Consider the following 111,834-nt stretch of genomic DNA (forward strand, 5'->3'; position numbering starts at 1 on the left):
GGATCTTCCCAACGGGTGTGCACGTTCATGATGAAATGGGCCGAGCGTTGGGGATAGGCCGTAGCCGCAGCTTCGACCCGGGCCATCGCACCGCCGACATGGGCAATGAACACTTCGCAGGACGGGTCCGGAAGGGTCGAGATACTGTCCAGAAGCCCTGCGATTGCATCCGTGGGCAGGGCATCAAAATCGTGACTTTTCCAATAGTTCCGCGCGCCGGGGGTCAGCAGCGGGTCAAAAGCGGCCTGCCAGTCGACGAACGCGTGCGGCGAGATCACGTCCACGATCGGGTCTCCGAGGGCGCGCAGCGGCTCCATCGCGGCTTCGCCGTTTTCGATGGGACCTGCATAGCAGGCGGCAAAGATCAGCACCTCGCGCCCGTGCCATTCCTCGGGAAGGAAGGGCAGGGGAGGGGCCTTGCGCATCACCGTCCAGACCGTCAGCTCGTCAGGCGCAGTGTCAGCGATCCGTGCGTATTCGGGCAGCAGGGCGGGGCCCTGCTCGATCGGATGCACCACAAGGCCGGACAGCACCTGCGGCCCCAGCGGATGCAGGCGGAACTCGAACGAGGTAACCACGCCGAAATTGCCGCCACCGCCGCGAATGGCCCAGAACAGGTCCGGGTGGCTGTTTTCCGATGCGGTCACGATCGATCCATCGGCCAGCACAACCTCGGCCGAGATCAGGTTGTCGATGGTCATACCGAACTTGCGCGTCGTCCACCCAAAGCCGCCGCCCAGTGTCAGCCCGGCGATCCCGGTGGTCGAGTTGATGCCCGTCGGAACCACCAGACCGTGCGCCTGCGTTTCGCGGTCCACGTCACCCAGCACCGCGCCCGGCGCCACACGCGCGGTGCGCGCCTTCGGGTCGACATGCACCGATTTCATCTGCGACAGGTCCAGCATCACCGCGTCATCGGCCACCGCATGCCCGGCGATTTGGTGCCCGCCCGAGCGGACGGACATGATCAGCCCCGCCTCGCGCACGAAATTGACGGCCTTTTGCACATCGCTGGCCCCGAACGCCCGTATCACAAAGCCGGGTTTGCGGTCGACGATGCTGTTCCAGGTCGTCCGGGCTTCATCGTATTCCGGGCTGCCGGGAAGAAAGACGGATCCACGCAGCGACGCGTCCAAAGCGTCCAGCCCGTCTTGGTCCACGGTTTTGGTGCTGCCGTTCAGCGTTATCAGGTCAAACATGATCAGTCCTCCAGATCAGGTGGACAGGTTTCCTGCGGTGCTGCCTCGGGCAATGGGTCGCGCGCCCCATTCGAGCGAAGGGCGCTCAATGCAAATTGGGTCGTTTCAGGCGAAGATGCCGGGATCGATCCGATCAACTGGTGTGATGACGTCAGCCGGAATGTTCAGACGCTTGGCCGCCTTGCGCAGGCTTTCCGCGTCAGGCGCCTCGTACAGGCAATAGGTTTTTCGCTTGTCCGCGCTCAGGAACGAGAAAATCCACTCGATCCCTTCTTCGTCGTTGATTTCCTTGATCTTTACCTTGTCATCGTCGCCAAGCTCAAGCTGTTCGGCGAAGTTCCGTTCGATGATGTACCTTGGCATTATGCACCCCCCTGCGCATGTGCTCGGAGTCTAAGACGCGGATCCTTCAAGTTTTGACCTAAGGGAAACCATACCCAATTCCCGGGCAGTTGCCAACGCTTCGGCCTCAAGCGACAGGGCCGCGCGCAGATCCTGAGCGCGACCGCGACGGCGAAGGGCCCAAGCCCGCGCGGCTTGGCTGTGGGCGATCCACGGCGGAGCGGCCATCGCTGTGTCCACTTGGATCGCGGTTTCGAACAGCTCGTCGGCGGTGTCCCAATCACCCAACACGGCGGACAGAGCTCCCAGCCGCCGGGCCGCGGATCCGGTGCAGACGGTTGTCGCGCCGGCCGTGATCGTCAGGTCCCTATAGGGCAGCAGCTTGTCGATCAGCGTTTGGGCATGGTGCGTGTTCTCGACCGAGACGCAGATATCCGCCAGGTAGGACAGGGTGGTCGAGTACATCGCGTCTTGGGGCAGATCAAAAGCGGTGTCCGCGATCTCATTGAGAATTCGCTCGGCGGGCTCGCGAAACCCCAGTTCGGCGGCTATCAGGCCGAATCCGGGTTTCCAGCTGGTTTCGCCGGGACTGTCGGACATGAGCCGTTTGATCACAGGGGCCACCTCATGCAACCGGGCCTGCTCGCGCCGGATGGTGAACATCTGAACGCCGTAGACACCCTCGACATGGGCGCCGTGTGTCTGACGCCCAATTTTGACCGCTTCGCCTGCATAGGTCTCGGCGCGTTCGAAATCACCATCCAGGATGGCCACCATTGCACGGGCGTTGATCTGGACCCAATACAGCTGTCGGTGGTTGTCCTTGTCCGAAATCTCGGTCAGCAGTTTCAACGAGGTGTCGACCAACTGGCGGTCCGCCATTTCGGCACCGACAAACAGGCTCAGGGTACGGTCGCGACCCTGATCGATGTTTCCAAGCTTTTCCGCAACTTCGTGCATGGATTCGAGGTTCTTGCGCCAGTTCCGCCGATCTTCGCCCTGTCGCGCCACGAAGGGAGCGCCGAAGCGGGTCATCATGACGGCGAACTGGGATTTGTGATCCCCCAGCCGGGCGGCCAGTTCCATGCATAGCTGGCCATATTTGGCGCCCTCGGAAAAGTCGCCGATGAACATGTAGGCGCGGGCGATCTGGGCCATCAGACGACACCGCCGAACCTCATCTGTTGGCGGCAGGTTGTCTAATGCCTCAAGGCAAAGGCTGATCGCCTGGCCGTGCCGTTGACCGGCCATCATACATGAATCGGCGAAGTGATGTGCCGCGTCGGCAGCAAGGTCCGTCCGGCCTGAGTGCCGGGCCGCGTCCGAAGCTTCCTTCAGTTTGGCGATTCCTTCCGGCAACCTGCCTGCGCTGTCATAGCTGCGCCCAAGCAGCAGGTTTCCAACGATCGTCTGAGGACTTTTTTCGTCGCCCAGTTTTTGCGCGGCTTTCAGGGTTTCCGTCGCATTGGCCAAGGCTTCTTGGCTGGCCGACCGTGACAGGGCCATTTCCGTCGCAGCGCGCCACCGGTCATAGGCGGCAGCCCTGTCTTCGGCCTCGGTCAGGTGCCGTGCGGCCAACTCGGGGCGTCGTTCAATCTCGGCTGACCGCAACTGCATCAGCGCGTGGGCGACATTGGCGTGTTGGGTCTTGCGCGTACTGCTGAGCATGGACTGATAGGCGGTGTCCCTGATCAACGCATGGCGGAATACATAGTGCCCTTTGTGGTGTCCGCTTTCAAAGACCAGACCAGCGCGACATAGCTCAGCCAGACAAGTGTCGAGCTCTGCCGGGGCTTCCGGCATCGACGCAGCAAGCAAAGCCGGTTCGAACTCGCGACCGATAACCGACGCGGCAAGGGCCGTTTGTTTGGCGTCGGGCGATACGGCGTCCAACCGGGCCATCAACGCTCCGCTTAGGGACGAGGGCACGTTCACACCGACCCCGCCGGTTTCGTGTATGGCGCGGGTCAGTTCCTCGACAAAAAGCGGCACGCCGTCGGTTTTGTCGACAATCAGGTCGACCAATTCCGGATCCGGATAGCGGCCCGAGACACGTTGCACCAGATGGGCGACCTGCTCGGCATCAAGCCGCCCCAGATGCAGGGTTTGGACATGGCTGTCCCCTTCGGTCTTCTGCATTTCCCAGCCGGGGCGATGCGTGATCACGATCAGAAGGGGAAGGTCGACGCACAACGCTTTGAAACGGTCCAGCAAGGCGTGGGTCGAGGCGTCGATCCAATGGGTATCCTCGACAAACAGGATGACCGGACGTTGGACGGCCCGGGCCTTTACCGTGGTGATCAGCGCTTGGATCGTCAGGTCTCGCTGTTCCTGGGGCGACAGTTGCAAGACCTGCTGGGCCAAGGTGCTTCGCGGGGCGACCAAGGCGGCGAAGGCAGGAAGAACTAGGTCCAGATCCAACCCCTGACGCTGGGCCAGCATGTCGTTAACACTCTCCTGCACCCTGTCGTCGTCAAAATCCGGGTCGACGCCCGCATCCTGCGAGATCCGTTCGGCAACCGGGTGAAACGGACTGCTGGTCAGGTAGGGTGAGCAGTTCAGTCTGATGATGTCGGCCTGATGGACCACGCTTTCGTCTTGCAGAAACTCCTCGATCAGGCGCGACTTGCCGATTCCCGCTTCACCTGACAGCAGGACCACTTCGCCTTTGCCGTCCTGCGCGTGTTTCCAGGATTGCAGAAGGATGCCCTTTTCAAAACTGCGGCCGATCAGGAATCCGTGGGCACCATCCCCGCGAACAGCGTGGAACCGGCTTTCGGCGCTGCGCTCAGCCACGACCTGAACCAGGTCGTGCGCGACATCGAAGCCTTTCAGGGGCACGCTGCCCAAGGATGAAACCTCGAACACGCCATCCAACGACCCTGTCAGGTCTGCACGGGGCATGACGACGGCGTTTGCCGGGGCTTTTTCCTGCAACCTGGCGGCCAAGTTCAACACCGGTCCGGTCATGGCACCTTCTTCGAACGAGTTTTCACCGATCGCGTCACCGACAACCACGTCGCCGCTGGCGATGCCGATGCGCACGGCGAGCGGGGTTCCGTCGGGCGTCGTCATCTGCCGGACCCTTCGCACGGCTTCGAGACCTGCTTTGACGGCCCGAATGGCGTGATCCTCATAGGCGCGGGGCCACCCGAAAAAGACCAACAGCCCGTCGCCAAGGTATTTTGCAACATATCCTCCGTACCGGCTGACGGCACCTGCGACGGAATCCTGGTATCGCTGCAACAGGATCCGCATGTCTTCGGGGTCGATCCGGTTGGTCAATTCGGTCGAGCCGACGAGATCGGCAAAAAAGACCGTCAGATGGCGCCGCTCGGCCGGAGCGCGCGACGGTTGCCCATCCGTGTCGGGCCGTATTTCGGCTGCGGCTGCTGCGATGTCAGATGTTGGCTGCTCGGGCGTTTGTTCATCAGACAGGACGCGGGCGGCAGCCAGAATGACCTTGCGGTGCCCGAGGCTGACTCCAAGCTCTCGGAGATCGTCATTCGTCAGCAGAGGCAGTACGCGTGCATCAACGTCATTCTCCGCAAATGTCTCTGCGTATTGGCCCAGACCCAGATCGTTCAGCCATGTTTTGACCGTGAACCCCATTGACGGATCATGCGTGGTTGCAATTCGTCAATCAAGCGTCAGGATAAAACTTAACATAATCATGATTACGCGGGTAAAAATCAGAACTCATTCTGCTGCGTAGGTGATCCGGTCAGGCGCGGTCAGTCTTTGCCAAGCGTCATATTGCGACAGGAACACCTGCCCATTCAATTCATCGAGGAAATGCGACTGCTTCAGGCGGTCCATGACCGGGCCTTTGACCTCGCTCAGGTGCAGCCCGGCACCCATGTCGCGCAGGCGGTGGTTGATCGCCTCAAGGCTTTCGAGCGCCGAGAAGTCGACCTCGTTCACCGCCGAGAACATCAGAACCACGTTGCGGATCTCGCAGCCCTCGGTCACGCGCGACTGGATCAGATCCTCAAGGAAGCGGGCATTCACGAAGTATAGGCTTTCATCCACCCGCAGCGTGACCAGTGTGGGGTCGGTCTGGACCTTGTGGCGCAGGATGTTGCGGAAGTGCTGAGTGCCCGGCACCAGCCCCAGTTCGGCCACATGTGGACGTGAAGTCTTGTAAAGATGCAGAAGGATCGAGATTGCCACGCCGCTGGCAACACCCGCTTCGACACCGGCCATCAGGGTCAGGACGATTGTGGCGGCGACAGCGGTGAAATCGGCCCGTGAATAGCCCCAGGTCTTTTTGAGGATTGAAAAATCCACCAGGCTAAGCACCGCCACGATGATCGTCGCGGCCAGCGTCGCCTTGGGCAAGAAATAGACCAGCGGGGTCAGGAAAAGCGCGGCAATCGCCAGCCCTATGGCGGTGAAGGCACCAGCCGCCGGGGTCTCGGCGCCCGCGTCGAAGTTCACCACCGAGCGCGAGAACCCGCCGGTGACCGGAAAGCCCCCGGTGAACGCAGCGCCCAGATTGGCCGCGCCCAGGCCGATCAGTTCCTGATCGGGGTCCACGCGCTGGCGTTTCTTGGCCGCCAGCGTCTGCGCGACCGAGATGCTTTCGACAAACCCGATGATCGAGATCAGGATGGCGGGCACCAGCAGCGCGCCGATCAGATCCGAGGACAGCCCTGGCAGGGTCAGAGGCGGCAGGCTTTGGGGCACCTCGCCCACGATCTGGACGCCGCGCGCGTCCAGCCCGAAGGCCCAGACCGACACGGTCGTGACCACCACCGCCGCCACCGGCCCGGCCTTGGTCAGCACATCAGCCAGCAGCGGTGGCACCCCCATGCGCCGCAGCGCGGGTTTGAGGTTCTTGCGCACCCAGAACAGGAACGCAGTGGCCAGAAAGCCGATCACCGTGGTAATCCCGCTGGTCTGGTCCAGATGCGCAAGGATCGAGCCCAGCATCTCGGGCAAAGTATGCCCATGCGCGCTGACCCCCAAGATGTGTTTCAGCTGGCTGGTGGCGATCAGGATGCCCGAGGCGGTGATAAAGCCCGCGATCACCGGATGAGACAGGAAGTTGGCCAGAAAGCCCAGCCGGAACACACCCAGCAGCAGCAGGAACCCGCCCGACAGGAAAGCCAGCGTCAGCGCCGCCACCGCATAGCCTGCGGTGCCCTGTTCAGCCACCTGCCCCACCGCACTTGCCGTCAACAGCGACACCACCGCCACCGGACCCACCGCCAGCGCCCGGCTGGTGCCGAAGATCGCATAGAGGATGATCGGCACGATCGAGGCATAGATCCCCGCCTCGGGCGGCAGCCCCGCCAGCAGCGCATAGGCCAGCGATTGCGGGATCAGCATGATCGTCACGATCACCGCCGCGATCATGTCATTGGACAGCGCCGTCCGGTCGTACCGGCGGCCCCAGTCAAGAATTGGCAAGTATCGCAACAGGTTGTGCATCGGTTCCACGTTCAAGAGGGCGCAGGGCGGGTGTTGGATGGCGCAGGGCAAGAAGCCCTAGCGACCTATTCGGCCGCCACTTTCAGCGGCTCGGGCTTGGCCATCCATTCCTTGCCCTTCAGCATCGCGGACCAATAGACCGGCAGTAGCAGCTTTTCCTTCAGGAACCAGGCCGCGCGGCTGGGTTTGGTCCCGTCGATCAGGAGTTTCGGGAAGCTGGGCTTCAGGACACCACCATAGCCGAACTCGGCCAGCACGATCTTGCCGCGCTCCACCGTCAACGGGCACGAGCCATAGCCGTCATAGGCCGCCACCGGGCCGCGGCCTTGGATATCGGCCACGATGTTGTCGGCCACCACTGGCGCCTGCTTGCGCGCCGCCGCCGCGGTTTTCGCGTTCGGCGCGTTCATCACGTCGCCCAGCGACCAGATGTTGTCAAAGCTCTTGTGGCGCAGCGTCGTCTGATCCACATCGACCCAACCCGCCGCATCCGCCAGCGGCGACACCCGGATGAAGTCCGGCGCCACCTGCGGCGGGCAGACATGCATCATGTCGAACTCGACCGTCACCTGCTCGGGCTGCTCGTCGGGTTTGGCGACCATGAACGTGGCGGTCTTCGCCGATCCGTCCACCGCCACCAGGTTGTGGCAGAAGTTCAGCGTGGCGTCGTATTTCTTGACGTACTCCATCAGCGCCGGGACATAGTCCTTGACCCCGAACAGCACCCCGCCCGCGTTCATGAACTGGATGTCGATATCCTTCAGAACCCCACGCCGGACCCACGTATCGCCCGACAGATACATCGCCTTCTGCGGCGCGCCCGCGCATTTGATCGGCATCGGCGGTTGGGTGAACAGCGCCCGACCCGCTTTCAGGCTTTCGACCAACTGCCAGGTATAGGGCGCCAGGTCATAGCGATAGTTCGAGGTCACGCCGTTGCGGCCCAGAGTTTCCTCGAGCCCTTCGACCGCACCCCAGTCCAGCTTGAGCCCAGGGGTCACCACCAGACGGTCGTATTTGACCACCCGGCAACCATCCAGAATGACAGCGTTGTTCTGTGGCTCGAACGCGGCCACGGCGGCCTTGATCCATTTGACCCCGCGCGGGATCAGCGCGCCCATGGTCTTGGCCGTCAGTTCCGGCGTGAACACGCCGCCGCCCACCAGGGTCCAGCCGGGTTGATAATAGTGCACGTCCGACGGGTCGATGATGGCGATCGACAGGTCGGATTTGCGCGCATGCAGGCTGGCGGCGGTGGCGATGCCCCCTGCCCCGCCGCCCACGATCACCACGTCAAAGGACGCGTCGCCGGTGTCGGTCGGGGTCTTGCCGCCATTGGCGATGCGGCGGGCCACGCCGCTCATGTCATATCCGGCAGCCTTGGTCGCGGTCAGGATGACAGGCAGGGGTCGCCCCTGCGCGGCCTCGTGCAGCGACCACAGGGTGGCCGAGCGCGTTCCCGTCCGGCAATAGGCCAGGATCGGACCTGGCAGTTCGGTCAGAGCTTGACCGAAGGCCTGCGCGTCCTCATCCCGGACCAGGCCGGTCTGGACGGGAACGTACCGGGCTTCGATGCCCAGCTTTTCGGCAGCGGCCTCGATTTCCTCGAATGTCGGTTGGTCGGACCCTTCACCGTCGGGGCGATTGCAGATGATGGCGCGGAAGCCCGCGGCCTTGATCGCCGGGATATCGGCAAGCGTTACCTGTGGCGACACCGAGAGTGCGCCCGAAATCTTCCGGATTTCCATTGTTGTCTCCTGCGGTCAGATCTTGTTGACCGGAACCTTGAGCATCTGGTTGCCGTCCTTGTCGGTCGGGATGTCACCCGCCCGGATATTGACTTGGATCGACGGGATGATCAGGGTCGGCATCGCCAGCGTCGCGTCACGCTCGGTGCGCATCTTGATGAACTCGTCCCGCGACTTGCCGCCGCCCACATGGATGTTGTGCGCCTTTTCCTCCGCCACCGTGGTTTCCCAGCGGATGTCGCGACCGTTGGGGCCGTAATCGTGGCACATGAACAGGCGGGTTTCGTCCGGCAGGCTCAGCACCTTCTGGATCGAGTCATAAAGCGTTCCCGCATCTCCGCCCGGAAAGTCGGCTCGGGCCGAACCACCATCGGGCATGAACAGCGTGTCACCCACAAAGGCCGCATCACCCATCACATGCACCATGCAAGCCGGCGTATGGCCCGGTGTGTGCATGGTGAAGGCAGTCATGTTGCCGATCTTGTAGGTCATGCCGTCGGTGAACAGCGCATCGAACTGGCTTCCGTCGCGCTGGAACTCGGTGCCTTCGTTGAAGATCTTGCCGAACACCACCTGCACGATCTTGATGTTCTCGCCGATGCCGATTTTGCCGCCCAGCTTCTGCTGGATGTAGGGCGCCGCCGACAGGTGGTCGGCATGGGCGTGGGTCTCGATGATCCACTCCAGTTCCAGGCCCTGCTTTTCGATCTCGGCGATCAGCAGGTCGGCATGTTCGAATGTGATCCGGCCGGCGGAATAGTCGATGTCCATCACGCTGTCGATGATCGCGCAGGCGTTGGATGTCGGGTCCGAAACGATATAGCTGATCGTCGCCGTGGCCTCGTCGTAGAAGCCCTGAACCTTGGGTTTGACGCTCAGATCCACCGGATACGCGGAAATCGGTGTCGCGATTGCGTCAGCCATTTTCTGGTTGTGGGTGTCGATTGCCTTTTGGTCGGTCATGATCGTGCCTCCTCTCTGACGCTCAGGCCTTGGCCGAACGTGTAATCAATGGTTGCCCTTGCAGAATGCGCGCCAACGCCAGCCCGGCGGCGACCGCGCCCAGAAACAGCAGAACCTCCCACCGTCCGGTGCCCAGGGCCGGAATTGCCGCGCCCGGGCAGAATCCTGCGATGCCCCAGCCCACGCCAAACAAGGCTGAGCCGCCGACAAGCTTCATGTCGATGTGCTTTGCGCCCGGAATCTGGAACCGGTCCGCATAGAGCGGCGCGGCGCGTCGCCATACCAGACGATAGCCGATGAATGTCACCACCAGCGCACCGCCCATTACGAAGGCGAGGCTGGGGTCCCAGGTTCCGGCCAGATCGAAGAAGTTCAACACCTTGGCCGGGTTCATCATACCCGAGATCGCGATGCCTGTGCCGAAGACAAGGCCGGTCAGGAACGTATGGAACAGTTTCATTGCCTCACCCTCCGAACATGTGGCGGATTACGAAAACCGTGATGGCGGCAGTTGCCATGAAGGTCGGAACGGCAACCAGGGACCGGGTCGACAACCGCGACAGGCCGCACACTCCGTGACCCGAGGTGCACCCCGAGCCGAGGCTGGCGCCCAGACCGACGATGATGCCGCCCACCACGATCATCAGTGGGCTGATCGGCACGTCGATGGCCGGCATGGTGCCGGTCAGCACGTAAATCAGACCTGGCGCAACGATCATTCCGGCAACAAGCGCCAGACGCCAGGAAAACTCGGACCCGCTGTCAGGAAAGACCAGGCCGGACATGATCCCGGTCGCACCCATGATGCGGCCGAGGCCCAGCATCAACAACACGGCGCCCAAGCCTATCAGCAGGCCGCCGCCAAAGGATGCAAATGGCGTGAATACGGTTTCCATATTATCTGGTCCTGCAGGTTTTGATGCCCAAAAGCGTGTACACCGGGCAGAATTTCATGGTCGCGGTCAACAGCATGATGATGCCGATGATCACAGCGCCATATTTGAAAAGGGGTGCGCCGAACAGGGCCAGCCCGCTGAAGAGTGCCAGGTACAGCAGGACCAACCCAAGAGCTGCGCGCAGCGTGCGGTCGATCGTTCCGACGTTGTTGGTCATATCGCCCTCCATATTCAGGTTTCTGAATGGCATATATGACGCCAGGAGCGTCTCTTCAGTGACAATGTCACGAAAGCCGAAAAGATTCCCGAAAAATCAGGTGCTGTGGGCCAAAGCCTGCAAAGCCGTTGTGTCGGTGAGCGTAATCTTGCCCCGGGATTGCGAAACCAACTCGCGTTTCTGGAAGTCGTGCAGCACCCGCGAGACAACTTCACGCGCGGTTCCCAGTTCGCTGGCCAGTTGTTGATGTGTGGACTGCACCTCGTTCGCGGGATCGGCCAATGCAAGCAGACGTTCCGCCAGCCGGACATCGATCCGGCCGAAGGCGACGTCATCGACCACACGCAGAAGGTCGATCAATCGGCGGGAATAGGCTTGGAACACGAAATCGCGGAACGCGTCTTCTTCCGCGGCAAGGCGGTCGAAGGCAGGCTTGGGCAGGACGATCGCGGTGACATCTGTTTCAGCAATGCCTTCGGCGTTATAGGCCTCTTCGGTCAGCATACATGCCGTGGTCAGCACACAGCTTTCGCCGGCTTCGACCCGATACAAGACGATTTCGCGCCCTGTATCCGAGCTTTGTGAAACGCGGATCCGCCCTTCGTACAGAAACATGAGGCTGTCCGGCACATTGTCGGGCCCGAACACCTGAGCCCCTTTCGGGAACTTCACGATCCGCGCGGCCGCGCGCAACCGGGCGCGGACCGCCTCGGGCAGGTGGCTGGTTCCGTGGAACCGCTGGGTCCAGTCAGTGATCGTCATGTGGCTGCTTGCATGGGTGGCCCGAAGTCCTCGTAGATCAGTACGGTTCTGCCGTCTTTCGCCCGGCCCGGACGATACGTTCGTAACAACGCGTCCTGTGCACCTGCTACATGGCCTAGGACAGAACCGTGGTCACGATCAAGGGAAAGCGCCCGAAGGTGCCTCGGGTCCACCCTGTCAGTCGCGACCCAGATCCTTGAGGATCGGACAATCCGGGCGGTCATCTCCGGCGCATTCGTGGATCAGGTGCGACAGTGTTTCGCGCATGGCTTTCAATCCTTCGATCTTGGCGTCGATCTCTTCGAGGTTCTGTTTGGCGATCCGCTTGACGTCCGCGCTGGCGCGGTGCTTGTCCTCGTACAGCGCCAGCAGCGAGCGACAGTCCTCGATGGTGAACCCCAGCGACCGCGCGCGCCCGATGAACGCCAGCTTGTGCAGCTCTTTCTCGTCGAAATGGCGGTATCCATTGGTCGAGCGTCTGGGTTTGATGAAACCGATATCCTCATAATACCGGATGGTCTTGGCCGGCAAACCCGAGCGTTCGGCGACGTCCCCGATGTTCATGGCGGCTCCTTTCCTATTCGGCGGGTGTGGGTGCGTGTGCGATGGTCTGCGGTTTGCGGTCGGATCCGCTCGGCGGCCGGGCCGCCTTGACCCAACGCAGCCGCAGTGCGTTTGACAAGACGAACACGCTGGACAGCGCCATGGCGCCAGCCGCCAAAACCGGGGATAGCAAGGGTCCGCCAAAGGGATAGAGGATACCTGCGGCCACCGGAATCAGCAGCGTGTTGTAGCCAAAGGCCCAGAACAGGTTCTGCCGGATATTGCGCATGGTGCGCTGGCTGATGTCGAAGGCGTTGACCACGCCGATCAGATCGCCCGACATCAGCACCACGTCTGCGGCCTCGATCGCGACGTCGGTCCCGGTACCGATGGCAATGCCGACATCCGCGGCCGCCAGCGCCGGAGCATCGTTGATCCCATCGCCGACAAAGGCCAACTTGCCGCCGTTCACGCGCAGGTTTTCCAGTGCAGCGACTTTGCCCTCGGGCAGGACTTCGGCGACCACGGTGTCGATCCCAAGCTGTGCCGCGATGGCATGGGCCGTCGCCCTGTTGTCGCCCGTGATCATCGCCACTTTGAGCCCTAGCGCGTGCAAGGCTTCGATGGCCTCCGGTGTGCTGGGCTTGATCGGGTCGGCCACCGCGATTGCGGCGGCAGCGGTTCCGTCGATTGCGGCGTAGAGCGGTGTTCTGCCTTTGGCGGCCAGCGACGCGCCGTGATCTGACAGCGCACTGATGTCGATGCCTTCGCGCTCCATCAGACGATCGGCGCCGATGAGGATGCTGTGCCCTTCGACAGCCGCTTGAACCCCATAGCCGGTGATCGACTTGAAATCCTCGGGTTTCGGTAGATCCAGGCCGCGTGTCTCGGCCGCGCGTACGATGGCGGTGGCGATTGGATGTTCCGAGGTGGTTTCGACGGCTGCGACCAGACGCAGGACGGTGTCCTTATCCAGCCCTTGGGCGACCACAAGATCAGTCAGTTCCGGGCGGCCTTCGGTCAGGGTGCCGGTCTTGTCCACCGCTACAACAGTGGTTTCCTGCAACATCTGCAGCGCGTCGCCCTTGCGGAACAGAACGCCCATTTCTGCAGCGCGCCCCGTGCCCACTATGATTGATGTCGGCGTTGCCAGACCCATTGCGCAGGGGCAGGCAATGATCAGCACCGCGACCCCGGCAACCAGAGCCATGCTGAGCGCCGAGTCCGGTCCGAACAGCAACCAAACAAGGACCGTCACGATCGCAACCGCAATCACCGCGGGGACAAACCAAAGGGTGATGCGGTCAACCATGCCCTGAATGGGCAGTTTCGCGCCCTGAGCCTGTTCGACCATCTGAATGATCTGCGCCAGCATCGTATCCGCTCCGATCTTTTCGGCGCGGACGGTCAATGCTCCGGTACCGTTCACGGTGCCACCTACGACGGTTGCGTCTGAGGATTTCTCGACCGGAACGGGCTCACCCGTGATCATGCTTTCGTCGACATACGAACTGCCGCTCAGCACTGAACCATCGACCGGGATCTTTTCGCCGGGACGCACATGAACCAGATCGCCCACTGCGATCTGATCGATGGGCAGTTCGACGATGCGGTTCTCCCGTTCGACCCGCGCGGTTTTGGCCTGCAGGCCGACCAGCTTGCGGATCGCCTCGCCGGTTCGGCCTTTGGCGCGTGCCTCAAGGAAGCGGCCCAGCAGGATCAGAACCACGATGACCGCGGCCGCCTCGTAATAGACATTGGCCGTGCCGGTCGGAAGGATTTCGGGCGCAAAGGTCGATATCAGCGAGAACCCATAGGCCGCCGACGTGCCTAAAGCGACCAGCGAATTCATGTCTGGTGCGCCCTTGGCAAGTGCTGGAAAGCCCTTGGTGTAGAATTGAAGACCGGGCCCGAACAGGACCAGTGTCGTCAAGACGAACTGAATGTAGTGGCTGGCTTGCAGGCCGATGGTGCTTGCAATCAGGTGATGCATGCCGGGAATGACATGCGCGCCCATTTCAAGAATGAAAACCGGCAAGGCCAGGATTGCCGCAAACCCCGTTCGCAGTGCCAGTTTGCGGATTTCGTCAGCTTTGCGATCCTGCGCCGCTGTCTGAGCCGAGTTGCGCGGCGTCGCCGGGTACCCGGCCGCGTTGGGCAATGCAGCAATCGCTTCGGGTGTCGTGGCGCCCGCTGCAAACTGGACGGTCGCGCTTTCCGAGGCGAGGTTGACCGACGCCGCCAGCACCCCCTGCCCGGCGAGCAAAGCCTTCTCGACCCGGCCGACGCATGAAGCACAGCTCATGCCCTGGATGTTGAGCGTGACGGTCTCGGTCACGGCGGGATAGCCCGCCGCCTCCATCGCCTGTGCGATGGCTTTGACATCAGCCGGAGCGTGGAAATCCACCTGGACGCTCTCATTCGCCAGGTTTACGGCAGCCGAGTCGACGCCCGGAACCGCGCTGAGCGCACGCTCAACCCGGGCCACGCAAGACGCGCAACTCATCCCCTGAACCTGGAATTTGGCATGTGAAATTTTGGCCATGTCGTCACCATGATTATTCGGTCGACCCTGTACATAAGGGTTCCAGCAAGTGGAAGGTCAAGGCCCTCTGCGGAATATCCCTGCACCCGAACCAAACCATCGCGTCAGGGCAAGCGCAGTTTGCGGCTGTGCTCCGTCGGCAACAGGGCAACGATGGATGGCGACGGATCCTTGGTGAATTGAAGCGGGATCGCTTGGATGCGAGGGTATCACGCAAAGAGAATCACTTGGGAATTGGAAAGGTGCGGCATGACAACGAGGAAAGCATTGATTGGGATATGCGCGCTGTCCCTGATTGCCGCCTGTACCGAGACCACGTCCATGTCCGGCGCCAAAGCCCCCGGTGATCTTGCCAAAGTGCCCGAAGGCGTGGTCGAGATCGCCGCGCCAGGGCAGGACTTGACCGCCGTTCGGATCATGCCCGAAGACGGTTGTTACTGGTACCGTTACGTGGGTCCGGTAGAAACGACATACCTACCGCTGAGAACCGCCGACGGCCGCCCGATCTGCGCCCGGGCGTGACGGATCAGCTGCTGGCAGTCGCAAATCTTTCGGGTGGGTAAAGATGAGCCGTCGCACCCGGCTGCACCCGGTCATACAGGCCAATGATATGGGCCATGACCATACGCACACACCCTGAGCTTGCCCGCCCGCCGATAGACCGGGAATAAGGTGTTCCGTGGATGCGCAGATATGTGTCGCGATTGCCCTGAAACAGGTAGAAAGCGCGTGCACCCAAGGGGTTGTTGGGCCCGCCGGGCATTCCGTCGGCAAACTGCGCATAATCCTGCGGATCACGTTTGATCATGTCTGCGGTCGGGGTCCAACGCGGCCATTTGGCTTTGCGCCGGATCGTGTAGGTCCCGGGTTCGTAGAGATTGCCACGGGCGATCGCCACGCCATATCGCATCGCGGTTCCGCCCTCTTCGATGAAATACAGGTAGCGCGCGACCGCATCCACGTGAATGTCACCGGGCACCAGCGACCGGTTGGTCTCGACCCGTTGTGGCAGAAACCGGGGATTCAGCCCCCAAGGGTTCGAGGTGGCCGGGTCATAGTTGGCCGGCGTCACCTGCCTGTCCCAAGCCGCCCATTGAGATGCGGTCGACGCTTCGGCCGATGTTGCGCCGAGAATCGGTTGCGAGAAAACAGCAAGCGAAGTCGCAACAAAATGTCTTCTGGTCAGCATGTCTGCACCTCCAGTCGCCTTGCCGTGGCAGCAAGTAAAAAGATCGGACTAAAAGATTCCCTGAAACAGACCCCGAGTCCATTCACTTGTTCGTTGGGCGCAAAACCTTGTCGCAACTGGTGTTTTGAGGTCGTGCACAAACGGCTGCCGAAAGCCACGCATCTGGATAAGACGAATTTCTGAGCCGCCTCGGGTGGGTTGTCATAAAACTGTTACGGAAGCGTTACATAAGCTTCGCACGCCCGGACTACTGCACTCATCAAGGCCGCAGGGGGCGGCCAAAGCTGATTCTCAGGAGTGACCATGACCACCATCAAACTGACCGCTTCGGTTCTGGCAATCACCGCGATCGCCGCGTCCGCTGCCTCGGCGCGCGACGCCATCCGTATTGTCGGATCGTCGACCGTATTCCCGTACACCCAAGCCGTGGCCGAGCAGTTCGCCAACAACACGGGCGCAGCTTCGCCCATCGTCGAATCGACCGGTACCGGCGGCGGCATGAAAATCTTCTGCGAAGGCATCGGTGAAAACACCGCCGACATCACCGGCGCATCGCGTGCCATGAAGGCCTCGGAATACGAGCTGTGCCAAAAGAACGGCGTCACAGACATCTCGGAAGCCCTGATCGGTTTCGACGGCCTGTCGATCGCCATCTCGCGCAGCAACGAGCAGGATTGGGACCTGTCGCTGGCCGACATCTACATGGCCCTCGGCGCCCAGGTGCCGGTTGATGGCGAGTGGAAGGACAACCCGTACAAGACCTGGAACGAAATCAACCCCGACCTGCCGGCCGTGGAAATCCTGGCCTATGGCCCGCCGCCGACCTCGGGCACCCGCGACGCGTTCGTCGAGCTGGCCATGCATGAAGGCTGCAAAGAGCTGGACTTCGTCAAGAGCGGTGACTTCGACAAGAAATGGGTCAAGGAAAACTGCTCGCGCATGCGTACCGACGGGCCCTTCGTCGAAGCGGGCGAGAATGACAACCTGATCGTTCAGCGCCTTGAGGCGGACCCGAACGCCGTGGGCATCTTCGGCTACTCGTTCCTGTACGAGAACCTGGACAAACTGAAGCCGGTCACGATCGAAGGCGTCGAGCCGAATGCCGACACCATCGCCGACAAATCCTATCCGGTGTCTCGCCCGCTGTACTTCTATGTGAAGAACGCGCATCGCGGTGTGATCCCGAACCTGGACGAGTTCCTCGAGGAATACATGTCGGATGATGCTTTGGCATCCGACGGCTACCTGGCCGAACGTGGTCTGGTTGGCCTGTCCGACGAGCGCCGTGAAGAACTGCAGGACGCAATCCTGGACGGCCAGAACATGGAACCCAAGTCGTAAGATTTGCAATTCACAGGGCTGTCCGGCCGCGAAACCGGGCAGCCCATTTTTGTGCCTGGGGGGCAGATGACTACTTTCGTGTTTGCGGCGCTGTTGGGCGTCAGTATCCTTGGATATTTGCTGAACAGACGGGCCGCGGCCGGTCTGCGCGCAGATGGGACGTCCCTGCATTCCCTGCCCGGCTATCACGGGCTGTTTTCTTTTCTGTCCACGCTGGTTCCGGTCTTTGTGCTGATCGTACTGTGGCTGATCTTGCAGGGCCCGATGATCGACCATGTGGTCATGTCGGGCCTGCCTGCCGGCAGCCTTGACGGATTGGACACTGGAGGGCGTCAACTGGTGTTGGCCGAGATCAAGTCGATCTCGCGCGGGCAGATCTTTGGCGAGCCTGAACAGTGGAAGATGGACGCGGCCCAGCGGTATCTTGAGCTGCATCAGATGTCGGGATGGGTGCTGCTGTCTATCGTTGTCATTCTGTCACTGGCCATCGTGGCATTTGCCCGGTCGCGTGTCGGTGTCGAATTCCGCGCCCGCCACAGTGTGGAACGCATCGTTTCCGGCCTGATGATCTTCTGTTCGACCGTCGCCATCTTTACGACCGTCGGCATCATTGCCGCGCTGCTGTTCGAATCCATCCGCTTTTTCGAGATGGTGCCGATCACCGAGTTCTTCTTCGGCCTGAACTGGGAACCGCAGATTCCTCTGCGCGAGGACCAGATTGCGGCCGAAGGTGCCTTTGGCTGGCTTCCGGTCATCCTCGGCACCATCGTCATTACTGTGGTCGCGTTGTTCCTGGCGGTTCCGGTGGGCCTGTTGTCGGCCATCTACCTGAATGAATTCGCGCCCGACCGCTTGCGGGCGGTGGCCAAGCCAGTGCTGGAGATCCTCGCCGGCGTGCCGACCGTGGTCTATGGCTTCTTCGCGATCCTGGTCGTGGCCCCGGCCATGCGCAGTTTCGGCGCATCGCTGGGCATTCCGGTGTCGCCCAACACGGCGCTGGCCGCAGGCAGCGTAATGGGCATCATGCTGATCCCGTTCATCTCGTCCTTTACCGACGACGCCCTGTCAGCCGTGCCGAAATCGCTGCGCGACGGAGCGCTGGCCTTGGGGGCAACCCGGGCCGAGACGGTTCTGAACGTGCTGTTCCCCGCTGCCATTCCCGGCATCGTCGGTGGCATCCTGTTGGCCGTCAGCCGCGCGATCGGGGAAACCATGATCGTGGTGATGGCGGCCGGTCTGATCGCCTCGCTGACCATCAACCCGCTGGACAGCGTGACCACGGTGACCGTGCAGATCGTCACGCTTCTGATCGGCGACACCTCGTTCGACAACCCCAAGACGCTGGCAGCCTTTGCCTTGGGCATGATGCTGTTCGTCGTCACCCTGATCATCAACGTCTTCGCGTTGCGCATCGTGCGCAAGTACCGCGAAGCCTATGACTGAGGCCAAGAATCATGGCTGACCTGACCGCAGGACAAAACAATTCGCCCAAAGGCGGAGACACCGCCGACGCCGTGCGCGCCAGCTTGGCCCGCCGCAACCGTAAACAGAAGATACTACAGGGCCTTGGCCTGGGCGCCATCGGGTTTGCATTTCTGATGCTGTTCATCTTGGTGGCCTCGCTGGTGTCATCCGGATACCAGGCGTTCACCCAGACCAAGATCACGCTTGAGGTCTATGTCGACCCCGAGGAGATCAAGCCCGAAAAGCTGCCGCGGGGAGGTTTCAAGGACGTGCTGCAAGCCTCACTGTCCGAGTTGCTGCCCGAGGTGGACACCAGCGATCGGGCTACCCGCAAGGCCCTGTCGGGCATCCTCTCAAACGGAGCGCAGTTTGATCTGCGCGACCGGGTGGTGGCCGACCCTGCGCTGATCGGGCAGACCATCACAATGACCGTGCCGGTATCTGACCCGTATGACCAGCTGAACAAGGGCACCATCGACCGCGACACGCCCGAACAGAACCGCCGCTTGAACGATGCCGAGATCGCGTGGTTCGATCAGCTCAAGGCCGAAGGCGTGATCAGCAAGCCGCTGAACACTGGCCTTGTCACCAATGCCGACAGCCGATTTCCGGAACTGGCGGGCCTGAAGGGCGCGCTGATCGGGTCGTTCTGGGCGCTGTTCGTGTGTTTCGTGATTTCCTTCCCGCTGGGCATCGGCGCAGCGATCTACCTTGAAGAATTCGCGCCCAAGAACAAGGTCAGCGACTTCATCGAGGTCAACATCAACAACCTCGCTGCGGTGCCGTCGGTCGTTTTCGGCCTGTTGGCGTTGGCGGTGTTCATCGGTTGGTTCGGGCTGCCGCGCTCGGCCCCCTTCGTGGGTGGCATGACGCTGGCGTTGATGACCATGCCGACGATCATCATCGCCACCCGCGCAGCGCTGAAGGCGGTGCCCCCGTCGATCCGCGAGGCGGCCCTGGGTATCGGCGCGTCCAAGCATCAGGTGGTGTTTGGTCATGTGCTGCCGCTGGCGATGCCTGGCATCCTGACCGGTACGATCATCGGACTGGCGCAGGCCTTGGGGGAAACTGCCCCGCTGCTGCTGATCGGGATGAACGCGTTCATCACCTCGGCTCCGGCCGGCCCCTTCGACAGTGCCACCGCCCTGCCCACCCAGATCTTCATCTGGGCAGACAGCCCCGAGCGCGGCTTCGTCAGCCGGACCTCGGCCGCGATCCTGGTGCTGCTGGGTTTCCTAGTCACGATGAATGCAATCGCGATCTATCTTCGCAACAAGTTCGAGCGCAGCTGGTAAGCGCAAAGGGGTCATCATGATGAACGACATGAGCAAGATCGAGCCGAGTACCGCCGTCGACGCCATCAAGATTCAGGCGAAGGGCGTCCAGGTCTTTTACGGCGACAACCAGGCAATCAAGGACGTATCGGTCGACATTCTCGACAAGACGGTAACCGCTTTCATCGGCCCGTCCGGATGCGGCAAGTCCACGTTCCTGCGCTGCCTGAACCGGATGAACGACACGATTGACGTCTGCCGGGTCGAAGGTGACATCCGGATCGACAACGAAGACATCTACGACAAGCGGATCGACCCGGTGCAGCTGCGTGCCAAGGTGGGTATGGTGTTCCAGAAGCCGAACCCGTTCCCCAAGTCGATCTACGACAACGTAGCCTATGGTCCCCGGATCCACGGACTGGCCAGAACCAAAGCTGATCTGGATGAGATCGTTGAGAAATCCCTGCGCCGCGGGGCCATCTGGGATGAGGTGAAGGATCGCCTGCACGAGCCCGGCACCGGTTTGTCCGGTGGTCAGCAGCAGCGCCTTTGCATCGCGCGCGCGGTTGCCACTGAACCCGAGGTCCTGTTGATGGACGAGCCGTGCTCGGCTTTGGATCCGATCGCGACCGCCCAGGTCGAGGAACTGATTGACGAGTTGAAGCTGAATTTCTCTGTGGTGATCGTCACGCACTCGATGCAGCAGGCGGCTCGAGTCAGCCAGAAAACCGCGTTCTTCCACCTCGGCAGTCTGGTGGAATACGGGGACACGGGGCACATCTTCACCAATCCCGAAGACCCGCGCACGGAATCCTACATCACCGGGAGAATCGGATGACCCAGGACGCCATGAAGGACAAGCACATCGTCCGATCTTTTGATCAGGAACTCGAGTCCGTTCAGGCGCATCTGATGCGCATGGGTGGTTTGGTCGAGAGCTGCCTGTCGGACGCGATCCGGGCACTGTGCGACAAGGATGTCGAACTCGCCGCGCGCACCGTCAAGGCCGATCGCGCCATCGACGAGTTGGAAGAGATGGTCAAGAATGACAGCGCCAACATCATCGCACGGCGCGCGCCTACGGCCATCGACCTGCGCGTGGTCCTGGCGACCTTCACCATCGCCAACCAGCTCGAGCGCAGTGGGGACCATGCCAAAAACATCGCCAAGCGGGCCGTGACCCTGGCGGACTCTGCGAGTTTGGACGAAGTCAAATCGGCCATCGCGCGTCAAGCCCAGCTGGTGCAGAGCATGATTGCGGATGCCCTGGATTGCTTCATCCAGCGGGACGCGGACAGGGCCCAGGCCATCCGTGAACGTGACGCCGATGTGGATGCGATGTACAATAACGTCTTTCGCGCTCTGCTGACCCATATGATGGAGAACCCGGGCAATATCACCCCGGGCATGCATCTGCATTTCGTGGCCAAGAACCTCGAGCGGATCGGTGATCATGCCACCGGGATCGCCGAGCAGACCATCTATCTTGTCAGTGGGCAGTTGCCTGATGATGACCGCCCGCGCCTAGACAAGACACCGACGGAAACCACCGAGGTCCTGTGATGCCAACGCCATCGATCCTTGTCGTCGAAGATGAACCCGCACAGCGCGAGATCATCTGCTACAACCTCGAGGCCGAAGGCTTTGACGTGCGCCAGGCCGAAACCGGTGACGAGGCGCTGTTGCAGATCAAGGAAGTGCCGCCCGATCTGATCCTGCTGGACTGGATGCTGCCCGGCGTTTCCGGGATCGAGATTTGCCGCCAGCTGAAGATGACCGCGGCGACCCGTGCCATTCCGGTGATCATGCTCTCGGCAAAATCCGAAGAGGTCGACAAGGTGCGCGGGCTGGAGACAGGTGCCGACGACTATGTCACCAAGCCCTATTCGGTGATCGAGCTGATGGCCCGAGTCAAATCCCAGTTCCGCCGGACCCGCCCCGCAGCCGTGGGCGAGCGGTTGGAATACGATGACATCGTCCTGGATGCCGAAACGCACCGCGTGACCCGCGCGGGCGAGGACATCAAGCTGGGTCCGACCGAGTTCCGGCTGCTGTCGACCTTCATGGAAAAGCCGGGCCGGGTCTGGAGCCGCGAGCAATTGCTCGACCGGGTCTGGGGGCGCGACATCTACGTGGACACCCGGACCGTCGATGTGCATATCGGGCGTTTGCGCAAGGCTCTGACGGTGCGTGGGGGGGATGACCCGATCCGTACCGTGCGCGGGGCCGGTTACGCGCTCGGCTGAGCCCTGGCCTCTGCCATTTCGCGCAGGTGACATCCCAGCATCAGCAGCGCGGGCCAGAGCAGATAGGCCTCGATCTCGATGTTTTCGCCGAAGGTCAGCAGCAGCAGGGTCATCAGCAGGCCCAGCGGCAGTCGGCCGCGCGCCGAGCGGACCGCGTCGGTGATCACCACGCCGAAATGCACGGCGAAGGGCACAAGAAACGCCACGAAGCCGGTGATGCCCTTGACGAATAGAAGACCGTACCAGGTGTGGTGACTTCCGATGGGCATGTATTCGACCAAATGTGCACCGGGCTGAACCGTTCCGTGACCAAAAAGCATCGCGTCGGACTGCCAGCGTTCATAGGCAATGCGTTGCAGGGTTTCGCGCACACGGGTGCTGTCGGCGCGGGCCGATTTGAAATTCTGCAGCGCCTGGTTGCCCAGGTCGATCGCGGCGGCTCCCCACGCCGCGGACGCCGTTGCCACGGCCGACACCAGAAACCATCCGATGCTGCGCGCCACCAACGGCAAAAGGCGCGGCCCCAGCGTGCAGGCCACCAACCCGACCAGCCCCATGCGGGATTTCGACGCCAGGATCATCACAATGCCTGCACTCAGACCGACGGCCATCCATCCCCGGTGCCGCTCTTCGAGCGCGAACAGGACCATGCATACCCCCAGCAGGGCGGCAAATGGCGACCAGGGCGCGAAGAACTGCCACCGGGGCGTCCAACTGGCCGGGTCGATCGTGTAGAGATAGACTGAGAAATACTCGGGCCCCGGCCCACCTACCGCCTTGAGCGGTGAGGTGAAGATCTGGCTGGGCAGGCCCAGATAAGGTGCCGCCAACAGCGGGGGCGCAAGGCACAGGGTCCACAGCCCCAGTCTGCACTGGCCCCGCACCAGAACCTCGCGCCGGATCGGCAGCACGGCCCCGGCCAGAATGAACAATGGAATAAGCGCCCAGCCCTTGGCCCAGCCGATCGAAGACTTGATGGTTTTACCCAGCCCCAGCCCCCAATCCAGATGGCCGGCCCACAGTGCAAACAGCATCAACAGCATGCCGGCCATCCATAGCCAAACCAGCGCCGGAACCGGCCCGGTGGCCCGCAGGTCCGGACGGATCGTCGGCCCCAGATACAAGGCCAGCGCCGCCAACCCCGCCAGGGACCATCCCAGTACCGGCCCGACGACATAGAGCGCGCCGATGGCATAGAACGGCCATGTCCAGACCAGCGCGCGCCAGACAAGCCGCTCGGCCGGGTTCTGCGGCTCGGCCTGGGTCATGCCTTGTTCTCGCCTGTGTCTTTCAGCAGCCGCGAGATCAGCGGGTTGCGGACCCATGCCAGCGTCAGCCCGATCAAGAGCATCAATGTGGCGGCAATCCCGGCCGCGATCGACAGCTTCTTGTTGGGTGAAGACGGCCGGTCCGGCAGCGACGGATTTTCCAGCACCTGGATCAGCGGGTACGAGGCATAGACATCGGTCTTTTTCGATTCCGACCGGGCGATGGCCGAAGCAAAGACGGCTTCGGCCACGGCAAAATCCCTTTGACGGTCTTCGAGTTCTGCCGCCACCGGTGCCAGCGCGGACAGGCGCGCAGTTTCGGCCGCGACCTGTGCGGCAAGGGTTTTTACATGCTTCTCCTGCCCCGCGCGCAGGGCGTTTTCGCGGACAAGCTCGCTGAGCAACTGCGCGCGCTCTCCCTCGGGGGCGCGGTCCAGACCCGAGAGCTGATCGACCGACAGGCCGGTCACCTCGGCCGCGCGTTGGACGGCAACCTTGCGTGCGCCTTCATATTCATCCCGCGCTGTGCGGTAGACCGGATGGCGCGGCCCGTAATTGGCATCGGCCTGCGCCAGCTTGGCCGCGCCGGCCGAGACATCCTTGAGCAGCGACATGTATTGCGCGTCGGCGTACAACTTTAGCGTCACCGCGGCGGCATCCGGCGGCAGATCCAGCGCGACCTCAAGCGCTGCGACGCGCTCGGCCTGGCGGGCCAGCGTGCTTTCCTCGGCCCGCAGCGTTTGGCGCGCGCGATCATTAGCCGCCACCTGCTCACGGTATTGGGCGGCCGAGAGCAGCCCACTCTGCCGCTGCAACTGCTCGATCGCAGCGCGGGTTTCACGAACCGAGCGCTGATACTCGTCGATTGCGCCGCTGTTGCTGGCTTCGCGCGTGGCGATCTCGTCCGCGCGCAGGGCGTCGATCTCGGCAAAGAACGCGGCGACAAGGGCATCGCCGTGGCGTTGCGCGTCCCCCGGGCTGGCGGCCTCCATTTCGATATGGATCAGGCTGGTCTGGTCCACCAGGCGGATGCGCGGCTCGCCGAACCCATCGCGCTCGGCCCCAACGGCGCGTGCGGCCGCATCCAGAATGCGATCGGCCGACAACAGCCGCTTGTAGGTTTCGGTGGGGCTGATCGACCCGTTGGCAAAGGCCGAATTGGCGTAAGACGAGGCCTGCCCGATATTGGCCAGATTGACCGAGGCAGACGCACCCGACCCCGGCAGGATCAACGAGGCGTGGGATGCGTATTTGACCGGCGCGGTTGCCAGATACCCGCTGATCGGAGCCCAGATGCAGCTGGACCCCAAAAGAAACAACGCAACATATCGCGGCAGCCGTCCCGCATCGGTCAACCGCCCACCCTTGAGAACGCGACGCCAGCCCAGCGACCGGATGTCCGTGCGGCTGATGCGCGCGCAGTCCCAGGGGCGGTTTGGCGCAAGCGTTTGTTGGTTGTCGGAAACCTGGTTCGGCATATTACATCCTCTCTTACAGGAGTGATATACCGGGGCGGCTTGGGCTGTCCGCTGCGCAAGGGGTTAGGCCGGGGCGGGTTGGGACAGGCCCCCTATCCGAAAGGATGGGCGCGGGTCAGAACAGGCCCGACTCGCGTGCGGCCATCGCGGCTTGGGTGCGGTTGCTGACACCCACTTTGCGGTACAGCGTCTTCACATGCAGCTTGATCGTCGGCTCGGATAGGTCCAGATCGCGGGCGATCTCCTTGTTCGACTTGCCCTCGGTCAGACCCTTGAGGACCTGGCGCTCGCGCTCGGTCAGTTTTTTGGCCATCGGGTGGGTGTCGTTCGGCTGCTCGGCGCTCATGAAACCGACGGGCAGATATTGCTCGCCCATGGCCATGAAACGGATGGCGTTTACCAGAGACTTGGCCGGCAAAGTCTTGGGGACGAACCCTGCTGCCCCCAGCTCGAGCGCACGTTCAGCCAGATCGCGCGAGGCATCGCCGGTGAACAGCGCCACATGCCGCGCGCGATCCATGCCAATGCAGGTTTCCAACCCGCTCAGCCCGTTCATGCCCGGCATATTGAGGTCCAGCAGAACCAGATCAAACGGACCGTCGGATTCGATCTTGGCCTTTGCGGTTGCAAAATCCGGCGCGGTGGTGGGTTCGATCCCGCCCGTGGCCTCGATGAAGGCGACGAGCGTGTCCAGAACCAGATCGTGATCGTCGGCGATAAGAACTTTCATCAATGAACTCCATGTGCCTCCACCCAGACCTGAGAAGGTTAATAAAGCATTGATGATCGGCGGTGAAGCCTACCGAACGGACAGGCAGATACCCGATCGGATAGGAGCAACTGGCCGGATTTCCTTGCGGTGCCGCATCCGGGCCGTGTCAGTCAGCCGATTTCTCCGCGCGCTCTCCTGATGCTCGTCTGTTGCGGTGCCGGCACAGCGGGCAGGTTCAGGGCAAGAGTTCAGTTCATGTTCGGAGAGTTCCATGCACTTTCAAGCCGCACACGCCCTATTCGACGGCGCACACACCACGCCCGGCACTGCGCTGCCGATCACCGAAATCCTCGGGCAGCCGGTGGTGAATGCAGAATCCGGGCCGGTCATCACCACGCTTTTGGATGGTCACCGCCGGACCGTCTTTTTCCTGAACGCACATTGCGCAAATGTCCGGGCAAAGAATGACCAATATCGAGCAGCCCTGCCGCAAGCCGACTTCGTCCTGCCCGACGGAATCGGGGTCGAGCTTGCCGCCGCGATGCAGGGCGAACACCTGGCCGAGAACCTGAACGGAACCGACTTTGTCCCGCGCCTGGTCCGGCGCGCGGCCAAACTGGGCCAGTCGGTCTATCTGCTGGGCGGAACGCCCGGCACCGCACAGGCCGCAGCAGCGCGCCTGCAAGACATGGCACCCGGCCTGAGGATTGCCGGTTCACGCGACGGGTTTGGTGGCATCGAACGGACGGACGAAGCCCTGGACGAGATCAACCAATCCGGCGCAGATATCCTGCTGGTGGCCATCGGCGTTCCGCTGCAAGAACTGTGGATTACGCGGCACCGTGCCCGGCTGAACCCGAATCTGGTTCTGGGTGTCGGCGCGTTGTTCGACTTTCTGGCGGGCAACGTCCGGCGGGCACCCGGGATCGTGCGGCGGGTCCGGATGGAATGGGCGTGGCGGTTGGCGATGGAGCCGCGCCGCATGGCCCGCCGCTATTTGATCGGAAATTTCGAGTTTCTGGCACGGTGCGTCGCCCAGGCTCTCGGCGGGCTGACGCCCAGCCGTATTCTTGACCTGACCGTCGCGCTGGCGGCCATGACGGTTCTGGCCCTGCCAATGCTGGCCATTGCCGCCCTTGTCCGGCTGGACAGCCGCGGTCCGGCCCTGTTCCGGCAGACGCGGGTGGGCAGGAACGGGGTTCCCTTCACCGTCTACAAGTTCCGCTCGATGACCACCGGCGCCGAAGCGCAAAGGGCCAGCCTGCTGGCGCAGTCCGACCGCGCAGGCGTGTGCTTCAAGGCACGCCACGATCCGCGTGTCACGCGGGTGGGCAAGGTTCTGCGCCGCTTTTCGCTGGATGAGCTGCCGCAGATCCTCAACGTAATGAAGGGCGATATGTCGATCGTCGGACCGCGCCCTGCCCTGCCCGAGGAGGTCGCCAAATACCCGCCCCGCGCGCTTGAACGCCTGGCCGTCCGCCCCGGGATCACCGGCCTGTGGCAGGTGTCGGGCCGGGCCGCCATCGACTTTGACCGAATGATCGATCTGGACACGGCCTACGTGCGGTCCCGTTCGGCCCTTCTGGATCTGATGCTGATTGCCATGACCGTGCGGGCCGTCGTGTCCGGCCGCGGCGCCTACTGAGAAAACCCAAGGAGAATTGTTATGACCAAGATTCGCAAAGCCGTCTTTCCCGTCGCCGGACTGGGCACAAGGTTTCTGCCCGCAACCAAGACCGTGGCCAAGGAAATGCTGCCCCTGATCGACCGCCCTCTGATCCAATATGCCGTCGACGAAGCGCGCGCGGCCGGTATCGAAGAATTCATCTTCATTACGTCACCCGAGAAAACCGCGCTCGAGGCCTATTTCGGGCGGAATACGGCGCTTGAACGCAAGTTGAAGGATGGTGGCAAGACCGAGCTCTTGAACAACCTGCGCTGCGCCGATCTGGAGGATGGCAAATACTGCTTTGTCCGGCAGGATGCGCCCCGTGGATTGGGCCATGCCGTGTCGCTGGCGCGCGAGTGCGTGGGCAATGAGCCGTTTGCGGTGATCCTGCCCGATGACGTCATCAGCGCCCGACGCCCGGCTCTGTCACAGATGGTCCAAAGCTATTGTGACCAAAGCGGCCACATGGTTGCGACCCAATCCGTGCCGTCCGACAGGATCGGGTCCTACGGGGTGGTCGATATCGCCCTGCAGGCCGGCCGTGTGCAAAAGCTGCGCGGCCTGGTCGAAAAGCCCAGCCCCGCGCAGGCGCCATCGAACTACGGCATCGTCGGGCGGTATATCCTGCAGCCGTCGATCTTTGATCGTCTGGCCGGCCAGGCACCGGGTGCCGGAAATGAAATCCAGCTGACCGACGCCATCGCTGCGGATATCGAAACCGCTGGCTGCTTGGGCTACGCCTTCGCGGGTGAACGTTTCGACTGCGGCTCGGTTGCCGGATATCTTGAGGCCACCGCGGTTTTTGCCCTGCAGCGGTCAGAGCTGCGCGAAGGGTTTGAACGGATCATGGCACAGCGCATGGGCCACCTGCGCCCGGCCGCGTAACGGCGGGCACCTATCCGTTCGGATAGGTGCTTATCCCGATGCCCGTCTGTTGCCCGGTCACGCTTTCTGATCTTGTGCAATTGGACACAAGGAGAATGACATGCGGATTTTATTTGCAGCCCTGGCAATGGTTCTGACCTTGGGCCAGGCACAGGCTCAGGATCTGGCCGAACCCGCCGGAGAGGTGGTTCTGACGATCACCGGCAACCTGACCCAGTCCGGAGCCGAGGATGGTGCGCGGTTCGACATGGACATGTTGAAAGCCTTGCCCGCACGGACATTTGCGACCTCGACGATCTGGACCGAAGGTGAAAACACCTTTGTCGGCGTGCCCTTGTCGGTGGTGCTGGAGGCAGTCGGTGCAGATGGCAGCATGATTCGCGCCACAGCGATCAACGACTATGCGGTTGAAATCCCGATGGATTCGATCACCGAAAGTGCCCCGATCGTGGCCTATGAAATGAACGGTGCCGAGATGTCACGCCGGCAGAAGGGCCCGCTGTGGATCGTCTACCCCTATGACAGCGACCCGAAATACCAGACCGAGGTGACCTATTCGCGCAGCATCTGGCAACTCGATCGTCTCGAGGTCGTTAAATAGCTTGCAACCGGAATGAGTGCAGTAATGAGTAAAGCGCAGTGAACAATCGATGAGGCTCGGATTGAGCGATACCGATACGCAGGTTTTGCGCCGCCGATGGGTCTTCGGGCTCATCGGCTTCGGCGTTTTGTTGGGTCTGGTCACGGTGGCGTGGCTGTCGGCGCAGGTGTTTACCGATTTCAACGACCGGCGAGCGGCGCCTTCGGACAATGTCCAATGGACGCTGTCGCAGGTTGAGGTCGACTATCTGTCCTACCTGAACGCTCTGGAAACCGCGTCGGCGGCGCAGGACGCGGAGAATGGCACGTTGGATCTGGTGCGCCGGCGGTTCGATCTGTTTTACAGCCGTGTCGATACGCTGGCCCAATCCCGCGTGTTCCAGCCTTTGCGCCAGGATGACCGGTTCCGCCTGCCGTTGGAGCGGGTGACCCGGCACCTGAACGCCGCGATCCCCTTGATCGACGCGCCGGATGCGGAGCTGTCCGAAAAACTGGACGATCTGAAACGCGCCGCCCTCGAGATCGGTCCGCATGTCCGCACGTTGGCCGTTTCCGGCATCTCGTATTTTGCCACCGAGTCGGACCAGCAGCGCATCCAGACGGCGGCAAACTTGCTGCGATTGGCGATTCTGTCGGGGGCCTTGCTTCTGACTCTGGGTGCTGTCAGCGCCTATCTTCTGGTGGTCAACCGGCGCGCCACGCGCCGCGGCCGAGCGCTGCGGCAGGCGAATGAACGGATGAACACGATCCTCTCAACCTCGTTGGACGGAGTGATCGTGGTCGATGCCAAGGGCGACGTGATCGAGTTCAACCCAGCTGCCGAGGCAATATTCGGCTATACGGCGGATCAGGCCCGAGGTCGCGCGATCGGTGACCTGATCGTGCCGCCGCATCTGCGTGAGGCACATAGCGCCGGCATGGTGCGCATGCAGTCTGGCGGAGAACGTCATGTCGTCGGCAAAGGCCGTGTCCAGTTGGAGGCGATGCGCGCGGATGGCGAGCAGTTTCCGGTCGAACTGGCGCTGCAATCGGCCCGGGCAGGCGATCAGGAAATCGTCATCGGCTTTGTCCGTGACATCTCGCAGCGGGTTGCCGCCCAGCAGGAATTGATCAGCACTCGTGACCGCGCCTTGGCCGGCGAGAAGGCCAAGGCCGATTTCCTGACCGTGATGAGCCACGAAATCCGCACGCCGCTGAACGGGTTGCTGGGCAACCTCACGCTGCTGAAAAACACCCGCACCACCCGGGAACAGGCGCGGTTTGTCGAGAACATGGAAATCTCGGGCCAGATCCTCCTGAGCCACGTCGACACCGTTCTGGACATCGCCCGGTTCGAGGCCGGGAAACTGTCGGTGGCGTTGCAGCCCTCGAACCTGAACGACATCCTGCAAGAGATTGTGGACGGTCAAAGCGGCAACGCCGCCTCGCGGGAGAACTCCATCTCCTGGCAGTGGGTGGGCGAGGCGCGCCCCTGCGTTGCCGCCGATGCCCAAAGGTTGCGGCAGATTCTTCTGAACCTTGTCGGCAATGCCATCAAATTCACCGAAAACGGTCGGATCTCGATCGAGGTCGAAGTAACCGAGCCTGGCCCCACGGCCGGCGTCAACATCTTTGAATTCCGCATCATCGACACGGGTATCGGCATCGGCGCGGATGAGGTCGGCGTCATCTTTGATGATTTTCACACCAGCGATCCAAGCATCGGTCGGGCCACCGGGGGCACCGGTCTGGGCCTGGGCATCGCACGTCGGTTTGCTCGGGCCATGGGCGGAGAGATCGGCGTTGAAAGCACGCCCGGCGAAGGCAGCGTGTTCTGGGTTCGTCTGCCGTTGCAGGACGCGGAATTGGACGCCAACGTTGACAGCGACCAGCCAGAGGTTCAGCACGCCCCGCCGTTGGACGTGCTGGTGGTCGAAGACAACGAGATCAACCGCGAGGTGATCTGCAACATGCTGAAACTGGACGGTCACCGGGTGACGGTTGCCGAGAACGGCCAACTGGGTGTGGACGCAGCGGCAGCGCATCGGTTCGACGTGATCCTGATGGATATCAGCATGCCGGTCATGGACGGCCCGACGGCCACGCGCCACATCCGCAGCGGGGGCGGGCCTTCGGCGGAGATACCGATCATTGCCGTTTCGGCCAACGTGCTGCCTGATGCGGTCGACGCGTTCCGCGCCGCCGGTATGACAGCCTTTGTCGGCAAGCCGATTGCCCTGGATGCCTTGCGCAAGGCCTTGTCGGTTGTCACCAGCCCCGGAGCTTCGACCCGGTCCGAGGACGAAACGGATCATATCGGAGATCTGCGCACCAGCCTCGGCGCCGACGTCTTTGACCGGTTGCTTGCCAAATACTTGTCCGAAGGGGATGCCGTCGTCGCGCAGCTTGCCCAGTTGGACGGCGGTGAAGCCGATCTGGACCAGGTCGCGCAGGAGTGTCACAGGCTGGCGGGAAGCGCGGCGACCTTTGGTGCGATGGGGTTCCGTGATGCGCTGATTGCGATCGAGATGGCCGCAAAATCCGCAGACCGTCAGCAAGTCGCCGACCTGTTGACCGGTCTGCCCGAGGTTTGGGAGCGGGCAAAGGCTGCCCTGCCCGCCCCCGGTGCGATCAAGGGATGAGCAGCGCGGCGGCCCCGACGATGCCCAGCGACCGAGCGATTTCGGTCACTCCGGTGACCTTGCTGTCGTAACAGGCCACGGCATCACCCGGCAGAACATAGGGATCGAAGTCGTCGCGGTCTCCGCGCCGCAGCAGCTTTTCGATATTGCGCTCGATCACGACCGAGGACCCGGTTACGGGGTTGCGCGTGAACAGTACGGCACTGCGGTTGGCGTTCGTGGTTTTCGACCCGCCGACGCAGTTGCTGTCAACCACGGCCTGCAGGAAACGGGTGCCATAAGGCACTTCACGCACGTCGCGCCCGATGGCGGATTCTGCATTGCCCGCAGCGGGTTGGGTCAGGTTCGACATATACAGTGTCACGCCGGGCGGGCTGATTGGGCTGGGGCGCATCAGCGCGTCCTGGAAACACCCGCGACTGTTGACCACGATCTGGTCGCCGGTCAGCAGCATGATGTCGGTCGGGTCCGATCCTTCGAACACGCCGCGCAGATCCATGCGATAGATGCGCCCCTGGCGGTGCAGCTCGACCGCTGACAGGTCGGCATCCGGCCGCACCCCGCCCGCGGCCCGCAGTGCCACCGACAGGTTGCGCCCCTCGGTCGAGGCCCCCAGCGCGCCCTGGCGCCGACGGTCGAGGGAATCGCCCGGAACACCGCCGATCTCGACCGAGTGCGGCTCGAACACTGCGCCGCGCACACCCACTGTCACCGAGGCGAAATCGCTGACCCGCACGGTCACGCGGGGTTCGGCGTCATAGAACTGGGCCGCAACCAGAACGCGGGCCACCTCTTGTTCGACCTGCTCGGTGGTGCGGCCCTGGGCGCGCACGGGCGGCAGGTAGGGCAGCTTGAGGTCTCCGTCACGCGAAACGACATAAGCGTCGCTCAGCAGGTCGTCCCCTTCGATGGTGATCTGGACCATGTCGTTGCGCGACAGTTTCTCGCCCAGCAAGGGGCTGAGCGCGGGTTGCGCCCATTTCGCATATGCATTTGCGCCCTGATCGCCGGCCTGCGGCATGCAAGTCTGGCCGTTCATCGCGGCGGCCTGCAGCAACGGCGTGTCGCCCCGCCGACGTCCGGGTTCGCGGTATTGCGCCTGATAGCTTTCGCCGCGTGATACGGCTTCGATGTTGCGCGGGGTCTGCATGCTGCTGCACCCCAGCAGGGTCGAGGCGCTTACGGCCGTAATAAGGAAGCTCTTGAAATTCATGGTCATTTTCATCTCCTGATCTTTCACAGAAGATAAACCCTGCCGCGCGGCCTGCGTCAGCCCGGCATCGGGATGGCGGCTTGTCCCATTCGGATAGGTGCCTCTCCGAACGGTCCCCAGCCCCGTCCGACCGCGTCCGGGACACAGACCCTGGCCACCCGTAAAACGGAACCAACAACTGTTTTTTGGGATAACGGCGTCATGACGCACAGCTTTGCACAATCCGGTTTTCTGCGGCACCTGTTGGCCTACACCGCCTCCGAAGTGGCGGCCAAGGCGTCGCGCCTGGTCGTCGTGGTGGCCGTTGCCCGTACCCTCAGCCCCGAAGCGATCGGTCTGGCCGCAGCGGCTCTGGCGGCGGGCGACATTCTCAAGGCGCTGACCGAGAACGGGGTGAACCAGCGTATCATTCAAGCCCCGTCCGAGGAACTGGCACAGCGGTGCAACACGGCGCACCGCATCTTCTGGGTCTGGTGCTCGGGGCTGTGCCTGCTGCAACTGGCGGTCGCAGCGGCACTGTTCGTCATGGGCCACGCAATGCTGGCGATGCTGCTGGCGGTGCTGGCCGGGGAATACCTGTTCATGCCGGCGGGCCTGGTTCAGGCCGCACTGGCGATGCGCGAGGGCAAGCTGCAGCAGACCGCCGCGATCGCGGGCGGGCAAGTCGTGGGGGCCAATGCCCTGACGGCGCTGCTGGCGGTGGTCTGGGCCTCGCCTCTGGCATTGGTTCTGCCGCGCCTGCTGACTGCACCTGTCTGGCTTGTGCTGATGCGCCGCCTGCGTCGGTGGTCGCCTGATCGTCGGGCTGGGTTTGCAGCCTTGAAACCTTTCGTGGGCTATGGCTGGGCCGTTCTGGGCGTCGAGCTGGTCAAGGTTCTGCGCCTGCAGGCCGACAAGCTGGTGGTGGGCGCCATGCTGGGCGCCGAGGCGCTTGGTATCTATTTCATGGCTTTCAATGCGGGGCTTGGGCTGGCCACTTCGTTCACCCAAGCCTTCTCGGTCGTTCTGTTCCCGCATCTGTGCGCGGCCGAGGACAAGAACGGGGCGCTGCGCCATGGGCTGGGCCTGTCGCTGCTGATCCTGACGCCGCTGGTTCTGCTGCAGGCGGCTTTGGCCCCGGTCTATGTGCCGCTGCTGCTGGGACAGGGCTGGACCGAGATCGCCCCGGTGGTGTCGGTTCTGTGCCTTGCAGCCCTGCCGACGGTGATCTGGTCGGCGGTCGCCGGTTGGCTGCGGTCGGAAAACCGCCCCGTCACCGAATTGCGGGTCAGCACGGTTCTGGCCGCGGGCCTGATCGCCAACACGGCCCTGATGGCGCCGCTGGGCCTGATGCCCGTCGCCGTCGGGTACGTCTGCACCTGCAGCGCCATCATGCTGGCCGCATCCTGGGCGCTGCTGCCGCGGGGTTCTGCAATCACTCAGGAGGCGCGCGCCCAATGACCCGGTTTTCCATCATCGTTCCCTTCCACAATGACGCGGCAACCATTGCCGCCACCCTGAATAGCCTGCTGGGGCAGAGCTTTGCGGATTTCGAACTCATCTGCGTGGGCGACAAGCCCTCGCGCCAGACGACCGAAGTTGTCCGGCAATTTTGCGCGCGCGACGCCCGGGTGCGGGTTGAGGTCAACCCCAATCGCGGCCCCAGCTCTGCGCGCAACCATGGTGCAACTGTGGCCACCGGCGACATCCTCGCGTTCTGCGACGCGGATGACCTGTGGGTCACCGACAAGCTGGCCCAACTGGACCGGTTGTTTGCAGATACCTGCATTGATGCGGCCTTTGGCCAGATCGGGTTCTTTTCCGAAACCCTCGGCGATTGTCCGACGCGCTCAACGGTTCCCACCGATCCCCTGACCATTCCTGACCTGCTGGCGGAAAACGCGGTGTGCACGATGTCGAACCTTGCAGTGCGCCGCCTGGTGTTCGCTGCTGTCGGCGGGCTGAACCCGGCTGCGGTCCACAACGAAGATCTCGAGCTGCTGATCCGCTTGGCGGGCGAAGGCCACGTGATCATCGGGGTTGACCGCCTGCAGGTCTGGTACCGGACCAGCGGCAGCGGTCTGTCTTCGGACCTCGAGGCGATGCGGGCCGGGCGCGCACGGGCGGTTGCAACGGCGGCCCGCTATGGCGTTGCGCCGTCGCCCGCATCCGAGGCGATCTACATGCGGTATCTGGCCCGGCGCGCACTGCGTCTGGGCGCGGAACCGTCGATGGCCCGCGCCTATGCCCGCGCCGGTCTGGCGCTGAGCGCGCGCAGCTTTCTCAACCCAATCCGCCGCGGTGTGCCCACTGCACTTGGCGCGGCACTGGCCCCCGCCCTGCCCCGCCCGATCCGTCAGGCGCTGTTTGCCCGCTGATTCCAACCAGGAGACCAAAAATGCCTCAGGCATCCATCATCGTTCCCGCCTACAACACCGCCGCGACCCTGACCGAGACTCTGGCCTCGCTTCTGTCGCAGACCCATGATGATTTCGAAATCATCATCGTGGATGACGGCTCGCAGGACGAAACCCCCGCCATTGCCCGCGCCCATGCGACCGACCCCAAAGTGCGGGTGATCCGGCAGGAAAACCGCGGCTTGGCCGGGGCGCGCAATACTGGCATCGCGGCCGCTCGGGGAGAGTTCGTCGGCTTCTGCGACGCCGACGACTTGTGGCTGCCCGAAAAGCTGGCCACCCATGTGCGTCACCTGCAGGCCGAACCCGACCTTGCGATCAGCTATTCCGGCAGTGCCATGATCGACGAGGGTGGTCGGCTGATGCGCGTCCGTCAGTCGCCGCGCCTGCGGGACGTGACGGCGGCGCATGTCCTGAAACGCAACCCGATCGGCAATGGGTCGGCAGCGGTGATGCGCAAATCGGCCTTGCTGGATCTGGCCTACCGCCCCGCGTTCGAGACCAAGCGCGACTGGGTCTTTGACGAAACCTTTCGCCAGTCCGAGGACATCGAATGCTGGCTGCGGCTGATGTTGACGACGGATTGGCAAATCGCAGGCGTGCCGGGGTTGCTGACCCGCTACCGGATCCATGCGACTGGCCTGTCGGCGGCCTTGGACCGGCAGTTGCAGGCGTGGGAGCGGATGGTTGACAAGCTGCGTCCGCTGAACCCCGATTTCTTTGCCTGGCACGAGGCGGCGGCGCGCGCCTATCAGCTGCGCTATCTAGCGCGACGCGCGGTCAGCAATCTGGATGCGCACAAGGCTTGGGAGCTTGCGCAGCGGTCGATTTCAACCAGCGCCCGGCCCCCGATCGAAGAACCCGGCAAAACGTTGACCACCATCATCGCGGCCGCAGCCCTGCGCGCGGTCGGGCCGGCGCCTGTTGTTCAAGCCGGTCGCCTCATGCGCCGCCAGACTTCCATCTGAACCGAGGTTTCCAAATGTCCAAGATCACTGTTCTTCACCTTGTTGATGACACCACGGCCGGTGGGGTCATGCGTATGCTCGACCATCTTGCGCAGCTGCCCGAACTGGCCGACGAAGTCCACCAAGAGGTTCGCCCGGTCAAGCGGACCGCCTTCAGCTGGGGCAGTTTCGACGCCGATGTCATCGTATGCCACATCGCCCCCGGCTGGCGTTGCCTGCCGGCCTTCTCGGCCCTGCGGGCGATGCATCCCACCGCGCGGCTGGTGCATGTCGAACACAGCTATACCCGGTCTTTCACCGCCTTGAACGTGCCGCACAAGCGGCGGTTCTTTGCGATGCTGCGCGTGACCTATTCGTTGTTCGATCAGGTCATCGCCGTCAGCAAGGCGCAGGCCGGCTGGATGGCCGAACGTCGGTTGGCACCCGCATCCAAGCTGAGCGTGATCTCGCCCCAGGTTGACCTGGGCGCGGTTGCCCGCGCAGCCGGGCCGGTCGAGGCGGCCCGGGTCATCGGTGCGATCGGACGGCTCGAGCCGCAGAAAGGCTTCGATCTGCTGATCGAAGGATTTCGCATGTGCCCCAACCCCGATGCACGGCTTGTGATCTTTGGCGAAGGCAGCCAGCGCGACCGCCTTGCAGCCTTGGCCGCAGGCGATCGGCGGATCGAGTTTAGGGGCCACGCCGACGACCCGGCCGAAGCCTATCGGGCCGTGGACGTGGTGGCGATGCCCTCGCGGTGGGAGGCCTACGGGTTGGTGGCGGATGAGGCGCGCGCGGCGCGGCGTCCGGTCATCGTCAGCATGGTCGACGGTCTGCGTGACCGGATCGGGGCAAGCGGCGTGATCCCGTGCGGGTCCGATCCCAAGGCGTGGCGCAAATCGATCGAGGCAGTTCTGGCGGGTACGCCTCCGGTGGTTCCCGCCTTGGCGCCCAAGGCTGACAGATCCCGCTATGCAGAGCGGTGGCGGCAGGTGTTCGACCCGGCCAAAGGGTTTTGAGGGCGGCGTGGTGACGGCTACTGCAAGGTGTGCCACAAGAACCAGCGGCAATGTCCGGGCGGGCTTTGCGTGGGCGTGTTGGCCAGGCGACCAAAGGGCTCGAATCCCAAAGCCGTATAGAACTGCGCAGCGGCCGGGTTGGATGTGTCCAGCCACGCAGAATGACACCCGCGCTGGCGCGCCTCGGCAAAGGCGTGGTCCAGCAACTGCCGGCCCAAACCGCGGCGTCGATGGGCCGGGTCGACCCATAAGGTCTTGATCAGCAGCCACCCATAGGAGGTTGCGCCATGCAGGCCGCCCACCCGGTTGGCGCCGTCCTGCGCAATCAGCGTGATGCTGTCATTGACCCCTTGCGGCGCGGTGGCCCGCAATTCCGAAAGAAGGGCTTGCTCGACCCAGTCCTCCTGCCCCGGAGCGGAAACAATGGACGGGCCCGCCATCGGTCAGGCCCATGCCCGTTGAGTGGGGATCGGTGCGGCACCGCTCATGCCGGGGTAGTTTCTGCGTTCAGGATCTCGATCACCATCGCGGCCGTCCAGGTAAAGCTGCTGCCGCCGCAGGGTTCGGCAGTGACCGGGTCGTAATATTCGGCAAAGCCGCTTTGCTCGATCAGGCGCAGGCTGTCGTCGACGATCCGCTGCACGATCCGGGTCTGGCCTGCGCGTTTCAGCCCATCGGCGATCATGTAATTCACGATCAGCCAGACCGGGCCGCGCCAGTACCTTAGCCCGTCGAATTCAGGGGCGGCCGGATCGTGGCTGGGCACCAGATACGGGACGGCGGTACCGATGGCGTCCAACCGCTGGGCAATGGCTTGCGTGCGGTGCTCGGGGATGGGACAGAACGCCGCCAGCAACCCGCCGATCGAGGGGCTGTCGATCAACTCCCCGGTGACCCGATCAAAGCACAGATATTGCCCGCGGGTCTCGCTCCACAGGGCGTCCATCGCCGCGATGCCCGCTTGCGCAAAGGCGCGCGAGGCGCTTGCGATCTCGGCCTCGCCCAGGTCGTCGGCCAGCGCGGCAAGGTCGAGGCACGAGCGGATCAGGATCGCGTTGAATCCCGGGTCCACGACCCGGAACGGCGAGGCGTCATGAAGCCTGGAATTGTCCCAGCCAAGGCCGCGGAAATGTTGCACCAGCCAGATATAGCGGCGGTATTCTTCATCGGTCGGCCTGTGCGCTGGGTTGGCGTGGGCCACGTCGCGACGCTGGAACGGGGCCACGCCCTCGGTCGGGACCCGGGCCAGCGCCGCGTCCCAATCGACCGAGTTGTCACGCCCCGATTCCCACGGGTGGATGATGGCGACCAGTCCGGTGCCCTGCGGGTCACGGTTCGTATAGAACCATCGGTGCCAGGCGTGGATCTTGGGCAGCAGGGCGCTGGCCCGCGCATCGGCCAGCCCCCGGTTTTTCGCCCGCCCATGGATCCGCCGTACGGCGAACCCGGCCACCGCCGGCTGCGTGATGCCCGAGGTCGGAACCGCGCGGCCCGTGGCCCAGACATCCGGCCCCGGGAAATAGCCGTCATTCATCTCGTGGAAGATGATATGCGGCACCATGCCGTCATCCCACTGATGCCGGAACAAGGTCTCGATCTCGCGCCAGGCGCGCGCCTCGTCGAAATGCGAGAACCCAAGGGCGCTGAGCGCGCTGTCCCAGTTCCACTGGAACGGATAGAGGCCGTGGGTGGGCACCGTGTAGTCGCCCCGGTCGTTTCGGGCCAGAACGGCGCGGGCCTGTTCGATCAGATCCTGTTTCATTGCGCGTTCCTCAGGCTACGGCCAGGGTTGTTTCGGGGTCGAACCAGCGCACCCGGTCGGGCTGCGGGGCCAGGGTCAGGGTGTCGCCGCGGCGAACGTTCAGATCGCTGTCCAGAACCGCGCGGAACAGGGCGCCGTCCACGCTGCAGGTGACCAGAAGGTGCGCGCCCAGGGGTTCAACCACCTTGACCGTGGCGGCCAGGCCCGTGTCGGCCGGGCGCAGATCCTCGGGGCGGATGGCGAAATGCAGCGGCGTGGTCCGGGACGGCCCGTCGATGGTCTGACCCGCGACTGTCCATTTGCCGTCTCCGGTCGGGGTGGCGGGCAGAAAGTTCATCGGCGGATTGCCGATGAACCCCGCCACGAACTCGGCCGCCGGGTTGCGGTAGACTTCGATCGGCGAGGCCGCCTGAACGATCTTGCCCTGATGCATCACGCTGATCCGGTCGGCCATGCTCATGGCTTCGACCTGGTCGTGGGTGACGTAGATGGCGGTGGTGTTGCTTTCGGCCAGAACGCCCTTGAGCTCGGCCCGCATCTCCATACGCAGCAGCGCGTCGAGGTTCGACAGCGGCTCGTCCATCAGGATCACGTCGGGCTCCATCGCCAGGGCGCGGGCCACGGCGACGCGTTGGCGCTGACCGCCGGACAGCTCGCCGGAATAGCGCCCCAGCAGCTGGTCGATATGCATCAGACCCGCCGTGCGCTCGACCCGGCGCTTGACCTCGTCATTGGGCAGTTTCTGCATCCGCAGGCCGAACCCGATGTTTTCAAACACGGTCAGGTGCGGGAACACGGCATAGTTCTGGAACACCATGGCGATACCCCGATCCTTGGGCGGCAGGTGATCCACCCGGCGTCCGCCGATCCAAACCTCGCCCTCGGTCGCGGTTTCCAGACCGGCGATGATCCGCAGCAGCGTGGTCTTGCCGCAGCCCGATGCCCCCAGCAGAACCATGAATTCCTGGTCCTGGATGGTCAGGTTGATGTCGTGCAGCGCCTGATAGCTGCCAAAGCGTTTTGCGACATTCTTGATTTGAATTTCTGCCATTATTCCAACTCCTTGGGGCTGTCAGCGGTTGGCGATGCCCCACATGGCGAACAGGTATTTGCGCACGGCGAAGATGAAGATCAGTGCCGGAACGACCAGGATGAAACCGCCCGCGAATTTCAGATGCAGCGGCGAGGTGTCGAGGTTCTGCAACAAAAAGGCCGTCAGGGTCCGGTTCTCGATCGTCAAGACAGCGGCGGCGAACACCTCGTTCCAAGAGATCACGAAAGCGAAGATGGCCGAGGCCGTGATCCCCGGCAGGATCAACGGCAGCACCACCTTGGTGAAGGCGGTCAGCCGGGTGCAGCCCAGCGTCCAGGCGGCCTCTTCCAGTTCCAGCGGGATGCCGGAAAACAGCGAGAACGTGATCAGCACCGCAAACGGGATGGCCAGCGTGGTGTGCACCAGCGACAGGCCGAATACTGTGTCATCCAGCCCGGTCTGGATGAACATCACCGCCAAGGGCAGCGCCAGCAGCGGCAGCGGAAAGGCGCGGGTCAGCAGGATCAGCAGGCGGAACGCCTCTTTCCCGCGAAAGTCGAACCGTGACAGGGCATAGCCGGCCGGCGCGCCGATCAGGATCGACATGATCATCGTCAGCCCGGCCACCAGGATCGAGTTCTTGAGCGCGGTCAGGATGCCCGCGAAACCGGCAAAGAACCCAAGGCTGCCCAGGTCGAATTCGGGGATGAACGGCTTGGGAAAGCTGTTCACCGTTTCCGGCGAGGACAGCGTGTTGATCAGCAGGAAATACAGCGGCACCAGCACCCAGGCGCAAAGCAGCACCACCGCGGCGATGTAGACATAGCGGCCGGCCCGGCGCGTATCGGGCGCGGCGACATCGGTCGTGACGGTCGTCATATCGTGGCTCCTTTCGGGACACGCAGGGCGCGCAGGATGATCAGGGTGAACCCGATCGAGATGGCGAGGATGATCAGCGCCATCGCCGCCGCTGCGCCGCTGTCAAGCAGGTCGAATTGATAGGCGTAGGTTTCGCTCATGAGGACGGGGAACAGGGTTCCCCCCAGGGCCAGCACCACGGCGAAGACCTCGAAGGCCAGGATCACGCGCAGCACCAGTGCCGTCTGCAGCGACGGGCGCAGCAGCGGCAGCGTGATGCGGGTGAAGCGTTTCCAGGGTGACGCGCCAAAGACCTCAGCCGCCTCATAATATTCCTTGGGGATCAGGCCGATCCCGGCCACCAGGATCACCAGCATGATCGCCGTGGCGCGCCAGATCTCGGCCAGGGCGATGGCCAGGAACACCACGCCGGGGTGCTGATAGCTGAGGAAATTTACCGGCCGGTCCACCACGCCCAGCCCAGAAAGCATGGAGTTCAGGAAGCCCGACTGTTCGAAGATTGCCAGCCAGATGATGCCCGCGGCCAGATCCGAGATCCCCAGCGGGATGGTCCAGACATACAGCACCAGGTCGCGCCCGCGCTGCATCTTGTTGACCATCGTGGCCATCAGTAGCGCCAGCGCCAGTTGCACTGGAACCACCGCCGCCGCCAGCAGCAGCGTGTTCTGCAGCGAGATCGGGAATTTCCAGTACCCGACCACCTGCCGGAAATTGTCCAGCGTGAATCCGTCGCCGGTGTTGAAAGCCTGCTTGGCGACAAGGACGAAAGGATACAGAAAGAACAGGCAGAGAAACGCCGTCACGGGCAGGATCAGCACATAGGGCAACACACGAGCGTTCATCAGATCGCTCCTTTCCTTGCGGAAGTTCCGGTGGTTTTGGGCAGAGAGGTCGGGGGACACCGGGCCTGCGACAAGCCCGGTGTCGGGATCAGGTCAGACCCTTATTCGACGGGGCACGGACCGTCCGAAGGCGCATCCGGAGCCCAGCAGGGCGCGCCGGTCTCCTGCATGATCGCCTCCAATGCGCCTTTCTGATCGTCCAGCACGGTGCGGATGTCCTGACCGCCCAGTACGATCCGCTCGAACGCATCGGTATAGACACGGTTGAAGTCACCGCCCTTGTCGCCCAGTCCTGCGGGCAGCAGCCCGGGGTTGGCATCAGCCGAGCCACTCATCTTGGCGACCGCGTCGCCTGCGGCCTTTACGGCTGGCGGCAGGTCGGCGGGCAGGTCAACCGCGACGACCGGGAAGAAGTTGGTGGCACGCAGCGTGGCGATCTGGGTTTCCGGCTTCATCATATAGGCGACCAGAGCTTTGGACGCTTCCATGTCCGGTGTGGTTTTGGGGATCGCAACACCAGCCAGAACCGGCATGAAGCCGCGCCCGGTCGGGCCCGCCGGGGCCGGGAAGGCCACGAAGTCATCAGGCCGCTCGTTGAAGGCCTGCGCCAGACGCGAGGTGTGGTCGAACACGATCCAGGCATCGCCCGACAACAGCTGTTCCTGCATGAACGAGAAGTTGGTCGAGGCCGGGTTGGTGTGGGTCCACAGCTCGCGGAATTTTTCCCACGCGGTCACGGCATCGTCGCTCGCAAAGGTCCGCACTACCCCGTTCGTATAGGACGGGTACAGATAGCCCTGGAAAAAGCGGTGCTTCAGGCCCTTGGGCCCGGCCGGGAAGCCGAATTTCGGCTCGCCGGCAGCCTCATGCGCGTTGGCGGCCCATTCGATCAGCTGGTCATAGGTCAGCGCATTGATGTCTGCGCCTTCGGGCAGGTACTGCAGCGCCTCTTTGTTGGCCGCCATGATATAGCTGGCTTGCATCCAGGGGATGTATTGCAGGCTGCCAGCTCCCAGGGTCGCCAGTTCGTTGAACGTGTCCGAGGCCGAGGCGATGCCCAGATCATCCAGGTCGACCAGATCATCGGGGTTCATGGCCGAGAAGTCGCCATGCAGCGCGCCCAGAACGCCGATCGTGCCCGAACCGGCCTGCAATTCGGCCTGCAGACGCGTCAGCCAGGGGCCGCCGTCATTGGGCTGGTAGTCCACGCCACCCTCGAAGCCTGAAAGAACCTGCTCGCGCATGGCCTGCGCCTCTTCGACCGGCTTGGCCTGCGTCGACCAGAACAGAACCTCGGCCTGCGCCACGTTTGTGACCAGGGCCAGAACAAGGCCGGATGCGGCACCGACCAGCTTGGATTGAATTGACATGGACTCCTCCCAGAGTTTCGATTGGGCCTTTTGCCCGTTCTGCCCGGCGGGGTCGGTTTGCTGTGCTTGTCGTGCGGCGACTCACCCCAGGCGATGCCGTTAGCATGATATAACGATATATCTTCCGTCAACGAATATTTTCCAAACGGTTGGCCCGAAGTTTAGAATTTTGTTGGAATTGCTCGTTGCAATACCTATCTGGGTTGGGCATTTTGATGATGCAACGATATATCAATAGTCCGAGAAATGCCCGCCAAACCCACCCTCGCCAGTGTCGCCAAAGCCGCCGGAGTCTCGATCCCGACGGTCAGTCAGGTGATGCGCGGCACCGGGCGGATTTCCGAGCAGACCCGCAAGAAAGTGCTGCAGGCGGCCGAGAACCTGCACTATGTCACTGACTCGCGCGCGGCGTCGATGCGATCGGGCGAGAACCGGGAAATCGGGTTCGTTCTGAACCAGTTCGCAAACCCGTTCAACGCCGAAGTGGTCAGCGGCGCTGTCGAACTGTTGGAGGCCGAGGGGTATCTGGTTTCGATCCTGGACACGCGCGACGACGCGGACCGGCAGGGCAAGCAATTGCGGGATTTCATCCGCAACGGGCGCGGCGGCCTGCTTTGGGTGCCTGCGCTGGAGACCACGGCAGAAACCCTTCAACTCTTGCGCACGCATGGTTTGCCCACGGTGACCTTTCTGCGCCATATCAGCCCCGATTTTGATCATGTGGGCATCAGAAATGCCGAAGCGACCGCGACCGCGACAAATCACTTGGCAGATCTTGGGCATCGACACATAGCATTTTTTGGCGGTATCGGCATGAACCCCGTTCGAAAGCAGCGCATATCCGGGTATCAGCGTACTCTGCAGGACTTGTCTTTGGGTCCGCCGATCATCTGGCCCTCACCTGACACCAAGCGTGCGGGTATGCAGGAGATGCTGAAGTTGCATGACGCCCATCCAGAGGTCACGGCGGTGGTCTGCAATGGGGACATGGTCGCTTTGGGGGCGTGTTTCGGTCTGATGCGGGCTGGGTTGCAGCCGGGGCGGGATGTTTCGATTGTTGGATTTGACGATACCGAGGATGCCTCGGTCGCAATTCCCGCGCTCAGTACCATGGCGGTTTCGCCAAAGCGGTTGGGCCGCAAGCTCGCGCGCACTCTGCTGGACAGGATAAAAGACCCTGACATGCCGGTAATCGTGTCCGAAGTTTCAGCCCGGTTCATCGCACGGGAAACCACGGGGCCGCTGCAGAAGGACCGCTGACGGATCAGGCGCGCGTATCCGGCAAGGTCTCGCTCCACTTCCGCAGCTCGTCCAGAAAACCCAGCGCGGTGCGTCCACGTTCGGTCACGGAGTACTGCACGGAAACCGGTGAGGTTTCGAGCACTTGGCGGAGTACCAGGCCCTGTTGCTCCAATTGGCGCAGGCGTTCGGCAATCATTTTTTTGCTGGCGCCGCCGATCATCCGCGCCAAGTCATTGAATCGCACTGGCTCGTCTTTGAGGTGCCACAGGATCGACCCGGTCCACTTGCCACCGATGATCCGCATGCCGCGCTCGATGGGGCATGGTTCGCGGCACGCGTCCACCGCTTGCCGCTTGCCTTGGTCGTCCTGTTCGATACGGGCACGCATCGCCTACTCCAGTCCAGTTTTAGGTTACAAAAAGTAAACTGGTTGCAATTCATCACTGCCGTTCTCAAGTTCGGTTTCACCCCAACCGAAGTCAAGGGGCAAGCAGTTTCAAAACCAAGGATATGGACATGAGCAAGATCCTGATCGTGAACGGTACGCAGCCTTATGAATTCGCACCTGGCCGCCTGAATGCGTCGCTGGTGCAACGGGCGCAGGACGCACTGACCGGAATGGGCCACGAGGTGAGCGTGACCACGGTTGCCGAAGGATACGACATCAATGCCGAGATTGACGCCCATGTCTGGGCGGATGTGGTCATCATGCAGTTTCCGGTGAACTGGATGGGTGTACCGTGGGTGTTCAAGAAATACATCGACGAGGTCTATACCGCGGGCATGGACGGCCGGTTGCTGGCCGGCGATGGCCGGACCGCCGAGGCGCCCGAGGCCAATTACGGCACCGGTGGCCTGCTGCACGGAACGAATTACATGCTGTCGGTCACCTTCAACGCCCCGAGCGAGGCGTTCGACAACCCGGCCGAGCCGTTCTTTGCCGGGGCCAGCGTCGATGACCTGCTGTGGCCCATGCACCTGAACGCCAAGTTTCTGGCGATGCAACCCCTGCCCACCTTCGCGGCTTTCGACGTGATGAAGAACCCCCGGATCGAGCAGGATTTCCAGCGGTTCGACGCGCATCTGAAAGAGCATTTCGAGGAGATCGCGCATGTCGCGGCCTGACATTCACCTCTACACCGCGGCCACGATGAATGGCTACAAACCGGTGATCTTTCTGGAAGAGGCAGGCGTACCCTACGACCTGACCCCTATCGACTTCTCCAAACAGGAACAAAAGACGCCCGCGTTCTTGTCGCTGAACCCCAACGGCAAGATCCCGGTGATCGAGGACCGGGCCGAAGGTCGAGCGATTTTCGAAAGCGGCGCGATCCTGTGGCACCTCGCGCAGAAATACGGTCAGTTTCTGCCCTCAGACCCCGCGCAGCAGTCCGAGGTGATGCAGTGGATGATGTTCCAGGTTGGGCATGTGGGTCCGATGATGGGCCAGGCGATGTATTTCCAGCATATTGCCGCACCCAATGGCCATACCGAGCCGTTCTCGATCCGCCGCTACGTGAACGAAAGCCGCCGCCTGATGGAGGTGATGAATGATCGCCTGAATGGGCGCGACTGGATCGCGGCAGACGAATACACGATCGCGGACATGATGCTGTACCCCTGGGCGCGGGCCTATGTCTGGGCGCGGGTTCAGGTCGATGACCTTCCGCAACTGAACGCATGGTTCGACCGCATTGATGCCCGGCCCGCAGTGCAGAAGGCGCTGACCATTCCCAAGGCCAATCCCCAGTTCTGGGATGCCACGGCTGATGCCAGCGCCTTTGCTCGGGAAAACGCCGCGCGGTTTGCCGGTGACGTGAAAAAGGACTGAGGCCTCGGCCCGGGTGCGCCAGCCCGGGCCCGCGCCACAGCACCTTGGGCGCCGCACGGCTCAAGCGCAGGTCGATGGCCGCGTGGACGCTTTACTCGGGTGTCAAAAGCGGTCAGTCTGAACCTTCGGTGCGCCGGGTGATCCCCTCGGATCGCGCTGTCACATCATTGTCGTCATAAACGTTCAGATGATGCGTCGACCAATTTATTTCGAGAGGTGCCTCATGACCCTATCCAGCAAATTCGCGATGTCGCGGCGTCAATTCATGGCCACGACCACGGCCGGCGTCGCCATGGTTTCCCTGCACCCGTTTTCCGCCGCTGCCGCAAACAATCAAGCGCATCTGCGGATCATGGAAACGACCGACATTCACGTTCACGTCTTTCCCTACGACTACTACGCCGACAAGCCGCGCGATACGGTGGGCCTGTCGCGCGCGGCCTCGATCATCAACCAGATCCGTGCCGAGGCCACCAACTCGATGCTGGTCGACAATGGCGACTTTCTTCAGGGCAACCCGATGGGCGATTACATCGCCTACGAGCGCGGCATGAACGATGGCGACACCCATCCGATCATCAATGCGTTCAACACATTGGGCTATGATGCCGCGACGCTGGGGAACCACGAGTTCAACTATGGCCTGAGCTTTCTGGAAAAATCGCTGGCCGGGGCGCAGTTCCCGATCGTGCTGGCCAATATCGCCAAGGAACAGGGTGCAAATCCGCGCGCGGACAAGACGCTGGTGCAGCCCTATGTCATTCTCGACCGCGAGATCGAGCTGGGCGATGGCAGCAAGCAGCCGATCCGCATCGGCGTTATCGGCTTCACCCCGCCGCAGATCATGAACTGGGACCGCCGCCACCTGGAAGGCAACGTGCAGGCCCGCGACATCGTCGAGACCGCCAAGGCCTATGTGCCCGAGATGAAAGAGCAAGGCTGCGATCTGATCCTGGCCCTGTCGCATTCGGGCATCGGCGCGGCCGATCACGCGGACGGGATGGAGAACGCCTCGGTCCCGCTGGCCGGGGTCGATGGCATCGACGCGCTGGTGACCGGGCACAACCACCTGGTCTTCCCCTCGCCCACCTTCGCCGACCGTGCGGGCGTTGACGTGGACAAAGGCACGCTGATGGGCAAGCCGGCCGTCATGGGCGGGTTCTGGGGGTCGCATCTGGGCGTGCTCGACCTGCTGCTGGAACGCGACGGCAACGAATGGCGCGTGGTCACCACCACCTCCGAGGCGCGGCCGATTTCGAAGCGCAACGAAGACCGCTCGATCACCGCACTGGTCGAGGACGACCCCAAAGTGCTGGCCTCGGTCGCGCAGGATCACGAGGAAACGCTGGCCTATGTGCGCCGCGCGGTGGGCAAGACCTCGGCGCCGCTGCACAGCTATTTCGCGCTGGTGGCCGACGACCCCTCGGTCCAGATCGTGTCGATCGCGCAGAAATGGTATGTCCAAGAGATGTTGAAAGGCACCGAGCACGAGGGCTTGCCCATCCTGTCGGCCGCGGCGCCGTTCAAGGCCGGTGGCCGGGGTGGACCCGAATACTATACCGACGTGCCAGTGGGCGATGTGGCGATCAAGAACGTGGCCGACCTGTATCTCTATCCCAACACCGTGCGCGCGGTGCGGGTGAACGGCGCGCAATTGCGCGGCTGGCTGGAGCGTTCGGCCGGGATGTTCAACCAGATCGAGCCGGGCGCCAAGGATGCGCTGCTGCTGAACCCCGAATTCCCCTCCTACAATTTCGACGTGATCGACGGTGTGACCTATCAGATCGACCTGTCTCAGCCCTCGCGCTTTGGCCCGAAGGGCGAAGAGGTCAACCCCGATGCGGCGCGCATCGTGAACCTGCAGTTCGACGGTGCCCCGGTGACCGACGACATGGAGTTCATCATCGCCACCAACAACTACCGCGCTTCCGGCGGCGGATCATTCCCGGGGGCGATGGGAGACACCATCGTGTTCGAGGCCCCGGACACCAACCGCGACGTGATCGTGCGCTATATCGTCGAACAAGGCACGATCGACCCCAAGGCTGACGGCAACTGGTCCTTCGCACCGCTGGGCGACACCACGGTTCTGTTTGAAACCGGTCCCAAGGCACGCGATTACATTAGCGACGTCAAGGGGTTGGCGCTGGAAGACGCAGGCGACGGGGCCGACGGCTTCGCGGCCTTCCGCATCACGCTCTGACCGGCGACAGACATCGGATCGGGCGGCCAAACTGGCCGTCCTTTTCTTTTGATTTGTGGCCGAGGGCCGGATTATCACACGCATTGGCGGGATGCTTATTTTTCAGGCGATAGGGGAAAAAATGCCCAGGAATTGGGCGAACGAGTGTTCTGACCCAATTGCCTCTGCCGGGCTGCGCTGACTCGAGGAAAAGGCTGTGGTGCTTTCGCATCCGACAGTCCTCTCGCTCGGAGCTTCCAATAACCTCTTTGTCCGCAATAACTCCCGCGCAAGCGATCGCCGCGCCCCCCCGAGCCGTCGGGCGGGGTGTTGTGTCCGTGGTTGGCCGCGCGGGCCGGACCGAGTTGCGGGACCTGCGCCAGCAGGGGTCGCTGAAGTTGCTGTTTCCTCGGCGTGATGGCGCGGACATGCAAGCGGTGCTGATCAACACCGCCGGCGGCGTCACCGGCGGAGACAGTTTTGACCTTTCCGCTACCGCTCAGGCAGATGCAGATCTGACCCTGACCACGCAGGCGGCCGAGCGCGCTTATCGCGCGTCCGGAGCAGTTCCGGGCCGGATTCGGACACATCTGACTGTGGCAACAGGCGGCCAGTTGAACTGGCTTCCGCAGGAAACAATCCTGTTCGATGGTTGCGCGATCGACCGCCGCCTGCGTGTCGATCTGGCCCTCGATGCCGGCCTGCTGTTGGTGGAATCCCTGATCTTCGGACGCGCCGCAATGGGCGAGCAGGTCACGTCGGCCCACTTCCAAGATCGCATCGAAATCTGGCGCGCGGGCCGGTTGGGCCATCTGGACGCGCTGCGCCTGACCGGTGATCTGGCGGAGGAAATGGCCCGGCCGGGCGTTGGCGGCGGCGCAGGCGCGCTCAGCAGCCTGATACTGATCCGCCCGGATGCCGCCGCGCATCTGGACCCGATCCGCGCGGCCTTGCCTGACACCGGCGGCGTCAGCCTTGTGGGTGACGACATGCTGTTGATGCGCCTGCTGGCGCCCGACGGTTTCACGCTGCGCCAGACCCTTGTGCCGTTACTGAACCGGCTGACCCGCAATTCCCTGCCAAGACCCTGGATGATCTGACATGCAACTCTCGCCGCGTGAAAAAGACAAACTGCTGATTGCCATGGCCGCCGAGGTGGCGCGCAAGCGCCTGGCCCGAGGCGTGCGCCTGAACTACCCCGAGGCCATCGCGCTGATCACCGATGCCGTGGTCGAGGGTGCCCGCGACGGCCGCTCGGTCGCCGACATGATGGAGGCCGGCGCGCAGGTCATCACCCGCGATCAGTGCATGGACGGCATCCCCGAGATGATCCACGAGGTGCAGGTTGAGGCGACGTTCCCCGACGGCACCAAGCTGGTCACCGTTCACAACCCCATCCGCTGAAGGAGATGACGATGAGAAACCTGGCTTCCCTGCCCTTCGCCCTGATGGCCGCGCCCGCGCTGGCGCATGACGGGCCGCACCTGCACCCGCATGACTCAGGCACCTGGCTGGTGCTGGTCCTGCTGCTGGCGATCGGCGGCGTCGCATTCTGGCTGAAGGCACGCAAATGATCCCCGGAGAGGTCATCACCGCCCCCGGCGAGATCGAGCTGAACGCGGGCGCGACGGCGATCACCCTGATGGTGGCCAATACCGGCGACCGGCCCGTGCAGGTGGGCTCGCACTATCATTTCGCCGAAACCAATCCGGCGCTGGACTTCGACAGGGCCGCCGCCCACGGCATGCGGCTGGACATCGCCGCCGGAACCGCCGTGCGTTTCGAACCCGGCCAGCGGCGCGAGGTGCAGCTGATCCCGATCGGCGGCGCGCGGCGCGTGTTCGGGTTCAACGGCGCAGTCATGGGAGACCTCTGATGCCAGCCCGGATTAAACGTTCCGACTATGCCGCCATGTACGGCCCTACCACGGGCGACAAGGTGCGGCTGGCTGATACCGACCTGATCGTCGAGGTCGAGCGCGACCTGACCACCTATGGCGAAGAGGTCAAGTTCGGCGGCGGCAAGGTGATCCGCGACGGCATGGGCCAGTCGCAGGCCACCCGCGCCGAAGGGGCGGTGGACACCGTGATCACCAATGCGCTGATCGTTGACTGGACGGGCATCTACAAGGCGGATGTGGGCCTCAAAGACGGGCGCATCGCCAAGATTGGCAAGGCGGGCAACCCCGACACGCAGCCCGGCGTCGATATCATCATCGGCCCCGGCACCGAGGCCATCGCCGGCGAGGGCCGCATCCTGACCGCCGGCGGGTTCGACAGCCACATCCATTTCATCTGCCCGCAACAGATCGAGGATGCGCTGCATTCCGGCCTGACCACCATGCTGGGCGGCGGCACCGGCCCGGCGCATGGCACGCTGGCCACCACCTGCACGCCCGGCCCCTGGCATATCGGACGCATGCTGCAGGCGGCCGATGCCTTTCCGATGAACCTGGCCTTTGCGGGCAAGGGCAACGCCTCGCAACCGGCGGCCCTGCGCGAACAGGTCCTGGCCGGGGCCTGCGCCCTGAAACTGCACGAGGACTGGGGCACCACCCCTGCGGCCATCGATTGCTGCCTGTCGGTGGCCGACGAGATGGACGTGCAGGTGATGATCCACACCGATACCCTGAACGAAAGCGGGTTCGTAGAAAACACCGTGGCCGCCATGAAAGGCCGCACGATCCACGCCTTCCACACCGAAGGTGCAGGCGGCGGCCACGCCCCCGACATCATCAAGATCTGCGGCGAGGCGCATGTGCTGCCCTCCTCGACCAACCCGACCCGGCCCTTTACGGTGAACACGGTCGAAGAGCATCTGGACATGCTGATGGTCTGCCATCACCTCGACAAATCCATCCCCGAGGACGTGGCCTTTGCTGAAAGCCGCATCCGGCGCGAGACCATCGCGGCCGAGGACATTCTGCACGACATGGGCGCGTTCAGCATCATCGCGTCCGACAGCCAGGCGATGGGCCGCGTGGGAGAGGTGCTGATCCGCACCTGGCAGACCGCCGACAAGATGAAGAAACAACGTGGGCGCCTCCCGGAAGAAACCGGTGAAAACGACAACTTCCGCGTGCGCCGCTATATCGCGAAATACACGATCAACCCGGCCATCGCGCACGGGCTTGGTACCCATATCGGCAGCGTCGAGGAAGGCAAACGCGCCGATCTGGTGCTGTGGAACCCCGCCTTTTTCGGCGTGAAGCCCGAGATGGTGCTGCTGGGCGGCAGCATCGCCTGTGCGCAGATGGGCGACCCGAACGCTTCGATCCCCACGCCTCAGCCGGTCTATTCGCGGCCGATGTGGGGGGCCTATGGCCGCTCGGTCGAACAGGGCGCGGTCACCTTCGTGTCGGAAGCCGCCCAAGAGGACGGCATCGCCGCGCGTCTGGGCCTTGCCAAGCAGACCGTCGCCGTGCGCAACACCCGCGCGATCGGCAAGCGCGATCTGCGGCTGAACGACGCCCTGCCCGAGATCGAGGTGAACCCCGAAACCTACGAGGTGCGCGCCGACGGCGAATTGCTGACCTGCCAGCCCGCCGAAACCCTGCCCATGGCGCAACGCTATTTCCTGTTCTGAAAAGGGATGCCCCCAATGCTTGCCACAACACAGAAAATCCGCCGCAACGGTCAGTGGGACGAAACCCATGGCACCGTGACGCTGAACTACGAAGACCGCTTTCTGCGCCGCCGAATGCTGCGCACCGCCCAGAACGAAGAGTTCTTGGTGGATCTGTCGCAGACGACCTCGCTGGACGGAGGGGACGCGTTCGAGCTGGCCGATGGTCGCCTGATCGAGGTGGTCGCCGCAGAAGAGGACCTGTTCGCCGTCACCGGCCCCGACCTGACCCGGTTGGCCTGGCATATCGGCAACCGCCACACCCCCTGCCAGATCCAGCCCGACCGCTTGGTGATCCGCCGCGACCATGTGATCCGCGACATGCTTTTGAAGCTTGGCGCGACGGTCCAGGACATCCGCGCGCCCTTCAGCCCCGAAGGCGGTGCCTATGGGCACGGACGGACGCATGGCCACAGCCACTGACCTTGATCTTCTGACGCTGGCGCAATGGCTGTCACCCGCCTACCCGGTGGGGGCTTTTGCCTATTCGCATGGGCTGGAACGCTTGGTTCAATCGGGTGCGGTGCACGATGCGGCCAGCCTGCGAGATTGGCTGCACGACGTGCTGGAACACGGTGCGGGATGGTCGGATGCCCTGTTTCTGACCGCCGCTTGGCGCGCCAAATCCGAGCTGGCCGTGACCGAACTTGACGATATGGCCCGCGCCTTCGCCGGCCCCTTCGAGCGCAGGTTCGAAACCGCGCAACAAGGCGCGGCCTTCTGCGGTGTGACGGCTGCTGTCTGGGGCATCGAACTGACGGAACTGACCTACCCCATCGCCGTCGGCTGCGCCGCACGCCAGACCGGTTTGCCGGTGGAACCGACCGCGCGGCTGTATCTGCATGCGTTCATCAGCAATCTTGTTTCGGCCGCGCAGCGGCTGATGCCCCTGGGCCAGACCGCTGCGCAAGGGGTGGTCCGAGACATGGCGCCCTTGTGCGCAAATCAGGCGCACGCGGCGGTGGAGGCCGATCTGTCCGCCCTTTCCGGCACCGCCTTTCTGGCCGAGATCGCGGCCATGCAACATGAAACCCAACAACCAAGGATATTCCGCACATGAGCAGCATGAACGGCCCTTTGCGGGTGGGCATCGGCGGCCCGGTCGGTGCGGGCAAGACCAGCCTGACCGCCGCCCTAGCCCGCGCGCTGCGCGATACCCACTCGATCGGGGTGATCACCAATGACATCTACACGCAGGAAGACGCCGAGGCGCTGATGCGCATGCAGATCCTGCCGCAGGACCGGGTGATCGGCGTGGAAACCGGAGGTTGCCCGCATACGGCGATCCGAGAGGATGCCTCGATCAATCTGGCCGCCGTGGCCGAGATGGTGCGCCGTCACCCCGAGGTCGAGATCGTTCTGATCGAATCCGGCGGTGACAACCTGTCGGCCACCTTCAGCCCGGAACTGGCGGATGTGACGATCTACGTGATCGACGTGGCCGCGGGCGAAGAGATCCCCCGCAAGGGTGGCCCCGCGATCACCCGGTCGGACATCCTGATCATCAACAAGATCGACCTTGCCCCGCACGTCGGAGCGGACCTTTCTGTGATGCAGCGCGACGCGGCCCGGATGCGCGGCGATCGGCCATTCGTATTCACCAACCTGCGGAGCGGTAGCGGAACGAATGAAATCATCGACCTGTTGGACAAGATCGCCGGCATCGACGCCGGGCGGCGTGCAACGGCGTAGGACCCACAACACGACTTTGGGGGTTTCCGGTTCCAGAATTTGGAACCTTGCGCCTGTCGGGTAATCCGATGTAACCGGACTCGACCACCGAAGCTGTCCTTGCGATAGCCCGGTGCGAGAAAGTTGCAGCCGGGCCGATCCTTCTAGGGGCCGCCCCATCACCTGAGGACCGCCGGTGAGCCCATTCGTCGTCGCGATCATTCTGTCGGCTGCCATCCTGCACGCCGTCTGGAACGCCATCGTCAAAACCGCGGGCGACCGGACGACGACGCTGGGGCTTGTGGCCTTCGGGCATGTGATCCCAGCCAGCGTGATGATCCTTGTCCTGCCCTTTCCGGGCGGCGACAGCTTTGTCTACATCCTTTTGTCCACCGTCGTGCATTTCGGTTATTACTTCATGCTGGGCAAAGCCTATCAGCATGGCGACCTCAGCGTGGTTTACCCGATCGCCCGAGGTATCGTTCCGGCGCTGGTGGCGCTTTGGGCCTATCTGTTGCTGGATGAGGTTCTGCCCCTGCAAGCCTGGATCGGCATCGGCCTTATCGCGTGCGGCATCCAACTCAGCAGTTGGAGCTCGCTCCGGCAGGGCGTCGGCGGCGCAGCGCTGGGGTTTGCGGTGGGTACCGGACTTTGCATCTCGGTCTATTCGGTTGTGGACGGTATTGGGGTGCGGCTGTCTGGAAACACACTCAGCTACTGGGCTTGGGGGGCGTTTCTGCACCTGTTCATCGCCGGTTTTGTGGGTCTTCGACGGCGGCAGGTTCTGACACAGCTTCCGGCGCGCACCTGGGCGATCGGCATCCTAGGCGGCTTCGTGTCGATGCTGGCTTATGGGCTGGTGCTGTATGCCAAGAATTTCGCACCGCTGGGGGCGGTCTCGGCGTTGCGGGAAACCTCAGTGATTTTTGCGGCCCTGATCGGGTTCGTCTTCCTGCACGAAGGGTATTGGGTGCGCAGGCTGGGGGCCGCCATCCTGATGGCGGGGGGCGTGGCGCTGGTTGGACTGTCGGGCTGAGCCGATCCGTCAGGTGCCGTAACGCGCCATGAACATGTCAACGGCGTTGGTGGCCACTTCGTCGATTTCCTCGTCCGAGAACCGGGTTTGGATCCCCAAAGCCGCGAGCGTCCACAGGCGCACCTTGCACAATTCCGAAAACTGCTCGGCGGCAAAATGCACGTCGTCAATCGCCAGTTCACCTTTGGCCACGGCTTTTTCCAGATACTCGGCCATCTGGCGCTGACCGTTGGCGGGGCCGGCCTCGTAGAACGCCTTGCCCAGTTCCGGGAACCTGTCACGCTCGGCTACGCAGATGCGGAACACCTGCTGCGCAAAATCCGATACCAGAAACCGAGTCAAATGCGTGGCGGTGATCATCAATGCCTCGCGTACCGGTTTGGTTTCGTCGATCATGGCCAGCACGTTTTCAGCCATGCGGCAACACTCGGTCTGCGCCACCTCGGAAAACAGAAGTCGTTTGTCCGGGAAATAGCTGTAGAGCGTCGCCTTCGACACACCCGCCGCGCGCGCGATGTCATCGACGCTTGCGCCTTCGAACCCATCCGCCATGAAAACCTCTCGGGCGCCGTTCAGAACCTGGTCGAATTTCCGTCCGGTACGCACGATGGTGGCGGCTTGGGTCATGGTGTCTCCTTGGCTGGGTGCTGCGACAAATCTATAAACCAGTCAGTTCAGTTTCAACGGTTTTCAATTCGGCTTGAAAGTTCCGTTACGCAGCGTAGATTAGAATAATTCTAAAACGAGGGTGGCTATGCGGTTTTTCACTCAGCGCAAACACTTCAGAGATCTGACCGAGCAGGAAGTTATTGCGCTAGCGATTTCGTCCGAGGAAGACGACGCGCGGATCTATAGGTCATATGCCGAAATGCTGCGCCCCGACTATCCGGCGACGGCCAAAATCTTCGATGGCATGGCTGCCGAGGAAGACGAGCACCGCCGTCGCCTGATCGGTCTGCACGAGGATCGGTTCGGCCCGGTGATCCCTCTGATCCGGCGCGAGCATGTAGCCGGTTACTACGCCCGCCGTCCGATCTGGCTGGTCGAGAATCTCGGAATCGAGCGAATCCGCGAAGAAGCCGAGATGATGGAGCGCGACGCGGAACGCTTCTATCTGGCGGCTGCTGGTCGTACGACCGATGCAGCAACACGCAAACTTCTGGGCGACCTAGCCGCGGCCGAAGCGGGACATCAAGCCGCGGCCGCCGAATTGGAAGAAGCTCACCTGGATCACGATGAAAAAGAAGCTGAAAAGGTGATTTCGCACCGGCAATTCATCTTGACCTGGGTCCAGCCGGGATTGGCCGGGCTGATGGACGGGTCAGTGTCGACCTTGGCGCCGATCTTCGCGACGGCCTTTGCCACGCACGACCCTTGGACGACCTTTCTTGTGGGCCTTGCAGCGTCAGTGGGCGCAGGTATTTCCATGGGCTTCACCGAAGCGGCATCGGACGATGGCGAGCTGTCGGGCCGTGGCTCACCGGTCAAGCGGGGTTTGGCGTCCGGCGTGATGACCACGGTCGGCGGATTGGGCCACGCCCTACCCTATCTGATCCCGGAATTCTGGACGGCCACGATCATTGCCTTCATCGTGGTGTTTTTCGAATTGTGGGCGATCGCGTGGATTCAGAACCGCTATATGGAAACTCCGTTCTTCCGTGCGGCTTTTCAGGTCGTTCTGGGCGGATCGCTGGTGCTGGCAGCCGGGATTTTGATCGGCAGCGGGTGATGACCCTGCTTGCGATGTGGTAATTCTATGTTACCAATCTGCGCATGGTCGATATCTTTCTGCGCACCCTGCCCTTCTTTGCGATCATCGGCCTGGGATACTGGGCCGGGCGCAGCCGGTTCTTCACCGAAGACGCCACGGCCTATCTGACCAAATTCGTATTCTATTTCGCTTTGTCGGCGATGCTGTTCCGCTTTGCCGCCACGCTGCCCTTTGCCGAGATCTTCAACGCGCGGCTGATGCTGGGCTATCTGATCGGCACCGCCGGCGTATACGCGCTGGCCACGTTAGTCGCCTATCTGCGTGGACTCGATATCCCCACCGCGGCGGTCGAGGCGCAATGCGCCGCTATCGGAAATGTGGGCTTTCTGGGTCTGCCGATGTTGGCCCTGCTGTTTTCCGAATCCGCCATCGGGCCGGTCATGCTGGTTCTGACGGTCGATCTGGTGGTGTTTTCCTCTCTGATCGTGATCCTGATCAACGGCGGGCGGGATGGTCGGCTGAGTGCCGGAACTTTGCGCCTGATCGGCCTTGGTTTGCTGAAGAACCCGATGATCGTCTCGATATCGGCCGGGTTGATCTGGTCTGCCCTGCAGATGCCGGTGCCGGCCCCGCTGAACGATTTTCTGACCATTTTGGGCGGCGCCGCCACGCCGGGCGCGCTGTTCGCCATCGGCGCCTCGCTGGCCAGCAAATCAGCCGAGCGGGTTCAGATCGCGCTCTGGCTCAGCTTTTGCAAACTTGCCGTGCATCCGGCCTGTGTGGCTGTGGTGCTGCTGTGGCTGCTGCCGACTGATCCTTTTGCCGCGGCGGTGGCTATCTCCGCCGCCGCCCTGCCTGTGGCCGGCAATGTCTACATGCTGGCGGCCCACTATGGCGTGGCGCCGCACCGGGCATCTGCCGCCATTCTACTGTCGACCATTGTCAGCATTCTGACCGTGCCGGTGGTCATCGCGTGGGTTGCCGCATTCTGACGCGGCGACTTCAAAATGCGTGCGAACATTGGTGCCCGGACTTTACGCCGGGGCCTTCGCCCGTTAGCCATGGCACGAACCCAACGTAAGGATGATGCCAGATGGAAACCCTTTCCGAAAACGCCTGTTTCGGTGGCGTGCAGGGCGTGTACCGCCACGCCTCGGCGGCGTGCCAGTGCGACATGACCTTTGGCCTGTTCCTGCCGGCCGAGGCCAAGGACGGCCCGGTTCCGGTCCTGTGGTATCTGTCGGGGCTGACCTGCACCCATGAAAACGCGATGGTCAAGGCGGGCGCGCAGGGCTGGGCCGCCGAACAGGGCATCGCGCTGGTCTTCCCCGACACCTCGCCGCGCGGCGAGGGGGTCGCCGACCACGAGGATTACGACCTGGGCAAGGGTGCCGGGTTCTATGTGAACGCTACTCAGGCCCCGTGGGCACCGCATTTCAACATGTGGGACTACGTGGCCGAGGAACTGCCCGCGCTGCTGGTCGAACACTTCGCCATCGATGGCGACCGCCAGGCCATCACCGGCCATTCCATGGGCGGCCACGGCGCGCTGACGCTGGCGATGAACCTTCCGGGCCGCTTCCGCTCGGTCTCGGCCTTTGCGCCGATCTCTAACCCCACGGCCAGCGACTGGGGCCGTAAGCAGCTGAGCGCCTATCTGGGCGATGACGAGGCCGCCTGGGCGAAGCACGACGCATCGTTGTTGACGAAGGAAAAGGGGTTCAATGGCCCGATCCTGATCGACACCGGCACCAACGACCAGTTCATCGACCTGCTGCGCCCCGAGGCGCTGGCCCAGGCCATCGCCGAGCGCCGTCAGCAGGCCACGAACCGCCTGCAGCCGGGCTATGACCACTCTTACTTCTTCGTTTCGACCTTCATGGAAGACCACGTCACCTTCCACGCCGAAGCGCTGTATGGGGACTGAGACATGAGCAAATACGACTACGATCTCATCATCATCGGCTCGGGTCCCTCGGGCAGGGCGGCCGCCATTCAGGCGGGCAAGCTGAAACGCAAGGTTCTGGTGGTTGACCGCCGTGACCGGTTGGGCGGCGTGTCGGTGCACACCGGGACGATCCCATCGAAGACACTCCGCGAAACGGTGTTGAACCTGTCGGGCTGGCGCGAGCGCAGCTTCTACGGCCGCTCGTATCGGGTCAAGGACCAGATCCGCGCCGAAGACCTCAAAGCCCGGCTGCACATGACGCTGGACTATGAGGTTGACGTGCTCGAACACCAGTTCAACCGCAACCACGTTGAAACCATGGACGGCGTAGCCCGTTTTGTCGGCCCACACGAGATCGAGGTCACAGCCGATGCGGGCGACACCACCCGCCTGACGGCCGCGAAATTCCTGATCTCGACCGGGACCAAAACCTATCGCCCCGATTACGTGCCCTTCAACGGCAAGACCATCGTCGATGGCGACGAGTTTCTTGAAATGGCCGAGATCCCGCGCTCGCTCTGCGTGATCGGCGCGGGCGTGATCGGGGTCGAGTATGCCACGATGTTCTCGGCGCTGGATGTGCGGGTGACGCTGATCGAACCGCGCGAGACCTTTCTGGATTTCATCGACAAGACCCTGATCCAGGAATTCACCCACCAGATCCGCGAAAACGGGGTGGACCTGCGCCTGGGCTCGGCCGTGGAAAAGATCGAGGACGCCGGCAAGCATGTCGAGATCACAATGTCAAACGGCCGCCATGTCCGGGCCGAGATGCTGCTGTTTGCGGCGGGCCGCATGGGCAACACCTCGGCGCTGAATCTGGGTGCGGTTGGGATCGAAACCGACCACCGCAACCGCATTTCGGTGGACCGCAAGACCTATCAGACCTCGGTGCCGCATATCTATGCCACCGGGGACGTGATCGGGCATCCGTCGCTGGCCTCGACCTCGATGCAGCAGGGACGCGTTGCGGCCTGCCACGCGCTTGAGACCCCTACCCTGCCAGAAAGCCCTTGGTTCCCTTACGGCATCTACTCGGTGCCCGAAATCTCGACCTGCGGCATGTCCGAGGAAGAGCTGCAGGAACGCGGCATTCCCTACGAGGTGGGCGTGGCCCGGTTCCGCGAGACCTCGCGCGGGCATATCATGGGGCTCGAGCATGGGATGCTGAAGATGCTGTTCTCGTTGAAAACCCGCCGGGTGCTGGGCGTTCAGATCGTCGGCGAGGGCGCGACCGAGTTGATCCACATCGCCCAGGCGGTGCTGAACCTGAAGGGCACGGTGGACTATTTCGTGCAGAACACCTTCAACTATCCGACCCTGGCCGAGGCCTACAAGATTGCCGGGCTCGACGCCTTCAACCGGATGCCGATCCCGGACGAGTTCAAGGTGCGCAAATCCGATGCCCCCGAGCCAGCAAAGTTGGCGCCCAAGAAGGCCAAGCAAGCGTGACGACCCTGTATGTCGATGGCGACGCCTGCCCGGTGAAGGCCGAGGCCGAACGCGTCGCCACGCGGCACAAGGTGCCGATGGTGGTGGTGGCGAATGGCGGGCTGCGCCCGCCGGCCAACCCGCTGGTTCAGATCGTGACCGTGGCCCAGGGCGCGGACGAGGCCGACAAGTGGATCGCCGAGCGGTGCGGCGCGGGCGACATCGTCATCACCTCGGACATCCCGTTGGCCGCCAATTGCGTCCAGGCCGGCGCGCGGGTGCTGCGCCCCAATGGCGAGGCCTTCACCGCCGCCAATATCGGTCAGCAACTGGCGATGCGCGATCTGATGGCGGATCTGCGCGCCGCCAATCCGCTGGGCGCCGGGGGCGGTGGCAAACCGTTTTCCAAGGCTGACCGATCGCGGTTTCTGGACGCGCTCGAGCGTGAGATGCGCGCCGCCCTGCGCGGCTGAGTTTGGCCTTGCATCCCGCTCGGCGGGTTGGTTCAGTCAGCCCCAAACGCAACACAAGCGAACAGGAACCCCCATGCCCGTAGAAGCGGTTGTTTTTGACATCGGCAACGTTCTGATCGAATGGCAGCCCGAGCGGTATTATGACCGTGTGATCGGCGAGGACAGGCGCCGCGAGATGTTCTCGGCCGTCGATCTGCACGGCATGAACGACCTGGTCGATCAGGGGCATCACTTCACCGACACGATCTATGCCTGGGCCGAGAAATACCCCGATTGGCGCGACGAAATCCGCATGTGGCACGACAACTGGATCGAACTGGCCGCGCCCGAGATTCCGCATTCGGTCCGGCTGCAGCGCGCGCTGCGGGCCAAGGGCGTGCCGGTCTTTGCGCTGACCAATTTCGGGGTACAGAATTTCGACTATGCCACCAACGTCTATCCGTTCCTGAACGAGTTCGACCGGCACTACGTCTCGGGGCGCATGAAGATGGTGAAACCGCATGTCCCGATCTACCAGATGGTCGAACAGGATTGCGGCCTGCCACCCGAGACGCTGCTGTTCACCGACGACCGGATCGACAATATCGAAACCGCCCGTGGCCGTGGATGGCAGACCCACCATTTCGACGGCCCGAAGGGCTGGGCCGAAAGGCTGGTGGCCGAAGGTCTGCTCTCCTCGGACGAGGCCGCCTGATCCTATGCGGCAGCGGGCTGCGCGGGGCGGTTTTCGCGGATCGGCAGGTGCACGATCGCGCTGAAGGCGCCGATGGCCACGCCGATCCACCAGACAATGGTGTAATCGCCGTACAGGTCATACATGCGGCCGCCCAGCCAGATGCCCAGGAAACTTCCGACCTGATGGCTGAAGAAGATGATGCCATACAGCGTGCCCATGTAGCGCAAACCGTAAAGATGTGCGACGAGGCCTGAGGTCAACGGGATCGTCGCCAGCCACAGTGACCCCATGACCAGCGAGAACAGGATCACGGTCATAGGCGTGATGGGAAACAGGATGAACGCTGCGGCCGCGATCGTGCGCCCGGTATAAACCGCCGCCAGAAGGTATTTCTTGGGGAAGTGATTGCCCGCCCACCCGGCCAGCAGGGTGCCTCCGATATTGGCGAGCCCGATCAACGAGATCGCCAGCGCACCCAAAGCAGACGTTGTGGTGATGCCCATCGCATGCAGGACTCCGCCGGATTGGATCGGGCCGCACATCTCGGTCACGAAGGCCGGGAAGTGCGCGGTGATGAAACCCAGTTGATAGCCGCAGCTGAAAAAACCCAGGAATATCAGCGCATAGGACGGGTCGCGGAAGGCGCGGCCTAGGATCTTGCCCATGCTTTCTTCCAATTCGGCCTTGCTGACCTGCGCGGGCGCGCGCATGAAAGGCAGCGTCAGCACAAGGGCCAGAATGGCAATGGCGAAGATGATGAACACCTGCTGCCACGGCAGGAAGGTCAGCATCCATTCGGCCGTCGGCGCACCGATCACCTGCCCAAAGCTGCCCGCCGCCGTCACGATCGCCAGCGACATCGAGCGGTTCTGATCCGTCGCGGCCCGCCCGACCACCGCCAGCACCACACCAAAGCCCGTGCCCGCGATACCGAAGCCGACCAACCAGGCATAGAGTTGGTGCCCGAAGGGCGTGACGGACCAGGCCGACAGGACCATCCCCGCCGCATAGGTCAGCGCACCCAGAATGATCGCCCGCCGGTCGCCCATCTTTTCGGCGATGGCGGCAAAGATCGGCTGGCCGATGCCCCAGGCCAGGTTCTGGATCGCGATGGCCAGCGAGAAATCGGTGCGCAGCCAGCCGAACTCCTCGGCGATCGGAATCTGGAACACGCCGAACGAGGCGCGCACGGCGAAGCTGACCGTGATGATCACGCATCCGACGATCAGCACCGGGTTGAGCAGACGGGCGGTTGGGGTCATGGGGCCTCCGGTTTCAGCCCGCCGACAGTATCCACTTGGGCTCGCTCGTCAATTCAGGAGTTTTGCGGTCACGATTAACCAAAATTGATGCATGTCGGGGGATGCCTTCTTTTCAATGGCGCGGGTGGGCGCTATGGCTCGGGCCATGACCGACATGATCTCGTTGTACGAGGCCCGCGTTGCCGATGGCACCCTGAACCGCGACGACGCGCAAGAGGCCGTTCTGCCCCAGTTCGAGCGTATCCGGGCGGCTTTGGCCGCACCGGTGAAACGCGGGCTGTTCCGTAAGGCACCGCCGCCGCCCAAAGGTTTGTACCTGTGGGGCGGCGTGGGGCGCGGCAAGTCCATGTTGATGGACATGTTCGTCGAAACACTGGGGCATATTCCGGCCCGGCGCGTTCATTTCCATGCCTTCATGCAGGAAATCCACGCGGGCATGCATGAGGCGCGCGAAACCGGCGTGCAGGATGCACTGGCGCCGGTGGCGGCCTCGGTCGTGAATTCCGTGCGCCTGCTGGCCTTTGACGAGATGCAGATCACCGACATCACTGACGCGATGATCGTCGGGCGGCTGTTCGACCTGCTGCACGCGGGAGGCGTCGTCGTTGTGACCACCTCGAACCGGCATCCCGACGATCTGTACAAGGATGGCCTGAACCGGCAGCTGTTCCTGCCCTTCATCCACCACATCAAGCAGCAGCTCGAAGTGTGGGAGCTGACGTCGCCCACGGATTACCGGCAGAACCGGCTCGAGGGCTCGCCGGTCTATTTCACACCTATCGGACCCGAGGCGCGAGAGAAGATCCGGGCCGTGTGGGCCGACCTGTCCGGTGGGCCGGCCGAACCCTTGACCCTACACGTCAAGGGGCGCGAGGTGGTGTTGCCCGCGTTTCGCAATGGTGTGGCACGGGCTTCGTTCTACGATCTGTGCGGCCGGATGCTGGGGCCGGGGGACTATCTTGCCATTGCTGATGCGGTAAAAGTATTGGTGCTCGAGGACATACCGCGCCTGTCGCGCAACAACTTCAACGAGGCGAAGCGGTTCGTCACGTTGATCGATGCGCTGTATGAGGCGAAGGTGAGGTTGATCTGTTCAGCGGCCGCCGAGCCCGAGATGCTGTATGTCGAGGGGGAAGGTGTTTTCGAGTTCGAGCGCACAGCCTCGCGCCTGCGGGAGATGCAGGCGCAGGACTGGGGACAATAGCGAGCGTTGCCTCTGCCGTAGCTGTGGCTCAATGAATCGTCAGCCGTTTTCGCGCAAGATGTTGCCAGCAAGGTAGAGCGAGCCGCAGATTAGCACGCGCGCCTTAGGGTCGGCTTTGACGATGGTGTCGAGGGCTTGGGACACACTGCTGGCGGTCGTCGCGGGCAGGTTCACCGATTTGGCGGCGGCGGCGGTTTCGGCGGCGCTCAGCGTGTTGGTCTCGCCCGGGATGGAAACGGCGGTCAGGCTTGCGGCTTGCAGGGCAAGCGGGGAGAGGTAGCCGGTCACGTCCTTGGTGTTGAGCATGCCGCAGATCAGGTGTGTGGGTCGCGGGGGCAGCTTGGCCAAGACGTCCGCCAGCGCGACGCCGGCGGCGGCGTTGTGGCCGCCGTCCAGCCAGAGTTCGGCCTGAGGCGCCTGTTCGACGAGCGGGCCGGTCTTCAGGCGCTGCATCCGGGCGGGCCATTCGGCACGGGTGACCGCGGCCTCGTAGGCCTCGTCGCCCAGGTCGAGGTGGCGCAGGACCGCCAGTGCGGCGCCGGCGTTCTGGATCTGATGGGCCCCCAGCAGGTTTGGCAGCGGCAGGTCGCGCAGTCCGGTTTCGTCCTGGTAGATCAGGCGGCCAAGTTCCTCGTGGACGTGCCAGTGCTGTCCGTAAGCCAGCAGCGGTGCGCCGAGGCGGGCGGCGGTGGCCTCGATGACCTCCATCGCTTCGTCCGGTTGCGGGCCGACGATGCAGGGCACGTCGCGCTTGATGATGCCGGCCTTTTCGGTGGCGATCTTGGCTAGCGTGTTGCCCAGGAACTGTTCGTGATCGATCGAGATCGGGGTGATGACCGAAACGGCAGGCTTCGCGATCACGTTGGTGGCGTCGAGCCGCCCGCCAAGACCGACCTCGAGCAGCGTGTAGTCGGCAGGTGCGCGGGAAAAGGCCAGCAAGGCCGCGCAGGTGGTAATCTCGAAATAGGTAATGTTCGCGTCGCCATTGGCGGTGTAACACTCATCCAGAACGGCGGTCAGGTCGGGTTCCGAGATCAGCTCGCCCGCCAGCCGGATACGTTCGTGGAACCGCGCTAGATGCGGTGAGGTATAGGCATGGGCCGTCAGCCCGGCCCCTTCCAGCCCGGCACGGATCATCGCCTGGGTCGAGCCCTTGCCGTTGGTGCCGGCGATATGGATCACCGGGGGCAGTTTGTCCTGCGGGTTGTTCAAGGCCTTTAGCAGACGCCAGACACGGTCCAAGGTCAGGTCGATGATCTTGGGGTGCAGCGCCATCATCCGGTCGAGGATGACGTCGGATGTGGGCCCGGTCATTTCTTGGGCTGGTCTTCGGCAGGCTTGCTCTGCGCGTCAGGCTGTTCGGCCGCGCCCTCGTTCGGGGCGGGCAGATCGCCTTTGACCGCCGGGGGCAGACCCATCAGCATCCGGGTGATGGTGATCAGCTCGTCCCGCATCTCGGTCCGTTTGGTGACGCGGTCCAGCATGCCGTGATCCAGCAGGTATTCGGCGCGCTGGAAGCCGTCGGGCAGTTTCTCACGGATCGTCTGCTCGATCACGCGGGGGCCAGCGAAACAGATCAACGCGTTCGGCTCGGCAATATGCACGTCGCCGAGCATCGCGTAGGACGCCGTAACGCCGCCGGTGGTGGGATGGGTCAGAACGACGATATAAGGCAGGCCGGCCTCTTTCAGCATCTCCACCGCGACCGTGGTGCGCGGCATCTGCATCAGGCTGAGGATGCCCTCCTGCATCCGGGCGCCGCCGGCGGCGGAGAACAGGATCAGCGGGCGCTTGAGCTTCACCGCCTCTTGCGCGGCGGCGATGATGGCGTTGCCCACATACATACCCATCGAACCGCCCATGAACGAGAAATCCTGCGCCGCGGCCACGATCGGCGTGCGGCCGATCTCGCCGGTGGCAACCAGCATCGCTTCTTTCTCGCCGGTCTTTTTCTGCGCTGCCTTCATGCGGTCGGGGTATTTCTTCTGATCGCGGAACTGCAGCGGGTCTTCCTTGGGCGCGGGCACTGCGACTTCGGTGAAAATACCACCGTCGAACAGATGCTTGAACCGTTCGCGCGGGGTGATCAGCATATGGTGTCCGCACTGGGTACAGACATTCTGGTTGTCCGCCAGTTCACGGTGGAACAGCATCGTTCCGCACTCGTCGCATTTGTGCCAGAGATTCTCGGGCACCTCACGGCGGGAGAAGATCGAGTTGATCCGGGGGCGGACGTAGTTTGTGATCCAGTTCATGTCGGAACCTTGCTGATGCGGGTTGCAGTCAAATAAGACGCTACGGAAGGAAATGCAATCAGCGCCTGAGTGCAAGTCGCGCGACAAGCCAGCTGACGATCATCACCGCGAAATCCACGACAAGCCACTGGCGCAGGATACCGGTGTCCGATGTTTCGAACGGAAGATGATAGAGGGCCAACCCACTCAGACCGTCAGGCAACGAGACAATCAGCAGAGCCGTTACATTGTTGGCAAAATGCATGGCGATTGCGGGTCCCAGCGTCCCTGCCCTGGCGGTGATGTCGGCACTAAGCAGGCCAAAGACAAAGGCCCAACCTGCGATCAGGATCGCATTGTCACCTGCCGCAAGCGGTGCGTAGTGCCCGGCGGCAAAGATAAGGGACGGTACGCCCATCCAAATCCACGGGGCCCTGAACCGGGCGGCCAGCGATTGTTGCAGGAACCCGCGGAACAGAATCTCTTCGGCGCTGACCTGAATAAGGACAGCCACCAGCGCCAGCGGCAACAGCAGCAGCCACCTGAAAACCGGCAGGTTTGGCTCCAACGGCGGTCCCATATCGTATGGCGGCAGAACAAAAAGCAAGGCGCCCAACACGACCAGCGCCCGCAAAACCCGCCAGAATTGCCGTGCAGTCAGAATCGGCGGCCCGACCACCGAGATCAGTTTCCGGTGCTGCACCTGTCGCACGGCCAATCCGACGCCCAGCGTGGCAAAGTAGAAACTGGAAAGGATGACCAGCAGCGCCAGGGCCGATGAACCGTCTTCGAAACCGGACACCAGTTCGGCCGAACCAAAGGCGGTTACAGCGGCCAGGAGAACCAGATTCAGTGCCAGCACGACGACCGTGATGATCGCGAACCCCAGCAGCAGCCGCCAGAGTTCGGGAAAAGCCCTGGTCGGCGCCACCAAGATTTCGTGCGGGGCATAGGCCGGGTGTGGCTGCGGGTCACGCATTCTTAACCGCCCGCCCCGGTCTCGGCTTCGGGTGTCAACGGGGTGTTCGACAGCAGCAGTCGTTCCGAGACGGTCGTCAGATACCCGGCAACCGTTTCCAGAAGGCGCATCGAAACAGCCGCGTCACCTTCTACCACCGCGCGCAGCTCTTCCGCACCGATCCGCAGGAACGAACAGTCGGTCATAGCAACGAGGTCAAGTTGCCGAGGCGCGCCGGTGATGATCGACAGGTCTCCGATCAGGCGGCCTGGCTCGACGATGGAGATGTTGCGCTTTTCGCCGTCCGGCATCGTCCATTCCAGACTCGCCTGTCCGGAGATGCAAAGATAGGCTGCGTCGGGCGTTTGCCCGCGTGAGAATATGGTCTGCCCCGCCGCGGCGTCGTACCATTGCGCCGAAAAGGCCAGCAGACGCTGGTGCTTTCCGTCAAGCCTCGAAAACAGTTCGGTTGCCGAAATGATCTTGAGTTTTCGGCTGAAGTCTTCGGGTTGTTCGTCATCCGCCTCGACCTTGGAACGCGATACACCGTCGATTCGACCGTCCTTGATTTCCACGTACATGTCATAGGCTTCGGGATGGCCAAAATGATCTTCCATGAAGATCATGACCGAGTCAGGAAGCAACTCACGCAGCTTGAGGCGCGTACGCAGACGGCTTTCCGAATCGTGGCTGGCAAGGACCTTGTCCAGGATCAGGATGTCGGGCCGCTTGATCGCTGCCCGTGAAAACGCGGCACGTTCCTGGAAAACCGTGGGCAGGTTGGCCCCGCCAAGACCGGTCGGCAGATCGTAGATGATAGCCGCCAGGCGACGGGTGAGACCGGCCTCGATCAGGACTTCGGCTACGGCATCCTCGATCTCTTCGGCATGTGCCCCGGCCATCAGCGACACGCGGCCATACAGGGCATTTTCCATGACGGTCAGGCGCGGAACATAGGTTTCGGGTGCCACGGGAATGAACAGCCCGTCGAAAGATGCGTGCAGGTTTTGGGCCTGCGTGCGCCGGATCGAAAGGATCTTTTCCTTGTACTCCTTGGGGAAACTGGGGCCGATCTGTTCGGCGGTCAGCATGAACGGCACCGTCAGCAACAGTGCCATTTCACGTTCGGACAGGGTTGCCTCACCTTTCGACATGCGGCGTTCGTCGATGTCGAGCAGTCGGTGGTACATGTCCTTGGACATGCCCAAACGCAGGAACAGCGGGTGATCCGTCCCTTCTCGGCCGAATGTTTTCCGCAGCGTGCTGAGGACCGCCGTCGCGATGCTTAGGGCGTCCTTGTCCAGATCATGGGCCCGCAGCATGGCAAGAAATCGAGCGTCCCCGGCCAGGATGTCCGGTGAGATGTTGCGCGACGGTGAGGCAAACAGAAGGTTGCCCCCCAAAGGTACGGCCGGGTTGAACCGGTCCGGATCGAACCGGTAAACGTATTTGTCCAAGCCCTTTTCCTTGAGACGCGCTGCAACCTTGTCGCGCGCATCCACGATCGCCTTGGCCAGATGGGGGTGCAGTTCGGGATCGAATTGCGACCGCAACGTCCGCCGGAACATGAATTCGTCGATGCCCATCGCCTCGACCAGTTCGAACCACCAATCCCGGATCTCGTCGATGCTCTGCAGCCCGGCAAGGCGTGGGTCGACCCATTCGTCCTCCAGCAGGTCCGGGGAGTTGCCGGCGCGCACGGCTTCGACCTGATAACGTGATGGAGTCTTCAGAGCTTCGGTCTCGTGCTGGGGATGGGGACGCAAAGGCATCAGCAGGTTGTCCCCAAGCGTGCCGTTGAACAAGTAGGGTCGCGAGTGGGCATAGCCGACACGGGCGGCGATCACCGCCTGATGGAGTTCGCGAAGGTTGTGCCCAGACAGAAGGACCTCGCCCTGAACCGGCAGGATCTCGCGGATCAGCAACTGGGCCAGCGCCTGTCTTTCCGAGTCGTGCGAGGCCTTGATGGCGACCCGAGCGCCCTTTGGGATCGTCAGGTCGATGTCTTCAAGGATCAACTTGCCGTCTTCGTCACGCACCGTGACATTGCGCAATTCGATGTCGCCTTGCAGGTGCGGGATGCTCTCCGGCTCGCCATAGAACAGTTCTTCGGGGATCATGTTCTCGGGCGCAAATCGTTCGGTGACGACCTGCCAGCGCAACGACATGTCCTGAACCTGATTGTAATAGGTCAGCAGATCGCGCCAAGGGCCGCTGAGATCCTTGTACGCCCCCAGCGCCGCAACCAGCGCACCGACTGTCACTTCGCCCGTGATCGCGAGATAGCCGCCGACCGAATAGAACAGAAACGGCGTCATTTGCGTGATCAGGTTGTTGAGGAACTTCATGAAGAATTTCTTGTTGTAGATCCGGACCCGGATATCGAACAATGTTCCCAGACGATGACTGAACTGCGCCAGCCGATAGCGCCAACCACCGTTCGCGCGCAGGTCGCTGATACCGGCGGCGGTTTCGCCGATCTCGGTGCTCAGATGGCGGATCTCCTGAATACGGTCCTTGTTCAAGAGGTTGATCTGGCGCTGCAGGCGCGGGATCAGCCAGGCTTGCAGCGGGATCAGCGCGATCGAAGCCAGCCCGAACCAGACGCTCTGCATGAACAGGAATGTGACAATCGTCATCATCTGACCGAACTGGAAAACCGGCTGGGCGATCGCGTCGCCCATCAGTCCGCCCATCGGTTCCGCTTCGGACGATATCATCGACACCAGCTCGCCCTGGCTTGTGGTCGAGAAATACGGTTTGGGGAAGCGCAGCATCCGGCTGATCAGGGTGAATCTGAGCCGCCGCAACATGCGTTCGGCCAGGATCCCCTTCATGGTGTTGATGCGCATCTTCATGAGGCCGCCAGCCAGGACGGTTCCCAAGAACGCAAAACACAGGATCAGCAGGTATTGGACCTGGGTCACCTTCGTACCGAACAGCGTTACCGTGTTTCCGGTCGCGCCGATGGCGTCATTGATGATCTGCTTGGGCAATTCAAGCGAGGCATAGAGAAACGGAAACGAAAGAACGGTCAACAGCAGAAGAATGAACTGCTGTTTCTTGGAATGTTTCCAGATGAACGCGAATAGGGTGGGTTCCATGCCCCGGCCTCGTCTTGTTTTTTGGACTGCGGCCCGTTGCGGAGGATCCACGGCGACCGGGTGACTGACGGTAAGCTTTGCCCCGTGCTATTTCAAGAACGTGCCCCGGCGTGATCTTGCAAAAAAGACCGGCCGGCAGGACCGGCGTCGTTCACAATTCGGGAATTTTGCAGTGCTATCTGTCGAAGGCGGGTTTATTCCGCCCGCGGATTCCGACTAAAGAGGTGCAGTTTCAGGCACTGGGCACATGAGCAGACTTCTGGATCGGTATTTCAGCCGCAAGGCAGTTGGGCACTGGAAACGGACGGCGCAGAACGCGGCGCACGAAGACCTGCCTCTGCTTCGCCAGCAGCGTGATCAGGCGCGTTTTCTTCGCGCCCAACTTGATCGGCTGATCCAGATTGCGGACGGGCGCCTGACCCGCCCGCATATCGGCACCCAGAATTTTCCCAGGCCGCTTGGCACGGATTGGGCCTGGCGCCCGGATTTGTGGGGCAGCCCCCTGCCCGTTACGGGCCTGGTATCATTGTCTCGCAAGGCGCAGCTTGATGACAGCGTGGCGCTTTTCCATGACTGTCCGCTGGCCGAGATTGCAGTCCGGCAAATCCGCAACAGCGGGGAAAAGGACCTGGCGCCTTTCAGCCTGGCGATCGACGTATTCAGCTTTCAAGGCTCGTTCCTCTCCGTGTCTGTCGAACTTCCGGGCAGCGCCGCCGAGGGTCTGACGCGGCAACACCTGGTCCGGGCTCATGTGACGGTCGACAGTGAGCGCCCGGCCGAGGTCTTTGCCAGACTGAACATCCAGAATGGACCGAATACCGAGCAGGTGCTGCGAAAGCTGGAACCGCAACATGCGACATCCGACATCGATTTTGATCTTGCGCATCTGTCCTTGAACGAACGTCGCATCGAGAAGATGTGGCTGGACCTTATCATCCAGGATCCTGGTATGAACCGTGTGGTGCTGCGGGATTTGACCCTGTGCCGCCATCATCGCGCTGACTTGTGAAGGGAAAGGCCATGGCGGAAACAAAACTCGTCCCGATCCGGTTCGAAGATGGCGTATGGGAAGGCCACTATTCAGGAAATACCGCACCCCAACTTGAAGCCCGGTACCGGGATCAGGTCCTGCAAGGTATCGAGGTTTCCGAGGCCGAAGGTGGCTGGCATGTTCGGGTTCCCGTACCAACGGTCCTGTTGTCCGATGGTGTGCATAGTGTGATTATCCTCGACAGCGCTTCACAGGAAGAAGTGGGTGACATCACCGTAATCGCGGGTGCGCCGGCCGTAGGCGATATCCGCGCCGAGATGGACCTGCTGCGCGCCGAACTTGACCTTCTGAAGCGCGTGGTGCGTCGGTTGAGCGCTGATCAGGGTTGATCGGCCAAAAGCCGGCAGGTTCAGCATATTCGAAGTCTGCTTGGACGCATTCCTATCTTTTTCGCTGAATTCATGCATGATTGAGCCACCAAGGAAACTCTGGGGGCCGGATGGAACGTGACAGCATTATCAAGGTCATAGCGCTGATGGTAACGGCGTTTGGCATCGGCATAGACTTCACCGGTGCGCTGATGCTGGTTCCGGCGATCGAAAACTCGTTTGATGCCGATATCACCAGTACTCAGTGGGTATTGAACATCTATGCGCTGTTCTTCGCCATGACGATGGTCGCAGGCGGCCGGCTGGGCGACATGTACGGTCATCGCAAGATCATGATCATCGGATTGTCGCTGTTTCTATTCGCCTCGGTCATGTGTTTCGTATCTCCCAGTCTTGATTTCCTGATCGGCGCACGCGCGCTTCAGGGTATCGGCGCGGGATGCGTGTGGCCGTGCACGCTGGCCTTCGGGGCCACAAGGGTATCCCGTGAGGAACACCGTGCCATGGTCATGGGTTTGATCCTTGCCGGTGTCACGACGGGCAATGTATTTGGTCCGATGATCAGCGGGTTTGTCGTCAACCTTGGGGATTGGCGCCTGTTCTTTCTGGCAAATGTCGTCTTCTCGTGCATCTCGATGGCCACGGCAGTCCTGCTGATGCAGCGTGACAAGACCCACAGGACAGGCGAGCACATCGACTTTGCCGGAATGGGTGTCCTTTCTTTTGCTGTCCTGCTGCTGCTGTACGCGCTGGATGTCGGATCGGACTGGGGCTGGCTGTCCGTTCCGCTGATGTTTCTGTTTTTCCTCAGCGCGTCGCTGTTTCTGTTGTTCCCACGCGTGGAAAAACGGGTGAAAGAACCGCTTTTGCTGCCGCAGATGATGCAAAATCCGCAATTTCGCATCACCTTGGGGCTGAACATGTTCAACGTCTCGGCGGCCTTTGTGGGATTGCTTTATTTTCCGCAGTATATGCAAAAGGTTCTGGGCTGGTCGGTATTCGAATCCGCTCTGGGCCTAGCACCGCTGACTGTTCTTTTGGCGGTCGGGTCGATCGTGTCAGGCACTTTGTATAATGATTTCGGACCCAAGCGCCTGCTGTTCTGGGGGTATCTCTGCGCTACGATAGGCGCGGCCAGTGTCGTCGTGATGCCGGCCGGGCTGGGGTATTTCCAAATTCTTCCGGGGATGGCTCTGATCGGGTTGGGAGCGACACTGACGGTTGGCCCGTCGGGCACCGCCGCCGTTTGCGCCGTCAAGCCTGAACGTGCAGGCCTGGTTGGCGGTCTGAGCTTCATGGTGCACTTGGTCTATGGCGCCATTTCGGTCGCCTGCGCGACGGCCATCATGTACATGGTCAGTCTGTCCCGCTTCCGCGAACACCTTGCCAAGGCCGGCATCGACATGTCCCAGGCCGATCAAAAAGCCATCAATGGCGGTACGTTGACGACCAAGACCGCGCAGGCTGTCATGCAGAAATTCAGCGCGCCCGAGGCCGAAAAGATCAAATCCGCGTTGTCGATGGCCTTTGACAGCGGGATGGACATGGCTTTTGTCTTTTCAACTCTGTCGGTGTCGATTGGCCTGGTTCTGGCGCTGATGCTGGACGAAAAGAAACTGCACAAAATCGAGAGCTGAAACAAAAGAAAAGGCCGCGGAAAACCGCGGCCCTTCGGTCATTGTTTGCGCAGCTTACTGCGATGCCCGCTCTGTCGGATTGAAGGCGGACAGGCCCTTGAGAATGTCGATCGCATAGGCCAACTGGTAGTCTTCGTTGCGCAGTTCGGCGGTTTCTTCCGCTTTGGTGCGGTCTTCCTCGATCTGGCGGATTTCATCCTCGGTCAAGCTGTCATTGTTCAGGCTGCCCCGCAGGTCGGCCTCGGACCGGGTGCGAGCGTTGCTTTCTTCCTCTTCCTCCGCCTCGGGGCGGACGCGGGGCTGTTCCACGATGATGTCGGGGCTGACACCCAAAGCCTGGATCGACCGGCCCGACGGCGTGTAATACCGCGAGGTGGTCAGACGCATCGCCCCATCGCCACGCAGCGGCATCACGGTCTGAACCGATCCTTTGCCGAAGCTCTTTGTGCCGACGACGATGGCGCGGTGGTGATCCTTCAATGCACCTGCAACAATTTCGGATGCCGACGCCGATCCGCCGTTGATCAGCACTACGATCGGCTTGCCCTGGGCAAGATCACCCGGGGTTGCGTTGAAACGTTCACCATCTTCGGGATTGCGCCCACGGGTCGAGACGATCTCGCCCTCGTTCAGGAATGCGTCCGATACCTTGATGGCTTGGGTCAACAGCCCGCCGGGGTTGTTGCGCAGGTCCAGAACAAAGCCATTCACCTTGTCGATGCCGCCAGCTTCGGCGATCTGCTTTTCCATCCCCTCTTTCAGGTTCGGGAAGGTCTGATCGTTGAAGGTGGTCACACGCAGCACCACGCTGGCGCCTTCGGTTCGGGCGCGAACGGCGGTCAGTTTGATCGTGTCGCGGATGATGGTCACATCGAATGGGTCTGGTTCGCCTTCCCGCACGACGGTGATCACGATTTCCGAGCCGACCGGGCCACGCATCAGGTCGACTGCCTTGTCCAGCGTCAGGCCCAGGATGCTCTCGCCGTCCACATGGGTAATGAAATCGCCGGCCTCGATGCCCGCTTCGTCCGCAGGCGTTCCGTCAATTGGCGATACGACTTTGACGAAGCCATCCTCTTGGGTGACCTCGATGCCCAGCCCACCGAATTCACCGCGCGTCTGAACGCGCATCTGCTCGGCGTCGTCCGGGGAAAGATAGCTTGAATGCGGATCCAGAGACGTCAACATGCCGTCGATCGCAGCCTCGATCAGCTCTTCAGGGGCGACTTCCTCGACATACTGGGCGCGGATCCGTTCGAAGATGTCTCCGAACAGGTCAAGTTGTTCATAGACTCCGGCCTTGTTTTCGGCCTCTTGCGCCAGCAGTGGCCCGGCGATCTGAGTAGTCGCAATAATCCCTGCCACGGTGCCGGCCAGACCGGCCATCACAAATCTCTTCATACTCGTCTATCCATCCTTGTCTGTCCGGAACCATGATTCCGGATCCACGGGGCTATTGTTCTCTCTTACCTCTATATAGAGCGTTTCTGGACGATCAGTTCCAGTGCCATCACCGCTTGTTGACAAAATCGCGCCGATTTCTGGTGTTTGACCGGGCATCAGGCCCACTGGCGTTCCTTCGGGGATCACTTGACCGGGGTCCCCATACACCTCCTGAAGGCCGGAGAAGACAAAAAGCAAACCCGGCTGCGGTTCCAGGATCACAAGGTTTCCAAGGTCCAGAAGCGGCCCTCTGTATCGGATCGTGGCCGCTGTCGGCGACAGCACCAATGCACGTGGTCTGGTTCCCAGTACAAGGCCCGGACGCGTGACCCCGGCGGCATCCGTTTCGCCGGAACGATGGAGTATGACGCCTTGGGTCGGCAGCGGAATCTGTCCTTTCAGTTGGGACACATCCGCGTTCGAGGCTATGATTTCACCATCCGATATCTCAGACAAACCACTGGCGAACCCATCCAGAGTCTCCGTCGATGAGATCAGGATGGCTGTCCGCACCGGGTCTTCGATGAAACGGCGCGGCAGGTCGGTACGATCCGCTATGGCCTCGCTCAGCTTCGTCCTAGCATTCTGCACGCCTTCCAACCCTTCGGTCAGAGTGTCCGCAGCGCTTTGTTGCAATCGGCGCAGGGTCTGCACCTCGTCCAGATCCCGAGCCAGCGCCTGGGCCCTGGTGTTCAGGCCAGGCGTGACTTCGGACAGCATCATCCCGGTGCGCGCCGCCCCCAGCGGTCCGGCCGGGTGCAGCATCAGGACCGGTGGCGCCGTGGTTTCGATGGTTTGCAGCACGCCCAGCAACTGGCGGATTTCACGTTCCCGCGCGTTCAGCTCGGCGGTCAGCTGGCTTTCGCGCAAAGCCGCCCGGCGCAGCCCGTCGCGCATGGCGGCCAGTCCGGCCTCATAGGCCTGAATCGTCTCGGTCAGGGCACGCACGCGGTCGCGGGCGGTTTCGGCCTCGGTCAGGGCGATCGAGGCCTGTTCCAGCATCTGGGCCGCCTCCAGCGCCGCCTGCGCGGGGTCCGGCGCGGCCCGGGCCGCCTGCCCCGCCATCAGGGCCGCCAGAAGAAGCGCGCGCAACCTCATGACAGCAGGCTCTGACCCGTCATTTCCGGAGGCTTGGGCAGGCCCATCAGGTTCAGCACCGTAGGCGCCAGATCGGACAGGCGACCTTCGCGCAGGGTTGCGCCGTCGGGTCCGCCAACTAGCGCCACGGGCACCGGGTTTAGCGTGTGGGCGGTATGCGGGCCGCCGGTTTCGGGGTCGATCATGGTTTCGCAATTGCCGTGATCGGCGGTCACGATCATGGCCCCGCCCGCCTTTTCAAGCGCGGCGACCACACGGGCCAGGCCTTGATCAACGGCCTCGCAAGCCTTGATTGCGGCCTGCAGGTCACCGGAATGGCCCACCATGTCGGGGTTGGCATAGTTGGTGACGATCAGGTCATAACCGGCATCGATCGCCTCGACGAACTTGTCGGTGACCTCGGCGGCCGACATCTCGGGCTGCAGGTCATAGGTCGCCACCTTGGGCGACGGGGCCATATAGCGATCCTCGCCGGGCTCGGGCGTTTCCTTCCCGCCGTTCAGAAAAAACGTGACATGGGGGTATTTCTCGGTTTCTGCCAGACGGAACTGGCGCAGGCCCTGCTTGGCCACCCATTCGCCTAGCGTGTTCACGAGCTCGCGCTTGGGGAATACGGTCGTCATGTAGTCGTTGTGGCCGTCGGAATATTCCACCATGCCCAGAAGGCCCGACAGGTGCGGGCGCGGGCCGGTGTCGAATTCGGCAAATCCCGGTTCGCCGATGGCGCGCAGGATTTCGCGGGCGCGGTCGGCGCGGAAGTTGAGGCAGAAGAAGCCGTCACCGTCGCGGACGCCGTCGTAGCCGGGCAGAACTGTGGGCGCGATGAACTCGTCCGTTTCGCCCCGGTCGTAGGCGGCCTGAATCGCGGCGCTTGCGGTATCAGCCGGCGCGCCCTCACCTCTGATGATCGCGTCGTAGGCGCGGCCGACCCGTTCCCACCGGTTGTCGCGGTCCATGGCATAGTACCGCCCCGAGACGGTGACGACGCGCGCGTTCGCGGGCAGGAGGCGCTCCAGTTCGGCCAGGAACTCCAGCGCCGATTTCGGGGCCACGTCGCGCCCGTCGGTGATGGCGTGCAGTGCCACCGGCACGCCTGCATCGGTGATCGCTTTTGCTGCGGCGACGATATGGTTCAGGTGCCCATGCACCCCGCCATCCGAGACCAACCCCATCAGATGCGCGGTCCCACCCGCCGCCTTCACCTTGGCGACAAAGCCCTGCAGCGCAGCGTTTTCGAAGAACGAGCCGTCTTCGATTGCAAGATCGATCTGGCCCAGATCCATGGCCACGACCCGCCCGGCCCCGATATTGGTGTGCCCGACCTCGGAATTACCCATCTGGCCGCTGGGCAGGCCCACATCAGGGCCGTGCGTGATCAACCGCGCGTGCGGACCCTTGGTCATGATCGCGTCGAATGTGGGCGTGTGGGCCAGATAGGGCGCGTTGGCCTGCGTGTCGTCGGACAGGCCCCAACCATCAAGGATACACAGGACGACGGGTTTGGGTGCGCTCATGTCGGGTCTCCGGTAACTGCTCTTGTCCGTTCTTCTATCCCCTGCCCGCCGCATCGTGAACCGCCTTTTGCGGCGATGCGCCCCGCGTCGGGCTATTTCCTGATCTGCTGCCAGGGCCGGGCCTTGCGGCCGCGATACTTGACCGTCAGTTCGGGCGGCGCGTCGCTTTCGTCATAGGCGCCCAGGATCACGCCCTTGCCGCGACTTTTGGTGCGCATCTCGACCAGTTCGGTCGCCGAGCGGGTGGTGCGCTGCGACGGACGCCGGGCCCAGTCGAACAGGTGGTCGTACATTTGCGCGATCACATCCGCATGGGCCGCGCTGTCGCCCAGATCGGTCAGCTCGTCGGGGTCGTTTTCCAGATCGAACAGGATCGGACGGAACCCGCCTTCGCAATGGATCAGCTTCCATTTTTTCGTGGCCACCATGAACATCGCCGCATCACGCACCGACACGCCCAGCGTTTCCGCGATGGGCGAGGCCGAATAGTCGTATTCGCAGATCACGAATTTGCGCGGGGTCTCGTCCGCCTGCCCGTGCAGGATCGGCAGCAGCGAGTGGCCTTCCAGGATATGGTCGGGCACCGCACCGCCCGCGACCTCGACGAAAGTGGGGGCCAGGTCGATCGACTCGACCAGCGCGTCGCAGGTGGTGCCGCGCGTGGCATCGGCCTGTTCGGACGGGTCGTAGATGATAAGCGGCACCTTGGTCGAAGCGTCGTGGAAGAACGTCTTTTCGCCCATCCAGTGATCGCCCAGGAAATCGCCATGGTCCGAGGTCAGCACGATCATCGTGTCGTCCATGCGGCCGGTCTGCTCCATCCAGTCCAGCAGTCGCCCGATCTGGTCGTCGGCCTGCTTGATCAGGCCCATATAGGCGGGAATCACCGCCGCGCGTACATCCTGCCGCCAGAAGGTCTGACCGATCTTGGTGTGCATGAAGGCGCTCAGCACGGGGTGCGCCTCGGCCCGCTCGGTCTCGGACCGGTTGGGCGGCAGAACATGCTCGGGCCCGTACATCGAGGCATAGGGCTCGGGGACGATATAGGGCCAGTGCGGCTTGATGTAGCTCAGGTGGCAGCACCATGGGCCGTCATGGGTTTCCATGAATTCCATGCCGCGCGTGGTCAGATAGGGGGTCTCGCTGTCCTCTTCGGCGATGTTCGCGGCCTGCGGCGCGTTCTTAAGGAACCAGCCGGACAGCACGTTGCCGTCCTCGTCCAGTCCGGAATTGGCAAAGTCGTGCCAGGGGTTGTCGCCGTCATAGCCCTTGTCGGCCAACCACTCGTTGTAGGCCCTAGCTCCATCAGGGTCATAGAACCCGTCGGGGCCTTCGGGACGCATCCCGTCGTCGCGCTCGTACACGTCGAAACCGCATTCGGCCACGCGCGCGCCGATCAGGCTGTCGGGTTCCAGGCCCAGCCGGGCCATGCCTTCGGCGTCGGCGCGCATATGGGTCTTGCCGACCAGCCAGCAGTCCATCCCCGCCTTGCGCAGGTGGTCGCCCATGGTCAGCTCACCCACCTTCAGCGGGATGCCGTTCCACGAGGCGCCGTGCGACTGCACATAGCGCCCGGTATAGGTGGACATGCGCGAACTGCCGCAGATCGGCGACTGGATATAGGCCCGCGTGAACCGCACGCCGCGCGCGGCCAGCCGGTCGATATTGGGCGTGTGCAGATGTGGATGCCCGTAACAGCTCAGGTAATCCCAGCGCAGCTGGTCGAACATGATGAACAGGATGTTGCGGGCCTTGGCCATTCAGTGCTGCGCGCCCTGGCTTTCCATCTGTTCCACCATCCGGCGGGCGCGCTTGCATTGCAGCTTGTCACGCAGGGGGCTGTTGGGGTCCACGTCCTTTTGGCAAACCACGCATTTGTCGGCGCCCGAGATCGCGTTCAGCCCGCCGCAGCTGCCCTTGATGGTCTTGCCCATCAGCATCACGCCCAGCGACATGCCGACCATGATGATCAGCAGTAGAACAAACGCGAGGATAAAGGTGCTCATCGGCCGGCCCGCCCTTCAGTTCGATCCCAGCGCATCCTTGAACGCGCTGCTTTGTACCGTGATATAGGCATCTTCGCCGCCTGTCACATCCCTCGAGATGAAAAACACCGCCAAACCCAGCTGATCGGCCAGTTTCAGCCCCCGCTCCTGCCCCAGTGCTAGCATCGCGGTGGCCCAGGCATCGGCCAGCATCGCATTTTCAGCCAGAACCGTACTCGAGGTCGTCCGATGAGTGATCGGGCGTCCGGTGGTCGGGTCGATGATATGCGAATACCGCACCCCGTCCTGTTCGAAAAAGTTCTTGTAATCGCCCGAGGTCGCCATGCCGCGGTTGTCCAGCGGTACGATGAACTGCACGGTCTGCGACCCGGTTTCGGGCTTTTCGATGCCGATGCGCCAGGCCTCGCCCTTATCGTTCTGACCACGGGCCACCAGATCGCCGCCGATCTCGACCATGTAGTTCTCGATGCCGGCCTCACGCAGCGTCTCAGCCACAGCGTCGATCCCGTACCCCTTGGCGATGGCCGACAGGTTGATCCCCACGCCCGGCTGCGCCTTGGCCAGCGTCCCGGCCTGCGCATCCAGCGTCAACAGGCGCGCCTGCCCCACCTGTTCCAGCGCCGCCGCGATCTCGGCATCCGACGGCACCGGGTCTTCGGGCTTGCGCGGGCCGAAGCCCCACAGCTCGATCAACGGGCCAAGGGTCACGTCGAACACGCCGCCGCTTTGGTCGTGCACCTGGTTGGCCGCCGCGATCACATAGGCGAACTCTTTCGACACCGGCATCGGGTCGGTGCTGGCCGAGGCGGAAAAGACCGAGACTTCGGAATTCGGGTCCCAGTTGGACATCTTGGCATTCACCTGCGCCAGCGTTTCCTCCACGGAGGCGGACAGAGCAGCCTCGTCCAGATCCTCGCCGATTGCGGTGATGTGATAGGTCGTGCCCATGGTTTCGCCGGACAGACGGACAATCTCGGGCTCCTCGTCGAACAGACAGCCAGAAACAACAAGCGGCAGGGCCAGAGCAAGCAGTCGGCGCATAGGGCGATCTCCTGGAAAAGTGTTGCCCGGCATATGCCAGCGGCCCCACCCAGAGTCAAACCTGCGTCAAGGCGCCAGCGGCAGGAAGCCCAGGACCAGCAGCCCGGCCGCAGCGGGCACACCAAACAGCCACGCGCGTTTCTGCCAACCCGGGGGCTGTTCTTTCCACAGTTTGCGAAAATTATGTCCGCAGATCACGACCAGAAGGAAGATCAGGGCGGCAACCGCAGGAGACAGATGGAGTTGGGTCACGGGGTCCGGTTTTTCCTTGCGACCCGGCGCGGTTGCGCCGGTTTTTGAATTTGCACCCTATACAGGTTTCTCTGCTGCGATAAGGTGGTGAGGACAGCCTGTAGCGTTGAAGGAGGAGACCGCCCATGGCCCCAAGCTCTTACCAGCCCCCGACACGTGGCGACAAGGCCGGGTCAAGCACTTACAGCCAATCCGCCGAGTCGAATTTGTCACATACTCAGACCACTGTCGCCAAATTGCTGGAAGGAAAAGGTGATGCGGTGTTTTCGGTTCGGCCGAATGACACCATCCATTCGGTGGTCGAAATTCTAAAGGAGAAACGCATCGGGGCGGTTGTCGTCACCGATCAGAACGGCGCACTGCAGGGGATCCTGTCCGAGCGGGATATCGTTCGCCGCATGGCGGATACTCCGGGTCAGACGCTGCCACAATCGGTCGAGGCGCTGATGACACGCGATGTGCGGACCTGCGCGCCGGACGACCTGCTGATGGACGTGCTGAGGACGATGACCGAGGGGCGTTTCCGCCACATGCCGGTTCTTCGCGACGGCAAGCTTTGCGGCATGATCACCATCGGAGATGTCGTGCATTTCCGGCTGAAAGAGCTGGAATACGAAGCCCTTCGCATGAAGCAGATGATCGTCGGCTAGATAGTCACACGTTGTAGCAACGGGCATAGGCCCCATAGGCCTGCCCGCATGCCTTGGTCTGTTTTCGGGCAGACCCCAGGTCCGACATGACCAGCCCGGTGACCTGCAAGTTCACGCTGGAAAACTCGCGCAGCGCTTGTGCCAACTGGGCGCGGGACGTGATGGCCGGTGCAACCGACAGAAGGATCGCGTCACAGGCCTGCCCGATTACCCGGGCGTCAGGAACAGCAAGTACCGGTGGGCCGTCGATCAGAATATTGTCGTAATCTGCCCGCAACCCCGTCATGAGGTCATTAAAGCGCGAAGACGAAAAAATAACCGCGGAGCTGCGTGTGCTGCGCTCGCCCATCAGAACATCGACCGAGCCCCGCGAGGCTTTGCGCGAGGGCAATCGACATCGTGGTCTTACCCTCATCCGGTACCAAAGATGAGCACAGAATGACCCGCGGTGGGGCGTCCGCATATGGCGACAGCAGCGACGTTCGCAGGTTTCTGGCCGCCTCCGAGAGCGGTGACGTCGGATTTGTGGACAGGTACCCGACCAACTGACTGCGCTGGCGGATCGGCGCCAATGGCAAATGGCCCAGAACCGGTACGCTGGTGCCCATCTCCAGATCGGCCCCAGTCGGAACCGCGGATTGCCGGATTTGTCGGACAAGAACGATGCCCAGCCCCAAGGCCGCCCCGGCGATCACCCCAAGAAACATGATCAGACCAGAACGCGGTGCAACTTGTTTGCCCGGAGTGGCTGTCGAAATTATGCGACTGTCCGGCGTTTGTGGGCCCTGTTGGACGGCGGCTTTCTTCTGTCTGGAAAGAAAGGTTTCGTGCAGCAACTGGGTTGCGCGGGCGTCGCGTTCGAACTGGCGTAATTCGGCCGTCACACCGGCTTCTTTTCATATTCCAACTCAAGTGTCGTGAGCAGTTGAGACAGGGTTCGGGACTGGTGATCGAGTTCGGCGCGTTCGCGGGCATTCTGGGCGATCAATTCTGAAACACGTTCGGCGAGAGCTATCCTAGCGGCTGCGCCTCCCGTGGCGACCTGCCTTGAAAGGCTTCTGAGAATGCGATCATGAATGATTTCAGGAACCTCGCCTCTGAAGTGTTCGGGGTCCAAGTCAACAAGTGTCTGGTCCAGTTGGTCAAGCTCTTGAAGACGGCTCTGCAGATTGGCCAACGTTGTTCGGGTTTCCGAAAGCTGCGCGGCCACTGCTTCGGGGTTGGCGGCCGAGGATTGCGACCGCAGGACCTTGATGGCGTCCTCCTGCCGGGCGATTTCCTGCTCCAGCCCGGCCACCCGGTCCGACAACCATGAAACAGTTCCGGTCGGTCTTTCGGCTTTTGCGTTGATCTGATCCCGAACAAAAAAGCTGGGCCAAGGTATCCGCAATCTCAGCCGACTTCTGAGGGTCATTGGTTGTTGTGCTGATCCGGATAACATCTGAGTTCCGGACGTTCTTGATAGATATCGCCTGTGTGACGTTTTCCACGACAATGCCCAGGGCTTCGCTGTCCGACCGGTCCGCCGGTTTTTGCCAAGGTACGGTCCAACGCGATGCGAGGATGGCTGGATTGAACTCGGGATCATTCTGGAGGTTCAACTCCAAAGCCAAATTGTGCATCATACGAGCAGAGGCAAGGATTTCGACTTGAGTATTGATGGCGGAGATGTCTCCGCCTAGCCCCGTCATGGCCTGCGACGGCACGTCGAAATAGCCCGCAGGGCGTGTCAGAACCAGCGTCGTTTCGGACCGGAAGCGGGGTTTCATCGCAAAGGTCGAGATCCCAAATCCCAGCAAAAGGCCGCGACCCGCGCAGGCGGCGATTGTGTATCTGTGCGCCCAACACAGCCGGACAAAGGCCAGAAGGTTCAAACCGCCCACGGTTTCCTCGCGCCTGTTCGCGCCATGAGGTTTTTCGTCAGTCTTGTTAGGCCTTTGCAAGTGCTTGCGTTCTGACAACGTCGCTCAGCGTCAATTGCCCTTGAATCCGGCAACCGCCTGCAGCGTCCGCCGAACAATCCAAAATTCAAAATCAAGGCTCGGATTATTGATGTAGTAGTGGTCGGCCCAAACTTTTTTCTGAATATCTTTTGGGTTTTATGCGTAACCGACTTCGGTCTGGGCATAGCCGGTGATTTCGGGGCGGACGCCAAGCCGGGCGCGGTAATCGGGCACATCTCGCAAATAAAACCGCGCGTGGTGGATGCAATCCGGGCGGGGACCGATCAAGCTCATGTCACCAAGCAGCACGTTGATGACTTGCGGAAGCTCATCAATCCGGGATCGGCGCAGGGCGCGACCCAGGGGCGTGATACACGACGTTTCGACCGGGCCATAGGGTCCCCTGATCTCACCGTGCCCGGGCTTAATTGAACGGAATTTGTAGGCGACGAACGCTCTTCCTCCTCTGCCCATTCGGATCTGGAAGAAAAACAAGCGCCCTCGGTTCAGAATGGGGTTCATGACCAGCAACAGAACTGCACAACCCGCCACAAGTGGCAATAGGGCCAGAGAAACAGCAACATCCATGAAGCGTTTGGTGACACTGAATGTCAGACTTACGCGCGGCGCGGCAATACCGGAAAAAGTGGTCTGGGAACCAACAAAATCGATACTCATCCATCCCCTCCTGAGCGTCTGGTGTCGCGTAGGCTCAGCGGGAGTTTCGCTGCGGAAGGGTAAATGCCGAGTTTACGTTAATAGAGTATTACGAGATCATATTTTGACTATGGCCGTCACGCTCGACCGGCAGTGTCCGAGGCTTCATTCTTGGGGCTGGTTGATACGAAATTGACGATGCCCGGGCTGATGTCTGCCGCCGTGAGCCGACCGGTCGCAAAGGCGCCAGTATCGATCGAAATCACCCGCCCACTGACCTTTGGATCTGGGACGATGGTATGCCCGTGCACGACCCATTGGCCATCCGTTCGAGCGGTGGACGGGAAATTGGGGTGCCCCCACAAACAGACATGGCGCGGTTGGTCATCGATTGGCAAAGCCGGATCAAGGGCCGCGTGAACGATCGAGACATTCCCGCTTGACCAGGTCAGTGGCCGGTTTTCGAGCCAAGTCAGAACAGGGTCGCCGATCACAGACCGCAACTGATGCGAGATTTGGACAGCATCTTCGCCCAGTGTCGCTTCGGTTATTCCCGTCAGGCCGAACGACGCGAGTGTCTGAAGCCCACCGTTTCCCAGCCACAAGCGACTGGTCCGCTTTGGCTCCTCGATAAATCGAAGCAGCATCTCTTCGTGATTGCCCAGCAGACAAATCACTTCACGCTCGCCGTTTTCCGAAAGATGCCGCAGGTGATGCAAAACCTGAGAACTGTAATCCCCACGGTCGACATAGTCCCCTACAAATACCAGAGGAATGACTGGATCGAGCCGGGTCAGCAGTTGCTGCAACAGGTCCAGCCGCCCGTGTATGTCACCAACGACATAGAACCGCCGATCGGGTGCCAGGGTCTCCAGCAGCGATTCCTGCTCAGGCTCGCCGGTGCCCCGCCTGAGTTTTCTGATCCACGATCCTATCATCAGACCTGTTCCCTATCGCGCTGTGGCCCCGGCAGCAATGGTGGACAGGGCCGGCTGACGCCACCGCCGTAGATGTGAACAACAGGTTATTGAGGCGGGCGGGCAACGCAAGGGTCCTCGGCACTAGAGTGGCCGCCGACAAACAACAGGAGCTTTCCACGGCTTCGATGACCTAAAAACCCGCCGCGCAGTGGTCTGTCGAAAACCGCCACGCTGCGGCCGCGGACCAGGACATTCTTCTCAGCAACGTGGATGGTGCATCGATCCGCTTTGAAATCGCCACCGACGATGCCATCCCTGAATTGGAAGCGGCTTTGGGTCACACGGTTCAACCGGGGCGGTCTTTTGCGACGCAGATCAGAGCAGGCGAGCGCCTATGGCTGGTCGGTGACGACGCCCTATCGGCCACGCAGTCTGCCGCAGTCCTTCTATGAAACCGCAAGCACCGGGCCGGCCCACTCCCGATTGGCTGCGCTGCCGGATGGTCCTGCCGTTCCGGATTTCACCCCCGAGCCGCTTGAGTTGCGCGCGCCTCCGCGAGTGAAGGCTCCACCTTACCACCTAGGACCGGGTGATGTAGTGGCGATCAAACGCCCCGCACGGGTTGCCGAATTTGCTGGCGCGGGTGCTCAGCGGGATACCTTCACCGTGCGCGATGACGGCACGATCTCGATCCCCGACGCCGGTCGGGTTCAAGTCGCCGGCCGAACGATAAGTGAGGCGGAAACGACCGTGTCGCTGGAGGTGGTGGTGTACAACTCGAAACACGTCGCAGTAGGCGGGCTGGTTGCAACGCCGGTCGTGGTGCCGCTGACCGTCACTCCCTTGACACTCGGTCAGGCGATTGCCGCGGCCGGAGGCCTGACGACCCGGGATCGAGAGCTGGGCACGATCCGCATCTACCGTAGTGGGGATTTGTATAAGATTCCGTTGCGAAACTACCTGGCCCGACCGGACTTCCGGCAACTGGTCCTTTTGAACGGGGACGCCGTGTTTGCCGATACCAGCTATGACCTGGACCGGCTCTTGCGATTTATCGCGATCAGATCGACGTCATCAGCCTGAACCGGCAGGCTCGGGGGGCCGCCTTGGCCGAACTTTAGCAGGAGGTCGATCTGCGCAGCGCCGAACTGACGGAGTTACGTGACAAATTCACGGTTCGCAGCCAACTGGGTGCCGAACAGCTCGACTATGTCTATCTGGGGGGAGAGTTCCGCAAGAACGCTCGGGTTCCCCTGCCCTACGGCCGGCACCTGAGCCTGGCCGACGCTTTGTTCGGCGAAGGCGGTTACAGCACCAGAACGGCAGACGCGTCGCAAATCTATGTACTGCGTGCCTCTCCCAAACCTGAGGAAATCGGTGCGTTCACTGCCTGGCACCTCGATGCGCGCAATCCCGCGGCATTGTCGATCGCGGCCCGTATGGAACTGCGCCCCAACGATATTGTCTTCATCCAGGAACAGCCGATCACGACCTGGGGTCGGGCGCTGGATCAATTCCTGCCCTCGCGGGTCAATGCGGGGCTGGACGCGGCAAATGGTTGACGCGCCCTGCCCTGCATCGGATATGAGGCTCCACCGACCGATAATCCCCTTGACCTTGGCGGGTCGAAAGGGTCCCTGATGGTCGGGATTGTTGATTTGCGTTCGAGGGTTTCATGCAACGGGTATTGATTACGGGCACTGCGGGCTTCATCGGGTTCCACCTGGCCAAGCTGCTTTTGTCCGAAGGGTTTCAGGTCCATGGCTATGACGGGATGACGGATTACTACGACGTCACTCTCAAACAGCGCCGCCATCAGATGCTGTTGCAGACGCCCGGCTTCTCGGCAACCGAGGATCTGTTGGAAAACCACGAACGCCTCATGCAGGTTGCAGACGAATTCCAGCCCGAGGTTATCGTTCACCTCGCCGCTCAGGCGGGTGTGCGTTACAGCCTTGAACACCCGCGCAGCTATATCGATTCAAACGTTGTGGGTACGTTCAACGTGATGGAGGTGGCCCGTCAGCACAAGGTCGGGCACCTGCTCATGGCCTCTACCTCTTCGGTGTACGGGGCAAACGAAGACATGCCCTTTACCGAGGTGGAAAAGGCCGACACCCAATTGACGATCTATTCTGCCACCAAGAAGGCGAACGAAGCGATGGGCCATTCCTATGCCCATCTCTGGGATCTGCCCACGACCATGTTTCGGTTCTTCACCGTATACGGCACCTGGGGCCGTCCGGACCTGGCCCTGTACAAGTTTGTCGATGCAATTCTGGATGGGCGCCCGATCGACATCTACAACCACGGCGAAATGTATCGCGACTTCACCAATGTGAACGACCTGGTGCGCGGGATCCGGTTGTTGATCGATGCGGTCCCCGTCCGTCCGGACAGCCCGGAGGATATCGAGGAGGGTGACAGCTTGTCGCCGGTCGCGCCCTTTCGCGTGGTCAACATCGGAAATGGTGACAAGGTGCGTCTGATGGATTTCGTCGAAGCAATCGAGGAAGCCGTGGGCAAGAAGGCGATCCGGAATTACATGCCCATGCAGATGGGTGATGTTCCGGCGACATGGGCCAATACCGACCTGCTGCAACGCCTGACCGGGTATCGTCCGCAGACCGATTTCAAGGATGGAATTGCTCAGTTTGTCGAATGGTTCCGCGAATACCACGACAAATGATCTACTGACCCGGACCTGACGTATGCTTGATACAAACCCCAATTCCCGCCGGATCGCCGTGATCGGTCTGGGCTATGTCGGCCTGCCGCTGGCCGCTGCCTTTGGCAAGATCGGACCGGTTCTGGGCTTTGACATCAATCCCACGCGCATCGACGCGTTGCGCCAGGGCAAGGACGCCACGCATGAGGTCAGCGAAGACGAATTGTCCGCCGCCGGGGGTCTAATATTTACCACTGACCCCGCTGATCTGGCGGACTGTGACACGTATATCGTGACGGTGCCCACACCGATCACAGCACAAAAACAGCCAGACCTTGCACCATTGATGCGCGCCTCTGAAACGGTTGGACGGGTGTTGAAGCCTGGTGACTTGGTCATCTATGAATCAACCGTCTACCCCGGCGCGACCGAGGAAGACTGCGTCCCGATCCTCGAGCGGGAATCCGGCTTGCGTTTCAACGTGGATTTCTTTGCCGGGTACAGTCCTGAAAGGATCAATCCCGGCGACAAGGCGCATCGCATCGCCGATATCTGCAAGGTGACGTCCGGATCGACGCCTAAGGCCGCCGATCTGGTGGACGCGCTCTATGCGCGGATCATCAGGGCGGGAACGCACAAGGCCGAAAGCATCCGCGTGGCCGAGGCTGCGAAGGTGATCGAGAACACACAGCGCGATCTGAATATCGCCCTGGTGAACGAACTTGCCATGATCTTTGGCCGCCTCTGCATCGACACCGATGCCGTGCTGCGCGCGGCGGGCACCAAATGGAATTTCCTGCCCTTCCGCCCCGGCCTTGTCGGTGGGCATTGCATCGGGGTCGACCCCTACTACCTGACCCACAAGGCCGAGGCCGTTGGCCATCATCCCCAGGTCATTCTGGCAGGGCGGCGCCTGAATGATGGAATGGGCGCATATGTCGTGGCCCAGTTGGTCAAGCGGATGATCCGCGAGCGGATCGAGATGACGGACGCCCGGGTCCTGGTCATGGGGCTGACCTTCAAGGAAAACTGCCCTGATCTGCGAAACACCCGGGTCGTGGACATCGTTCACGAGTTGCAGAGCTACGGCGTGATCGTAGACGTGCACGATCCCCATGCCGACCCGCAAGCCGCACGTGACGAATATGGGATCGACCTGCTGGAGCACCCCAAGCCCGGCACCTATGACGGTATCGTCCTTGCGGTTGCCCATGACGCATATCTTGAGATGGATCCGGCCGAAATCCGCGCGTTTGGAAAGGTCCGGAATGTCCTGTTCGACGTCAAATCCTGCCTGCCGCGCAGCGCCAGTGATCTGAGGCTCTGACCCGCGCCAGCACACTGACATGAGAGACACTCTCTGACTGTGCAACCTCTGTCCGCAAGGTCCGAGGCCCTGTGGGGTGCCGCCGGCCAGTTCAGTCTTCTGACCGGCGGGCTGGCGCTGGTCCGGGTGCAGACCGGCCTGTTGGAGCCGTCGGTTTATGCGCACTTGGCTTTGGCCTTGACGGTCTTCAGCTTTGGGCAGGTGGCCGTTTTCGGTGGCCTTAACCACGCCATTACCCGATTGCACGCACTGGCCGAGCGTCGGCGGTCGTTGGCGGCCTAGCGAAGCTGCGTCTGCAAAAAGTACCTGCAGGCCGCCGGTGCGTGGTCCGCGGTGCTATGCGTCCTTGCTTTTGTGTCAGCGCTGAATGGCGCCGCGACCACTGCGCTGATTGCGATGGGGAATGCAGCACGTTCTCGTCGGGTGGGCTCAGGGCCGGGGCCTATTTCCTGTTGCGATACGTGATCTGGCTGGGATTTTTGGACAGCCGTCAAGGGCGGCGGTTTCACCGACTGCAGGGTCTATGGTATCGTCGTCGTGTCGACCGGACGTTGGCGTTGGTGGAACGCTACATGCGGGTCAACCGCGTTGACCCACCGACGGCAATACGCAGCGTTCTGGGTCTTGATGTTACAAAATGAAACCGGCGCAATCTTGCGCCGGTTTTTTCTTAGCCACCAAAGTCGTCCAGCATGATGTCTTCGCGATCAACACCCAGATCCAGCAGCATGTTGATGACTGACTGGTTCATGATTGGCGGACCGCACATGTAGAATTCGCAGTCTTCGGGCGCCGGGTGGTTCTTGAGGTATTCCTCGAACAGCACGTTGTGGATGAACCCTGTGTAGCCATCCCAATCGTCGCCCGGTTGCGGGTCGGACAAAGCAACGTGCCACTCGAAGTTTTCGTTCTCGGCGGCCAGCTGGTCGAAATCTTCAAGATAGAACATCTCGCGGCGCGACCGGGCACCGTACCAGAAGGTGATTTTGCGTTTGGTGTTCAGACGCTTGAGCTGGTCGAAGATGTGGCTGCGCATCGGGGCCATGCCCGCGCCGCCACCGACGAACACCATCTCTTTGTCGGTCTCGCGTGCGAAGAATTCCCCGAACGGACCCGAGATCGTGACTTTGTCACCCGGCTTCAGGTTGAAGATGTAGGACGACATCTGCCCGGGCGGAATGCCTTCGGACCCCGGCGGGGGCGAGGCGATCCGCACGTTGAGCATGATGATGCCTTTTTCGTTGGGGTAGTTGGCCATCGAATAGGCGCGCTCGATCGGTTCGGTAACCGTGGATTTGTACTGCCACAGATTGAACTTGTCCCAATCCTCACGGTATTCCTCGGCGACGTCGAAATCGCTGTAGTCGACCTTGTGCGCCGGGGCGGCGATCTGGATGTATCCGCCAGCGCGGAAATTCACATCCTCGCCCTCGGGAAGTTCCAGCACCAGTTCCTTGATGAAGGTCGCAACGTTGTCATTCGACCGGACGGTGCATTCCCATTTCTTGACGCCAAAGACCTCTTCGGGAACTTCGATCTTCATGTCCTGCTTGACGGCCACCTGGCACGACAGGCGGTCTCCACAAGTGGCCTCGCGCTTGGTGATGTGGCTTTCTTCGGTCGGCAGGATCGACCCGCCGCCCTCCAGTACACGCACCCGGCATTGCGCGCAGGTACCGCCGCCGCCGCAGGCCGACGGAACGAACAGCTTTTCGGCTGCCAGCGTCTGCAGCAGCTTGCCGCCGGCAGGAACCGAGATGGTTTTCTCACCGTTGATGGTGATGTTGACGTTGCCCGATGAAACCAGCCGAGACCGGGCCGCCATGATCAGCGCGACCAGGGCCAGAACGATCAGGGTGAAAAGGACAACGCCGAGCGAGAAAGTTTCCATGCCCCTGCCCCTTTACAGTTTGACGCCCGAGAAGGACATGAAGGCCATCGCCATCAGACCTGCGGTGATGAAGGTGATGCCGAGGCCCTGCAGCCCGTCCGGAATGTCGGAATATTTCAGTTTTTCGCGCACGCCCGCCATGGCGGTGATCGCCAGCGCCCAACCAAAGCCTGAGGACAGGCCATAGGTCGCGGCCTCGGCAAAGTTGTAGTCGCGTTCGACCATGAACAGCGAGCCGCCCAGGATGGCGCAGTTCACCGTGATCAGCGGCAGGAAGATCCCCAGCGCGTTGTAGAGCGGCGGGAAATACTTGTCCAAAACCATCTCGAGGATCTGCACCATCGCAGCGATCACGCCGATATATGAAATCAGGCCGAGAAAGGTCAGGTCCACATCCGGGAACCCGGCCCACGCCAGCGCACCCGGCTTTAGCAGGTAGTTCAGCAACAGGTTGTTGGCCGGAACGGTGATGGCCTGCACGACCATGACCGAGATCCCAAGCCCCAGCGCCGTCGAGATTTTTTTCGACACGGCGATGAAGGTACACATGCCCAGGAAAAAACTGAGCGCGAGGTTTTCGACGAAGATGGCCTTTACGGCCAGTGAGATGAGACCTTCCATCAGTGCGCCTCTACCTGCTGGATCTTGTATTCACGTTCCTCGACCTGGTTCGGCTTCCACGTACGGAAGGCCCAGATGATCAGGCCGATGATGAAAAAGGCCGACGGCGGCAGCAGCAGCAAGCCGTTGGGGACGTACCAGCCACCGTTGTTCACGGTTTCCAGGATGGTCACCCCGAACAACGAGCCCGAGCCGAACAGCTCGCGGATGACGCCGACCAGCATAAGGATAAGGCCATAACCCATGCCGTTGCCCAAGCCGTCGATGAAGGACGCCACTGGCGGGTTCTTCATGGCAAAGGCTTCGGCCCGACCCATCACGATGCAGTTGGTGATGATGAGGCCCACGAAGACCGACAGCGTTTTCGAAATCTCAAACGCATAGGCCTTGAGGATCTGGTCGACCAGGATCACCAGCGACGCGATGATGACCATCTGCACGATGATCCGGATCGAGCCGGGGATCTGGTTGCGCAGGCATGAGATGAAAAAGGACGAAAACGCCGTCACGAACATCACCGCCAGCGACATCACGAAGGCCACTTGCAGCGAAGAAGTTACCGCCAGCGCCGAGCAGATGCCCAACACCTGCAGCGTGATCGGGTTGTTGTCGACAAGCGGGTCGACCAGCAGATCTTTCTTGGTCTGTGACATCAGATCTCTCCTGCTTGCAGCTTGGCCAGGAACGGAGCATAGCCCGCGTCCCCCATCCAGAATTTCACCAGGTTATCGACGCCGACCGTAGTCAGGGTCGCGCCGGCCAGCGCATCGATATAGAAGTCAGGCCCTGCGGCGGGCATGGTTTTGGCGACCGTGATCTGGAGATCACCCGTATCGTCGCGCAGCTTCTTGCCGCTCCAGAGGGCTTTCCAACGCGGGTTGTCCACCTCGGCCCCCAGGCCCGGCGTTTCCCCGTGCTGATAGAATTGCAGCCCGAAGATGTCGTTGCCATTCGCTTCGAGCGCGATGAAGCCATAGAGCGTGGACCACAGCCCATAACCGTGGACCGGCAGGATCACCTTGTCCAGCGTGCCGTTTTCGTCGCGCAGCAGGTAGATCACGCGGTATTTCGCCTTGCGGCCGATGCCGGCAGGGTCGTCGGCAAGCGGCTCGCTCAACTCGGGGTCACTGGCGGCGGCAATGTCGTCGAACGTGGCCGGGTCGAACTGATCGTCGACGAACTCACCCGTCGCCAGTTCCAGCACATGCGGTTCGAAAGCGGCAAAAGCCTCGGCCACGTCGATGCCCGGCTCATAAACGCCCGCGACCTGCAGAACGTTGATCTGCTTGTCCTTGAGCTTGTTGGCCTCTTGCACCGGGCGAAGGCTGACCGCGGCAGCCGACACGATCATCGAGGCCACGAGGCACACGGCGACCGCGATGAAGATCGTCTTGCCCACCGAGTCCGGCGAGGCCGCCAGGAACCGGGCGATGGCGCCTTTGGGTTCAGGGGATTGCGTATCAGACATGGCGACGCGCCCTCCGTTTGATGTTTGCCTGAACGACGAAATGGTCGATCAGCGGCGCAAAGACGTTGCCGAACAGGATGGCCAGCATCATGCCTTCTGGGAAGGCCGGGTTCACCACCCGGATCATCACGACCATGACCCCGATCAGCGCGCCATAGATATAGCGGCCCATGTTGGTGTGGCTGGCCGAGACCGGCTCGGTCACCATGAAGGCCAGACCGAACGCGTAACCGCCCAGCACGACGTGCCAGTACCACGGCATCGCGAACATCGGGTTGGTGTCCGATCCGATCAGGTTCAGCAGCAGGGTAAAGCCGATGGTCCCTGCCAGACAGCCCACGATCAGGCGGTAGTTGGCAATCTTGGTCATCAGCAGGAAGGCCAGCCCGACCATGCAGGCCAGGGTCGATGTCTCACCAAAGCTGCCCTGGATCGAGCCGAAGAAGGCGTTCCACCATGTGATGCCCTCGGCCGCCAGCGCCTGGTAGCCGTCGGCGGCTGAAACGGCCAGCGCGGTCGCGCCGGAAAAACCGTCGACCGGGGTCCAGACCGCGTCGCCCGACATGGATGCGGGATAAGCGAAATACAGGAAGGCGCGCCCCACCAGCGCGGGGTTGAGGAAGTTCTTACCGGTGCCCCCGAACACTTCCTTGCCGATGACCACACCAAAGATGATCCCCAGCGCCACCTGCCACAACGGCGCGGTGGCCGGCATGATCAGCGTGTACAGCATCGAGGTGACGAGAAAGCCCTCGTTCACTTCATGCCCGCGCACGGTGGCAAAGATAACCTCGAAGGTGCCGCCCGCGACCAGTGTCACGATATAGATCGGCAGGAAATACATCAGCCCGTGCATCACGTTGGCAAAGATGCTGGAGGGATCCAGAGAAACGCCCAGGGCCTGCAGGATGGCGATGCGCCACCCGGTCGCCGACTCCGGGCCCAGCGTCGCGATGGCCGAGTTGGCCTGGAAGCCGGTATTGTACATGCCCCACAGGATGCAGGGGATGGTGGCGATCACAACATAGGTCATGATCCGCTTCATATCCACGTAGGACCGCGCGTGCGGCGCCACGGATGTTACGGTTTTCGGAGTGTAGATGAAGCTTTCCACCATCTCGTAGATGGGGAAGAACTTCTCGTACTTGCCGCCCTTGGTGAAGTTCGGCTCGATCCGGTCAAAGAAGTTGCGCAAACCCATGTGGATCAGCCCTCCTTTTCAATCTTGGTAAGGCAGTCGCGCAGCGCCAGCCCGTATTCATACTTGGCCGGACAGGCAAAGCCCACAAGGCCCAAATCTTCTTCGTCCAGCTCCAGCGCGCCCAAGGCCTGCGCCGTGTCGGTATCCATCACCAAAAGCGCCCGCAGCAGTTGCGTCGGCAGGTAATCCTGCGGCATGAGCTCTTCGAAGGTGCCGGTCGGCACCATGGCGCGGCGACCGCCGTTCAGGTTTGACGTGAGGGCGAACAGCTTTTTGGCAAAGGCCGAACCCAGAACCGGCTGGACCGCGTATTTCGACGGCATCGGACGGATCCAACCCATCGGGATCTGGTCGTGATCCTCGCGGATGATGCAGATTTGGCGCGCGAAGCGTCCCAGATAGGCGAACGGCCCGGTGGCGTGACGACCCGACAGGACCGAACCCGAAATGACCCGTGCTTCGCCGTCGACAGTGATCTCGTCGCGGGTCAGATCCTCGGTCGAGGCCCCCATGACGGTGCGGATCAGACGCGGTTGACGCGCGCCGGGACCGGTCAGAGCGACCACCACGTTCGGGTCCAGATGGCCCGACTGCAGCAGCCGCCCGATGGCAATCACGTCCTGATAGCCGATGGTCCAGACGGTTTTCTCGGCGGTCACGGGTTCGAGGAAATGGATATGTGTCCCGGCCAATCCCGCAGGATGGGGGCCGCTGAAGGCCGCGGCCTCGACGCCCGGCAGATCAGTGCCGGGGATCGTGTCGCCATCCTTCTGGCACAGATAGGTCTTGCCTTCGGTCAGCTTGGCCACGGCGGCCAGACCGGCGGCAAAGGCCTCGGCCGCGTCATTGATGATCAGCGCGGCATCGGCGGCCAGCGGCTCGCTGTCCATGGCGGTGACGAAAATCGCGGCGGGCTGGGTGCCCGGCTGCGGCATCTTGGAATAGGGCCGCGTGCGGAACGCGGTCCACAGGCCGGCGGCGCACAGCTTGGCGGTGAGGCCCTGCGCGGTCTCGGCATCGCCCACGCTTGAGAAATCGACACCGGGGTCGTTGGGGTCCGACACTTCGATGACGACGCTCTGCAACACGCGCCGCGCGCCGCGGTTGATGGCCACGACCTTGCCGGTCAGCGGCGCCACCATCATCGCCTCGGGTGCGTCCTTGTGGCAGAACAGCGGCGTGCCGCGCTGGACGAGGTCGCCTTCCTGCACCAGCATCCGTGGTTTGAGACCGATATAGTCTCCGCCCAGTACGCCAACCGAAGAATATGCTGGCCCGGGCTGAATGACCTGTTCAGGCGATCCCTCGATCGGAAGGTCCAGTCCCTTTTTCAGTTTGAAAGTTTGCATGTCGCTACGTTCTTCCAAGCCTTTTTCTTGCGCCCGTCATACAGGGCCCTTTGCTTTGGGCACTGAATGGCGCGGAGTTTCGTCAAGCCCGTCGCGAAAACGACGAGGACCGGCCGAAATCCGCGGACGTCTCTCTGATTACGGCCCCTTTACGCGGCGAAGCGGCCAAACGCAAACCTGTTACCGCCCAAATCGCGCGCCGTGTAGATGTTTTTACCCGAAACCACGGGCAGAATACCAAAAACTTGGTAGGAAATTTCGTGTCGCACGGACGGCCCTGCTGTTATAAGCAGCCGGAATGGACAACACCGATCTTGAGATTTTTCTGGTCGCGACACCCGGTCTGGAGGCTCCCCTCCTTGCCGAAGCGCAGGAGGCCGGATTCGCTGAGGCCCGACTTGCACCCGGTGGTGTCACGGTTCGTGGTAACCTGCGCGAGGTCTGGCGGGCCAACCTCCAGTTGCGCGGGGCCAACAAGGTGTTGGTTCGGGTGGGCTCGTTCCCGGCTGTGCACCTGGCTCAGCTCGACAAGCGGGCGCGAAAGTTTCCGTGGGGAGATTTTCTGAAACCCGACGTTCCGGTCCGGGTTGAGGCCACCAGCCGAAAATCCCGCATCTATCATGCCGGCGCCGCACGGCAACGGATTGAAGGCGCAATCTCTGACACGTTGGGGGCTCCGATCTCGTCCGAGGCGACGGTCCGTGTTCTGCTGCGAATCGAGAAAGACATCTGCACACTTTCCCTCGACAGTTCCGGAGAGGCGCTGCACAAGCGCGGGCACAAGGAAGCGGTGGCAAAGGCCCCCATGCGCGAAACGATGGCGGCTATGTTTCTTCGCAATTGCGGCTTTGACGGATCTGAACCGGTGCTGGACCCGATGTGCGGCTCGGGCACTTTCGTGATCGAAGCCGCGCAGATCGCGATGGGCCTGCCGCCCGGCCGCGACAGAGCCTTTGCCTTTCAGGACTTTGCTGGATTCGACCCCAAGGCATGGGCAGAACTCCGCGCCGACTGGGTCGCGACGCAGACAGATACCGTGTTCTTTGGCTCGGACCGGAACGACGGGGCGATCGCGGCCGCGCAGGCAAATGCCAGCCGCGCCGGGGTGGACGGCGCGACGCAATTCCAAAAACGCGCAGTCGCTGACCTGAAACCGCCCATGGGCGGGCCGGGTCTGGTAATCGTCAACCCACCGTATGGAGCGCGCATCGGCGACGAAAAACGGCTGCGGTCGCTGTATGGCAGCTTTGGCAAAGTGATGATGTCCAGGTTTTCCGGCTGGCGTGTCGGCGTCGTTACCAGCAACCAGTCTCTGGCGCGCGCCACCCGCCTGCCGTTGCTGCCTCCGGGTCCGATCGTCGATCATGGCGGCACGAAGATACGCCTCTATCAAACCGAGGCCCTGCCCTGACCGGACAATTCCTGCGGGTCCAAGCGGCATAGCCAGTTCGGACAAAAAGCACACAGAATCCCTCTTGCGCATCAAATCCACTGGGTATAGATCACGCGCCACGGTCGGAGTGTAGCTCAGCCTGGTAGAGCACTGTCTTCGGGAGGCAGGGGTCGGAGGTTCGAATCCTCTCACTCCGACCAATAAATCAAGGCGCCCTGTGGCGCCTTTTTTGTTGGCAGGACAGAGCCCCAAGGTTCGTTGAACCTCATTGCTTTTCGAAGTCCAGAACTCTGGCAGCCTTCCGTAGATGCTCGGGTCTGAACCGAGCATAGGTCGACGCCGTGATTCTGGTATGGGTGTGGCCGAGATACTGAGCTATCTCATCCATCGAAATTCCTGCCTCAGCCATATGGACTGCCACAGTATGCCGAAGAACATGCGACGAAACGTTCCGCAGCCCAGCGGCGTCCGCAGCCGCCTTGAACCCTTTCTTGATAGACTTCACAGGACCGCCCGCTCATTCAATCATATACTCCGAAAGTGCCGCTTCGTGTGCGTCTATCAATGCTGAATGGAGACCGTCGTTCATGGGCACTATGGCGCGGCCCTTTCTGCGCCCCTCACCGGTGCGAAGAATTATCTGGCGGCGCGAAAAATCTACCCTGTCCCAGGTGAGTTCCAAGACGGCAGTCACTCGTGCCGCTGTCGACAGCATCAGCTGGATCGCCAGCTTGATGTGGCGTGCGCAATCAACTGAAAGCAGCTTCTTGATCTCGTCTCGCGTGAAGTATCTCTCTTTCGGCGCAGGTTTGCTAGGGCGTTCTATGTAGGGCGCTCGCTCAATCAGCCCTGTCTTCTACGCCCAATTCAAACATGTTCTCAGTTTCGCCAGTTGGGTCCATATCGTTCCATCATGAATTCCCGCTCTCTTACGGTCCACAATATAGGCACGGCAGTCATTCGCACTGATCTGATCAGGGCGAAGAGATCCGAACCATGGCAGAACCGAACGCCCTGTGTATTTCATGTCTTCATGGACCGGGCGGCCTACGACGGTTTCGCTATATGCATGCCAGATCATTTCCACGGTCAACTGGCTTTTCTGGGCTGTTGCGGAGAGGAGGATATCTCGCGCTTCTGCTTCAGCTGCCTCACGGGTTTCCGCATCAAGACGATACCGGCGTCTTTTTCCATCTTTCTGATACCAGACAACGACGAAGCGACCTTTGAGGCGGCCGATTGTGTATTCCTGCACTGCTCAAATTCCTCTACTGCCTGTGAAGGGATGCGAAAAAGCCGACCAATTCTAAACGAACTCAGTCGGCCTGACTTGCAGAGCTGCCGCACAGTTTCAGCGCTGCAATCCCAACGCTCCGTAAGGGATTCCGGGGTATACGGTCGTGTCACCTTTTGCTCTCCTCAATCAAGTTGGGTTGTCTGTAGCGACGAGGAGCTGCGATGCGCGAAGTTTTGGGAAAAAATTTTAAGATATTGAAATTAAACGAAAGAAATTCTGATCGGTCCCCGCTGGCCCCTCGTTCATGACGAGAGTCTGCGGGTTTGATTTTGGTAGTCGTCGGTTTCGGGTTTGGCAAGCGCGCCGGGCGCGGAGTCCTCAGATTGCTCAAGCGTCCGGCGCGCTACGGCCGGCGTTTTTTCCCGAGCGACGGGTGCGGCCCGACGGTGTTTTAAAACGGCTCTTCCGCATTCGTCTGCTCCTACATAGGTTGGGCGGACTCTACTTCATGGTGAGTGATTTTGCGGGGAGCAGGTCAAAGGCAATGTTCGCTACGACCAGATGCCGGGCAGGACCAGCATGCTTCGTGCCGCACTACTGGTCGCGGGCATGGTCCTGACCCGAAACGAATTCTACGGATACTCGCTCTAATGACTTGAGCATGCGGTCGACATTCTGAGCTGTCCACTTGCCGACGCAAAAACTATCAGACGGACTCGACTGTCGATGATCGCCAGATATTTGAACCTAAATTGTCCTTTCGGTTTACTCTTTGGCCGATCAAAACAGAGCCAATAACTAGGGTTGATCCTATCAACTGTGTGAGGCTCAACCCCTGTCCAAGAAATACCCAACCGAGCGCGACAGCTGTCAAGGGGCTCATCATCCCTAGCATCGAAACCGCACTGGGTTCTAGACGCGCTATACCACGGAACCAAAGAGCATAGGTAGCTGCGGCACCAATCAATCCAAGCCACAAGAGACCGGCAACATTTGTAGCGCTGAGCGCAGGTAAAGGCGGCTCAAGGATCAATGCGACTGGCACCAGTATCAAACCACCTGCTGTCAATTGCCACGCGGTGAAGCTCAATGCTGAGACTGGTGGTTGCCATCTCCGGCTCAGAACAGTTCCCGCCGCCATCGACGCGGCTCCGCCAAGACCGGCGGCAACACCGACAGGGTCCAACGCGGCCTCCGGTGTGACAAGCAACAGAGCCACTCCCACGACACCAGTCGCCGCTGCCGCAACTGCCCCGATCCGGACGGGAGTGCCGAGCCAACCATGCGCCATGAAGATAACCATCATTGCCTGAAGAGCACCCAAGGTCGCCGCAACGCCACCCGGAAGGCGATAGGCTGCAATGAAAAGCAGCACCCAAAACACTGCAAAATTGAAGGCGCCCAGCAGAAAGACCCTACCCAGCCAGGCACGATGAGGCAGACAGCGTGTGAGCGCCAGAAGAAGGAGCCCGGCCGGTAGCGCGCGCAAAGCTGCCAAGGTGATTGGGTAGCCGTTCGGCAAAGCCTCGGTCGTAACCAGGTAGGTGCTGCCCCAGACGGCGGGCGCCAGAGCGGTCAAAAAGATGTCGGTTGAGCGGGACATGGCAGAGCTCCAGATTCTCAATCACCACAGAGTGTGGATCTTCAAGCGGGGACGTTGCGGACACGGCGGAAGCCCCATGTCGCGACGCAGTTCAGGGGGCAGATCGCAATGCACATGGCGTGGCGGTTGGATGGGTTTGAAAACCCGCCGAATGATGCGTTTCATGGCGTTCTCCTTTCAGGCGACCAGGCGCATGGCAGTTCGCAACTGCGCGGCAAGGTCATCGGTTGGCCCATTGACCAGACGAGTGCCGGTTTCTCGTATGATGAGGGTCGGAACAGAGTGAACTTGCAGAGCGCGCGCGCGGTGTCGGTCTTGCTCAACCGCCCGGACCGTTGCCGGATCCCGGAACGCTTCGGCGAACAAGCGCGCGTCGTAACCCAGTTCGTCTGCGACGCTAAACACAACCTCGGTGTCCGCGACGTAGCGCGCCTCGCTGAGATGGGCCAATTGGAGGCGGTCGAACATATCCCAATGGGCAGGTTGTCCGCCCAAGCGTTCCGCTGACTTGCAGCCGATGGCTGCGTTCAATCCATGCGGATAGTCGAATTTGGCCGTGCGCATCGCATCGATATCGACCAATTCGGGCCGGTCGCTGACCTGTCGGCAAACCGACCAATGGCGCAAAATCGTCTCTCGGGCCTGATCCGGTGTGCCCCACCGTGCTGCCATTTCTGCACGGTTTGCCTGCAGGACAAAAGTTCTATGCTCGACCATTATATCGAACTCGGTGGCAAGCTCGCGCAACCGCGAGGAAATGTTGAAACACCAGCAGCACACGACATCGTGGTAGAGCTCTACAGTGAGGGTCGCCATCACGCGGCCTCCTCATGAAGGTTCGCCCCGGCCAGCCGCACTGCGATTCGCGCAACATGTTTGCCCTGAAACCGCGCACCGGCGAGATCCTTCTCTGTCGGACTGCGCGATCCATCCGCGCCAGCGATGGTGCCAGCGCCGTAGGGCGCGCCGCCGACGATTTCGTCAGCCGTGGTTTGGCCAACATAGGTATAAGGCATGCCAACGATCAGCATTCCAAAGTGCTGGAGCGGGACTTGCGTGGTTAGCAGCGTCGCCTCGTGCCCGCCATGCTGCGAGCCGGTGGAGGCAAAAACCGCCCCGACCTTGCCAACCAATGCATTGCGTGCCCAAAGGCTGCCGGCTTGATCGAGAAAGGATTTCATCTGACCCGCCATCATGCCGAACAGGGTTGGTGTGCCAAAGATGATGGCGTCGTAGTGCTCTAGGTCGGCAGGGCTTGCCACAGGGGTTCTGTCGTCTGTGAACCCTGCTTTTTGGCGAGTTTCTTCAGGGACAGTTTCCGGAACGCGGCGCAGATCGACATGTGTGCCGGCGACGCTGCGTGCGCCTTCCGCCTCAGCCTCTGCAAGGGCGCGGACGTGACCGTAGCTGGAATAGTAAAGAACTAGAATGCGTGTCATTTTGAACCTCTCAGGCGTGACGTTTGCTTGCCAGAGAGAATGGGAATTACCCGACCACGGAGTAAGCGGTCTGGTTTGACTTCATTCTTTACGCAGGTTGAATAATCTCAGTCGCGCAAGGTCGATCGCAAATGATCGACAAAGGCCGATACCTTTGCATCCGCACCCAGTCTTGATGTTGTTACGGCAAAGATTTCGGGCGCCGGAAGCTCGTAGTCAGGAAGAACGCGGACCAGATCCCCTCGCGCCTCAGCGCGGCGCGAGACGAAATCGGGCAAGGTCCCGATACCTTGACCGGAAATCAGCAAGTCTCGCAGAACAAGACTGTTCCCCACGCGGATCATTGGGTCGAGCTCAACTGTGGTTGTCCCATCCGGACCAGTAAGCGTCCATGTGGTGAGGTGATCGGCAAGAAGAAATCCGATCACTTTGTGCCGGGCTACGTCCTCGGGTTTTTCCGGCATTCCGGCCGACGCAACATAAGCTGGTGAGGCATACACTCTTTGCCGCACCGCTCCGATCTTTCGGGCAACCAACGCCGAGTCTGGCATCGCTGCACGAATGCGGATCGACACGTCAAAACCGCCTTCAACCATGTCGACGACGCGATCATCCATCGACAGCGTGACCCGCAAATCAGGGTAGCTCGCCATGAAACCCGGCAGCATCGGTGCAATCACCTCTTGGCCAAAAGAGCTGGACGCATTGACTCGCAGGTGTCCGCGGACCGCTCCGGCCCCCTCCCGGATGCGGTTCTCAACGTCGCCTACCGCAGCGAGAATGTTTTGCGCCTCCTCGTAATATAGTCGGCCCGCATCGGTGAGTGACATGGACCGAGTGGTCCGGGTCAGAAGAAGCGTGCCCAAGCTTTCTTCCAAGAGCCTGACCTCTCGGCTCAGCAACGCTGGCGACACGCCTAAGTCCTCGGATGCGCGCGCAAAGCTGCCGCGTTCCACGATGCGCCGAAAGGCGTGCATGACCGCCAGCTTGTCCATATCGGGCACCCTTTCTGTCGAATTGACGGCCCTAGCAGACGTATTTGCGCGCAAATAACGCGCATCCATTTCCTACGGCGGCGGCCTAAAACTTGTGCTTCCAAAATCTCCGCAGGCAACGCTCTGGACAACGCTTGATACGTAGGAGATCGCTGTCTCAAGTATGAAAACACCCGCATTGCAGTCAAGGCTGCGACAAGCGCCAAATCGGTTGATTTGAATGATCGGGCTCAACAACCAGTAGTATTGAATCATTTGCAAACTAATTGCAGGGTGCCACAGGAGGCAACGGCATGAGTGATGACAATTCGGATCTTGGCGGTTCAGCACCCTGCTTCCAACATCTGATCGTCGCCGGAGTTAGTATCGACCGCGAAGCCGCGCGCGATGTTGCGCGTTTCCGGCAGGCCGAGCGGGTTCGACTGTTGGCACAGAGAAAGATGCCACTTCAAGAACGGGAACATGCCACCAAAACATTGGTCTCGGGGTTGGAGAGCGTCATCACTCCGGAGCCAGGACTGAAGATCGCGGTCTATTGGCCCATTCGCGGCGAACCTGATTTGCGGCAATGGATGGCGTCGATTCATAAAGCCGGAGCCACGGTTCTTCTGCCTGTTGTGGGAGGAAAGGACCAGCCGCTTGAATTCCACCAGTGGTCCCCTGGCTGCGAAATGATGCGCGGCGTGTGGAACATTCCGGTTCCCAAAAACAGCTGCGCAGACGTGCCGGACATCGTCATTGCACCATTGGTCGGTGTAGACGAAAGCCTCTACCGGCTGGGCAATGGCGGTGGAAACTACGACAGAACGCTAGCGTCCTTGGATCCACGTCCACATGTAATTGGCGTGGGTTTCGCAAATTGCGCGATCGAAACCATCTTCCCGATGCCTTGGGATGTGCCGATGGATGAAATCGTGCTGTCCGATGGGAAAAGCTTACCTTGACTCAAATTGGTGTGTTTGCGCCAAGTGTCTCTAGCAGATTCTTACGCACCAGGCTCACTTTCCCGCTCGGACAGCTTGACGTTGCCACCCCGGTCAACAGCGTCGCAGTGCAGCCATGGCACCCCATCACAACGCGCTGACTACACTGACGGACACACCGCTCTAATACACTCGAAAGATTTTTCCGGAGGCCCGCCAACTAGAGTGCTGGCCCCGGGACCGACCGAGATTGGATTTGCAGTCGGACAGACCGCAGCCAGCGAACAAAGCGTGCCTGGTCTCTTACTGAATGGGAGCTTTGGCTCTCTGAACTGCGCCAAGCCAAAATGCATCCCCTTTCGCACATCGAAAGAATTCTAAGACTTCATTCTTTCGTAAGCGCTACGGATCCCGCGAACAGGATCATGAGCCATTCCTGGTCCCGGCGGTCAGTGATCTGTGAACAGACCAGTCAGCTATTCAAAGGCCAACTGTTTCCTGGGTGATTGCCACAGGTGAAGCCATCGCCTACGATTCACGGCTAGACGGAGGAAACGGAATGGCACAGACAGACGAAAGCAAAAAACAAGACCTCCACAAGCGTCCGGGACGGGATGAAAACACAGGGCGCACGCGAACCGGTTTGTCATCAAGCCAGGAGGGGTCCGGCGAAAATGTGACTCGTCGAGAGCGCTTGCATGCCATTGCAAACGACGCGGAAAAGCGGCTCAAGGGATCGATGAAATTGCTGTCTTGATGGCTTTCTCGTTGCATCAGGACCTCGGCATATTTCATCATCACTATGCAATGATCGAAGGCGATAAGTCCGGATCTTAGCAACAGGCCGCGACTCCCGAAAAACGATGCGTTGGCGAACGCCACAACCCGTGATCCAACTCACACAATCACCGGCCCCAAAAGGATCGCAACGCTCGCGAGGCCCAAGGCCGTTCTCACCAAAATATTTGCCCGCCCAATCAGCGCGAAAGACAACGCTGACAGCCCAAGGGCCAAGGCAACAAATGCCGTAATAGCAGCAACTGGCTCCGACGGAAGTTGGATCAGATCCGGCCAAGTGATCATCCCGACCGGGATCAAATAAAGGCCGACACCTAAAGCCATCGCTGTCAGCGCCACCTTGATCCAGTTTTCTCCCGCCATCCCAGCAGCGATGAAAACCGCCCCACAAACGGGTGGCGTAATCGTGGATAACAGCGCGAACCAGAAAACGAACAAATGTGCCTGGAGTGGCTCAAGGCCAAGCTGCATCAAGGCCGGGCCGGCCACCGATACGCAGATCACGTAAGCCGCCGTTGTCGGCACTTCCATGCCCAGGATCAGGCAGGCAATTGCAGTCAGCAACAAGGATGCCCACAACACGCCCCCCGACCCTTCGAGGATCACGGAAGTGATCTTTACGCCCAGCCCAGTCGCCCCCAAGACACCGATAATGATCGAGGCGCAGAAGATGATAGCCGCGATCATGGACACTTGCCGGGATGCAGTGACCAGCGCTTGGGTTACGCGGTCAGCGGTCCTGTTCACGTCGAACGTCAGCTTGCCATCGATCAGCAACAGGAATGCCCCTGCGAAAATGGCAAGGCATGCCGCATATTGGGGCGTGTAGCCGGCTGCGAACATTCCGACCATCAACACGCTGAAGGGCACGAGGAAGAACATGGACGTTACGACCACATCGCGGGTTTGCGGGCGTTGTGACGGGTCCAACCCCTTGAGCTCAAATCGGGTGGCGTAGGCGTCGATACCCACCCAGACGGCCAAGAAATAGAGAATGGCAGGCAGAAGCGCGGCTCCCATGATCTGGGTATAGGGGACGCCCGTGAGCTCGACCATGACAAAGGCGCCTGCTCCCATCAGCGGCGGCATGATCTGTCCGCCCGAACTTGCAACGGCTTCGACACCCGCTGCCAGTCGCTTGGGATATCCCAACCGCATCATGGCTGGAAGCGTAATGGCTCCGGTCGAGGCAACATTTGCACTGGCCGAACCGGATATGGAGCCAAACAGCGCAGACGACAAAACGGAAACCTTGGCCGCTCCACCTTTGAGCCGGCCAGCGGCAGCAGCCGCTACATTCATGAAGCCCTGTCCCGCCTCGCCGGCGTTCAAAACGGCGCCGAAGATCACGAAAATCGAGACCACGCCGACGGAGACGGCCGTAAGGCTGCCCCAGATACCACCTTCCGCGATGGTCATCGACCCAAGGAATGAGCGCAGAGGCATTCCCGAATGACCAAACTCTCCGGGTATGTGCTGACCGAAAAAGGCATATAGAAGCGCGAGGGCTGCCACTGTGGGAAGTGGCCAGCCGATGGCGCGCCTTGCGGCCTCAATCACTACCGCCAGAAGCGCTAACCCTACCGCGACCTGAAAACGGCTTTCCAGAAAACCATACTGGTCCCCCAGCATGTCGTGGTTCCATGCCACCCAAACGGCAGAGGCCATGCCGATTGCGCAAAGCACCGCACCTGAAGCCAAACGGGCGCGATCGACCACGCCGAACAAGAACACCCAAGGCAGAATGAGCGCTAGGTGCAATGGTCGACTGACTAGGTTGGGAACAAGGCCCAGAAAGACCAACCCGATGTGGAAAGCGACCAGAGCCAATGCCAAGGCAATCCACAAGGCTCGCAGGCTCCGCTTCTGCGGAAGATCAACCGATCCGGTCACGTTTTCTCCTTCCCGACAGAAAAACCGGGCCTGATCTGGCCCGGCCTCTGCTTAAACTTTTCGAAGGGTGAGCTACATTTGGTCGTCAGTCAGCGCAATGCCCGCTTCCTTGTAGTAACGGATTGCTCCGGGATGGATCTTGCCCGTGATATTCTCCATCAAATCGGTATCGACACCGGCCCACCAGGCCGCAGTTTCAGCCATCGCATTCTTGCTTTCCCAGAAGGTCTTGGTCAGCTGATAGGCGGTGTCATCGTCCATCTTGGTGGTGGTATATGCCACAACTGGCAAAGAGGTCGTCACGATATCCTCATCCTGACCAGCATAGGTGCCGGCCGGGATCACCAGACGGGCGCGCTTGGTCTGCGCGACTTGGTCGTCACTCAGGGACAACACTTTCACACCAGCCGAGGCGGCGGCTTCCACCACATTCGGGGCGGGCCAGGAGCCGGCGGTGACAAAGCCGTCGATCTGGCCGTTTTTCAGGGCGCCGACAGCGTTGGAGAGCTCTGCATCGGCAATGTTGACTTTGCCTTCAAGTCCAAACAAGTTCAGGTATTTCTCGCCTTCGCGCGCGCCAAAACTGCCTTTTCCCAAGAGGATGGTCTTGCCTTCCATGTCTTCAAAGCTGTCGATCCCACTGTCCGCGGAAACAACAAAATGCATGGTCAAAGAAGGAATCGGGAACAAGGCGCGGATCTCGTCAAAGGACGGATCGCTTTTGCCCTCGAACATCGCTTTTCCGCCCTGGGCAAGCCCAACCAAGGCCGGCGGTGTAGTGAACACATAGTCGCCACCGCGCGCGCGAACTTCCATTACGTTCTGAACCGAACCCTGACCTTCTTCGACGGTCACAATGATGTTCCCGTCCGATCCGGCCTTCATGGCTTCGGCGATCTGGACGCCCATTTGGTAGTATGAAGTCCCCGCCTTGGCGGACTTGTAGGTCACGCGCGTTTCGGCCCAAACCGGAGATGACACGACCACCGTGGCGGCTACGGCGGCAACCATGCACTTGAAATTGTCGAACATTTGAGAGTCTCCCTTTGATAGCAGCGATAAAGCACTCAGACTGATCCGGGGTCAATGGCCCGGGATCTCGGTGGCGCGGGGCGTCGCTTGTGCACCGACCAGGAAGTTGTGGAACCAAGGTCCGACAGACTGGTGTTGTCTTTGCTATTTGACTACATGAAAAAGGCAGGTGGCAAACCGCATTTAGGTGAAACGCCTAGCCTTCGCAGATCTGTCTCAGGAGCGTGTGATGTCCAGGTTGGAAAAGAAAACCGCTCTTGTGACCGGAGGAGCTCGAGGAATAGGACTGGCCATCGCCAGAGCGTTTCGCGAAGAAGGCGCTGACGTCATTCTGACAGATGTCGACGCCAATAACGGCCAAAGTTCCGCAGATGAATTCGGCGCTATATTCCGCCAGCTCGACGTCTCGTCAGAGGCGGATTGGCAAAGGGTTGAGACTGAATTTCCGGTGTTGGACGTGTTGGTGAACAACGCTGGCGTAACTGGCTTTGAATCTTCCGCTACCGGCACCCCTCCTGCACACGATCCTGAGCACGCCAGCTTGGCTGACTGGCGAGCCGTCCATGCCGTGAACAACGACGGGACTTTCTTGGGCTGTCGTTATGGGATCAAGGCAATGCGAAGAAATGGTTGCGGATCGATCATCAATATATCCTCCCGCTCTGGCCTTGTTGGAATTCCGATGGCGGCGGCCTACGCGGCTTCTAAGGCTGCTGTTCGCAATCATACAAAGTCCGTTGCCTTGTATTGCGCAAGCCAAGACCTTGCGATCCGATGCAATTCCATCCATCCCGCGGCGATCATGACACCGATGTGGGAGCCGATGCTGGGTGAAGGACCAGACAGAGCTGAGCGTGAAGCTGCGATGGTCGCGGACACTCCATTGCGACGGTTTGGAACTACCGAAGAAGTCGCGGCTCTGGCTGTGCTTCTCGCTTCCGACGAAGCTACTTACATCACCGGTGCCGAATTATCGATTGACGGAGGCATACTGGCAGGTTCCGCAGCGACCCCGGGACGCTAGCTCAACACCAACCAGGATGATTGGCGACCTAACCAAGCGCGAACGTATCGGCCAAATCGCAGTCAGACAACTAGGCTCGGGACCCAAAAAATAACCACATTCTCAGCGGCGGCTTCTACCTACAACCGAACGTAGGAAGAATTGCGTCAACGGCGAAGCTGCGGACAAAGCCCTCGTTCGTTGATCGCAATCTAGGGTCTGCACTCGGCCCTAACCGGACCTTCACCGTCAGGCTTTGCGAACGCCGAAATGCGGGACTTTCCTGACCTTCGCGGCGCATCGTACCAAGGTCAGCTTCCAAGAGATAGAGCTGTTTTTGGACCCTCTGTGTGCAGCCTCCGCTGCCATGATTGCGAATATCAATACGCCAACTCGACGGATGGCGAAACTGAGCTTTCAAGCTACAAAGTCGGGTGTCCGCCGCCTGCTGCCAATTATCTTACCCAAGAACCGGTTCCCGCTTTTTTTCGAGCGGGTCCGTATATGTAAGGGGGGATCAAGACGCACGACACGTGACGGACACGGCGCATAGCCGAGAGTATCCGGAACACGAAGGCGCCGGTTTTGCGTGGCCTGCAGCCCTTACCACTCCGAGATTCGGACGTTCCGATATGATACCGAGACGTTGTCGGTGTCAGGGATATTCTTGGCACCGAAGAGGCCATATCTGAACTGAATCTCGCCGCCCTCGGCCATATTGGGTCTGCCAGATGAGTCGGCAATAACCTTTCCATCACATTCGACCACAAACACACCGGGCGTTTTATCCTTGAGGGATTTGCGCGGCGTAGAATCGTATTGGATGCGCACAGAGACCTTGTGCCAGTCACCGAAATCGTCCGCAGAGATGCAGTCGCGTGCTCGGAAGGTGTAGCCATCATTATTCAGTTCGAAACCATAAAGCATATCGGCGCCCGTTTCGAATTGGCCGACGGTCAAACGTGCGTTGAGTGCATTGTAGCTGAAATCCTCCGGAATGAAGATCTCCCACTCGTACATACGCCGGTCTCCGGCGCTAGATGACGATGTTTCGAAGTACTCGATCCTGTTTCGGGAGCGGCCACAATCTGAGGTGTTGCGTTGTAACTCGTCAGAAAAATATTCACGATCGCTGCACTCGCCAGGAAGAAGCCGGAAACTCTCACTTCCGTCCGCATGGCGAACAGGGGCATCTGCACGAGGTGTGGTCAAATCGAAACTCTCGGCAACAGCCGAGTTGGCGAGAAGCAATGCAATTGAAATTGCAAGAATGCGCGGCGGCAGGCCCGCACGTGCAGTTCGCATTAGAAGATGGTTCGCTGTTTTCGTCACACGTTTCATCAAGTATCCTCGTTCGTGGGAGCGGAAGATGCTCCTCCCCGTTGCCGAAGGGCCACTGTCGAAAAAGTCGAGACAGTGGGCATTGGCGATGGTCGAATTGGAGGACCAGCCGGTGCGATTTACCAAACGAAAAACCTTGAAATCTTCCGAAATCCGCCTGGGAACCGTGATTGTCGAGCGGACAACCGGCCGGGTCTACGACTTGGCCGGAAACGAAATAGAGCTGAGGCATCAATCCCGCGAAGTCCTTGTGGCATTGGCAAAAAAAGCCGACCAGACAGTAACACGCGAAGCGCTGATCGACGAGATCTGGTCAGGCCGCGCCGTTGCAGCCGACAGCGTCGCGCAATGCATCGCGGAAATCCGGCGCGTGGTGGGCGATACCGAAAAACGCATTATCGAAACTGTTCCGCGTGAGGGCTACAGGCTGGTCCTGCCCGCCCCGGAAACCCACTCCACGACTTCGAAGAAACGGCTTGGCGCCTATTCGATGGTGGCCGCCCTCGCGGTTTTCGCCCTGATCACCGCCTATGTTCTGACGCGCCCTGACAACGACATCGATGCACCGGTGGTCGCCGTCCTGCCGTTTGAGGATTTCTCTGTCGAGCCGCACAAGGGCTTCTTGAGCGACGCGATCAGTGAAAACATCATAACCGCCCTGGCACGGTTTCCACAGATGGCGGTCATTTCGCGCCGCTCCAGCTTTCAGTTTCGCGACTCGCCTCAAGGGATTAGTGAGATCGCCAAGGCGCTTGGGGCCGATTTGGTTCTTGAAGGCAGCCAGCAATATGACGGCTCGCGGCTGAAGATCACCGCCCAGTTGATCGACGGCGCAACAGAAGCCCATATCTGGGCGGATGAGTTCGACGTGCCGCTGAGTGCGATGCTTGAGGCAAACAGCGAAATCAGCCGAATAATCGCCAAGGCTGTGGGCACAAACGTGATTGATACCGCGGATGCCAGCATGTCCGCTGGCGATGTCAGCGCCTTGATGATCTCGAATGCAGCGCAAAGCCGGATCATGCGCAACTTCACCCGCGAAAACCTGCTGATCAATATCGAGGAACAGGAACAGTCCATGAAGGACTACCCGGACTCCGCCTGGGGCTTTTTGGGGCAGGCCCTGTCGTTGCGTATCGGGCTCCACAATGGCTGGATCGAAGGCGACGAAGTGGCCCTGCGCAAACGGATGAACGATCTCGCCCGCCGGGGCGTCGAGCTCGATCCCAACAATTTCCTGGCCTACCATGCGCTCGGGCGGGCCTTGATGTTCGACGGCAATGTCGAAGACGCGGCACGCGCATTCCAGCGCGGGATCGAATTGAATCCTTCGTCCACCATCGTTGGCAACGGGCTCGCGGTATCGCAGATATATCAGGGCAAGACGGATGAGGCCCTGGCGACACTTGGTCAGCTGGAGCGCATTGACCCGCTCAAACACTTTGACCTGCAATGGAACAAGGCGTGGGCGTTGTGGCAGAAAGGGGACTGTGACACCGCTCTGGACTCGTTCAAATCAGCGCCCTCGATGCCGGTCGCGGCAAACAAACTCCTTGCGGCCATTCACCATTGCCTTGGCGACAAAGACAATGCGGCAAAAGCCATGAGCGACTATCTTGCGGAGAACCCTGACTGGACCGTTTCGCGGGTGAAGGGCATAGAATCCCGGATGTGGACCGCCCCCGGGGCACTGGATCGCTGGCTTGTCGCGATGGAGGCTTCCGGAATGCCTCAGCATTGATGGCGTCCCGCAATCACGGCATTGCAGACAATCATTCATCGCGCGGAAAAACGCACTCAGAGCTCGAACCGGTCATCTGACTGTTATTCTCTGATGACAGCTAAGAGCCGCTGATCAGTCGTTTGGTCGCGAAAGATCGCGCTTTCCGCTCTCAACAAAAGCTTCGCACAAGAGCGGAAGTCGACGAAAACTTGAGGAATGACCGGGTTGCGGACGAAGCCGCCGTTGAACCCGCCAGGTTAAGTGTCCGGTTCGGCGAGCAACTCAGTTTTTTCGCCGTTCTCGACTTCCTGCAATTTTCTAAAAGCGGTTGGCGTCATGCCGTTTGCGCGGCGGAAGGCTCGAGCGAAATTGGCGGCATCCGTGAACCCCAGCGCTGTAGCGATATCGGAAACCGACCTACTGGTCGTGACTAGAACCTCTCTTGCGTATTGCTGCCTCACGAAGCTTATCTCGTTGGTAATATTGGTCCCGTTCTCAGCTAGTCGTCGTTTCAGCTTGTGCTGGCTCATCGATGCGAGAGCCGCACATTTTGAAGCGCTAAGGTCAATCTGTTCGATGTGCGCCCGGAGCATTTGCCTAAAAGATTGAACAAACCCGTCGGCAGCCGTGCCGGATTTTTCCTCCGTGGCTAAACTGGATGACGCAGGATCCAGTTTTAGGGACAACCAAGACGACGGAAAGTGAATACTGAACCCCATTCTGTTCCCCTTCATTGGGTGCATCAGGTCGAATTCCGATGGTAGAACCTTGGGGTCGCTTACAGTAACTGTTACTTTCGATGGGTCCAGCCGGTTGCGTAGAGCCCGCCGGAGAACGGCCAAGCCGAGCGCCACCATGAATGCGTCGTTCTGAGCGGGCAGAATTTGGGGTGCAAAAGATCGCGTCTCTCCAAAAACTGCAGTTTGGCCGACTATATTAAGATGTTCTGTGACAGAACTGGCAATCTCGTTGGACCGCGCGATAAAGATCGACAGGAAGTCTCCAACCGTTGTCGCGCGCGCCTCAGCGTCCTCAAGTATCGTCCAACCCTGAACATCGAGTTTGCTTCCAACGCGGGCCCCAAAAAAGGGATCTTCGGCAGACTTGGCGGCGTTCTCGACAAACTGGTGGATGACCATGACGTGAACTGAGAGGTCAGCCTCAAAGATTGCACTCTCAGTTAATCCGACGCTCTCGAACACTGGTTCCGGCTCAATGCCGCATTCGCGGAGTTCCATGGCGAAGGGGCGCAAAACGCTCAGTTTTACGAGTGGTAAAGTGTGCTTCATCGATCCAGGGTTCGCTTTGATGTTCAGTTTCATTCTAGCGACGCAGAACAATTAAAAGGGAAAAAAATTGCTCAAAATTGTCCCTATGGGGCAAAATACTGTCCTTCGCGCACCTCGAAGACAGGCGAGAGTTCCGTCACTCGTTATACTGTCTCTCAGTTCAAACGCCCCGAGCGGGGGGCTGATCCAATGGGAGATGGAAATGAAAATTACTCTACAATCTGTTGCGGGGGTTTTGCTCGCGACAGCAACGGCTACGTCGTCGCTCGCTCAGGAAGAGGCTTCACCGGCACTGGTTCTATTCACGAACTGTGCGGTGTTTGATGGTCTCACCGAAACCTTGATTGAAGGGCAAAATATTCTGATTGAAGGCAATCTGATTTCGGCTGTCGGCGATACGTCGCTTGAGGCAAAAGGGGCAAACCAGATTGACTGCGATGGACGCACTTTGATGCCTGGGCTGATTGATGCGCACACGCACCTCTACATGAACATGCCCGGTGGTGTTGGCGGCATGGAGGGTGGCGCGTGGGACGAAATCGGTCCTCGGGCTGCGCATATGGCCAACGAGTATCTCTACAGCGGGTTTACCAGCGTCCGCGAAATGGGTGGCGGAGGTTCCGGTCTGAAGAAAACTGTTGACGCGGGGCTGG

General features: G+C 61.5%; 108 protein-coding genes, 1 tRNA gene and 4 pseudogenes (2 of these 113 running past the window's edge). 51 read left to right on the plus strand and 62 right to left on the minus strand.

All coding sequences use genetic code 11. The annotated features are described in order from the left end of the window. The 12 genes from AC2FNZ_RS11095 to AC2FNZ_RS11150 all read right to left on the minus strand — a co-directional run. A protein-coding gene (locus AC2FNZ_RS11095; RefSeq protein WP_496840672.1) for an FAD-binding oxidoreductase crosses the window boundary here: on the minus strand, nucleotides 1-1,199 show its 5' portion. The gene continues 217 nt to the left of window position 1, outside the view; the window shows 1,199 of its 1,416 coding nt (coding positions 1-1,199); the start codon lies at nucleotides 1,197-1,199; its stop codon lies beyond the left edge, outside the window. Between the two features lie 105 nt (nucleotides 1,200-1,304). After that, nucleotides 1,305-1,562 carry a DUF4242 domain-containing protein gene (locus tag AC2FNZ_RS11100; protein ID WP_093963294.1) on the minus strand — a complete coding sequence of 86 codons (258 nt, stop codon included), beginning with the start codon at nucleotides 1,560-1,562 and terminating at the stop codon, nucleotides 1,305-1,307. A gap of 30 nt (nucleotides 1,563-1,592) precedes the next feature. Then, nucleotides 1,593-5,153: an AAA family ATPase gene (locus AC2FNZ_RS11105; RefSeq protein WP_496840674.1), complete on the minus strand. Its 3,561-nt coding sequence runs from the start codon at nucleotides 5,151-5,153 to the stop codon at nucleotides 1,593-1,595. Nucleotides 5,154-5,240: 87 nt separating this feature from the next. Continuing rightward, the gene (locus AC2FNZ_RS11110; RefSeq protein WP_496840676.1) at nucleotides 5,241-6,977 is read right to left on the minus strand and encodes a SulP family inorganic anion transporter; all 1,737 of its coding nucleotides are present in this window, start codon (nucleotides 6,975-6,977) and stop codon (nucleotides 5,241-5,243) included. A 65-nt stretch (nucleotides 6,978-7,042) separates the two neighbouring features. Next, nucleotides 7,043-8,725: a bifunctional protein tyrosine phosphatase family protein/NAD(P)/FAD-dependent oxidoreductase gene (locus AC2FNZ_RS11115; RefSeq protein ID WP_496840677.1), complete on the minus strand. Its 1,683-nt coding sequence runs from the start codon at nucleotides 8,723-8,725 to the stop codon at nucleotides 7,043-7,045. 15 nt (nucleotides 8,726-8,740) lie between these two features. Further along, nucleotides 8,741-9,625, minus strand: a complete 885-nt coding sequence (locus tag AC2FNZ_RS11120; protein ID WP_496840749.1) for an MBL fold metallo-hydrolase — start codon at nucleotides 9,623-9,625, stop codon at nucleotides 8,741-8,743. An 85-nt stretch (nucleotides 9,626-9,710) separates the two neighbouring features. After that, nucleotides 9,711-10,148 (minus strand): DUF6691 family protein, encoded by a 438-nt coding sequence (locus AC2FNZ_RS11125; protein WP_093963297.1) that lies wholly within the window; start codon nucleotides 10,146-10,148, stop codon nucleotides 9,711-9,713. Between the two features lie 4 nt (nucleotides 10,149-10,152). Beyond that, a complete protein-coding gene (locus AC2FNZ_RS11130) occupies nucleotides 10,153-10,584 on the minus strand; it encodes a YeeE/YedE family protein (RefSeq protein WP_496840678.1) in 432 nt (143 codons plus the stop codon). A gap of 1 nt (nucleotide 10,585) precedes the next feature. After that, a complete protein-coding gene (locus AC2FNZ_RS11135; RefSeq protein ID WP_222458318.1) occupies nucleotides 10,586-10,801 on the minus strand; it encodes a YgaP family membrane protein in 216 nt (71 codons plus the stop codon). Nucleotides 10,802-10,897: 96 nt separating this feature from the next. After that, nucleotides 10,898-11,563, minus strand: coding sequence for a Crp/Fnr family transcriptional regulator (locus tag AC2FNZ_RS11140; protein ID WP_496840679.1), 666 nt, complete (start codon nucleotides 11,561-11,563; stop codon nucleotides 10,898-10,900). A gap of 177 nt (nucleotides 11,564-11,740) precedes the next feature. Then, nucleotides 11,741-12,127, minus strand: a complete 387-nt coding sequence (gene cueR, locus AC2FNZ_RS11145; RefSeq protein WP_170359527.1) for a Cu(I)-responsive transcriptional regulator — start codon at nucleotides 12,125-12,127, stop codon at nucleotides 11,741-11,743. 13 nt (nucleotides 12,128-12,140) lie between these two features. After that, nucleotides 12,141-14,651 carry a heavy metal translocating P-type ATPase gene (locus AC2FNZ_RS11150; RefSeq protein ID WP_496840680.1) on the minus strand — a complete coding sequence of 837 codons (2,511 nt, stop codon included), beginning with the start codon at nucleotides 14,649-14,651 and terminating at the stop codon, nucleotides 12,141-12,143. Between the two features lie 249 nt (nucleotides 14,652-14,900). Here AC2FNZ_RS11150 and AC2FNZ_RS11155 point away from each other — a divergent pair, with 249 nt between their 5' ends. After that, complete coding sequence (locus AC2FNZ_RS11155) at nucleotides 14,901-15,173, plus strand: hypothetical protein (protein ID WP_496840681.1); 273 nt, start codon at nucleotides 14,901-14,903, stop codon at nucleotides 15,171-15,173. A 4-nt stretch (nucleotides 15,174-15,177) separates the two neighbouring features. Here AC2FNZ_RS11155 and AC2FNZ_RS11160 read toward each other — a convergent pair whose 3' ends face one another. After that, nucleotides 15,178-15,840 (minus strand): L,D-transpeptidase, encoded by a 663-nt coding sequence (locus tag AC2FNZ_RS11160; RefSeq protein WP_093963303.1) that lies wholly within the window; start codon nucleotides 15,838-15,840, stop codon nucleotides 15,178-15,180. 303 nt (nucleotides 15,841-16,143) lie between these two features. Between AC2FNZ_RS11160 and AC2FNZ_RS11165 the strand changes: the two genes are divergently transcribed. From AC2FNZ_RS11165 to phoB, 6 genes are all read left to right on the plus strand, one after another. After that, nucleotides 16,144-17,181: a substrate-binding domain-containing protein gene (locus AC2FNZ_RS11165; RefSeq protein ID WP_093963304.1), complete on the plus strand. Its 1,038-nt coding sequence runs from the start codon at nucleotides 16,144-16,146 to the stop codon at nucleotides 17,179-17,181. Nucleotides 17,182-17,247: 66 nt separating this feature from the next. Beyond that, nucleotides 17,248-18,624, plus strand: coding sequence for a phosphate ABC transporter permease subunit PstC (gene pstC, locus AC2FNZ_RS11170; RefSeq protein WP_254444320.1), 1,377 nt, complete (start codon nucleotides 17,248-17,250; stop codon nucleotides 18,622-18,624). Nucleotides 18,625-18,635: 11 nt separating this feature from the next. Then, on the plus strand, nucleotides 18,636-19,940 hold the full coding sequence (pstA, locus tag AC2FNZ_RS11175; RefSeq protein ID WP_093963306.1) for a phosphate ABC transporter permease PstA: 1,305 nt from the start codon (nucleotides 18,636-18,638) through the stop codon (nucleotides 19,938-19,940). A 19-nt stretch (nucleotides 19,941-19,959) separates the two neighbouring features. Next, the gene (gene pstB / locus AC2FNZ_RS11180; RefSeq protein WP_093963750.1) at nucleotides 19,960-20,757 is read left to right on the plus strand and encodes a phosphate ABC transporter ATP-binding protein PstB; all 798 of its coding nucleotides are present in this window, start codon (nucleotides 19,960-19,962) and stop codon (nucleotides 20,755-20,757) included. Next, nucleotides 20,754-21,482, plus strand: coding sequence for a phosphate signaling complex protein PhoU (phoU, locus tag AC2FNZ_RS11185; RefSeq protein WP_254432954.1), 729 nt, complete (start codon nucleotides 20,754-20,756; stop codon nucleotides 21,480-21,482). Before pstB ends, phoU begins: the two co-directional genes overlap by 4 nt. Continuing rightward, nucleotides 21,482-22,165: a phosphate regulon transcriptional regulator PhoB gene (phoB, locus tag AC2FNZ_RS11190; protein ID WP_093963307.1), complete on the plus strand. Its 684-nt coding sequence runs from the start codon at nucleotides 21,482-21,484 to the stop codon at nucleotides 22,163-22,165. Before phoU ends, phoB begins: the two co-directional genes overlap by 1 nt. Here phoB and AC2FNZ_RS11195 read toward each other — a convergent pair. From AC2FNZ_RS11195 to AC2FNZ_RS11205, 3 genes are all read right to left on the minus strand, one after another. Next, nucleotides 22,150-23,433 carry an O-antigen ligase domain-containing protein gene (locus AC2FNZ_RS11195; protein WP_496840682.1) on the minus strand — a complete coding sequence of 428 codons (1,284 nt, stop codon included), beginning with the start codon at nucleotides 23,431-23,433 and terminating at the stop codon, nucleotides 22,150-22,152. The two genes, phoB and AC2FNZ_RS11195, sit on opposite strands and share 16 nt — an antisense overlap. Then, complete coding sequence (locus AC2FNZ_RS11200) at nucleotides 23,430-24,911, minus strand: GumC family protein (protein ID WP_496840683.1); 1,482 nt, start codon at nucleotides 24,909-24,911, stop codon at nucleotides 23,430-23,432. The genes AC2FNZ_RS11195 and AC2FNZ_RS11200 overlap by 4 nt, the downstream gene beginning before the upstream one ends. Before the next feature lie 115 nt (nucleotides 24,912-25,026). Further along, nucleotides 25,027-25,641: a response regulator transcription factor gene (locus tag AC2FNZ_RS11205; RefSeq protein ID WP_496840684.1), complete on the minus strand. Its 615-nt coding sequence runs from the start codon at nucleotides 25,639-25,641 to the stop codon at nucleotides 25,027-25,029. A 253-nt stretch (nucleotides 25,642-25,894) separates the two neighbouring features. Here AC2FNZ_RS11205 and AC2FNZ_RS11210 point away from each other — a divergent pair, with 253 nt between their 5' ends. From AC2FNZ_RS11210 to AC2FNZ_RS11225, 4 genes are all read left to right on the plus strand, one after another. Further along, a complete protein-coding gene (locus AC2FNZ_RS11210) occupies nucleotides 25,895-27,268 on the plus strand; it encodes a WecB/TagA/CpsF family glycosyltransferase (RefSeq protein ID WP_496840685.1) in 1,374 nt (457 codons plus the stop codon). 21 nt (nucleotides 27,269-27,289) lie between these two features. After that, entirely contained in the window at nucleotides 27,290-28,177 is an 888-nt protein-coding gene (locus AC2FNZ_RS11215; RefSeq protein ID WP_496840686.1) for a UTP--glucose-1-phosphate uridylyltransferase, read from the plus strand. Between the two features lie 100 nt (nucleotides 28,178-28,277). Beyond that, on the plus strand, nucleotides 28,278-28,778 hold the full coding sequence (locus AC2FNZ_RS11220; RefSeq protein ID WP_496840687.1) for a putative pterin-binding protein: 501 nt from the start codon (nucleotides 28,278-28,280) through the stop codon (nucleotides 28,776-28,778). A gap of 61 nt (nucleotides 28,779-28,839) precedes the next feature. After that, nucleotides 28,840-31,398: an ATP-binding protein gene (locus AC2FNZ_RS11225; RefSeq protein ID WP_496840688.1), complete on the plus strand. Its 2,559-nt coding sequence runs from the start codon at nucleotides 28,840-28,842 to the stop codon at nucleotides 31,396-31,398. Here the strand turns inward: AC2FNZ_RS11225 and AC2FNZ_RS11230 are convergent. Further along, nucleotides 31,388-32,617: a polysaccharide biosynthesis/export family protein gene (locus AC2FNZ_RS11230; protein WP_496840689.1), complete on the minus strand. Its 1,230-nt coding sequence runs from the start codon at nucleotides 32,615-32,617 to the stop codon at nucleotides 31,388-31,390. The two genes, AC2FNZ_RS11225 and AC2FNZ_RS11230, sit on opposite strands and share 11 nt — an antisense overlap. Nucleotides 32,618-32,812: 195 nt before the next feature. Between AC2FNZ_RS11230 and AC2FNZ_RS11235 the strand changes: the two genes are divergently transcribed. From AC2FNZ_RS11235 to AC2FNZ_RS11250, 4 genes are read left to right on the plus strand one after another with little or no spacing between them, the layout of a single operon-like run. Then, the gene (locus AC2FNZ_RS11235) at nucleotides 32,813-34,051 is read left to right on the plus strand and encodes an oligosaccharide flippase family protein (protein WP_496840690.1); all 1,239 of its coding nucleotides are present in this window, start codon (nucleotides 32,813-32,815) and stop codon (nucleotides 34,049-34,051) included. Then, nucleotides 34,048-34,968: a glycosyltransferase family 2 protein gene (locus tag AC2FNZ_RS11240; protein ID WP_496840691.1), complete on the plus strand. Its 921-nt coding sequence runs from the start codon at nucleotides 34,048-34,050 to the stop codon at nucleotides 34,966-34,968. Before AC2FNZ_RS11235 ends, AC2FNZ_RS11240 begins: the two co-directional genes overlap by 4 nt. Before the next feature lie 20 nt (nucleotides 34,969-34,988). Beyond that, the gene (locus tag AC2FNZ_RS11245) at nucleotides 34,989-35,975 is read left to right on the plus strand and encodes a glycosyltransferase family 2 protein (RefSeq protein WP_496840692.1); all 987 of its coding nucleotides are present in this window, start codon (nucleotides 34,989-34,991) and stop codon (nucleotides 35,973-35,975) included. A gap of 14 nt (nucleotides 35,976-35,989) precedes the next feature. Continuing rightward, the gene (locus tag AC2FNZ_RS11250; protein WP_496833701.1) at nucleotides 35,990-36,973 is read left to right on the plus strand and encodes a glycosyltransferase family 4 protein; all 984 of its coding nucleotides are present in this window, start codon (nucleotides 35,990-35,992) and stop codon (nucleotides 36,971-36,973) included. Nucleotides 36,974-36,990: 17 nt separating this feature from the next. On the opposite strand, the gene AC2FNZ_RS11255 is transcribed toward AC2FNZ_RS11250, so the two are convergent. From AC2FNZ_RS11255 to AC2FNZ_RS11280, 6 genes are all read right to left on the minus strand, one after another. Further along, nucleotides 36,991-37,413 (minus strand): GNAT family N-acetyltransferase, encoded by a 423-nt coding sequence (locus tag AC2FNZ_RS11255; protein ID WP_496840693.1) that lies wholly within the window; start codon nucleotides 37,411-37,413, stop codon nucleotides 36,991-36,993. Between the two features lie 44 nt (nucleotides 37,414-37,457). Next, complete coding sequence (locus tag AC2FNZ_RS11260; RefSeq protein ID WP_496840694.1) at nucleotides 37,458-38,735, minus strand: MGH1-like glycoside hydrolase domain-containing protein; 1,278 nt, start codon at nucleotides 38,733-38,735, stop codon at nucleotides 37,458-37,460. 10 nt (nucleotides 38,736-38,745) lie between these two features. Further along, complete coding sequence (locus AC2FNZ_RS11265; protein ID WP_496840695.1) at nucleotides 38,746-39,786, minus strand: ABC transporter ATP-binding protein; 1,041 nt, start codon at nucleotides 39,784-39,786, stop codon at nucleotides 38,746-38,748. A 21-nt stretch (nucleotides 39,787-39,807) separates the two neighbouring features. Then, a complete protein-coding gene (locus AC2FNZ_RS11270) occupies nucleotides 39,808-40,647 on the minus strand; it encodes a carbohydrate ABC transporter permease (protein WP_170341552.1) in 840 nt (279 codons plus the stop codon). Further along, nucleotides 40,644-41,489, minus strand: a complete 846-nt coding sequence (locus AC2FNZ_RS11275) for a carbohydrate ABC transporter permease (RefSeq protein ID WP_170341551.1) — start codon at nucleotides 41,487-41,489, stop codon at nucleotides 40,644-40,646. Before AC2FNZ_RS11275 ends, AC2FNZ_RS11270 begins: the two co-directional genes overlap by 4 nt. Before the next feature lie 101 nt (nucleotides 41,490-41,590). After that, nucleotides 41,591-42,859, minus strand: coding sequence for an ABC transporter substrate-binding protein (locus AC2FNZ_RS11280; protein ID WP_496840696.1), 1,269 nt, complete (start codon nucleotides 42,857-42,859; stop codon nucleotides 41,591-41,593). Between the two features lie 246 nt (nucleotides 42,860-43,105). Here AC2FNZ_RS11280 and AC2FNZ_RS11285 point away from each other — a divergent pair, with 246 nt between their 5' ends. Then, nucleotides 43,106-44,119: a LacI family DNA-binding transcriptional regulator gene (locus AC2FNZ_RS11285; RefSeq protein WP_496840697.1), complete on the plus strand. Its 1,014-nt coding sequence runs from the start codon at nucleotides 43,106-43,108 to the stop codon at nucleotides 44,117-44,119. Nucleotides 44,120-44,123: 4 nt separating this feature from the next. Here the strand turns inward: AC2FNZ_RS11285 and AC2FNZ_RS11290 are convergent, their stop codons facing one another. Beyond that, entirely contained in the window at nucleotides 44,124-44,489 is a 366-nt protein-coding gene (locus AC2FNZ_RS11290) for a winged helix-turn-helix transcriptional regulator (protein ID WP_093963326.1), read from the minus strand. Between the two features lie 128 nt (nucleotides 44,490-44,617). Here AC2FNZ_RS11290 and AC2FNZ_RS11295 point away from each other — a divergent pair, with 128 nt between their 5' ends. From AC2FNZ_RS11295 to AC2FNZ_RS11350, 12 genes are all read left to right on the plus strand, one after another. Further along, a complete protein-coding gene (locus AC2FNZ_RS11295; RefSeq protein WP_093963753.1) occupies nucleotides 44,618-45,226 on the plus strand; it encodes an NAD(P)H-dependent oxidoreductase in 609 nt (202 codons plus the stop codon). Next, nucleotides 45,213-45,932 carry a glutathione S-transferase family protein gene (locus AC2FNZ_RS11300; protein WP_496840698.1) on the plus strand — a complete coding sequence of 240 codons (720 nt, stop codon included), beginning with the start codon at nucleotides 45,213-45,215 and terminating at the stop codon, nucleotides 45,930-45,932. Before AC2FNZ_RS11295 ends, AC2FNZ_RS11300 begins: the two co-directional genes overlap by 14 nt. A gap of 223 nt (nucleotides 45,933-46,155) precedes the next feature. Then, nucleotides 46,156-48,135 (plus strand): bifunctional 2',3'-cyclic-nucleotide 2'-phosphodiesterase/3'-nucleotidase, encoded by a 1,980-nt coding sequence (locus AC2FNZ_RS11305; RefSeq protein ID WP_496840699.1) that lies wholly within the window; start codon nucleotides 46,156-46,158, stop codon nucleotides 48,133-48,135. 311 nt (nucleotides 48,136-48,446) lie between these two features. Continuing rightward, nucleotides 48,447-49,214: an urease accessory protein UreD gene (locus tag AC2FNZ_RS11310; RefSeq protein ID WP_496840700.1), complete on the plus strand. Its 768-nt coding sequence runs from the start codon at nucleotides 48,447-48,449 to the stop codon at nucleotides 49,212-49,214. A gap of 1 nt (nucleotide 49,215) precedes the next feature. After that, the gene (locus AC2FNZ_RS11315; protein WP_005976933.1) at nucleotides 49,216-49,518 is read left to right on the plus strand and encodes an urease subunit gamma; all 303 of its coding nucleotides are present in this window, start codon (nucleotides 49,216-49,218) and stop codon (nucleotides 49,516-49,518) included. An 11-nt stretch (nucleotides 49,519-49,529) separates the two neighbouring features. Further along, nucleotides 49,530-49,688, plus strand: coding sequence for a hypothetical protein (locus AC2FNZ_RS11320; protein WP_170341545.1), 159 nt, complete (start codon nucleotides 49,530-49,532; stop codon nucleotides 49,686-49,688). Beyond that, complete coding sequence (locus AC2FNZ_RS11325) at nucleotides 49,685-49,990, plus strand: urease subunit beta (RefSeq protein ID WP_170341542.1); 306 nt, start codon at nucleotides 49,685-49,687, stop codon at nucleotides 49,988-49,990. Before AC2FNZ_RS11320 ends, AC2FNZ_RS11325 begins: the two co-directional genes overlap by 4 nt. After that, nucleotides 49,990-51,699: an urease subunit alpha gene (ureC, locus tag AC2FNZ_RS11330; RefSeq protein ID WP_496840701.1), complete on the plus strand. Its 1,710-nt coding sequence runs from the start codon at nucleotides 49,990-49,992 to the stop codon at nucleotides 51,697-51,699. Before AC2FNZ_RS11325 ends, ureC begins: the two co-directional genes overlap by 1 nt. Nucleotides 51,700-51,714: 15 nt before the next feature. After that, nucleotides 51,715-52,161: an urease accessory protein UreE gene (locus AC2FNZ_RS11335; RefSeq protein WP_496840702.1), complete on the plus strand. Its 447-nt coding sequence runs from the start codon at nucleotides 51,715-51,717 to the stop codon at nucleotides 52,159-52,161. Continuing rightward, complete coding sequence (locus AC2FNZ_RS11340) at nucleotides 52,145-52,798, plus strand: urease accessory protein UreF (RefSeq protein WP_496840703.1); 654 nt, start codon at nucleotides 52,145-52,147, stop codon at nucleotides 52,796-52,798. Before AC2FNZ_RS11335 ends, AC2FNZ_RS11340 begins: the two co-directional genes overlap by 17 nt. Then, a complete protein-coding gene (ureG, locus tag AC2FNZ_RS11345) occupies nucleotides 52,795-53,430 on the plus strand; it encodes an urease accessory protein UreG (protein ID WP_496840704.1) in 636 nt (211 codons plus the stop codon). The genes AC2FNZ_RS11340 and ureG overlap by 4 nt, the downstream gene beginning before the upstream one ends. Nucleotides 53,431-53,605: 175 nt before the next feature. Then, a complete protein-coding gene (locus tag AC2FNZ_RS11350) occupies nucleotides 53,606-54,445 on the plus strand; it encodes an EamA family transporter (protein WP_093963333.1) in 840 nt (279 codons plus the stop codon). Nucleotides 54,446-54,454: 9 nt separating this feature from the next. Here the strand turns inward: AC2FNZ_RS11350 and AC2FNZ_RS11355 are convergent, their stop codons facing one another. Then, entirely contained in the window at nucleotides 54,455-55,072 is a 618-nt protein-coding gene (locus AC2FNZ_RS11355) for a TetR/AcrR family transcriptional regulator (protein ID WP_170435732.1), read from the minus strand. A gap of 127 nt (nucleotides 55,073-55,199) precedes the next feature. On the opposite strand from AC2FNZ_RS11355, the gene mbfA reads away from it, so the two are divergent. The 6 genes from mbfA (at nucleotide 55,200) to AC2FNZ_RS11385 (ending at nucleotide 60,702) form a co-directional block, all read left to right on the plus strand. Continuing rightward, a complete protein-coding gene (mbfA, locus tag AC2FNZ_RS11360; protein ID WP_093963335.1) occupies nucleotides 55,200-56,174 on the plus strand; it encodes an iron exporter MbfA in 975 nt (324 codons plus the stop codon). 44 nt (nucleotides 56,175-56,218) lie between these two features. Next, entirely contained in the window at nucleotides 56,219-57,148 is a 930-nt protein-coding gene (locus AC2FNZ_RS11365; protein ID WP_496833720.1) for an AEC family transporter, read from the plus strand. Between the two features lie 101 nt (nucleotides 57,149-57,249). Beyond that, entirely contained in the window at nucleotides 57,250-58,083 is an 834-nt protein-coding gene (fghA, locus tag AC2FNZ_RS11370) for an S-formylglutathione hydrolase (protein ID WP_496833722.1), read from the plus strand. A 3-nt stretch (nucleotides 58,084-58,086) separates the two neighbouring features. Next, the gene (sthA, locus tag AC2FNZ_RS11375; RefSeq protein ID WP_093963338.1) at nucleotides 58,087-59,556 is read left to right on the plus strand and encodes a Si-specific NAD(P)(+) transhydrogenase; all 1,470 of its coding nucleotides are present in this window, start codon (nucleotides 58,087-58,089) and stop codon (nucleotides 59,554-59,556) included. Further along, a complete protein-coding gene (locus AC2FNZ_RS11380; protein WP_496840705.1) occupies nucleotides 59,553-60,008 on the plus strand; it encodes a YaiI/YqxD family protein in 456 nt (151 codons plus the stop codon). Before sthA ends, AC2FNZ_RS11380 begins: the two co-directional genes overlap by 4 nt. 73 nt (nucleotides 60,009-60,081) lie before the next feature. After that, nucleotides 60,082-60,702 (plus strand): HAD family hydrolase, encoded by a 621-nt coding sequence (locus tag AC2FNZ_RS11385; RefSeq protein WP_496840706.1) that lies wholly within the window; start codon nucleotides 60,082-60,084, stop codon nucleotides 60,700-60,702. A 2-nt stretch (nucleotides 60,703-60,704) separates the two neighbouring features. On the opposite strand, the gene AC2FNZ_RS11390 is transcribed toward AC2FNZ_RS11385, so the two are convergent. Further along, nucleotides 60,705-61,946: an MFS transporter gene (locus tag AC2FNZ_RS11390; protein WP_496840707.1), complete on the minus strand. Its 1,242-nt coding sequence runs from the start codon at nucleotides 61,944-61,946 to the stop codon at nucleotides 60,705-60,707. Between the two features lie 145 nt (nucleotides 61,947-62,091). On the opposite strand from AC2FNZ_RS11390, the gene zapE reads away from it, so the two are divergent. After that, nucleotides 62,092-63,150, plus strand: a complete 1,059-nt coding sequence (gene zapE / locus AC2FNZ_RS11395) for a cell division protein ZapE (RefSeq protein ID WP_093963756.1) — start codon at nucleotides 62,092-62,094, stop codon at nucleotides 63,148-63,150. A gap of 39 nt (nucleotides 63,151-63,189) precedes the next feature. On the opposite strand, the gene AC2FNZ_RS11400 is transcribed toward zapE, so the two are convergent. From AC2FNZ_RS11400 to AC2FNZ_RS11415, 4 genes are read right to left on the minus strand one after another with little or no spacing between them, the layout of a single operon-like run. Next, nucleotides 63,190-64,464 carry a bifunctional folylpolyglutamate synthase/dihydrofolate synthase gene (locus AC2FNZ_RS11400; RefSeq protein ID WP_496840708.1) on the minus strand — a complete coding sequence of 425 codons (1,275 nt, stop codon included), beginning with the start codon at nucleotides 64,462-64,464 and terminating at the stop codon, nucleotides 63,190-63,192. Further along, nucleotides 64,461-65,405, minus strand: a complete 945-nt coding sequence (accD, locus tag AC2FNZ_RS11405; RefSeq protein WP_496840709.1) for an acetyl-CoA carboxylase, carboxyltransferase subunit beta — start codon at nucleotides 65,403-65,405, stop codon at nucleotides 64,461-64,463. The genes AC2FNZ_RS11400 and accD overlap by 4 nt, the downstream gene beginning before the upstream one ends. 58 nt (nucleotides 65,406-65,463) lie before the next feature. After that, complete coding sequence (locus tag AC2FNZ_RS11410; protein ID WP_496840710.1) at nucleotides 65,464-66,363, minus strand: CPBP family intramembrane glutamic endopeptidase; 900 nt, start codon at nucleotides 66,361-66,363, stop codon at nucleotides 65,464-65,466. A 2-nt stretch (nucleotides 66,364-66,365) separates the two neighbouring features. After that, nucleotides 66,366-69,446 carry an ABC transporter transmembrane domain-containing protein gene (locus AC2FNZ_RS11415; protein WP_496840711.1) on the minus strand — a complete coding sequence of 1,027 codons (3,081 nt, stop codon included), beginning with the start codon at nucleotides 69,444-69,446 and terminating at the stop codon, nucleotides 66,366-66,368. A 247-nt stretch (nucleotides 69,447-69,693) separates the two neighbouring features. On the opposite strand from AC2FNZ_RS11415, the gene AC2FNZ_RS11420 reads away from it, so the two are divergent. From AC2FNZ_RS11420 to AC2FNZ_RS11430, 3 genes are all read left to right on the plus strand, one after another. Further along, nucleotides 69,694-70,455: a DUF6478 family protein gene (locus tag AC2FNZ_RS11420; protein WP_496840712.1), complete on the plus strand. Its 762-nt coding sequence runs from the start codon at nucleotides 69,694-69,696 to the stop codon at nucleotides 70,453-70,455. Nucleotides 70,456-70,466: 11 nt separating this feature from the next. Further along, nucleotides 70,467-70,826, plus strand: a complete 360-nt coding sequence (locus tag AC2FNZ_RS11425; protein ID WP_496840713.1) for a hypothetical protein — start codon at nucleotides 70,467-70,469, stop codon at nucleotides 70,824-70,826. Nucleotides 70,827-70,936: 110 nt separating this feature from the next. After that, entirely contained in the window at nucleotides 70,937-72,463 is a 1,527-nt protein-coding gene (locus AC2FNZ_RS11430; protein WP_093963347.1) for an MFS transporter, read from the plus strand. Nucleotides 72,464-72,517: 54 nt separating this feature from the next. Here AC2FNZ_RS11430 and AC2FNZ_RS11435 read toward each other — a convergent pair whose 3' ends face one another. The 7 genes from AC2FNZ_RS11435 to AC2FNZ_RS11465 form a co-directional block, all read right to left on the minus strand. After that, a complete protein-coding gene (locus AC2FNZ_RS11435) occupies nucleotides 72,518-73,864 on the minus strand; it encodes a S41 family peptidase (protein ID WP_093963348.1) in 1,347 nt (448 codons plus the stop codon). 6 nt (nucleotides 73,865-73,870) lie between these two features. Then, nucleotides 73,871-75,004, minus strand: a complete 1,134-nt coding sequence (locus AC2FNZ_RS11440) for a murein hydrolase activator EnvC family protein (RefSeq protein WP_170457468.1) — start codon at nucleotides 75,002-75,004, stop codon at nucleotides 73,871-73,873. Next, nucleotides 75,001-76,518 (minus strand): 2,3-bisphosphoglycerate-independent phosphoglycerate mutase, encoded by a 1,518-nt coding sequence (gene gpmI, locus AC2FNZ_RS11445; protein WP_496840714.1) that lies wholly within the window; start codon nucleotides 76,516-76,518, stop codon nucleotides 75,001-75,003. Before gpmI ends, AC2FNZ_RS11440 begins: the two co-directional genes overlap by 4 nt. Before the next feature lie 92 nt (nucleotides 76,519-76,610). Beyond that, a complete protein-coding gene (locus tag AC2FNZ_RS11450; protein ID WP_496840715.1) occupies nucleotides 76,611-78,278 on the minus strand; it encodes an alkaline phosphatase family protein in 1,668 nt (555 codons plus the stop codon). After that, nucleotides 78,279-78,524 carry a (Na+)-NQR maturation NqrM gene (nqrM, locus tag AC2FNZ_RS11455; RefSeq protein WP_093963352.1) on the minus strand — a complete coding sequence of 82 codons (246 nt, stop codon included), beginning with the start codon at nucleotides 78,522-78,524 and terminating at the stop codon, nucleotides 78,279-78,281. A gap of 15 nt (nucleotides 78,525-78,539) precedes the next feature. Continuing rightward, the gene (locus AC2FNZ_RS11460) at nucleotides 78,540-79,565 is read right to left on the minus strand and encodes an FAD:protein FMN transferase (protein WP_496840716.1); all 1,026 of its coding nucleotides are present in this window, start codon (nucleotides 79,563-79,565) and stop codon (nucleotides 78,540-78,542) included. Between the two features lie 66 nt (nucleotides 79,566-79,631). Then, on the minus strand, nucleotides 79,632-79,817 hold the full coding sequence (locus AC2FNZ_RS11465) for a hypothetical protein (RefSeq protein ID WP_170341480.1): 186 nt from the start codon (nucleotides 79,815-79,817) through the stop codon (nucleotides 79,632-79,634). 125 nt (nucleotides 79,818-79,942) lie between these two features. Here AC2FNZ_RS11465 and AC2FNZ_RS11470 point away from each other — a divergent pair, with 125 nt between their 5' ends. Then, the gene (locus AC2FNZ_RS11470; protein WP_170341478.1) at nucleotides 79,943-80,467 is read left to right on the plus strand and encodes a CBS domain-containing protein; all 525 of its coding nucleotides are present in this window, start codon (nucleotides 79,943-79,945) and stop codon (nucleotides 80,465-80,467) included. A 4-nt stretch (nucleotides 80,468-80,471) separates the two neighbouring features. Here AC2FNZ_RS11470 and AC2FNZ_RS11475 read toward each other — a convergent pair whose 3' ends face one another. From AC2FNZ_RS11475 to AC2FNZ_RS11500, 6 genes and pseudogenes are all read right to left on the minus strand, one after another. Beyond that, nucleotides 80,472-80,753: a P-loop NTPase family protein gene (locus AC2FNZ_RS11475; protein ID WP_093963356.1), complete on the minus strand. Its 282-nt coding sequence runs from the start codon at nucleotides 80,751-80,753 to the stop codon at nucleotides 80,472-80,474. A gap of 7 nt (nucleotides 80,754-80,760) precedes the next feature. Then, nucleotides 80,761-81,351 (minus strand): GNVR domain-containing protein, encoded by a 591-nt coding sequence (locus tag AC2FNZ_RS11480; RefSeq protein ID WP_496840717.1) that lies wholly within the window; start codon nucleotides 81,349-81,351, stop codon nucleotides 80,761-80,763. Then, nucleotides 81,348-81,764, minus strand: coding sequence for a hypothetical protein (locus AC2FNZ_RS11485; RefSeq protein WP_496840751.1), 417 nt, complete (start codon nucleotides 81,762-81,764; stop codon nucleotides 81,348-81,350). Before AC2FNZ_RS11485 ends, AC2FNZ_RS11480 begins: the two co-directional genes overlap by 4 nt. 322 nt (nucleotides 81,765-82,086) lie before the next feature. Then, nucleotides 82,087-82,350 (minus strand): annotated as a pseudogene (locus AC2FNZ_RS11490) (Wzz/FepE/Etk N-terminal domain-containing protein); the annotation flags it as partial. 216 nt (nucleotides 82,351-82,566) lie between these two features. Further along, nucleotides 82,567-83,088, minus strand: coding sequence for a sugar transferase (locus AC2FNZ_RS11495; RefSeq protein WP_496840718.1), 522 nt, complete (start codon nucleotides 83,086-83,088; stop codon nucleotides 82,567-82,569). 116 nt (nucleotides 83,089-83,204) lie between these two features. Then, nucleotides 83,205-84,005: a metallophosphoesterase family protein gene (locus AC2FNZ_RS11500; protein WP_496840719.1), complete on the minus strand. Its 801-nt coding sequence runs from the start codon at nucleotides 84,003-84,005 to the stop codon at nucleotides 83,205-83,207. A 345-nt stretch (nucleotides 84,006-84,350) separates the two neighbouring features. Between AC2FNZ_RS11500 and AC2FNZ_RS11505 the strand changes: the two genes are divergently transcribed. The 5 genes from AC2FNZ_RS11505 to AC2FNZ_RS11525 all read left to right on the plus strand — a co-directional run bounded on the left by AC2FNZ_RS11505 (nucleotide 84,351) and on the right by AC2FNZ_RS11525 (nucleotide 88,264). Next, nucleotides 84,351-85,070, plus strand: coding sequence for a polysaccharide biosynthesis/export family protein (locus AC2FNZ_RS11505; RefSeq protein ID WP_496840720.1), 720 nt, complete (start codon nucleotides 84,351-84,353; stop codon nucleotides 85,068-85,070). A gap of 134 nt (nucleotides 85,071-85,204) precedes the next feature. Then, nucleotides 85,205-85,549 carry a hypothetical protein gene (locus AC2FNZ_RS11510; RefSeq protein WP_496840750.1) on the plus strand — a complete coding sequence of 115 codons (345 nt, stop codon included), beginning with the start codon at nucleotides 85,205-85,207 and terminating at the stop codon, nucleotides 85,547-85,549. Nucleotides 85,550-85,662: 113 nt separating this feature from the next. After that, the gene (locus AC2FNZ_RS11515) at nucleotides 85,663-86,676 is read left to right on the plus strand and encodes a GDP-mannose 4,6-dehydratase (RefSeq protein WP_496840721.1); all 1,014 of its coding nucleotides are present in this window, start codon (nucleotides 85,663-85,665) and stop codon (nucleotides 86,674-86,676) included. Nucleotides 86,677-86,698: 22 nt separating this feature from the next. Continuing rightward, nucleotides 86,699-87,982 carry a Vi polysaccharide biosynthesis UDP-N-acetylglucosamine C-6 dehydrogenase TviB gene (gene tviB, locus AC2FNZ_RS11520; RefSeq protein WP_496840722.1) on the plus strand — a complete coding sequence of 428 codons (1,284 nt, stop codon included), beginning with the start codon at nucleotides 86,699-86,701 and terminating at the stop codon, nucleotides 87,980-87,982. Nucleotides 87,983-88,021: 39 nt separating this feature from the next. Further along, nucleotides 88,022-88,264 (plus strand): hypothetical protein, encoded by a 243-nt coding sequence (locus tag AC2FNZ_RS11525; RefSeq protein ID WP_496840723.1) that lies wholly within the window; start codon nucleotides 88,022-88,024, stop codon nucleotides 88,262-88,264. A gap of 388 nt (nucleotides 88,265-88,652) precedes the next feature. Here the strand turns inward: AC2FNZ_RS11525 and nqrF are convergent, their stop codons facing one another. The 6 genes from nqrF to AC2FNZ_RS11555 are packed head-to-tail and all read right to left on the minus strand — an operon-like array spanning nucleotide 88,653 to nucleotide 94,512. Further along, nucleotides 88,653-89,873, minus strand: a complete 1,221-nt coding sequence (gene nqrF, locus AC2FNZ_RS11530; protein WP_496840724.1) for an NADH:ubiquinone reductase (Na(+)-transporting) subunit F — start codon at nucleotides 89,871-89,873, stop codon at nucleotides 88,653-88,655. A 12-nt stretch (nucleotides 89,874-89,885) separates the two neighbouring features. After that, entirely contained in the window at nucleotides 89,886-90,494 is a 609-nt protein-coding gene (nqrE, locus tag AC2FNZ_RS11535) for an NADH:ubiquinone reductase (Na(+)-transporting) subunit E (protein WP_050603817.1), read from the minus strand. Next, entirely contained in the window at nucleotides 90,494-91,147 is a 654-nt protein-coding gene (locus AC2FNZ_RS11540; RefSeq protein ID WP_170341481.1) for an NADH:ubiquinone reductase (Na(+)-transporting) subunit D, read from the minus strand. Before AC2FNZ_RS11540 ends, nqrE begins: the two co-directional genes overlap by 1 nt. Then, nucleotides 91,147-91,962, minus strand: coding sequence for a Na(+)-translocating NADH-quinone reductase subunit C (locus tag AC2FNZ_RS11545; protein ID WP_496840725.1), 816 nt, complete (start codon nucleotides 91,960-91,962; stop codon nucleotides 91,147-91,149). Before AC2FNZ_RS11545 ends, AC2FNZ_RS11540 begins: the two co-directional genes overlap by 1 nt. Further along, on the minus strand, nucleotides 91,955-93,163 hold the full coding sequence (locus AC2FNZ_RS11550) for an NADH:ubiquinone reductase (Na(+)-transporting) subunit B (protein WP_496840726.1): 1,209 nt from the start codon (nucleotides 93,161-93,163) through the stop codon (nucleotides 91,955-91,957). The genes AC2FNZ_RS11545 and AC2FNZ_RS11550 overlap by 8 nt, the downstream gene beginning before the upstream one ends. A gap of 5 nt (nucleotides 93,164-93,168) precedes the next feature. Continuing rightward, complete coding sequence (locus AC2FNZ_RS11555) at nucleotides 93,169-94,512, minus strand: Na(+)-translocating NADH-quinone reductase subunit A (protein WP_496840727.1); 1,344 nt, start codon at nucleotides 94,510-94,512, stop codon at nucleotides 93,169-93,171. A 298-nt stretch (nucleotides 94,513-94,810) separates the two neighbouring features. Here AC2FNZ_RS11555 and AC2FNZ_RS11560 point away from each other — a divergent pair, with 298 nt between their 5' ends. Next, nucleotides 94,811-95,923, plus strand: a complete 1,113-nt coding sequence (locus AC2FNZ_RS11560) for a THUMP domain-containing class I SAM-dependent RNA methyltransferase (protein WP_496840728.1) — start codon at nucleotides 94,811-94,813, stop codon at nucleotides 95,921-95,923. A gap of 105 nt (nucleotides 95,924-96,028) precedes the next feature. Further along, a tRNA-Pro gene (locus AC2FNZ_RS11565) sits at nucleotides 96,029-96,105 on the plus strand. A 65-nt stretch (nucleotides 96,106-96,170) separates the two neighbouring features. Here AC2FNZ_RS11565 and AC2FNZ_RS11570 read toward each other — a convergent pair. The 9 genes and pseudogenes from AC2FNZ_RS11570 to AC2FNZ_RS11610 form a co-directional block, all read right to left on the minus strand. Then, nucleotides 96,171-96,752, minus strand: a pseudogene (locus tag AC2FNZ_RS11570) (tyrosine-type recombinase/integrase). 9 nt (nucleotides 96,753-96,761) lie between these two features. Beyond that, nucleotides 96,762-97,160: a hypothetical protein gene (locus tag AC2FNZ_RS11575; RefSeq protein WP_496840752.1), complete on the minus strand. Its 399-nt coding sequence runs from the start codon at nucleotides 97,158-97,160 to the stop codon at nucleotides 96,762-96,764. A 17-nt stretch (nucleotides 97,161-97,177) separates the two neighbouring features. Continuing rightward, a pseudogene (locus AC2FNZ_RS11580) lies at nucleotides 97,178-97,312 on the minus strand (MerR family transcriptional regulator); the annotation flags it as partial. Nucleotides 97,313-97,444: 132 nt separating this feature from the next. Beyond that, nucleotides 97,445-97,593, minus strand: a pseudogene (locus AC2FNZ_RS11585) (IS3 family transposase); the annotation flags it as partial. 255 nt (nucleotides 97,594-97,848) lie between these two features. Further along, nucleotides 97,849-98,745: an EamA family transporter gene (locus tag AC2FNZ_RS11590; protein ID WP_496840729.1), complete on the minus strand. Its 897-nt coding sequence runs from the start codon at nucleotides 98,743-98,745 to the stop codon at nucleotides 97,849-97,851. Nucleotides 98,746-98,766: 21 nt separating this feature from the next. Continuing rightward, nucleotides 98,767-98,910 carry a hypothetical protein gene (locus tag AC2FNZ_RS11595; protein WP_496840730.1) on the minus strand — a complete coding sequence of 48 codons (144 nt, stop codon included), beginning with the start codon at nucleotides 98,908-98,910 and terminating at the stop codon, nucleotides 98,767-98,769. A 12-nt stretch (nucleotides 98,911-98,922) separates the two neighbouring features. Continuing rightward, complete coding sequence (locus AC2FNZ_RS11600; RefSeq protein ID WP_496840731.1) at nucleotides 98,923-99,561, minus strand: DsbA family oxidoreductase; 639 nt, start codon at nucleotides 99,559-99,561, stop codon at nucleotides 98,923-98,925. Continuing rightward, nucleotides 99,561-100,184: an NAD(P)H:quinone oxidoreductase gene (gene wrbA, locus AC2FNZ_RS11605; protein WP_496840732.1), complete on the minus strand. Its 624-nt coding sequence runs from the start codon at nucleotides 100,182-100,184 to the stop codon at nucleotides 99,561-99,563. The genes AC2FNZ_RS11600 and wrbA overlap by 1 nt, the downstream gene beginning before the upstream one ends. A gap of 107 nt (nucleotides 100,185-100,291) precedes the next feature. Then, nucleotides 100,292-101,179 carry a LysR family transcriptional regulator gene (locus AC2FNZ_RS11610; RefSeq protein WP_496840733.1) on the minus strand — a complete coding sequence of 296 codons (888 nt, stop codon included), beginning with the start codon at nucleotides 101,177-101,179 and terminating at the stop codon, nucleotides 100,292-100,294. A 293-nt stretch (nucleotides 101,180-101,472) separates the two neighbouring features. Between AC2FNZ_RS11610 and AC2FNZ_RS11615 the strand changes: the two genes are divergently transcribed. Together AC2FNZ_RS11615 and AC2FNZ_RS11620 are read left to right on the plus strand one after the other, a co-directional pair. Continuing rightward, entirely contained in the window at nucleotides 101,473-102,123 is a 651-nt protein-coding gene (locus AC2FNZ_RS11615; RefSeq protein ID WP_496840734.1) for a 5-formyltetrahydrofolate cyclo-ligase, read from the plus strand. A gap of 538 nt (nucleotides 102,124-102,661) precedes the next feature. Next, nucleotides 102,662-102,859 (plus strand): hypothetical protein, encoded by a 198-nt coding sequence (locus AC2FNZ_RS11620; RefSeq protein WP_496833756.1) that lies wholly within the window; start codon nucleotides 102,662-102,664, stop codon nucleotides 102,857-102,859. A gap of 140 nt (nucleotides 102,860-102,999) precedes the next feature. Here AC2FNZ_RS11620 and AC2FNZ_RS11625 read toward each other — a convergent pair whose 3' ends face one another. Both AC2FNZ_RS11625 and AC2FNZ_RS11630 read right to left on the minus strand, forming a co-directional pair. After that, nucleotides 103,000-104,793 (minus strand): TRAP transporter permease, encoded by a 1,794-nt coding sequence (locus tag AC2FNZ_RS11625; protein WP_496840735.1) that lies wholly within the window; start codon nucleotides 104,791-104,793, stop codon nucleotides 103,000-103,002. 72 nt (nucleotides 104,794-104,865) lie between these two features. Next, nucleotides 104,866-105,825 carry a TAXI family TRAP transporter solute-binding subunit gene (locus tag AC2FNZ_RS11630; RefSeq protein ID WP_496840736.1) on the minus strand — a complete coding sequence of 320 codons (960 nt, stop codon included), beginning with the start codon at nucleotides 105,823-105,825 and terminating at the stop codon, nucleotides 104,866-104,868. Between the two features lie 229 nt (nucleotides 105,826-106,054). On the opposite strand from AC2FNZ_RS11630, the gene AC2FNZ_RS11635 reads away from it, so the two are divergent. Beyond that, the gene (locus AC2FNZ_RS11635; RefSeq protein ID WP_496840737.1) at nucleotides 106,055-106,849 is read left to right on the plus strand and encodes an SDR family oxidoreductase; all 795 of its coding nucleotides are present in this window, start codon (nucleotides 106,055-106,057) and stop codon (nucleotides 106,847-106,849) included. A 582-nt stretch (nucleotides 106,850-107,431) separates the two neighbouring features. Here the strand turns inward: AC2FNZ_RS11635 and AC2FNZ_RS11640 are convergent. Beyond that, nucleotides 107,432-107,848, minus strand: a complete 417-nt coding sequence (locus AC2FNZ_RS11640; RefSeq protein ID WP_496840738.1) for a polysaccharide lyase family protein — start codon at nucleotides 107,846-107,848, stop codon at nucleotides 107,432-107,434. On the opposite strand from AC2FNZ_RS11640, the gene AC2FNZ_RS11645 reads away from it, so the two are divergent. Continuing rightward, nucleotides 107,826-109,910 carry a winged helix-turn-helix domain-containing tetratricopeptide repeat protein gene (locus AC2FNZ_RS11645; protein WP_496840739.1) on the plus strand — a complete coding sequence of 695 codons (2,085 nt, stop codon included), beginning with the start codon at nucleotides 107,826-107,828 and terminating at the stop codon, nucleotides 109,908-109,910. The genes AC2FNZ_RS11640 and AC2FNZ_RS11645 overlap by 23 nt on opposite strands. A 239-nt stretch (nucleotides 109,911-110,149) precedes the next feature. Here AC2FNZ_RS11645 and AC2FNZ_RS11650 read toward each other — a convergent pair whose 3' ends face one another. Continuing rightward, on the minus strand, nucleotides 110,150-111,214 hold the full coding sequence (locus AC2FNZ_RS11650) for an AraC family transcriptional regulator (RefSeq protein ID WP_271950342.1): 1,065 nt from the start codon (nucleotides 111,212-111,214) through the stop codon (nucleotides 110,150-110,152). A 34-nt stretch (nucleotides 111,215-111,248) separates the two neighbouring features. Here AC2FNZ_RS11650 and AC2FNZ_RS11655 point away from each other — a divergent pair, with 34 nt between their 5' ends. Beyond that, a protein-coding gene (locus AC2FNZ_RS11655) for a metal-dependent hydrolase family protein (protein WP_496840740.1) crosses the window boundary here: on the plus strand, nucleotides 111,249-111,834 show its beginning. The gene runs 956 nt beyond the window's last position; only the first 586 of its 1,542 coding nucleotides appear in the window; its start codon is at nucleotides 111,249-111,251; its stop codon lies beyond the right edge, outside the window.

The organism is Ruegeria sp. SAZA006, from assembly GCF_059613465.1.

Excerpts from the sequence above, each read along its gene's own strand:
- fghA (WP_496833722.1), top strand. The coding sequence starts at position 57,250 with ATGGAAACCCTTTCCGAAAACGCCTGTTTCGGTGGCGTGCAGGGCGTG.
- AC2FNZ_RS11255 (WP_496840693.1), bottom strand. The coding sequence starts at position 37,413 with ATGGCGGGCCCGTCCATTGTTTCCGCTCCGGGGCAGGAGGACTGGGTC.
- AC2FNZ_RS11130 (WP_496840678.1), bottom strand. The coding sequence starts at position 10,584 with ATGGAAACCGTATTCACGCCATTTGCATCCTTTGGCGGCGGCCTGCTG.
- AC2FNZ_RS11155 (WP_496840681.1), top strand. The coding sequence starts at position 14,901 with ATGACAACGAGGAAAGCATTGATTGGGATATGCGCGCTGTCCCTGATT.
- AC2FNZ_RS11300 (WP_496840698.1), top strand. The coding sequence starts at position 45,213 with ATGTCGCGGCCTGACATTCACCTCTACACCGCGGCCACGATGAATGGC.
- AC2FNZ_RS11100 (WP_093963294.1), bottom strand. The coding sequence starts at position 1,562 with ATGCCAAGGTACATCATCGAACGGAACTTCGCCGAACAGCTTGAGCTT.
- AC2FNZ_RS11515 (WP_496840721.1), top strand. The coding sequence starts at position 85,663 with ATGCAACGGGTATTGATTACGGGCACTGCGGGCTTCATCGGGTTCCAC.
- AC2FNZ_RS11280 (WP_496840696.1), bottom strand. The coding sequence starts at position 42,859 with ATGTCAATTCAATCCAAGCTGGTCGGTGCCGCATCCGGCCTTGTTCTG.
- AC2FNZ_RS11160 (WP_093963303.1), bottom strand. The coding sequence starts at position 15,840 with ATGCTGACCAGAAGACATTTTGTTGCGACTTCGCTTGCTGTTTTCTCG.
- AC2FNZ_RS11245 (WP_496840692.1), top strand. The coding sequence starts at position 34,989 with ATGCCTCAGGCATCCATCATCGTTCCCGCCTACAACACCGCCGCGACC.
- AC2FNZ_RS11295 (WP_093963753.1), top strand. The coding sequence starts at position 44,618 with ATGAGCAAGATCCTGATCGTGAACGGTACGCAGCCTTATGAATTCGCA.
- AC2FNZ_RS11220 (WP_496840687.1), top strand. The coding sequence starts at position 28,278 with ATGCGGATTTTATTTGCAGCCCTGGCAATGGTTCTGACCTTGGGCCAG.
- AC2FNZ_RS11635 (WP_496840737.1), top strand. The coding sequence starts at position 106,055 with ATGTCCAGGTTGGAAAAGAAAACCGCTCTTGTGACCGGAGGAGCTCGA.
- AC2FNZ_RS11340 (WP_496840703.1), top strand. The coding sequence starts at position 52,145 with ATGGCCACAGCCACTGACCTTGATCTTCTGACGCTGGCGCAATGGCTG.
- nqrM (WP_093963352.1), bottom strand. The coding sequence starts at position 78,524 with ATGAGCACCTTTATCCTCGCGTTTGTTCTACTGCTGATCATCATGGTC.
- nqrE (WP_050603817.1), bottom strand. The coding sequence starts at position 90,494 with ATGGAAGGTCTCATCTCACTGGCCGTAAAGGCCATCTTCGTCGAAAAC.
- AC2FNZ_RS11140 (WP_496840679.1), bottom strand. The coding sequence starts at position 11,563 with ATGACGATCACTGACTGGACCCAGCGGTTCCACGGAACCAGCCACCTG.
- cueR (WP_170359527.1), bottom strand. The coding sequence starts at position 12,127 with ATGAACATCGGGGACGTCGCCGAACGCTCGGGTTTGCCGGCCAAGACC.
- AC2FNZ_RS11285 (WP_496840697.1), top strand. The coding sequence starts at position 43,106 with ATGCCCGCCAAACCCACCCTCGCCAGTGTCGCCAAAGCCGCCGGAGTC.
- AC2FNZ_RS11595 (WP_496840730.1), bottom strand. The coding sequence starts at position 98,910 with ATGAAACGCATCATTCGGCGGGTTTTCAAACCCATCCAACCGCCACGC.
- AC2FNZ_RS11640 (WP_496840738.1), bottom strand. The coding sequence starts at position 107,848 with ATGTACGAGTGGGAGATCTTCATTCCGGAGGATTTCAGCTACAATGCA.
- pstA (WP_093963306.1), top strand. The coding sequence starts at position 18,636 with ATGGCTGACCTGACCGCAGGACAAAACAATTCGCCCAAAGGCGGAGAC.
- AC2FNZ_RS11150 (WP_496840680.1), bottom strand. The coding sequence starts at position 14,651 with ATGGCCAAAATTTCACATGCCAAATTCCAGGTTCAGGGGATGAGTTGC.
- AC2FNZ_RS11435 (WP_093963348.1), bottom strand. The coding sequence starts at position 73,864 with ATGAAGAGATTTGTGATGGCCGGTCTGGCCGGCACCGTGGCAGGGATT.
- AC2FNZ_RS11165 (WP_093963304.1), top strand. The coding sequence starts at position 16,144 with ATGACCACCATCAAACTGACCGCTTCGGTTCTGGCAATCACCGCGATC.
- AC2FNZ_RS11270 (WP_170341552.1), bottom strand. The coding sequence starts at position 40,647 with ATGACGACCGTCACGACCGATGTCGCCGCGCCCGATACGCGCCGGGCC.
- AC2FNZ_RS11290 (WP_093963326.1), bottom strand. The coding sequence starts at position 44,489 with ATGCGTGCCCGTATCGAACAGGACGACCAAGGCAAGCGGCAAGCGGTG.
- AC2FNZ_RS11620 (WP_496833756.1), top strand. The coding sequence starts at position 102,662 with ATGGCACAGACAGACGAAAGCAAAAAACAAGACCTCCACAAGCGTCCG.
- pstC (WP_254444320.1), top strand. The coding sequence starts at position 17,248 with ATGACTACTTTCGTGTTTGCGGCGCTGTTGGGCGTCAGTATCCTTGGA.
- AC2FNZ_RS11645 (WP_496840739.1), top strand. The coding sequence starts at position 107,826 with ATGAAGATCTCCCACTCGTACATACGCCGGTCTCCGGCGCTAGATGAC.
- ureG (WP_496840704.1), top strand. The coding sequence starts at position 52,795 with ATGAGCAGCATGAACGGCCCTTTGCGGGTGGGCATCGGCGGCCCGGTC.
- AC2FNZ_RS11555 (WP_496840727.1), bottom strand. The coding sequence starts at position 94,512 with ATGCAAACTTTCAAACTGAAAAAGGGACTGGACCTTCCGATCGAGGGA.
- AC2FNZ_RS11250 (WP_496833701.1), top strand. The coding sequence starts at position 35,990 with ATGTCCAAGATCACTGTTCTTCACCTTGTTGATGACACCACGGCCGGT.
- AC2FNZ_RS11470 (WP_170341478.1), top strand. The coding sequence starts at position 79,943 with ATGGCCCCAAGCTCTTACCAGCCCCCGACACGTGGCGACAAGGCCGGG.
- AC2FNZ_RS11195 (WP_496840682.1), bottom strand. The coding sequence starts at position 23,433 with ATGACCCAGGCCGAGCCGCAGAACCCGGCCGAGCGGCTTGTCTGGCGC.
- AC2FNZ_RS11125 (WP_093963297.1), bottom strand. The coding sequence starts at position 10,148 with ATGAAACTGTTCCATACGTTCCTGACCGGCCTTGTCTTCGGCACAGGC.
- AC2FNZ_RS11410 (WP_496840710.1), bottom strand. The coding sequence starts at position 66,363 with ATGCGTGACCCGCAGCCACACCCGGCCTATGCCCCGCACGAAATCTTG.
- AC2FNZ_RS11540 (WP_170341481.1), bottom strand. The coding sequence starts at position 91,147 with ATGTCACAGACCAAGAAAGATCTGCTGGTCGACCCGCTTGTCGACAAC.
- pstB (WP_093963750.1), top strand. The coding sequence starts at position 19,960 with ATGAACGACATGAGCAAGATCGAGCCGAGTACCGCCGTCGACGCCATC.
- AC2FNZ_RS11235 (WP_496840690.1), top strand. The coding sequence starts at position 32,813 with ATGACGCACAGCTTTGCACAATCCGGTTTTCTGCGGCACCTGTTGGCC.
- AC2FNZ_RS11135 (WP_222458318.1), bottom strand. The coding sequence starts at position 10,801 with ATGACCAACAACGTCGGAACGATCGACCGCACGCTGCGCGCAGCTCTT.
- AC2FNZ_RS11550 (WP_496840726.1), bottom strand. The coding sequence starts at position 93,163 with ATGGGTTTGCGCAACTTCTTTGACCGGATCGAGCCGAACTTCACCAAG.
- AC2FNZ_RS11315 (WP_005976933.1), top strand. The coding sequence starts at position 49,216 with ATGCAACTCTCGCCGCGTGAAAAAGACAAACTGCTGATTGCCATGGCC.
- AC2FNZ_RS11110 (WP_496840676.1), bottom strand. The coding sequence starts at position 6,977 with ATGCACAACCTGTTGCGATACTTGCCAATTCTTGACTGGGGCCGCCGG.
- AC2FNZ_RS11305 (WP_496840699.1), top strand. The coding sequence starts at position 46,156 with ATGACCCTATCCAGCAAATTCGCGATGTCGCGGCGTCAATTCATGGCC.
- AC2FNZ_RS11475 (WP_093963356.1), bottom strand. The coding sequence starts at position 80,753 with ATGACGGGGTTGCGGGCAGATTACGACAATATTCTGATCGACGGCCCA.
- AC2FNZ_RS11105 (WP_496840674.1), bottom strand. The coding sequence starts at position 5,153 with ATGGGGTTCACGGTCAAAACATGGCTGAACGATCTGGGTCTGGGCCAA.
- AC2FNZ_RS11335 (WP_496840702.1), top strand. The coding sequence starts at position 51,715 with ATGCTTGCCACAACACAGAAAATCCGCCGCAACGGTCAGTGGGACGAA.
- AC2FNZ_RS11390 (WP_496840707.1), bottom strand. The coding sequence starts at position 61,946 with ATGACCCCAACCGCCCGTCTGCTCAACCCGGTGCTGATCGTCGGATGC.
- nqrF (WP_496840724.1), bottom strand. The coding sequence starts at position 89,873 with ATGGAAACTTTCTCGCTCGGCGTTGTCCTTTTCACCCTGATCGTTCTG.
- AC2FNZ_RS11420 (WP_496840712.1), top strand. The coding sequence starts at position 69,694 with ATGAGCAGACTTCTGGATCGGTATTTCAGCCGCAAGGCAGTTGGGCAC.
- AC2FNZ_RS11590 (WP_496840729.1), bottom strand. The coding sequence starts at position 98,745 with ATGTCCCGCTCAACCGACATCTTTTTGACCGCTCTGGCGCCCGCCGTC.
- AC2FNZ_RS11355 (WP_170435732.1), bottom strand. The coding sequence starts at position 55,072 with ATGACCCAAGCCGCCACCATCGTGCGTACCGGACGGAAATTCGACCAG.
- AC2FNZ_RS11430 (WP_093963347.1), top strand. The coding sequence starts at position 70,937 with ATGGAACGTGACAGCATTATCAAGGTCATAGCGCTGATGGTAACGGCG.
- zapE (WP_093963756.1), top strand. The coding sequence starts at position 62,092 with ATGACCGACATGATCTCGTTGTACGAGGCCCGCGTTGCCGATGGCACC.
- AC2FNZ_RS11545 (WP_496840725.1), bottom strand. The coding sequence starts at position 91,962 with ATGTCTGATACGCAATCCCCTGAACCCAAAGGCGCCATCGCCCGGTTC.
- AC2FNZ_RS11210 (WP_496840685.1), top strand. The coding sequence starts at position 25,895 with ATGCACTTTCAAGCCGCACACGCCCTATTCGACGGCGCACACACCACG.
- AC2FNZ_RS11440 (WP_170457468.1), bottom strand. The coding sequence starts at position 75,004 with ATGAGGTTGCGCGCGCTTCTTCTGGCGGCCCTGATGGCGGGGCAGGCG.
- AC2FNZ_RS11495 (WP_496840718.1), bottom strand. The coding sequence starts at position 83,088 with ATGAGTATCGATTTTGTTGGTTCCCAGACCACTTTTTCCGGTATTGCC.
- ureC (WP_496840701.1), top strand. The coding sequence starts at position 49,990 with ATGCCAGCCCGGATTAAACGTTCCGACTATGCCGCCATGTACGGCCCT.
- AC2FNZ_RS11650 (WP_271950342.1), bottom strand. The coding sequence starts at position 111,214 with ATGAAACTGAACATCAAAGCGAACCCTGGATCGATGAAGCACACTTTA.
- AC2FNZ_RS11415 (WP_496840711.1), bottom strand. The coding sequence starts at position 69,446 with ATGGAACCCACCCTATTCGCGTTCATCTGGAAACATTCCAAGAAACAG.
- accD (WP_496840709.1), bottom strand. The coding sequence starts at position 65,405 with ATGAACTGGATCACAAACTACGTCCGCCCCCGGATCAACTCGATCTTC.
- mbfA (WP_093963335.1), top strand. The coding sequence starts at position 55,200 with ATGCGGTTTTTCACTCAGCGCAAACACTTCAGAGATCTGACCGAGCAG.
- AC2FNZ_RS11320 (WP_170341545.1), top strand. The coding sequence starts at position 49,530 with ATGAGAAACCTGGCTTCCCTGCCCTTCGCCCTGATGGCCGCGCCCGCG.
- AC2FNZ_RS11325 (WP_170341542.1), top strand. The coding sequence starts at position 49,685 with ATGATCCCCGGAGAGGTCATCACCGCCCCCGGCGAGATCGAGCTGAAC.
- AC2FNZ_RS11265 (WP_496840695.1), bottom strand. The coding sequence starts at position 39,786 with ATGGCAGAAATTCAAATCAAGAATGTCGCAAAACGCTTTGGCAGCTAT.
- AC2FNZ_RS11600 (WP_496840731.1), bottom strand. The coding sequence starts at position 99,561 with ATGGCGACCCTCACTGTAGAGCTCTACCACGATGTCGTGTGCTGCTGG.
- AC2FNZ_RS11425 (WP_496840713.1), top strand. The coding sequence starts at position 70,467 with ATGGCGGAAACAAAACTCGTCCCGATCCGGTTCGAAGATGGCGTATGG.
- AC2FNZ_RS11205 (WP_496840684.1), bottom strand. The coding sequence starts at position 25,641 with ATGAAAGTTCTTATCGCCGACGATCACGATCTGGTTCTGGACACGCTC.
- AC2FNZ_RS11610 (WP_496840733.1), bottom strand. The coding sequence starts at position 101,179 with ATGGACAAGCTGGCGGTCATGCACGCCTTTCGGCGCATCGTGGAACGC.
- AC2FNZ_RS11275 (WP_170341551.1), bottom strand. The coding sequence starts at position 41,489 with ATGAACGCTCGTGTGTTGCCCTATGTGCTGATCCTGCCCGTGACGGCG.
- AC2FNZ_RS11385 (WP_496840706.1), top strand. The coding sequence starts at position 60,082 with ATGCCCGTAGAAGCGGTTGTTTTTGACATCGGCAACGTTCTGATCGAA.
- AC2FNZ_RS11240 (WP_496840691.1), top strand. The coding sequence starts at position 34,048 with ATGACCCGGTTTTCCATCATCGTTCCCTTCCACAATGACGCGGCAACC.
- wrbA (WP_496840732.1), bottom strand. The coding sequence starts at position 100,184 with ATGACACGCATTCTAGTTCTTTACTATTCCAGCTACGGTCACGTCCGC.
- AC2FNZ_RS11460 (WP_496840716.1), bottom strand. The coding sequence starts at position 79,565 with ATGCGCCGACTGCTTGCTCTGGCCCTGCCGCTTGTTGTTTCTGGCTGT.
- tviB (WP_496840722.1), top strand. The coding sequence starts at position 86,699 with ATGCTTGATACAAACCCCAATTCCCGCCGGATCGCCGTGATCGGTCTG.
- AC2FNZ_RS11560 (WP_496840728.1), top strand. The coding sequence starts at position 94,811 with ATGGACAACACCGATCTTGAGATTTTTCTGGTCGCGACACCCGGTCTG.
- AC2FNZ_RS11365 (WP_496833720.1), top strand. The coding sequence starts at position 56,219 with ATGGTCGATATCTTTCTGCGCACCCTGCCCTTCTTTGCGATCATCGGC.
- AC2FNZ_RS11500 (WP_496840719.1), bottom strand. The coding sequence starts at position 84,005 with ATGATAGGATCGTGGATCAGAAAACTCAGGCGGGGCACCGGCGAGCCT.
- AC2FNZ_RS11615 (WP_496840734.1), top strand. The coding sequence starts at position 101,473 with ATGAGTGATGACAATTCGGATCTTGGCGGTTCAGCACCCTGCTTCCAA.
- phoB (WP_093963307.1), top strand. The coding sequence starts at position 21,482 with ATGCCAACGCCATCGATCCTTGTCGTCGAAGATGAACCCGCACAGCGC.
- AC2FNZ_RS11400 (WP_496840708.1), bottom strand. The coding sequence starts at position 64,464 with ATGACCGGGCCCACATCCGACGTCATCCTCGACCGGATGATGGCGCTG.
- gpmI (WP_496840714.1), bottom strand. The coding sequence starts at position 76,518 with ATGAGCGCACCCAAACCCGTCGTCCTGTGTATCCTTGATGGTTGGGGC.
- AC2FNZ_RS11450 (WP_496840715.1), bottom strand. The coding sequence starts at position 78,278 with ATGGCCAAGGCCCGCAACATCCTGTTCATCATGTTCGACCAGCTGCGC.
- phoU (WP_254432954.1), top strand. The coding sequence starts at position 20,754 with ATGACCCAGGACGCCATGAAGGACAAGCACATCGTCCGATCTTTTGAT.
- AC2FNZ_RS11115 (WP_496840677.1), bottom strand. The coding sequence starts at position 8,725 with ATGGAAATCCGGAAGATTTCGGGCGCACTCTCGGTGTCGCCACAGGTA.
- sthA (WP_093963338.1), top strand. The coding sequence starts at position 58,087 with ATGAGCAAATACGACTACGATCTCATCATCATCGGCTCGGGTCCCTCG.
- AC2FNZ_RS11215 (WP_496840686.1), top strand. The coding sequence starts at position 27,290 with ATGACCAAGATTCGCAAAGCCGTCTTTCCCGTCGCCGGACTGGGCACA.
- AC2FNZ_RS11230 (WP_496840689.1), bottom strand. The coding sequence starts at position 32,617 with ATGACCATGAATTTCAAGAGCTTCCTTATTACGGCCGTAAGCGCCTCG.
- AC2FNZ_RS11630 (WP_496840736.1), bottom strand. The coding sequence starts at position 105,825 with ATGTTCGACAATTTCAAGTGCATGGTTGCCGCCGTAGCCGCCACGGTG.
- AC2FNZ_RS11260 (WP_496840694.1), bottom strand. The coding sequence starts at position 38,735 with ATGAAACAGGATCTGATCGAACAGGCCCGCGCCGTTCTGGCCCGAAAC.
- AC2FNZ_RS11200 (WP_496840683.1), bottom strand. The coding sequence starts at position 24,911 with ATGCCGAACCAGGTTTCCGACAACCAACAAACGCTTGCGCCAAACCGC.